Annotated in this window: 104 protein-coding genes and 1 pseudogene (2 of these 105 cut by a window edge); 52 read left to right on the top strand and 53 right to left on the bottom strand. The window is 64.8% G+C overall.

The window, feature by feature from the left end; genetic code table 11:
* On the top strand, positions 1-261 hold the 3' end of the coding sequence (gene uxuA / locus E4K65_RS20545; protein WP_135175714.1) for a mannonate dehydratase. The gene continues 927 nt to the left of window position 1, outside the view; only the last 261 of its 1188 coding nucleotides appear in the window; its start codon lies off the left edge, out of view; it ends in the stop codon at positions 259-261.
* A 39-nt stretch (positions 262-300) separates the two neighbouring features.
* Here uxuA and E4K65_RS20540 read toward each other — a convergent pair whose 3' ends face one another.
* Positions 301-1239, bottom strand: coding sequence for a LysR family transcriptional regulator (locus tag E4K65_RS20540; RefSeq protein ID WP_135175713.1), 939 nt, complete (start codon positions 1237-1239; stop codon positions 301-303).
* Positions 1240-1450: 211 nt separating this feature from the next.
* Here E4K65_RS20540 and E4K65_RS20535 point away from each other — a divergent pair, with 211 nt between their 5' ends.
* The 6 genes from E4K65_RS20535 to E4K65_RS20510 all read left to right on the top strand — a co-directional run bounded on the left by E4K65_RS20535 (position 1451) and on the right by E4K65_RS20510 (position 7367).
* Positions 1451-2533: an ABC transporter ATP-binding protein gene (locus tag E4K65_RS20535; RefSeq protein WP_167770976.1), complete on the top strand. Its 1083-nt coding sequence runs from the start codon at positions 1451-1453 to the stop codon at positions 2531-2533.
* 36 nt (positions 2534-2569) lie between these two features.
* Positions 2570-3286: an HAD family hydrolase gene (locus tag E4K65_RS20530; RefSeq protein ID WP_135175711.1), complete on the top strand. Its 717-nt coding sequence runs from the start codon at positions 2570-2572 to the stop codon at positions 3284-3286.
* Between the two features lie 15 nt (positions 3287-3301).
* The gene (locus E4K65_RS20525; RefSeq protein WP_167770975.1) at positions 3302-4609 is read left to right on the top strand and encodes an NAD(P)/FAD-dependent oxidoreductase; all 1308 of its coding nucleotides are present in this window, start codon (positions 3302-3304) and stop codon (positions 4607-4609) included.
* 28 nt (positions 4610-4637) lie between these two features.
* Positions 4638-5687 (top strand): ABC transporter substrate-binding protein, encoded by a 1050-nt coding sequence (locus tag E4K65_RS20520; RefSeq protein ID WP_167770974.1) that lies wholly within the window; start codon positions 4638-4640, stop codon positions 5685-5687.
* A gap of 85 nt (positions 5688-5772) precedes the next feature.
* A complete protein-coding gene (locus E4K65_RS20515; RefSeq protein ID WP_135175775.1) occupies positions 5773-6585 on the top strand; it encodes an ABC transporter permease in 813 nt (270 codons plus the stop codon).
* On the top strand, positions 6582-7367 hold the full coding sequence (locus tag E4K65_RS20510) for an ABC transporter permease (protein WP_135175708.1): 786 nt from the start codon (positions 6582-6584) through the stop codon (positions 7365-7367). The genes E4K65_RS20515 and E4K65_RS20510 overlap by 4 nt, the downstream gene beginning before the upstream one ends.
* 142 nt (positions 7368-7509) lie before the next feature.
* Here E4K65_RS20510 and E4K65_RS20505 read toward each other — a convergent pair whose 3' ends face one another.
* Together E4K65_RS20505 and E4K65_RS20500 are read right to left on the bottom strand one after the other, a co-directional pair.
* Positions 7510-8160, bottom strand: coding sequence for a TetR/AcrR family transcriptional regulator (locus E4K65_RS20505; protein WP_135175707.1), 651 nt, complete (start codon positions 8158-8160; stop codon positions 7510-7512).
* A 62-nt stretch (positions 8161-8222) separates the two neighbouring features.
* Positions 8223-9059 (bottom strand): transporter substrate-binding domain-containing protein, encoded by an 837-nt coding sequence (locus E4K65_RS20500; protein ID WP_135175706.1) that lies wholly within the window; start codon positions 9057-9059, stop codon positions 8223-8225.
* Between the two features lie 113 nt (positions 9060-9172).
* Between E4K65_RS20500 and E4K65_RS20495 the strand changes: the two genes are divergently transcribed.
* The 8 genes from E4K65_RS20495 to E4K65_RS20460 all read left to right on the top strand — a co-directional run bounded on the left by E4K65_RS20495 (position 9173) and on the right by E4K65_RS20460 (position 16894).
* Positions 9173-10090, top strand: coding sequence for an NAD(P)-dependent oxidoreductase (locus tag E4K65_RS20495; RefSeq protein ID WP_135175705.1), 918 nt, complete (start codon positions 9173-9175; stop codon positions 10088-10090).
* Between the two features lie 147 nt (positions 10091-10237).
* On the top strand, positions 10238-11899 hold the full coding sequence (locus E4K65_RS20490; protein WP_135175704.1) for a thiamine pyrophosphate-binding protein: 1662 nt from the start codon (positions 10238-10240) through the stop codon (positions 11897-11899).
* A 3-nt stretch (positions 11900-11902) separates the two neighbouring features.
* Positions 11903-13168 carry an NAD(P)/FAD-dependent oxidoreductase gene (locus E4K65_RS20485; RefSeq protein ID WP_135175703.1) on the top strand — a complete coding sequence of 422 codons (1266 nt, stop codon included), beginning with the start codon at positions 11903-11905 and terminating at the stop codon, positions 13166-13168.
* Between the two features lie 9 nt (positions 13169-13177).
* Entirely contained in the window at positions 13178-13921 is a 744-nt protein-coding gene (locus tag E4K65_RS20480; RefSeq protein ID WP_135175702.1) for an aspartate/glutamate racemase family protein, read from the top strand.
* A 108-nt stretch (positions 13922-14029) separates the two neighbouring features.
* Positions 14030-14731 carry a GntR family transcriptional regulator gene (locus tag E4K65_RS20475; RefSeq protein ID WP_235885690.1) on the top strand — a complete coding sequence of 234 codons (702 nt, stop codon included), beginning with the start codon at positions 14030-14032 and terminating at the stop codon, positions 14729-14731.
* A 189-nt stretch (positions 14732-14920) separates the two neighbouring features.
* The gene (locus E4K65_RS20470) at positions 14921-15463 is read left to right on the top strand and encodes a thiamine pyrophosphate-binding protein (protein ID WP_027548461.1); all 543 of its coding nucleotides are present in this window, start codon (positions 14921-14923) and stop codon (positions 15461-15463) included.
* The gene (locus E4K65_RS20465) at positions 15463-16053 is read left to right on the top strand and encodes a thiamine pyrophosphate-dependent enzyme (protein ID WP_135175700.1); all 591 of its coding nucleotides are present in this window, start codon (positions 15463-15465) and stop codon (positions 16051-16053) included. Before E4K65_RS20470 ends, E4K65_RS20465 begins: the two co-directional genes overlap by 1 nt.
* Before the next feature lie 58 nt (positions 16054-16111).
* Positions 16112-16894, top strand: a complete 783-nt coding sequence (locus tag E4K65_RS20460; RefSeq protein ID WP_135175699.1) for an SDR family NAD(P)-dependent oxidoreductase — start codon at positions 16112-16114, stop codon at positions 16892-16894.
* Positions 16895-17048: 154 nt separating this feature from the next.
* On the opposite strand, the gene E4K65_RS20450 is transcribed toward E4K65_RS20460, so the two are convergent.
* From E4K65_RS20450 to E4K65_RS20440, 3 genes are read right to left on the bottom strand one after another with little or no spacing between them, the layout of a single operon-like run.
* Positions 17049-17843, bottom strand: coding sequence for an IclR family transcriptional regulator (locus E4K65_RS20450; RefSeq protein WP_135175698.1), 795 nt, complete (start codon positions 17841-17843; stop codon positions 17049-17051).
* An 18-nt stretch (positions 17844-17861) separates the two neighbouring features.
* Entirely contained in the window at positions 17862-19595 is a 1734-nt protein-coding gene (locus E4K65_RS20445; RefSeq protein WP_135175697.1) for an FAD-dependent oxidoreductase, read from the bottom strand.
* Positions 19596-19602: 7 nt separating this feature from the next.
* Entirely contained in the window at positions 19603-20817 is a 1215-nt protein-coding gene (locus E4K65_RS20440) for an ABC transporter substrate-binding protein (protein ID WP_135175696.1), read from the bottom strand.
* Positions 20818-21175: 358 nt separating this feature from the next.
* On the opposite strand from E4K65_RS20440, the gene E4K65_RS20430 reads away from it, so the two are divergent.
* Entirely contained in the window at positions 21176-22477 is a 1302-nt protein-coding gene (locus E4K65_RS20430) for an MFS transporter (RefSeq protein WP_135175694.1), read from the top strand.
* A gap of 6 nt (positions 22478-22483) precedes the next feature.
* On the opposite strand, the gene E4K65_RS20425 is transcribed toward E4K65_RS20430, so the two are convergent.
* The gene (locus E4K65_RS20425; RefSeq protein WP_235885689.1) at positions 22484-23917 is read right to left on the bottom strand and encodes a glycosyl hydrolase family 79 N-terminal domain-containing protein; all 1434 of its coding nucleotides are present in this window, start codon (positions 23915-23917) and stop codon (positions 22484-22486) included.
* A 303-nt stretch (positions 23918-24220) separates the two neighbouring features.
* On the opposite strand from E4K65_RS20425, the gene E4K65_RS20420 reads away from it, so the two are divergent.
* The 8 genes from E4K65_RS20420 to E4K65_RS20385 all read left to right on the top strand — a co-directional run bounded on the left by E4K65_RS20420 (position 24221) and on the right by E4K65_RS20385 (position 33758).
* The gene (locus tag E4K65_RS20420; RefSeq protein ID WP_135175693.1) at positions 24221-25570 is read left to right on the top strand and encodes an ABC transporter substrate-binding protein; all 1350 of its coding nucleotides are present in this window, start codon (positions 24221-24223) and stop codon (positions 25568-25570) included.
* 77 nt (positions 25571-25647) lie between these two features.
* On the top strand, positions 25648-26538 hold the full coding sequence (locus E4K65_RS20415) for an ABC transporter permease (protein ID WP_135175692.1): 891 nt from the start codon (positions 25648-25650) through the stop codon (positions 26536-26538).
* Complete coding sequence (locus tag E4K65_RS20410; RefSeq protein WP_135175691.1) at positions 26535-27425, top strand: ABC transporter permease; 891 nt, start codon at positions 26535-26537, stop codon at positions 27423-27425. The genes E4K65_RS20415 and E4K65_RS20410 overlap by 4 nt, the downstream gene beginning before the upstream one ends.
* Positions 27426-27432: 7 nt before the next feature.
* Complete coding sequence (locus E4K65_RS20405) at positions 27433-28539, top strand: ABC transporter ATP-binding protein (RefSeq protein WP_135175690.1); 1107 nt, start codon at positions 27433-27435, stop codon at positions 28537-28539.
* 21 nt (positions 28540-28560) lie between these two features.
* Entirely contained in the window at positions 28561-29052 is a 492-nt protein-coding gene (locus E4K65_RS20400; RefSeq protein WP_209312076.1) for a (2Fe-2S)-binding protein, read from the top strand.
* Positions 29053-29054: 2 nt separating this feature from the next.
* Entirely contained in the window at positions 29055-31442 is a 2388-nt protein-coding gene (locus tag E4K65_RS20395) for a xanthine dehydrogenase family protein molybdopterin-binding subunit (protein ID WP_135175688.1), read from the top strand.
* Between the two features lie 11 nt (positions 31443-31453).
* Entirely contained in the window at positions 31454-32251 is a 798-nt protein-coding gene (locus tag E4K65_RS20390) for an FAD binding domain-containing protein (protein WP_135175687.1), read from the top strand.
* Between the two features lie 16 nt (positions 32252-32267).
* Entirely contained in the window at positions 32268-33758 is a 1491-nt protein-coding gene (locus tag E4K65_RS20385) for an amidase (RefSeq protein ID WP_135175686.1), read from the top strand.
* A gap of 16 nt (positions 33759-33774) precedes the next feature.
* Here the strand turns inward: E4K65_RS20385 and E4K65_RS20380 are convergent, their stop codons facing one another.
* Positions 33775-34071 (bottom strand): hypothetical protein, encoded by a 297-nt coding sequence (locus E4K65_RS20380; RefSeq protein ID WP_135175685.1) that lies wholly within the window; start codon positions 34069-34071, stop codon positions 33775-33777.
* Between the two features lie 180 nt (positions 34072-34251).
* Entirely contained in the window at positions 34252-35151 is a 900-nt protein-coding gene (locus tag E4K65_RS20375; protein ID WP_027546931.1) for a LysR substrate-binding domain-containing protein, read from the bottom strand.
* 212 nt (positions 35152-35363) lie between these two features.
* Between E4K65_RS20375 and E4K65_RS20370 the strand changes: the two genes are divergently transcribed.
* Both E4K65_RS20370 and E4K65_RS20365 read left to right on the top strand, forming a co-directional pair.
* Entirely contained in the window at positions 35364-36155 is a 792-nt protein-coding gene (locus E4K65_RS20370; RefSeq protein WP_135175684.1) for a fumarylacetoacetate hydrolase family protein, read from the top strand.
* Between the two features lie 247 nt (positions 36156-36402).
* On the top strand, positions 36403-36819 hold the full coding sequence (locus tag E4K65_RS20365; RefSeq protein ID WP_167770973.1) for a hypothetical protein: 417 nt from the start codon (positions 36403-36405) through the stop codon (positions 36817-36819).
* A gap of 10 nt (positions 36820-36829) precedes the next feature.
* Here E4K65_RS20365 and E4K65_RS20360 read toward each other — a convergent pair whose 3' ends face one another.
* Both E4K65_RS20360 and E4K65_RS20355 read right to left on the bottom strand, forming a co-directional pair.
* The gene (locus E4K65_RS20360) at positions 36830-37573 is read right to left on the bottom strand and encodes an IclR family transcriptional regulator (RefSeq protein WP_135175683.1); all 744 of its coding nucleotides are present in this window, start codon (positions 37571-37573) and stop codon (positions 36830-36832) included.
* 37 nt (positions 37574-37610) lie between these two features.
* Positions 37611-38462 carry an HpcH/HpaI aldolase/citrate lyase family protein gene (locus E4K65_RS20355; protein WP_135175773.1) on the bottom strand — a complete coding sequence of 284 codons (852 nt, stop codon included), beginning with the start codon at positions 38460-38462 and terminating at the stop codon, positions 37611-37613.
* A 387-nt stretch (positions 38463-38849) separates the two neighbouring features.
* On the opposite strand from E4K65_RS20355, the gene E4K65_RS20350 reads away from it, so the two are divergent.
* On the top strand, positions 38850-40016 hold the full coding sequence (locus E4K65_RS20350; protein WP_092184827.1) for an acyl-CoA dehydrogenase family protein: 1167 nt from the start codon (positions 38850-38852) through the stop codon (positions 40014-40016).
* A gap of 16 nt (positions 40017-40032) precedes the next feature.
* Positions 40033-40165 (top strand): annotated as a pseudogene (gene flgL / locus E4K65_RS48755) (flagellin); the annotation flags it as partial.
* Here flgL and E4K65_RS20340 read toward each other — a convergent pair.
* Positions 40164-41753 carry an AMP-binding protein gene (locus E4K65_RS20340; protein ID WP_135175682.1) on the bottom strand — a complete coding sequence of 530 codons (1590 nt, stop codon included), beginning with the start codon at positions 41751-41753 and terminating at the stop codon, positions 40164-40166. The pseudogene flgL and the gene E4K65_RS20340 sit on opposite strands and share 2 nt — an antisense overlap.
* A gap of 33 nt (positions 41754-41786) precedes the next feature.
* Positions 41787-42422, bottom strand: coding sequence for a uracil phosphoribosyltransferase (upp, locus tag E4K65_RS20335; protein WP_027546924.1), 636 nt, complete (start codon positions 42420-42422; stop codon positions 41787-41789).
* 21 nt (positions 42423-42443) lie between these two features.
* On the opposite strand from upp, the gene E4K65_RS47360 reads away from it, so the two are divergent.
* A complete protein-coding gene (locus tag E4K65_RS47360) occupies positions 42444-42632 on the top strand; it encodes a hypothetical protein (RefSeq protein WP_167770972.1) in 189 nt (62 codons plus the stop codon).
* Positions 42633-42635: 3 nt separating this feature from the next.
* Here the strand turns inward: E4K65_RS47360 and E4K65_RS49510 are convergent, their stop codons facing one another.
* From E4K65_RS49510 to E4K65_RS20295, 8 genes are all read right to left on the bottom strand, one after another.
* On the bottom strand, positions 42636-42764 hold the full coding sequence (locus E4K65_RS49510) for a hypothetical protein (protein WP_256374891.1): 129 nt from the start codon (positions 42762-42764) through the stop codon (positions 42636-42638).
* Between the two features lie 90 nt (positions 42765-42854).
* Positions 42855-43253 carry a hypothetical protein gene (locus tag E4K65_RS20325; RefSeq protein WP_135175681.1) on the bottom strand — a complete coding sequence of 133 codons (399 nt, stop codon included), beginning with the start codon at positions 43251-43253 and terminating at the stop codon, positions 42855-42857.
* Between the two features lie 17 nt (positions 43254-43270).
* Positions 43271-43459, bottom strand: coding sequence for a hypothetical protein (locus E4K65_RS20320; protein WP_135175680.1), 189 nt, complete (start codon positions 43457-43459; stop codon positions 43271-43273).
* Positions 43460-43571: 112 nt separating this feature from the next.
* Positions 43572-43910 (bottom strand): hypothetical protein, encoded by a 339-nt coding sequence (locus tag E4K65_RS20315; RefSeq protein ID WP_235885688.1) that lies wholly within the window; start codon positions 43908-43910, stop codon positions 43572-43574.
* An 81-nt stretch (positions 43911-43991) separates the two neighbouring features.
* The gene (gene dapA, locus E4K65_RS20310; RefSeq protein WP_135175678.1) at positions 43992-44909 is read right to left on the bottom strand and encodes a 4-hydroxy-tetrahydrodipicolinate synthase; all 918 of its coding nucleotides are present in this window, start codon (positions 44907-44909) and stop codon (positions 43992-43994) included.
* Between the two features lie 24 nt (positions 44910-44933).
* Positions 44934-45188, bottom strand: coding sequence for a hypothetical protein (locus tag E4K65_RS20305; protein ID WP_167770971.1), 255 nt, complete (start codon positions 45186-45188; stop codon positions 44934-44936).
* A gap of 132 nt (positions 45189-45320) precedes the next feature.
* Entirely contained in the window at positions 45321-45551 is a 231-nt protein-coding gene (locus tag E4K65_RS20300) for a hypothetical protein (RefSeq protein ID WP_135175676.1), read from the bottom strand.
* A 69-nt stretch (positions 45552-45620) separates the two neighbouring features.
* The gene (locus tag E4K65_RS20295; RefSeq protein ID WP_167770969.1) at positions 45621-46088 is read right to left on the bottom strand and encodes a hypothetical protein; all 468 of its coding nucleotides are present in this window, start codon (positions 46086-46088) and stop codon (positions 45621-45623) included.
* 633 nt (positions 46089-46721) lie between these two features.
* Here E4K65_RS20295 and E4K65_RS20290 point away from each other — a divergent pair.
* From E4K65_RS20290 to E4K65_RS20265, 6 genes are all read left to right on the top strand, one after another.
* Positions 46722-46811, top strand: a complete 90-nt coding sequence (locus E4K65_RS20290; RefSeq protein ID WP_135175674.1) for a K(+)-transporting ATPase subunit F — start codon at positions 46722-46724, stop codon at positions 46809-46811.
* Between the two features lie 112 nt (positions 46812-46923).
* Positions 46924-48627: a potassium-transporting ATPase subunit KdpA gene (gene kdpA, locus E4K65_RS20285; protein ID WP_135175673.1), complete on the top strand. Its 1704-nt coding sequence runs from the start codon at positions 46924-46926 to the stop codon at positions 48625-48627.
* Positions 48628-48651: 24 nt separating this feature from the next.
* The gene (gene kdpB, locus E4K65_RS20280; RefSeq protein ID WP_135175672.1) at positions 48652-50769 is read left to right on the top strand and encodes a potassium-transporting ATPase subunit KdpB; all 2118 of its coding nucleotides are present in this window, start codon (positions 48652-48654) and stop codon (positions 50767-50769) included.
* Between the two features lie 200 nt (positions 50770-50969).
* A complete protein-coding gene (locus E4K65_RS20275; RefSeq protein ID WP_135175671.1) occupies positions 50970-51575 on the top strand; it encodes a K(+)-transporting ATPase subunit C in 606 nt (201 codons plus the stop codon).
* Between the two features lie 40 nt (positions 51576-51615).
* Positions 51616-54339 carry a sensor histidine kinase gene (locus E4K65_RS20270; protein ID WP_135175670.1) on the top strand — a complete coding sequence of 908 codons (2724 nt, stop codon included), beginning with the start codon at positions 51616-51618 and terminating at the stop codon, positions 54337-54339.
* A complete protein-coding gene (locus E4K65_RS20265) occupies positions 54336-55025 on the top strand; it encodes a response regulator (RefSeq protein ID WP_135175669.1) in 690 nt (229 codons plus the stop codon). The genes E4K65_RS20270 and E4K65_RS20265 overlap by 4 nt, the downstream gene beginning before the upstream one ends.
* A gap of 241 nt (positions 55026-55266) precedes the next feature.
* Here the strand turns inward: E4K65_RS20265 and ku are convergent, their stop codons facing one another.
* A complete protein-coding gene (gene ku / locus E4K65_RS20260; RefSeq protein WP_135175668.1) occupies positions 55267-56151 on the bottom strand; it encodes a non-homologous end joining protein Ku in 885 nt (294 codons plus the stop codon).
* Positions 56152-56267: 116 nt separating this feature from the next.
* On the opposite strand from ku, the gene ligD reads away from it, so the two are divergent.
* Entirely contained in the window at positions 56268-58925 is a 2658-nt protein-coding gene (ligD, locus tag E4K65_RS20255; RefSeq protein ID WP_135175667.1) for a DNA ligase D, read from the top strand.
* Between the two features lie 100 nt (positions 58926-59025).
* On the opposite strand, the gene E4K65_RS20250 is transcribed toward ligD, so the two are convergent.
* The gene (locus E4K65_RS20250) at positions 59026-59190 is read right to left on the bottom strand and encodes a DUF3309 family protein (protein WP_007595743.1); all 165 of its coding nucleotides are present in this window, start codon (positions 59188-59190) and stop codon (positions 59026-59028) included.
* 180 nt (positions 59191-59370) lie between these two features.
* Here E4K65_RS20250 and E4K65_RS20245 point away from each other — a divergent pair, with 180 nt between their 5' ends.
* Positions 59371-59688, top strand: coding sequence for a polyhydroxyalkanoic acid system family protein (locus tag E4K65_RS20245; protein WP_135175666.1), 318 nt, complete (start codon positions 59371-59373; stop codon positions 59686-59688).
* Positions 59689-59691: 3 nt separating this feature from the next.
* Here the strand turns inward: E4K65_RS20245 and treY are convergent, their stop codons facing one another.
* The 6 genes from treY to E4K65_RS20215 are packed head-to-tail and all read right to left on the bottom strand — an operon-like array spanning position 59692 to position 73702.
* Positions 59692-62478 (bottom strand): malto-oligosyltrehalose synthase, encoded by a 2787-nt coding sequence (gene treY, locus E4K65_RS20240; protein WP_135175665.1) that lies wholly within the window; start codon positions 62476-62478, stop codon positions 59692-59694.
* 1 nt (position 62479) lies between these two features.
* Positions 62480-64231: a malto-oligosyltrehalose trehalohydrolase gene (treZ, locus tag E4K65_RS20235; RefSeq protein ID WP_135175664.1), complete on the bottom strand. Its 1752-nt coding sequence runs from the start codon at positions 64229-64231 to the stop codon at positions 62480-62482.
* Complete coding sequence (gene glgX / locus E4K65_RS20230) at positions 64228-66306, bottom strand: glycogen debranching protein GlgX (protein WP_135175663.1); 2079 nt, start codon at positions 66304-66306, stop codon at positions 64228-64230. The genes treZ and glgX overlap by 4 nt, the downstream gene beginning before the upstream one ends.
* A gap of 3 nt (positions 66307-66309) precedes the next feature.
* On the bottom strand, positions 66310-68457 hold the full coding sequence (gene glgB, locus E4K65_RS20225; RefSeq protein ID WP_167770968.1) for a 1,4-alpha-glucan branching protein GlgB: 2148 nt from the start codon (positions 68455-68457) through the stop codon (positions 66310-66312).
* Positions 68450-71743, bottom strand: a complete 3294-nt coding sequence (gene treS / locus E4K65_RS20220; protein WP_135175661.1) for a maltose alpha-D-glucosyltransferase — start codon at positions 71741-71743, stop codon at positions 68450-68452. Before treS ends, glgB begins: the two co-directional genes overlap by 8 nt.
* 12 nt (positions 71744-71755) lie before the next feature.
* Positions 71756-73702, bottom strand: a complete 1947-nt coding sequence (locus E4K65_RS20215) for a maltotransferase domain-containing protein (RefSeq protein WP_135175660.1) — start codon at positions 73700-73702, stop codon at positions 71756-71758.
* Between the two features lie 204 nt (positions 73703-73906).
* Here E4K65_RS20215 and malQ point away from each other — a divergent pair, with 204 nt between their 5' ends.
* On the top strand, positions 73907-75868 hold the full coding sequence (malQ, locus tag E4K65_RS20210; protein WP_135175659.1) for a 4-alpha-glucanotransferase: 1962 nt from the start codon (positions 73907-73909) through the stop codon (positions 75866-75868).
* 30 nt (positions 75869-75898) lie between these two features.
* The gene (locus E4K65_RS20205; protein ID WP_135175658.1) at positions 75899-77701 is read left to right on the top strand and encodes a glycoside hydrolase family 15 protein; all 1803 of its coding nucleotides are present in this window, start codon (positions 75899-75901) and stop codon (positions 77699-77701) included.
* A 13-nt stretch (positions 77702-77714) separates the two neighbouring features.
* Here the strand turns inward: E4K65_RS20205 and E4K65_RS20200 are convergent, their stop codons facing one another.
* The 7 genes from E4K65_RS20200 to E4K65_RS20170 all read right to left on the bottom strand — a co-directional run bounded on the left by E4K65_RS20200 (position 77715) and on the right by E4K65_RS20170 (position 86102).
* Positions 77715-78194, bottom strand: a complete 480-nt coding sequence (locus tag E4K65_RS20200) for a phytanoyl-CoA dioxygenase family protein (RefSeq protein ID WP_235885687.1) — start codon at positions 78192-78194, stop codon at positions 77715-77717.
* A gap of 407 nt (positions 78195-78601) precedes the next feature.
* Positions 78602-79414, bottom strand: a complete 813-nt coding sequence (locus E4K65_RS20195; protein WP_135175657.1) for a Cof-type HAD-IIB family hydrolase — start codon at positions 79412-79414, stop codon at positions 78602-78604.
* Complete coding sequence (locus E4K65_RS20190) at positions 79411-79953, bottom strand: gluconokinase (protein WP_135175656.1); 543 nt, start codon at positions 79951-79953, stop codon at positions 79411-79413. The genes E4K65_RS20195 and E4K65_RS20190 overlap by 4 nt, the downstream gene beginning before the upstream one ends.
* Positions 79940-80689: a 6-phosphogluconolactonase gene (gene pgl / locus E4K65_RS20185; protein WP_167770993.1), complete on the bottom strand. Its 750-nt coding sequence runs from the start codon at positions 80687-80689 to the stop codon at positions 79940-79942. Before pgl ends, E4K65_RS20190 begins: the two co-directional genes overlap by 14 nt.
* Entirely contained in the window at positions 80689-82200 is a 1512-nt protein-coding gene (gene zwf / locus E4K65_RS20180) for a glucose-6-phosphate dehydrogenase (RefSeq protein ID WP_135175654.1), read from the bottom strand. Before zwf ends, pgl begins: the two co-directional genes overlap by 1 nt.
* Positions 82201-82240: 40 nt before the next feature.
* Positions 82241-83239 carry a phosphogluconate dehydrogenase (NAD(+)-dependent, decarboxylating) gene (gnd, locus tag E4K65_RS20175; RefSeq protein ID WP_135175653.1) on the bottom strand — a complete coding sequence of 333 codons (999 nt, stop codon included), beginning with the start codon at positions 83237-83239 and terminating at the stop codon, positions 82241-82243.
* 13 nt (positions 83240-83252) lie between these two features.
* Positions 83253-86102, bottom strand: a complete 2850-nt coding sequence (locus tag E4K65_RS20170) for a bifunctional transaldolase/phosoglucose isomerase (protein WP_135175652.1) — start codon at positions 86100-86102, stop codon at positions 83253-83255.
* Positions 86103-86412: 310 nt separating this feature from the next.
* On the opposite strand from E4K65_RS20170, the gene E4K65_RS20165 reads away from it, so the two are divergent.
* From E4K65_RS20165 to E4K65_RS20150, 4 genes are all read left to right on the top strand, one after another.
* Positions 86413-87072 carry an STM3941 family protein gene (locus tag E4K65_RS20165; protein ID WP_167770967.1) on the top strand — a complete coding sequence of 220 codons (660 nt, stop codon included), beginning with the start codon at positions 86413-86415 and terminating at the stop codon, positions 87070-87072.
* Positions 87073-87370: 298 nt separating this feature from the next.
* Positions 87371-89314 carry a PrkA family serine protein kinase gene (locus E4K65_RS20160; protein WP_135175651.1) on the top strand — a complete coding sequence of 648 codons (1944 nt, stop codon included), beginning with the start codon at positions 87371-87373 and terminating at the stop codon, positions 89312-89314.
* Positions 89315-89333: 19 nt separating this feature from the next.
* A complete protein-coding gene (locus E4K65_RS20155) occupies positions 89334-90611 on the top strand; it encodes a YeaH/YhbH family protein (RefSeq protein WP_209312077.1) in 1278 nt (425 codons plus the stop codon).
* Positions 90608-92143 (top strand): SpoVR family protein, encoded by a 1536-nt coding sequence (locus tag E4K65_RS20150; protein ID WP_135175649.1) that lies wholly within the window; start codon positions 90608-90610, stop codon positions 92141-92143. Before E4K65_RS20155 ends, E4K65_RS20150 begins: the two co-directional genes overlap by 4 nt.
* A gap of 212 nt (positions 92144-92355) precedes the next feature.
* Here E4K65_RS20150 and E4K65_RS20145 read toward each other — a convergent pair whose 3' ends face one another.
* The 6 genes from E4K65_RS20145 to E4K65_RS20120 all read right to left on the bottom strand — a co-directional run bounded on the left by E4K65_RS20145 (position 92356) and on the right by E4K65_RS20120 (position 95134).
* A complete protein-coding gene (locus E4K65_RS20145) occupies positions 92356-92796 on the bottom strand; it encodes a DUF1801 domain-containing protein (RefSeq protein WP_135175648.1) in 441 nt (146 codons plus the stop codon).
* Positions 92793-93005, bottom strand: a complete 213-nt coding sequence (locus tag E4K65_RS20140) for a hypothetical protein (protein WP_135175647.1) — start codon at positions 93003-93005, stop codon at positions 92793-92795. The genes E4K65_RS20145 and E4K65_RS20140 overlap by 4 nt, the downstream gene beginning before the upstream one ends.
* Positions 93006-93054: 49 nt before the next feature.
* Complete coding sequence (locus tag E4K65_RS20135) at positions 93055-93486, bottom strand: SRPBCC family protein (RefSeq protein ID WP_135175646.1); 432 nt, start codon at positions 93484-93486, stop codon at positions 93055-93057.
* A complete protein-coding gene (locus tag E4K65_RS20130) occupies positions 93483-93806 on the bottom strand; it encodes an ArsR/SmtB family transcription factor (protein ID WP_027546888.1) in 324 nt (107 codons plus the stop codon). The genes E4K65_RS20135 and E4K65_RS20130 overlap by 4 nt, the downstream gene beginning before the upstream one ends.
* A 213-nt stretch (positions 93807-94019) precedes the next feature.
* Positions 94020-94469 carry a DsrE family protein gene (locus E4K65_RS20125; RefSeq protein ID WP_027546887.1) on the bottom strand — a complete coding sequence of 150 codons (450 nt, stop codon included), beginning with the start codon at positions 94467-94469 and terminating at the stop codon, positions 94020-94022.
* 41 nt (positions 94470-94510) lie between these two features.
* Complete coding sequence (locus E4K65_RS20120; RefSeq protein WP_135175645.1) at positions 94511-95134, bottom strand: hypothetical protein; 624 nt, start codon at positions 95132-95134, stop codon at positions 94511-94513.
* 204 nt (positions 95135-95338) lie between these two features.
* Between E4K65_RS20120 and E4K65_RS20115 the strand changes: the two genes are divergently transcribed.
* From E4K65_RS20115 to E4K65_RS20105, 3 genes are all read left to right on the top strand, one after another.
* Positions 95339-95908: an STM3941 family protein gene (locus tag E4K65_RS20115; RefSeq protein ID WP_167770966.1), complete on the top strand. Its 570-nt coding sequence runs from the start codon at positions 95339-95341 to the stop codon at positions 95906-95908.
* Positions 95909-96133: 225 nt separating this feature from the next.
* Entirely contained in the window at positions 96134-97678 is a 1545-nt protein-coding gene (locus tag E4K65_RS20110) for an SUMF1/EgtB/PvdO family nonheme iron enzyme (protein ID WP_135175643.1), read from the top strand.
* A 17-nt stretch (positions 97679-97695) separates the two neighbouring features.
* Entirely contained in the window at positions 97696-98142 is a 447-nt protein-coding gene (locus E4K65_RS20105) for a DUF4399 domain-containing protein (protein ID WP_167770965.1), read from the top strand.
* Here E4K65_RS20105 and E4K65_RS20100 read toward each other — a convergent pair whose 3' ends face one another.
* The 10 genes from E4K65_RS20100 to pqqA all read right to left on the bottom strand — a co-directional run bounded on the left by E4K65_RS20100 (position 98143) and on the right by pqqA (position 108304).
* Positions 98143-99198, bottom strand: a complete 1056-nt coding sequence (locus E4K65_RS20100) for a 2-oxoacid:ferredoxin oxidoreductase subunit beta (RefSeq protein WP_135175641.1) — start codon at positions 99196-99198, stop codon at positions 98143-98145.
* Between the two features lie 130 nt (positions 99199-99328).
* Positions 99329-101176, bottom strand: coding sequence for a 2-oxoacid:acceptor oxidoreductase subunit alpha (locus E4K65_RS20095; RefSeq protein ID WP_167770964.1), 1848 nt, complete (start codon positions 101174-101176; stop codon positions 99329-99331).
* On the bottom strand, positions 101146-102945 hold the full coding sequence (locus E4K65_RS20090) for an FAD-dependent oxidoreductase (RefSeq protein WP_135175639.1): 1800 nt from the start codon (positions 102943-102945) through the stop codon (positions 101146-101148). Before E4K65_RS20090 ends, E4K65_RS20095 begins: the two co-directional genes overlap by 31 nt.
* A gap of 237 nt (positions 102946-103182) precedes the next feature.
* A complete protein-coding gene (locus E4K65_RS20085; RefSeq protein WP_135175638.1) occupies positions 103183-103860 on the bottom strand; it encodes a DUF4286 family protein in 678 nt (225 codons plus the stop codon).
* Positions 103861-103873: 13 nt separating this feature from the next.
* Complete coding sequence (pip, locus tag E4K65_RS20080) at positions 103874-104860, bottom strand: prolyl aminopeptidase (RefSeq protein ID WP_135175637.1); 987 nt, start codon at positions 104858-104860, stop codon at positions 103874-103876.
* On the bottom strand, positions 104850-106049 hold the full coding sequence (gene pqqE / locus E4K65_RS20075) for a pyrroloquinoline quinone biosynthesis protein PqqE (protein WP_135175636.1): 1200 nt from the start codon (positions 106047-106049) through the stop codon (positions 104850-104852). The genes pip and pqqE overlap by 11 nt, the downstream gene beginning before the upstream one ends.
* Complete coding sequence (gene pqqD, locus E4K65_RS20070) at positions 106046-106357, bottom strand: pyrroloquinoline quinone biosynthesis peptide chaperone PqqD (protein WP_027546876.1); 312 nt, start codon at positions 106355-106357, stop codon at positions 106046-106048. The genes pqqE and pqqD overlap by 4 nt, the downstream gene beginning before the upstream one ends.
* Positions 106358-106369: 12 nt before the next feature.
* Complete coding sequence (pqqC, locus tag E4K65_RS20065; protein WP_371090218.1) at positions 106370-107125, bottom strand: pyrroloquinoline-quinone synthase PqqC; 756 nt, start codon at positions 107123-107125, stop codon at positions 106370-106372.
* A gap of 20 nt (positions 107126-107145) precedes the next feature.
* Positions 107146-108075: a pyrroloquinoline quinone biosynthesis protein PqqB gene (gene pqqB / locus E4K65_RS20060; protein WP_135175635.1), complete on the bottom strand. Its 930-nt coding sequence runs from the start codon at positions 108073-108075 to the stop codon at positions 107146-107148.
* Between the two features lie 148 nt (positions 108076-108223).
* Complete coding sequence (gene pqqA / locus E4K65_RS20055; RefSeq protein ID WP_007595659.1) at positions 108224-108304, bottom strand: pyrroloquinoline quinone precursor peptide PqqA; 81 nt, start codon at positions 108302-108304, stop codon at positions 108224-108226.
* Between the two features lie 264 nt (positions 108305-108568).
* Between pqqA and E4K65_RS20050 the strand changes: the two genes are divergently transcribed.
* The 6 genes from E4K65_RS20050 (at position 108569) to E4K65_RS20025 (ending at position 112963) form a co-directional block, all read left to right on the top strand.
* Positions 108569-108826: a DUF6894 family protein gene (locus E4K65_RS20050; protein WP_027546873.1), complete on the top strand. Its 258-nt coding sequence runs from the start codon at positions 108569-108571 to the stop codon at positions 108824-108826.
* 201 nt (positions 108827-109027) lie between these two features.
* Positions 109028-110428: an amidase family protein gene (locus tag E4K65_RS20045; RefSeq protein ID WP_135175634.1), complete on the top strand. Its 1401-nt coding sequence runs from the start codon at positions 109028-109030 to the stop codon at positions 110426-110428.
* A 2-nt stretch (positions 110429-110430) separates the two neighbouring features.
* Positions 110431-110907 (top strand): glutathione peroxidase, encoded by a 477-nt coding sequence (locus E4K65_RS20040; RefSeq protein WP_135175633.1) that lies wholly within the window; start codon positions 110431-110433, stop codon positions 110905-110907.
* Positions 110904-111161, top strand: coding sequence for a DUF3297 family protein (locus E4K65_RS20035; protein ID WP_027548492.1), 258 nt, complete (start codon positions 110904-110906; stop codon positions 111159-111161). The genes E4K65_RS20040 and E4K65_RS20035 overlap by 4 nt, the downstream gene beginning before the upstream one ends.
* A gap of 133 nt (positions 111162-111294) precedes the next feature.
* Positions 111295-112464 (top strand): D(-)-tartrate dehydratase, encoded by a 1170-nt coding sequence (gene tarD, locus E4K65_RS20030; RefSeq protein ID WP_135175632.1) that lies wholly within the window; start codon positions 111295-111297, stop codon positions 112462-112464.
* A gap of 211 nt (positions 112465-112675) precedes the next feature.
* Positions 112676-112963: a GIY-YIG nuclease family protein gene (locus E4K65_RS20025; RefSeq protein WP_135175631.1), complete on the top strand. Its 288-nt coding sequence runs from the start codon at positions 112676-112678 to the stop codon at positions 112961-112963.
* 477 nt (positions 112964-113440) lie between these two features.
* On the opposite strand, the gene E4K65_RS20020 is transcribed toward E4K65_RS20025, so the two are convergent.
* Positions 113441-114284, bottom strand: the 3' portion of a protein-coding gene (locus tag E4K65_RS20020) for a DUF418 domain-containing protein (protein WP_135175630.1). The gene runs 302 nt beyond the window's last position; 844 of the gene's 1146 nt are visible here — the last part of the coding sequence; the start codon falls outside the window, past its right edge; the stop codon is at positions 113441-113443.

Raw genomic sequence — 114284 nt, 5'->3', positions numbered from 1 at the left:
CGCGAGGCCGACGGCCTGTCGTTCTACGAATCCGACCATCTAGATGGCGATGTCGACATGGTCGCGGTGCTGAAGGCGCTGCTGAAGGAGAACGCGCGGCGCGCACCCGACAAGAGAATCGTCTTCCGTCCCGATCACGGCCACCGCATGCTCGACGATCTCGCCGCCACCAAGCGCACCAATCCCGGCTATACCGCGATCGGCCGCCTGCGCGGCCTCGCCGAGCTCCGCGGCGCGATCAGGGCAATCGAGCATCGTTGACGCGCTTCGCCTCTCCCCGCTTGCGGGGAGAGGGGGCGACTAATAGCACGCCGCCATCGCGCCCAGCTTCGGATAGAGCTTGTCGATCGCGGCGATCTCGCTTTTCATCTGCGCGATGATCCAGTCGCGGATTTCGGTGGCGATGGGGCGCATCGGCCGGTTGCGCGGCGGCAGGAATTCGCAGATGCGGCGCGTGGTGGTGAGCGTGTCGGAGGCCGGCACCAGCGCGCCGGTCAAGAGCCAGTGCGAGGCGACCGTCAGCCAGCCCAGCGCGATGCCCTGGCCAAGCAGCGCAGCCTGCATCACGACGGCATAGTCGGTGAAGCTCAGCGCCTTGGCCGCGCCGCGGCGCCCGGTGAGAAGCGATGCGTAATCCGCGGCCCAGTCGCCGGGCGTCTCGGCGAGGCGGATGATGGTGTTGCCCTCGGCGGGATCGGTCGCGCCGAGATAGGCGGGGCTGCACATCGGCAGCATCACTTCCTTCATCACCAGCGTGCCGCCGGATGACGGCTCGTCGCGGTCGCGGAAGCGCATCCCGAGATCGACATTCTCCACCGGCCCGCGCAGCGCGCCGGAGATCAGCTGGAAGCGCAGATCGACCTCAGGAAACTGGCGCTGCAGCTTGTCGATGCGCGGCATCAGCCAATGCGTGGTGAAGGCGGAGGAGACCGACAGCGTCACCGTCTCGGTGCCCTTGCGGCGCCGCTCGATCTCGACGAGGCCGCTCTCGATACTGCGAAAGCCTTCGAGCACGCGGCGATACAAGAGCTCGCCCTCCTCGGTGAGCACCGCGCGGCCAGCCGTGCGATCGAACAGGCGGACGCCGAGATGCTCCTCGAACTGTCCGAGCATGCGGCTCACTGCCGGTTGCGTGACGTTCAGTTCGGCGGCAGCAGCCGTGAAGCTGCCATTGCGCGCCGCTGCGTCGAAGACGAACAGGGCGTTACTGGAGGGCAGCATCCGGCGCAGCTCGGGCATAACGCCATGTTATGGGCGCGGTGAGAATTTGGCAATTGCTGAGTTTTGCCAAGTCTGGTGTCATTGGCATGACAGCCCAAAGACAGGGGCTTCGAGCGAAGGATTGGTTGCAGTGCACGCTGCAACCAGGAGTGCTCCAAATCCCTGTCTATAAAGCAGGCTTATGGCGTGCAGTGAGGCACGCCAGCTCAGGACATGGCGAGGTCGATCGTTGGACAAACGAGCGGAAAGCGTCGAGATCAGGTCCGCAAGCAAGGCTTACGGCGCGGTTCGCGCCCTCGACGACGTGTCCCTCAATGTCGGCGCCGGTGAGTTCGTCTCGCTGCTCGGCCCCTCCGGTTCCGGCAAGACCACGCTGCTCGGCATTTTGGGCGGCTTCATCCTGCCATCGTCAGGCACCATCCTGTTCGGCGGCCGCGACGTCACTTACATGCCGCCGCACAAGCGCGACATCGGCGTCGTGTTCCAGAACTACGCGCTGTTCCCGCACATGAGCGTCGGCGAGAACGTCGCCTTCCCCTTGCGCGCGCGCCGCCTGCCGAAGGCGAGCTGGCCGGACAAGGTGCGCGCCGCGCTGGCGATGGTCGGCCTTGCCGGCTACGAGGAACGCGGCATCGCGCAGCTCTCCGGCGGCCAGCGCCAGCGCGTGGCGCTCGCACGCGCCATGATCTTCGAGCCGCGGCTGATCCTGATGGACGAGCCGCTCTCCGCGCTCGACAAGCAGCTCCGCGAATCCATGCAGATCGAGCTGCGTGCGCTGCACCGGCGCATCGGCGCCACCATCATCTACGTCACCCACGACCAGCGCGAGGCGCTGACCATGAGCGACCGCGTCGCCGTGATGAAGGACGGCCGGCTGATCCAGATCGACGAGCCGGCGCGCCTGCACGACCATCCCGCCGATTCCTTCGTCGCAAGCTTCATCGGCGAGGCGACGATGTTGCCGGTCCGCCGCGTCGATGCCTCCAGCGTCGCGCTCGGCAACGCCCTGTTGCGCAGTGCCCGCGCCATTCCCGACGGCGATGCCCTGATGCTGGCCGTGCACAGCGAGAAGCTGCTGATCGACGACGGCGCGCAGGATGCCGCCTGCAACCGGCTCAGCGGCACCGTCACCGACATCGTCTACCAGGGCGAAAGCCTGCGCATTTTCCTGGCGCTCGAAGGCGGCATCGCGCTCAGCCTACGCCAGCCGAGCTACCACCAGGCCTACAGCCGCATCCCGCCGCTCGGCGGCAACCTCACCGTCACCCTCCACCCCGAGGACACCATCGTCGTGCCCAGGGTGGGGGACTGAACTTAAGCCCAGTCCAACCCGAGAGAAGAGACCAAAATGTCGTCCCAAGCCGCGTTCAGCAATTTCAAGGTCCTCACCTTCGACGTCGTCGGCACCTTGATCGATTTCGAGACCGGCGTGCTCTCCGCGGTGCGCAAGATCTCGGGCAAGTCGCCAGCCGAGCTCAGCGACGAGCAGATCTTCGAACCCTACAAGCGCGGCCGGGACAAGCACTATGAGCGCTCCAGCGAGGCGATGTTCCACGTCTACCGCCATCTCGCCAAGGAGCTCGGATTGCCTTCCGACGATGCGTCCTGCGACGTCTTCCAGCTCTCGGTGCTGCGCTGGGGCCCGTTCGCGGATTCGGTCGAGGCCTTGAGGCGCCTGCGCACGAAATTCCGTCTGGTTGCGATGACCAATGCGGACCGCGTCGCGCTCTCGTGTTACGCGCACGCGCTCGGCAATCCCTTCGACGACACCGTCTGCGCCGACGACACCGGCGTTGCCAAGCCGAACCCGGAATTCTTCGCCTACAACAAGGGCCGCCAGTCGGCCTTCGGCTACAAGCAGTCCGACATCCTCCACGTCGCGCAGAGCCAGTACCACGACATCGGGATCGCGCGGAAGCTTGGCTACAAGGTGTGCTGGATCGAGCGCCGCCAGGGCATCGCCGGTTTCGGTGGCACGCCGGCGGTGGAGACGCTGACCAAGCCGGACTTCCATTTCCCGACGCTGAAGGCGCTCGCCGACGCCGCCATTGGGCCGGCGGCGTAACGCATGAGTGGCAGCATGACACGGAACTGGAGCGCGCTGCCATCGGCCAATTCGCTGTGGGAAGCCACGGCGGAATCGGCGCGCGAATTTCCGGTCCTGTCGGGCGAGCAGCAGGCTGACGTGGTGATCATCGGTGCGGGCTACACGGGCCTGTCCGCAGCGCACCACATCGCCAAAAGCGGGCTTGCCCCTGTCGTGCTCGAGGCCAACCGCCCCGGCTGGGGCGCGAGCGGGCGCAATGGCGGGGTGATCACGGCAAAGTTCCGCCTGTCGTTTCGCGAGATCGACGCCGTGCATGGCCGCACCATGGCGCGGCGCATGTACGAGATCGCGCATGAATCCACCGACATCGTCGAGGAGCTGGTGTCCGAGTTCGGCATCACCAGCGCCGCGTTGACGCGCGCAGGCCAGGTCAAGGCCGCGCATAACGAGACGACCTTGAGGGCCGCGATCGACGAAGCCAATTGGATGACGCGCGAGATGGGCGATGTGGAGGTCCGCATCCTCGACAAGCGCGGGGTGCGCGAGGAGACCGGCTCGGACATCTTCGTCGGTGGTGTGCTCAATCCCGGCTCGGGCGGTATTCATCCGCTGAACTATTTGCGCGGCCTCGCCGACGGCGTGGCGCGCCGCGGTGTCTCCATTTTCCAGGAATCGCCGGTGCTCAAGCTGAGGCGAGAGCAGGGCGGCATCGTCGCGGAGACGCCGAATGGCGCCGTGCGCGCGAAGCAGGTCATCATCGCCACCAACAGCTATTCCGATCTCACCAGCGCCACCGCGCAGATGCAGCGCACGCTGATCCCGTTCCGCAGCGCCATGGTCGCAACGGAAAAACTGCCGCGCAATCTCGCCGGAAAGCTGATGCCGACCGGGCGCACCTATACCGAGACCAAGCGCATGATGCGCTGGTTCCGCATGGTCGACAACCGCGTCATTTTTGGCGGCCGCGGCGCGTTCGGCAAAGAGGACTCCGAAGCCGCGTTCGACGCCTTGCGCAAGGCGATGGTCGGCATCTTCCCTGATCTCACTGAGGTGCCGCTCGCCTACAAATGGTCGGGCCTCGTCGCCATGACGCTGGACTCGGTACCGCATATCGGCCGGCTCGATGACCGCACGCTGTTCTCGATGGGCTACAACGGCGCCGGCGTTGCGATGTCGAGCCTGATGGGGCGCTATCTTGCTGCCTTTGTGCGCGGTGAGACGCCGGATGTCGGTCTGCTCGACGCGCGGCGCATGAAGGCGATTCCGTTCTATCCGCTGCGCGAGCCCGCCGTGCGCATGGTCGCCGGCTGGTACCAGTTTCTCGATGCGATTGGTCAGTGAGATCACTTTGGCGATGGAGGAGGCGAGGATGACGACGAAACAGAATTCTGCATTGGGCTACGCCCTGTTGGGCGCGATCGCGTTTGGCGGCACGGCGGCCAGCGCGGCCGAGCAGATCACCTTCGTCTCGCAAGGCGGCGCCTATCAGCAGGCGCAGACGGTGGCGATCCTCGATCCCTCCGCCAAGAAGCTCGGCATCACCATCAACCAGGACTCCATTCCCGATGCCTGGCCCGCGATCAAGACCCAGGTCGGCAGCGGCAAGCCAATCTGGGATGTCGTCGACACCCCGACGGGCTATTGCCTGCGCGGCGGCGAGCAGGGGCTGATCGAGAAGCTCGACTTCTCGAAGATCCCGAACGCCGCGGCGATGCCGGAGGCCTATCGCAGTCCCTATTCGGTGTCCTACGAGTTCTATTCCAGCGTGCTCGCCTACAGCCAGAAGACGTTCCCGAAGGACGCGCCGAACAGCTGGATCGATTTCTGGGACGTCAAGAAATTCCCCGGCCGCCGCGCGCTGCGCAATCACCCCATCGCCACGCTGGAAGCGGCGCTGATGGCCGACGGCGTCGCACCCGACAAGCTCTACCCGCTCGACGTCGATCGCGCCTTCAAGAAGCTGGAAGAGATCAAGCCGCACATCACGGTGTGGTGGACGTCGGGCGCGCAGTCGGCGCAGCTTCTCAATGACGGCGAAGTCGACATGGAGATGGCCTGGAACGGCCGCGTCAGCGCGGTGGCCAAGGAGGGCGCCAAGGTGTCCTTCACCTACAACCAGGGCATCCTTCAGAGCACCTCGCTCTGCATCCTCAAGGGCGCGCCGAATCTCGAGACGGCGGTGAAATTCCTCAACGAGGCCGTCGATCCCGTGCACCAGGCCAATCTGCCGCTGCACATCGACTACGGCCCGGGCAATCCCAAGGCGTTCGAGACCAACGTGATCAAGGCCGAGCGGGCGGCGCAATTGCCGAGCGAGCCCGCCAACGCGGCCAAGCAGGCGCTGATGTCCTACGCCTGGTGGTCGTCGCCGGCCGGCGAGGCGGCCGAGAAGCGCTGGGCATCGTTCATGCAGAAGTAGGCGTAGAGCTAAGCGAAGCGAGGCAGCGTTGACGATAACAGTGCCAGATCCCTCCCAAAAGCATCAGCGCCGCGAGCACGGCCTGATGCTGGCATTGGTATCGCCGGCGCTGCTGGTGATCCTGGCTCTGATCGTGCTGCCGGTCGGCTGGCTGGCCTGGCAGTCGATCTACCATGACGGCTTCACGCTGGAGAACTATCGCCGCGTCTTCACCGAAGACATCTACTGGCGCAGCTTTGCGCTGACCTTCGAGATCAGCCTCGCGGTCACCGGAATCGCGCTGCTGCTCGGCTATCCCGTGGCGTACCTCGCCAACTCTGTGCCGAAAGGGTGGAGCATCCTCATCCTTTCGCTGGTCGTGCTGCCGTTCTGGACCAGCGTGCTGGTCCGCGCCTATGCGTGGCTGGCGCTGCTCCAGCGCACCGGCGTGATCAACCAGCTCTTGCGTTACCTCGATGTGATCTCCGAGCCGCTCGCGCTGGTGCACAACACCTTCGGCACGGTGGTGGCGACCGTGCACATCCTGCTGCCGTTCATGGTGCTGCCGCTCTATGCCACCATGCAGAAGATTCCCGGCGATCTGATGCAGGCCGGCGCCAGCCTGGGGGCCAGCCCGTCGCTGACCTTCGTCCGCGTCTTCCTGCCGCTGTCGCTGCCGGGCGTGCTCGCGGGCTGCACCATGGTGTTCGTGCTCTGCCTCGGCTTCTACATCACGCCGGAATTGCTTGGCGGCGGCCGCACCGTAATGGTGTCGATGCTGGTGAGCCGCAATGTCGAGCTCTACAACCAGTTCGGCGCGGCGAGCGCCGTCGCCGTGGTGCTGCTCGTCAGCGTGCTCCTGATCTTCCTCGTCGTCAGCCGCTTCATCTCGCTCGATCGCATATTGGGGCAGAAATGACGCGATTGTCCCCCGCACGGATCGTCCTCTACGTGATCAGCGCGCTGGTGCTGGTCTATCTGATCCTGCCGGTGCTGATCATCGCGCCGATCTCCTTCTCCAGCGCGCGCTTCCTGACCTTCCCGCCGCCGTCCTTCTCGTTGCGCTGGTACGAGCAATATTTCGCCAACCCGGCCTGGATGCAGGCGACGCGGGTGACGCTGACGGTCGCGTTTTTCACCGTGGTCATCGCAACGCCGCTCGGGGTTGCCGCCGCCTATGCGATCAGCCAGTCGAAGCTGCGCATCATGCGGATCATCCACATGGCGCTGCTGCTGCCGCTGGTGGTGCCGATCATCATCACCGCCGTCGGCATCTTCTTCGTCTATGCCAAGGTCGGCCTGGTCGCGACCCTGCCGGGCCTCGTGCTGGCGAACGTGATGCTGGGCCTGCCATATGTGGTCATTTCCGTGCTTGCGGGGCTCCAGAGCTTCGATCCGGCGCAGGAGATGGTGGCGCGCAGCCTCGGCATGAACCGCCTGCGCAGCTTCTTCGCGGTGACGCTGCCGCAGATCAAGTCCAGCGTGGTTGCCGGCGGCATCTTCGCCTTCATCTCGGCGATGGACGAGACCATCGTCGCGCTGTTCATCTCCGGCGGCCAATACCAGCCGCTGACCAAGCGCATGTTCACCGCGCTCCGCGACGAGATCGACCCGACGATTGCCGCGATCTCGACGCTGATGACGGCGGCCTCCTTCATGCTGGTGCTGCTGGCGAGCACGCGGCAGAAGCGGAGTGGGTGAGGGGGCTGCTACTCCGCTCTCGGTGTCATCACCCGCGAAGGCGGGTGATCCAGTATTCCAGAGACGTAGTGATTCCTCGATAGGCTGCGGCGTACTGGATGCCCCGGTCAAGCCGGGGCATGACAGCGCGTGTGTGGAGTCGCTAGGCCTTCGCCGCCAGCCACGCCAAAATCATCTCCACGATCTGCGTCCGGCTCTTCGCCAGCACCCTGGGCTCGCTGAGGTCGCGGTCGAACAGGGCGCCGAAGGTGTGGCGGTTGGCGACGCGGAAGAAGCAATAGGAGCTGATGGCCAGGTGCAGGTCGATGGCGTCGACGTCGTCGCGGAAGACGCCCTCAGTGCGGCCGCGCCTGAGGATGCCGTCGAGCGTCGCGATCACGCTGGCGTTGAGCTGGCGCAGTTGCAGGTTCTGCTTCAGGTGCTTGCCGTGATGGATGTTCTCGATCGAGACGAGGCGGATGAAGTTCGGATTGCGCTCGTCATGGTCGAAGGTCGCCTCGATCAGCCGGCGCAATCCCTCGCGCGCCTCGCAGCTTTCGATGTCGAGCTGATCCTCGAGCGCGCGGATGCTGCGATAGGCCTCCTCCAGAACCGCGAGGTAGAGCTGCTCCTTGCCGCCGAAATAGTAATAGATCATCCGCTTCGACGTGCGCATTCGCGCCGCGATCGCATCGACGCGGGCGCCGGAATAGCCCTCCGAGGCGAATTCGGCCATCGCCACTTCGAGGATGTCGCGCTTGGTACGCTCGGGGTCGTTGGTGCGCTTCGATGGGGGCGGCATGCGCTCGAGCATCACTGTTTCTCCCGCCAGTTTCCACGGAAACCGGGAGCGCGGCAACCCGAACGACGAAGCCGTCAGAACTGCACTTCGCCGGGAATGTCGTCCGCGCCGAGACCGACGGCTTCGAAGCCCTTCAACATCCATTCGCGGGTCTGGCCCAGCGAGCGGTTGTAGTCGGCCCAGGCGCTGAGGAAGTCCTTGTAGCGCCGGTCGCTTTCGGCGCGGATGCCCATGTTGGTCGGCAGCGTGAGCAGCGGACGTGGCACCGCGAGCTCACCGAGCGTCGGGTTCTTCTTCAAGGTCGCGACCGAAAGCACCGCCAGCGAAATGTTGCAGTCCGCGCGTCCGGTGGCGACCGCGAGGATCGCCTCGTTGCGCTCCTTGAAGCCGAGGATCGTCGCCTTCGAGCAATAGCGGCGCGCGATCGTCTCGTGGGTCGAGCCGATGTCGACGGCGATCTTGACCTCGGGCTTGTTCAGCTCCGCCCAGGTTTGCGGCTTGGCAAAACCCTTCTTGGTGATGACGGTGAAGGAGTGCACCAGGATGGGGGTGGAAAAGTCGATGACCAGTGAGCGCTCCGGTGTCGGGTTCACGGCGAAGGCAAGGTCGATCTTCTCGGCCTGGAGATCCAGGATCTGGTTGCCCCAAGTCGATTCCAGCGTCTCGACCTTGGCACCGAGCTTGCCGGCGATGTCGTTCGCCATGTCGATGCAGGCGCCCGACCATTGATTGGTTGTGAGGTCCTTGTGGAAGTAGGGATCCTGGCCGGCGATGACGGCGATCCGCAGCACACCGCTCTTCTTGATCCGTTCGAGCGTCGAGCCCGGCGCGGTGTCGGCTTTGGCCGAACCGGTTGCGGCGATCGCGGCTCCGGCGAGGGCGACAGTGGTGAGTGCGTCCCTGCGATTCATGGCAGTTCTCCTGGGCAGTCGCTTTTGGACATTCGAACCCGGCGTCTGGACTATTTCTGTATTCAGACTAAAATGCAATACGGTATTTTAAATTGGACAGGAAAGACAGGCCCGTGCGCACTCTCTTCGTCGATGCCAATGACACCCTTGCCGCGGTCACCGAGAAACTGCTGCGCGCGGACAGCCTTCCGGTCGGCATCAATCGCAACCCCGCAATCACTCCGGGCGACCTGCCAGGCCTTCTTGACGGCGTGGAGATCATGATCGTCGACCATACCGCGGTGCCGACGGCGATTGCCGCGAAATGTCCTGCCTTGAAGCACGTCGTCTTCCTCGGCACCGGCGCGCGCAGCTACATGAATCCGGAAGAGCTTGGCCAGCGCGGCATCTCCGTTCACACCATCAAGGGCTATGGCGACACGGCCGTCGCCGAATGCGCGATCGCCCTGATGTGGGCCTCGGCAAAGAGCTTCGGAGAGATGGATCGCGGCATGCGTGAGGGCAATTGGCTGCGCCGCGACGCGCTGCAGCTCACCGGCAAGACGCTCGGCCTGATCGGCTTCGGCGGCATCGCGGCGGAAGCCGCGCGCATGGCGCTCGGCTGCGGCATGAAGGTGATTGCCTGGAACAGATCGCCGAAGACGCATGTCGGCGTCGAATTCGTCTCCCTGGAGAAGCTTCTCGCGGACAGCCACGTCGTCTCGCTGCATCTGCTCCTCAACGACGAGACCAAGGGGTTTCTGTCGCGCGAGCGCATCGCGCAGATGCGTCCCGGCGCCATCCTGATCAACACGGCGCGCGGCGCCGTGGTCGACGAGGACGCGATGTGTGATGCGCTGCGCTCGGGCCACATCGCCCATGCCGGCCTCGACGTCTTCACCGTCGAGCCGCTGCCCCCAGGCCATCCGCTGACGAAACTGCCGAACGTGACGCTGTCGGCGCATTCGGCGTTCCGCACGCCGGAGGCGAGCGACAACCTGATCGGCGCGGCGCTCGATCACTGCCGCCGCATCATGGCGAATGGGCGGTAGTGCAAACGGCAGGGGCGGGCATGACGCCTGCGCAGGGAGCGGGAAGCCTTTCGATCTTGCACCTCCTGTTGGCCTGTCCTACGCCACCTCCGAACGAAATTTTCGCGACGCGCTCGAGCGCATCGCCAAAGCCTGCAGGGAGCCGTCATGACCATTCGTAACACCCGCACCGGGGGCCAGATCCTGATCGATCAGCTCGTCGCCCAGGGCGTCGAGCGCGTCACCTGTGTGCCGGGCGAGAGCTATCTGGCGGCGCTCGACGCGCTGCATGACAGCCCGATCGACGTCATGATCTGCCGCGCCGAAGGCGGCGCCGCGATGATGGCGGAGGCCTATGGCAAGCTCACGGGCCGGCCGGGCGTCTGCTTCGTCACCCGCGGCCCCGGCGCGACCAATGCCAGCCATGGCGTCCACATCGCGATGCAGGATTCGACGCCGATGATCCTGTTCGTCGGCCAAGTCGACACCGGCATGCGCGAGCGCGAGGCGTTCCAGGAGCTCGACTACAAGGCGGTGTTCGGCACCATGACGAAATGGGCGGTCGAGATCGATCGCCCCGACCGCATTCCCGAGCTGGTCGCGCGCGCCTTCCGCGTCGCCATGCAGGGCCGTCCGGGTCCCGTGGTGATCTCGCTGCCGGAGAACATGCTGACCGAGACCGCCGCCGTCGCCGATGCCATGCGAATCGAGCCGGCGGTAAGCTGGCCCGCGCCATCGGATATCGAGCGCGTCGGCGCCATGCTCGCGAGTGCCAAGGCGCCGCTCGTCATTCTCGGCGGCTCGCGCTGGACCGATGAGGCGACCAAGAGCATCGCGCGCTTTGCCGAGCGGTTCGACCTGCCGGTGGCGACCTCGTTCCGCCGGGCCTCGCTGATCGACGCCGACCATTCGCATTACGCCGGCGATCTCGGCATCGGGCCGAGCCCGGGCCTGAAGGCACGCATTGACGGCGCCGATGTCGTTCTGCTGATCGGCGGCCGCATGTCGGAGATGCCGTCCTCGTCCTACACGCTGCTCGACATTCCCACCCCGCAGCAGAAGCTGATCCATGTGCATCCGGGCTCCGAGGAGCTTGGCCGCGTCTACCAGCCGGCGCTGGCGATCCAGGCGACGCCCGCCGCGTTCGCCGCCGCCGTCGAGACGCTGAAGCCCTCCGGGGCGGTTGCCTGGAAGGGCGAGGCCGCCAAGGCGCATGCCGACTACCTCGCCTGGACCGAGAAGGCACGCGAACTGCCGGGCACGTTCCAGTACGGCCAGGTCATGACCTGGCTGCGCGACCGGCTGCCGAAGGACGCGATCGTCTGCAACGGCGCCGGCAACTATGCCGGCTGGATCCATCGCCATCACCGCTTCCACAGCTTTGCATCCCAGCTCGCGCCGACCTCGGGCTCTATGGGGTACGGCGTGCCGGCGGCCGTGCTTGCGAAACGCCAATATCCGGATCGCACCGTCGTGGCCTTTGCCGGCGACGGCTGCTTCCTGATGAACGGGCAGGAATTCGCGACCGCCGTGCAGTACGACGCGCCGCTCGTCGTCATCGTCGTCGACAATTCGCAATACGGCACCATCCGGATGCACCAGGAGCGCGACTATCCCGGTCGCGTCGTCGGCACCCAGCTCAAGAACCCGGACTTTGCGATGTACGCCAAGGCGTTCGGCGGCCATGGCGAACGTGTCGAGCGCACCGAGGAGTTTGCGCCGGCATTCGAGCGCGCACTCGCGTCGGGCAAGCCGTCGATCCTCCATTGCATCATCGATCCGCGCGCAATCTCGGTCGGCAAGGATTTTGTGCCGTCGGTGAAGGCGTAAGCGATGCCCGAAGGCCGCCACGTCGTCATCATCGGAGCCGGCGCGGTCGGCGTGATCAGCGCCATCGAGGCGCTGCGCGAGGGCCATCGCGTCACGCTGATCGACGCGGGCGAGCCCGGTGGCGAACAGGCGGCGAGCTACGGCAATGCCGGCTGGCTCTCCTCGCATTCGGTGATCCCGCCGGCCGAACCTGGCATCTGGAAGAAGGTGCCGTTCTATCTGATGGACCCGCTCGGCCCGCTCGCGATCCGCTGGTCGTACTTGCCGAAGGCCTTGCCCTGGCTGATCAAGTACCTGCTCTCGGGCTGGACCGAGGCGCGCGTCGAGAAGACCGCCTTTGCGCTCCGCGACCTGCTGAAGGACGCTCCGCTGCTTCACAGGAAGCTCGCGGAGGAGGCCGGCGTCCCAGAGCTGATCGAGCGCAACGGCGTGATGCATGCCTTTCCGTCGCGAGGCAATTTCGACAACGATCTCGGCTGGCGCCTGCGCAAGAAGGTCGGGGTCGAGTGGCTGGAGCTCAATGCCGACGAGATGCGGCAACGTGAGCCGGACCTGCATCCGCGCTACAGCTTTGGCGTGGTGGTGGAAGAAGCCGGGCGCTGCCGCGATCCCGGCGCTTACGTTGCGGCTCTTGCCAATCACGCGCTGGCGAGCGGTGCCAAGCTCGTGCGCGCCAAGGCGACGGGGCTGAAGCTTTCCGGCGACAAGCTCGTGGCTGTTCTCACCGAGACTGGTGAGATTGCTTGCGATGCTGCGGTGGTCGCCGCCGGCGCCCGATCGAAGCAGCTCACCGCGTCCGTCGGCGATCCGCTGCCGTTGGAAACCGAGCGCGGTTATCACGTCATGATCGAGAATCCGGAATCGGGTCCGCGCAGCTCGATCATGGCATCGGATGCCAAGATGGTCGTGAACTGGACCGACAAGGGCCTGCGCGCCGCCGGCACCGTCGAGATCGCCGGCCTCGAGGCCGCGCCGAACTGGAAGCGCGCCGAGATCCTGCGCGATCACCTCTTCAGCATGTTCCCAAAGCTGCCGAAGGACATTCCGGCCTCGCGCATCAAGACCTGGTTCGGTCATCGGCCCAGCATGCCGGACGGACGTCCCTGCATCGGTTACGCGCGCGTCTCGCGCGACATCGTCTATGCTTTCGGCCACGGCCATGTCGGCCTGGTCGGCTCGGCCCGTACCGGCCGTCTCGTCGCCCAGCTCCTGAGCGGCAAGCAGCCCGAGATTCCGCTCGCGCCATTTTCGCCCACCCGCTTCCTCTGAGGTCGCACCATGACCACTTCTGCCAGCTCGTCCTCCCGCATCGCCCGTGGCGGCAAGGCCATCTATGGCGCGCCGCTCGGCATCCTGATGCTGGAAGCGCGTTTTCCCCGCATTCCCGGCGACATGGGCAACGGCTCGACCTGGCCATTCCCCGTGCTCTATCGCGTGGTGAGCGGCGCCTCGCCGGAGAAGGTGGTGCTGAAGGGCGCGGCCGGCCTGCTGCCTGACTTCATCGATGCGGCGAAGGATCTGGTGCGGCTTGGCGCGGAAGCCATCACCACCAATTGCGGTTTCCTCTCGCTGTTTCAGAGGGAGATCGCGGCGGCCGTCGGCGTGCCGGTTGCGACCTCATCGCTGATGCAGGTGCCGTGGGTGCAGGCGACCTTGCCGCCCGGCAAGCGCGTCGGCCTCGTCACGGTGTCGGGCTCGACCCTGACGCCGGCCCATCTCGAAGGCGCCGGCGTGCCGCTCGACACGCCGCTGGTCGGCACTGAGCATGGCAAGGAATTCTTCCGCGTCCTGATCAAGGCCGAGAAGGATGACATGGACGTCGGCTTGGCCGAGCGCGACGTGGTCGAGGCAGGCAAGCAGCTCGTCGCAAAGAACCCCGACGTCGGCGCCATCGTGCTCGAGTGCACCAACATGCCGCCCTACGCGGCAGCCTTGCAGGCCGAGGTCGGGCTGCCGGTCTACGATATCTATTCCATGATCACCTGGTTTCATGCTGGACTGCGCCCGCGCGTCTTTGCCTGATTCCAGGTGTCGCAAAGCTCTGAACAAGCTCTGCCAAGCTGTCCTTTGCATTGCAATCATCTTCACGGCCCCGGTATATTGGGCTGTGTTCGGGCATGAATGCAGCTTATGAAGAGCAACGTGGAACTGGCTTCCGATAGCATCGTCGATCGCGTCTATGAACAGCTCAAGGCGATGGCCGTGAGCTACGAGTTCAAGCCGGGCGAACGACTCAACGAAGGCGAGCTGGCAAAACGTCTCGGCGTCAGCCGCACGCCGCTGCGCGAGGCGCTCAACCGTCTCAACACCGAAGGCTTCCTGCGCTTCACGCCGGGCAAGGGCTTCTTCTGCCGCGAGCTCGACGCGCACGAGATCTTCGATCTCTACGAGCTGCGCAAGTCGATCGAGGTCGCCTCGGTCCGTCTCGCTGTCAAGCGTGCCAAGGACGAGGACATCGACGCGCTCTTGAAATTCCTCGAAGCGACCGGTCCCGATCCCGGCGAGCGCTCCTCGGTCGAGCTGGTCGAGCTCGATGAGACCTTTCACGAGCGGCTGATGGCGATGTCGAACAACGCCGAGATGCTGCGCGTGCTGCGCAACGTCAACGCCCGCATCCGCTTCGTGCGCTGGATCGACATGGACCGCGTCAACCGCTCCAACACGCAGGCGGAGCACCGCGCCGTCGTCGAAGGGTTGAAGGCACGCAATGAGGAGGCTTGCGTCTCCGTGCTGGAAAAGCACATCGACCGCCGCCTCGACCGCATCACGTCCGCGATCAAGGAAGGCTACGCGCAGATCTACATGCCGGCCGCGAAGTCGGCGGCGAACTAGATTATCAGCCTGAGCGACGTGGCGCGAAGCGCCGGATGAGGGGTATCTCTCCGCAAATATAACTGCGCGTTCCGCAGGGACCGCGAAAAGTCAGCTATACAATCCCTCGATACCAGATCGTGCCAGACGGTCAGAGCCCTCGCGCGCGAACATCGCTAACGTCCTTCCGAATCTCACGGAGACCTCGCGGTGCACAGCCCTCAACCCAATCTTGAAACGCGCTCGAGCGACGACTGGCCGAGCGAGCTCTATCGCGTCCTGAAGGCCGCTGACGTCAGGCAGATGTCCTATGTGCCGGATGCCGGCCACAGCCAGCTCATTCGCCTGTTCTCGGCCGACCGCGACGTCACCACCAACGTGCTGACGACCGAAGAGGAGGGCATCGCCATTGCCGCGGGCGCCTGGCTCGGCGGCCAGCGCAGCGTGCTGCTGATGCAGTCGAGCGGGGTCGGCAACTGCATCAACATGCTGTCGCTCTCGGCGATCGGCCGCTTTCCCCTCTTGATGCTGGTGACGATGCGCGGCGAATGGGCCGAGTTCAATCCCTGGCAGGTGCCGATGAGCCGGGCGACGCAGCCCTCGCTGGAGGCGATCGGCCTGAAGGTGATGCGCGCAGAGACGCCGGAAGATCTGGTCGAGACGGTCGAATCGGCCGCAGCGCTCGCCTACGAGTCCGACCAGCAGATCGCAGTGCTGATCGGGCAGCGCCTGATCGGCAAGAAGAAGTGGTGATGTCAATGCAAGCTCAACTCGATCGTCGCGCCGCTGTCGCCGCGCTCCTGAAGGACCGCAACGACACGCTGGTCGTCTCCGGTCTCGGCTCGCCCACCTACGACCTCCATTCCGTGGGGGATCACGATGGCAATTTTTATCTCTGGGGCGCGATGGGCGGCGCCGCGCTGATCGGGCTTGGGCTCGCGCAGGCCCAGCCGGGAAAGCGCGTCCTCGCTTTGACGGGCGACGGCGAGCAATTGATGGGGCTCGGCGGTCTCGCCACCATCGGCGTCGCGCGTCCGCGCAATCTCGACATCGTCGTGATCGACAATCAGCATTTCGGCGAGACCGGGATGCAGGCGAGCCATACCGGGCGCGGCGTCGATCTCACCGCGATTGCCACCGCCTGCGGCTTTGCCGCGACCGGAATCGCGCGGACCATCGCCGAGGTGGAACGTCTCGCAGCGCAGATCGCCGCCCCGGGCGAGGGGCCGCGACTCTTCGTCATCAAGGTTCTGGCGGAAAATCCGCCGCGCTCGCTGCCCTCGCGCGATGCCGTCTTTATCAAGAACCGGTTCCGTGCTCATCTCGGATTTGCAGCGGCCTGAGCCGGGTATCTCACCCGGCGATGGCCTGCTGTCTAAGCAGCTATTCTGGAGTGAGACTATGAAACTATCCGGCAAGGTCGCCGCTATCACCGGCGCGGCGCGCGGCATCGGCAAGGCCTGCGCAAAGAGATTCCTGGACGACGGCGTCAAGGTCGTCATCTCGGACGTCGATGCCGAGGGCCTCGCCGCGACGGCTGCCGAGCTTGGGCGGCCGGATGCCTTGCGCACCGTCCCCGGCAACGTCGCCAAGCGTGCCGACGTCGACCAGCTCGTTGCGACCGCCGTGAAAGAGTTCGGCCGGCTCGACATCATGGTCAACAATGCAGGCGTTGCCCGCAACCAGAATATCCTTGATATCTCCGAGCAGGATTTTGACGAAATCATCGGCATCAACCTGAAGGGCGCCTTCTTCGGTGTACAGGCCGCAGCCAGGCAGATGATCGCGCAAGGCAGCGGCGGCGGGGTCATCATCAACATGTCCTCGGTCAATGCGCTGCTGGCGATCCCGACGCTTGCGACCTATGCCATCTCCAAGGGCGGCATGAAGCAGCTCACCTCGGTTGCTGCCGTCGCGCTGGCCCCGCACAACATCCGCGTCGTGGCGGTCGGGCCGGGCACCATCCTGACCGACATGGTGGCGTCTTCCATCTACACCTCGGAGGATGCCCGCAAGACCGTGATGTCGCGCACGCCAGCCGGCCGCGGCGGCGAACCGAGCGAGGTCGCCTCGGTCGTGGCGTTTCTCGCCAGCGACGATGCGTCCTACATCACGGGGCAGACGATCTATCCGGACGGCGGCCGGTTGATCCTGAACTACACGGTGCCGGTGAAGGAGAAGTAGGAGGGCGAAGTCGTCTCACACTCGCTGCCATCGCCCGCGAAGGCGGGCGATCCAGTGCTCCGAGACGGTCGTGATTGAATCGATAGGCCGCGGCTTACTGGATGCCCCGCCTTCGCGGGGCATGACAGCGGTGTTTGTGTCGGGCTGCGAGGCCTCACTCCGCCGCAACCGTGATCCCGTAGCCCAGCCGCTTCGAGATGGCGCCGGCGCAGTCGCGCAAGGCATGCGCGATCGGGCTGTCCCAGCGCGCATCGAACGTGCCTTCCGGTCCCATCGCGGTGATGACCAGCGCGACATGGCCGGCGTGATCGAACACCGGTGCCGAGAATGCATTGACGCCGGGCAGGGGATCGCCGAGCGCCCGGGCGAGGCCGTGCTTGCGGACTTCAGCGAGCATGTCGGTGACCTTCGCGCCTTTCACCGCCCGCTTCGGATTGTAACCGACGCCGTGGCGGTCGAGGCCGCTTTCGAGCGCGGCATTGATGGTTTTGTCCGGCAGGAAGGCCGCGAAGGCGCGGCCGGTCGCGGTCTCCAGCAGCGCCATCACCGAGCCGGCCCGCATTACGATGTGCACCGGCTGGCCCGGCTCCTCTAACTGCACCACGGTCGGACCATGCGTGCCCCAGACGGCCAGCGAGACCGCGTGGCCGATCTGGCTCGCAAGCGCCGCGATCTTTGGTCCGGCGATGCGCACGCCGGAGAGGCGGCGCAGGCTGATGAGGCCGAGTTCCAGCGCCAGCGCGCCGATCTCGTAGCGGCCGGTGGTCTCGTCCTGCTCGATCAGCCCGATGCGCGAGAAACTCGCGAGATAGGGATGCGCCTTAGCCGGCGTCATGCCGGCCTCGCGCGCGAGGTCGCGCAACATCATCGGCTCGCCACTGCGGGCGAGGGCGCGGAGCAGTTCTCCGCCGACCTCGATCGACTGGATGCCGCGGCTTTCTCTCTTCATGCGCCTCCTGGCGTATGCTTACGCCGCGTTGCGCCTGGCGGCGCTGTCGGCGAGATGACGGCCGGCAATGTAGCCGAAGGTCAGCGCCGGCCCAAGCGTGATGCCGGCGCCGGGATAATTGCCGCCCATGATGCTCGCCATGTCGTTGCCGGCGGCGTAGAGCCCGGGAATGACGCGGCCCTCGGCATCGAGCGCCCGCGCGTTCTCATCGGTGACGATGCCGGCATAGGTGCCGAGGTCGCCGATCACCATCTTGATGGCGTAGAACGGGCCGTTCTCGATCGGTGCAACGCAAGGATTGGGGCCGTGCAGCGCATCGCCCTGGTAGCGGTTGTAGGCCTTTGAGCCCTTGCCGAAGGCGGCATCGTGTCCCAGCGGCGCGGTCGCATTGAACTGCTTGACGGTCTCGGCGAAGGCCGTGGCGTCGATGCCGGCTTGCGCCGCGAGCGCCTCTAACGTGTCGCCGCGCATGAGGTAGCCGGTCTTGAGGTGATGGCCGGTTGGCATCGGGAAGGGCGGCACGCAGCCGAGGCCGTACTTCCGCAGCGTCTTGTGATCGCAGACGAGGAAGGCGGCGATCTCCTCGCCCGGCTTGACCGCCTTGACCATGGCCTGGACGAAGTCGTGGTAGGAATTGCCTTCATTGGCGAACCGCCGGCCGTCGCGCATCACCGCGATCACGCCGGGCTTGGCGCGGTCGATGAAATGCGGCATCACGCCCTTCGAGCCGTCCTTGCGCGTGGTGAGCGACACCGGCACCCAGGCCGCGGCATTCGGCAGACGGTCCTCGACATGTCCGCCGGCGCTTTCCGCAAGGCGCAAGCCGTCGCCGGTGTTGCCGGTGGGGCCCGGCGAATAGTGCTCGTTGCCGGTCGGCGCATGCGGAAACATTTTCCTGCGGCGTTCGACGTCATGCGGAAAGCCGCCGCAGGCGAGCACGACGCCTTGTCTTGCGCGAATGCGTATATCTCGCCCGTCGCGGGTGACAACGGCGCCGGTGACAGTGCCACTCTCGACCGTCAGCTCGCGCACGGGAGAGGACAGCCACATCGGAATCTTGAGATCGAGCGCCGATTTCGCCAGCCGTCCCGCCAGCGCGTTGCCATTGGTCAGCGTCATGCCGCGGCCGTAGCGCAGCACGTCCATCAGATGCCGCGACAGGCGCTTTGCGACATAGACCGCGGAGGTCAGCGATTTCGTCACCCGCATGAAATGGATGATCTCCTTGCCGGAGCCCAACATCATGCCGAACACAGTCAGCTCGGGCAGCGGCATGCCGAGCGTCTTGATCTGCTCGCCGAGCTCGCGGCCGTCGAACGGGCGCGTCACCATGGAGCGGCCGCCTTGCGCGCCGCCGGGCGCTTCGGCGTGATAGTCCGGGAACACCAGGGGCATGTCGAAGCGCAGGGCGGTCTTGGTGGTGAAGAAATCAACCGCCTCGGGACCGGCGCTCAGGAACGCATCGACGCGCGCGGCGTCGAAATTGTTGCCGGCCTCGTGCCGCAGATATGTGCGGGCCTGCTCCGGCGTCTCCTCGATGCCATAGGCCTTCGCCAGCGAGGTGCCGGGGATCCAGAGCCAGCCGCCGGAGCGGGCGGTGGTGCCACCGAAACGCGGCTCCTTCTCGACGATCAGCACGTCGAGGCCGCGATAGCGCGCGGTGATCGCGGCCGACATGCCGGAGGCGCCCGATCCGGCGACGAGCACATCGCACTCGTAAGTCTCAACTGCGTTGCGCTCATTGCCGGTCATGCGGGCCTCACTTCTTCAGCAGCGGACATTTGGACTCGGAGACCGGACGGAAGGCGTCCTCGCCCTTCACCGTCTTGATGATCTCCAGGTAATCCCAGGGTTCCCTGGACTGCTCGGGCGACTTCACCTTGGCCAGATACATGTCGCGGATGACGCGGCCGTCCTCGCGCAACTTGCCGCCATGGACGAAGATATCCTCGATCGGCAGCTCGCGCATCTTGGCCATCACCTTGGCGGGATCGTCGGTGCCGGCCGCCTTGATGCCTTTCAGGTAATGCAGCACCGAGCCGTAGACGCCGGTGTGGATCATGGTCGGCATCACCTTGGTGCGCTCGTAGAACTTCTTCGACCAGGCGCGGGTTGCCTCGTCCATGTTCCAGTACGCGGCCGTGGTCATGTAGGTGCCCTGCGCGGCCTTGAGGCCGATTGCATGCACGTCGGTGTCGAACATCAGCAGGCCGACGAGCTTCTGGCCGCCCTGGACCAGGCCGAACTCGCCGGACTGCTTGATGGCGTTGTCGGTGTCCTGGCCGGCATTGGCGAAGGCGACGACGTCGGATTTCGAGCTCTGGGCCTGGAGGGCGAAGGACGAGAAGTCCGCGGTATTGGTCGGGTGCTTCACGCCACCCAGCACCTTGCCGCCCATCTCGTTGATGAAGCGCGTGGCGTCCTTCTCGAGCTGCTGGCCGAATGCGTAGTCGGCGGTGACGAAGTACCAGGATTTTCCGCCCTCCTTGATCACGGCGGAGGCGGTCACTTTCGACAGGGCATAGGTGTCGTAGGTGAAATGCACGGTGTTCGGGCTGCACAGCTCGTCCGTCAGCGAGCTCGCGCCGGGACCGGAGAGCAGGGCGATCTTGTTGCGCTCCCGCACCATGTTGTGGACGGCGATCGCGATGCCGGAATTGGGAATGTCGACGACGGCGTCGACCTTGCCGTTGTCGAACCAGCCGCGCACGATCTGCACGCCGACGTCGGTCTTCATCTGGTGGTCGGCGCTGATGATCTCGATCGGCTTGCCGAGCACGGTCGGCCCGAATTCCTCGACCGCCATTTTCGCGGCTTCCACCGACCCCGGCCCGCTGTTGTCGCGGCCCCAGCTCGACAGATCCGTCAGCACGCCGATCCGCACCGCATCGTCGGAGACCTGCGCGATCGCGGTTGACGTCATGGCAGTCGAAGTCATGGCCGCGAGCATGGCGCAGGCCAAAAACCCTCTCATCGTCGTTCCCTCTCTTTTGTGGGCCGCTTTGCGCGGCCGATTATCGTAGCAGCAAATTAGATATTAGCGAATCGGTTTGTCAATGGCGAATAACAGCCTGGGAAGTTCCGCTGTGCTGGCGGACGACGGGAACCGCAACTGCCTCAACACCCGTCATTGCGAGCGCAGCGAAGCAATCCAGACTTTCTCCGTGGAGGCAGTCTGGATTGCTTCGTCGCGAGGGCTCCTCGCAATGACGGTGTTGATGCAGTTGCGCGCCATCATCTCGCGCTGTGGTCATCGCCAGTGGCAACACCCCCGCAGGTTGCAACTGCCATCGCGATTGGCCATGATGCTCCGGGAATCTTTGGGGCATGGAATGACGGCAGCAACGGGGGTCTCCGGCGCGGCGGAGAGATCGACGACGGCGCATGTGGTGTGGGCGAGCGCGCTCGGCACCGCGATCGAGTGGTACGACTTCCTGATCTACGGCACGGCGGCGGCGCTGGTGCTGAACAAGCTGTTCTTTCCGAGCTTCGATCCGTTCGTCGGCACGCTCGCGGCGTTCTCGACCTATGCGGTCGGCTTCGTAGCGCGGCCGATCGGCGGCGCGATCATCGGGCATTATGGCGACCGGCTCGGCCGCAAGACGATGCTGGTCGCGACCATGATCGCGATGGGGCTCGGCACCTTCCTGATCGGCTGCCTGCCGACCTACAGCCAGATCGGCGTCTGGGCGCCGATCCTGCTCATCATCCTGCGCTTCGTCCAGGGCATCGGGCTCGGCGGCGAATGGAGCGGCGCGGTCGTCATGGTGATCGAACATGCCGGCAATCGCCGCGGCTTCTACGGCAGCCTGGTGCAGATCGGCTTTCCTGTCGGCGTTGCTGCATCCACCGGCATTTTCGCCCTGATGACGAAGCTGCCTGAGGCCGACTTCCTGAGCTGGGGCTGGCGCGTGCCGTTCCTGATCAGCATTGTGCTCGTCGGCGTCGGCTTCATCGTGCGGCTGAAGCTTGCGGAGACGCCGCACTTCAAGGAGGTGGTCGAGCGCAAGGAGGTGCTGGCGCAGCCGGTATGGGAAGTGCTTCGCCGGGACTGGCGCAGCTTCCTGCTGGCGGTCGGCATCACGGTTTCGGAAGTCGGGCTCGCCTATCTCCTCACCGTCTTCACCGTGGTCTACGCCACGACAAAGCTCGGCCTGCCGCGCCAGGTGATCCTGGATGCGGTGGTCTATGCCGCGATCGTCGAATTCGCCACATTGCCGCTTGCAGGCTGGCTGTCCGATATCTTCGGACGCAAGGCGCTGTATCTCGCCGGCGGCGTGTTCTCGGTGGCGCTGGCGTTTCCGCTGTTCTGGTTCCTCGACACCAGGGACCCGGCGCTGATCACGCTCGCGCTCGTCGTCACGATGACGCTGACGCATGCGCTGCTGTTCGGACCGAAGGCCGCGTTCATGCCGGAGCTGTTCCGCACCCAGGTGCGCTACAGCGGCGCATCACTTGGTGCCAACGTCGCGGCCGCGCTCAGCGGCGGCTTCTCGCCGTTGATCGCAACCGCGCTGCTCGCTTGGGCCGGCTCGTATTGGGCGGTGTCGGTCTACATCATCGCGCTGTCGATCATCACGATCATAGCGACCCTGATGGCGCCGGAGACGGCGCGCGACGCGCTGAAATCCTGAGGGCGGCTAACTACAGGCACGATTCGCGGCCGCCGGAAACACCAGGAAGGTGATGGTCGCCGGCGCAAGCCGGATCGCTCCCGCAGGTGTTGCGCGCGGCTCAAGTCGGGGCAGTTCGTCATCAGCACTCAGCGCGAGTGTCTTGCCATTCAACTGCACGGTCGCGTCTTGCAGCCACGTCGCATGCAACGTGTAACTCTCGACGGGGTGTGACAGCGTCAGGGTGGATTGTGCTTGCCGCGACGCGTTGATCGCAAGCACGGACACGGCGCCCCGCATGCCCGGATGGCAATGCGCGTAGAGATGGAGATCTGGCGCGGCGACTGCGTTCGCGTCGAGCACGATCGTTCCCATCAGGCGGTGCCAGAGCAGCGCGCCCCAATAATTGGGCCGCGGGCGGAACGTCTTCTCGTCCAGCAATCCGTAATCGCTCGCGGCCAGCGTGTTGTGCATCACCACTTGAACGCCCGCCTTGGCCATGCGTCCGAGCTGGTCGAGATAGCGGAACGTATCGAGGAAAGTCTTGTCCCAGCGATTGCCGCCGCAGGCGGCGTCCGCGGTTTCCGTCAGCCAGATCGGCTTGGCCGGCGCGAATTCGTCGCGCAGCGATTTGTAAGTCGATAGCGCGGCATCGGTGCGGGCGAGCCACGCTTCGGACAGCGCGCCTGCCGGTTCATCGCGGCCGCCGCAGCGCGGCGAGATCGTGTTGTAGTGATGATAGGCGAAGCGATCGACAGCGGAGCCCGAGGCGGCGAGCAGATCGCGCGTGCGGAGCCCGGACGCGTCGGCGGAAGCGGTGTCGCCGACCGAGCCCGGTCCGACGATCAGCGTCCCCGGCGCGGCGCGCAGCATCCACTCGTGAAAGATCCCGACATCGCGGACATAGGCCTTCGCATCGTATCCGGGCGGCGCGCCGTTCGTCGCCGCGAGCGTCGGCTCGTTCATGAATTCGGCGGCGGCGAAGTGGCCGCTCAGCGAACGCGTATAGTCGATCAGCCGTTGCGCCTGATCCGGCCTCCAAAGGCCATCCGCATCGCGGCTGCCCGGGCTGATGGCAAAGGAGGTGACGATTTCCGCATCGACCGCGCGCGCAAAGTCGACGACGCCGCGCCACTGCGCGCGGCTTAGCACCGCGTTGAATCCCGGTGGCGGCGCGGTCGGCGCACGCTCGATGTCGGCGAAGAACGTCGCATTGGCCCAGGTGCCGCTCACGCGCAGATACGCCGGCGCCAACGCCGCCGCGAGCTTGCGCAGACGCGTGTGTCCGAGATCGATCGGAGGTCTGTAGCTGTAGCGATCCGTGTCGGCCGGCGCGCGCATCGTCTGCGGATAAGGCTTCCAGAACCGGCCGCCGGTCACCTCCACCATCTCGATGTTGTAGGACTGAAAGCGGGGATCGATGGTACCGATCGCTTGCAGCCCCGCAGGCGCGATCGACACCGCGCCGGCATGCGCCGCGCACGATGTTCCGGCAGCGAGCAGCGCAAGCCCTGTCGCACGTGCTGCGTGACAAAGCCCGCCGCGTTGAATTCGCCGTCTTGTATGCACGTCCTGACGCCTTCTTATGCGTGCTGCCAAAAGCAAATGCAGCCGCCCGAACCATTAGCCCCCCTTATATCGCGAATTTTTACTTCCAATTTTACTTCGCAAAATCCCGCCCATAGCCTCACGCGCAACTGATCAATTCCGCAGCCGGTCAATGGCGACCGGTGCGAGCGTTCATTGTAGCCAACGAGGGTTGCCATGCTTGACAGGGACAAGGGAACATCCGCGGCCGATCCGTCGGAGACCAGGGACGTACGGCAGAAAAAGCTGAGCCGCCGCACGCTGTTGAAGGGGGCGGCCGTGGTCGCCGGCGCCGCCGCTGGATCGGACGCGATCCGCGGCTTCCCGACGATCTGGGCGCAGGAGATCAAGGACATCGAACTGCGCCATGTCGGCGTCTCCTACTCCGTGGTGAAGGCGATCGGTGACCAGGCCGCCAAGGATCTCGGCTTCAAGGTGACGATGCAGAACCTCGACACCTCCGCTGCCATCAATCGCTTCATAAGCCAGCCTAATACGGTCGATATTGCCGATCTCGAGGGCTGGCAGGCCAAGCTCGCCGCCAAGCGTGCCGTGATCCAGGGCATCGAGGTCAAGAAGATCAAGGAATTCGACAACATCCTGCCGATTTTCACCAAGGGCGAGATCGACGGTCACAAGATCCCGCGCCAGGGCATCTCGCCCTATGAGGCCATGTACATCTCCAAGCCCGACGCGACCGATCTGCATGACGGCGTCACCGAATGGGCGACCTTCCTGCCCCAGGTCTACAACGCCGACTCCATCGGCTATCGCCCCGATCTCGTCGGCCATGAAGTCACCGAGTGGAAGGACCTGATCGACCCGAAGTTCAAGGGCAAGGCTGCGATCCTCGACGTGCCCGCGATCGGCATCATGGACGCCGCGCTCTGCTTCGAAAGCGCGGGCCTCATCAAGTACGGCAACAAGGGCAACATGACGAAGGAGGAGATCGACTTCACCTGCAACAAGCTGATCGAGTTGAAGAAGCAGGGCCAGTTCCGCGCGACCTGGACCACCTTCGACCAGTCGGTGCAGCTCATGGCGGCGGGCGAAGTGGTCATCCAGTCGATGTGGTCGCCGGCGGTCGCTGCGGTCCGCGTGAAGGAGATCCCCTGCGTCTATGCCCCGGTCAACGTCAAGAACGGCAAGGAAGGCTATCGCGGCTGGTGCAACGGCATGGGCCTGATGAAGCATCTCTCCGGCAAGAAGCTCGATGCGGCCTACGAGTATCTCAATTGGTATCTGTCGGGCTGGCAGGGCGGCTTTGTCGCGCGCTACGGCTATTACAGCCCGGTGCCGTCGACCGCGAAGAAATTCCTCACCCCTGCCGAATGGGCGTTCTGGTACGAGGGCCAGCCCGCACCTGAGGTGGTCAACGACCCCTATGGCGTGCCCATGGAGAAGGCCGGCACCAAGCGTGACGGCGGCTCGTTCCTCGACCGCGTCAAGAACATCTCGTGCTGGAACACGCTGATGGACGAGGCCGCCTACATGAACAAGCGCTGGAACGACTTCAAGGTGGCCTGAAACCTGCTTTCCCCGACGTAACAAGAGCGCCGGCGCGCGAACCGCGCCGGTGCGAGAAGACCGACTTCGAGGCCGATATGCAGCCAAGTTCGAGTCCCGCTCAAACTCCGCCACGCGCAAATCTCGCCGGCTGGCTCTATGTCTTGCCGCTGGTCCTGGTGCTCGTGCCGTTCTTCGTGGCGCCGATCCTGGTCGTGCTGGCCGCCAGCTTCTTCGCGACCGACGGCTTCGGCGGGCTGACGCCGGGCTTCACACTTGCGAGCTATGTCGAGGTGCTGCATTCGGCGCTGACGCTGAAGCTCTATCTGGCGACCATCAAGTTCACGGTGCTGACCTGGATCTTCACCCTGATCATCGGCTTCTTCGTCGCCTATTTCCTGGTGTTCCACGTCCGCAACCAGTTGCTGGCGATCGGCCTGTTCCTGCTGTGCACCGTGCCGTTCTGGACCTCGAACATCATCCGGATGATCTCGTGGATCCCGTTGCTCGGCAAGGAAGGCCTGATCAACCAGGCGCTGCTGGCAATGGGCGTGATCCGCCAGCCGCTGGAAGTGTTGCTGTTCTCCGACCTCGCGGTGGTCATCGCCTATGTCCACCAGCTCACGATCTTCATGATCGTGCCGATCTTCAATTCGATGGCGCGGATCGACAAGAAGCTGATCGAGGCCGCGATCGATGCCGGCGCCAGCCGATTCGACATCATGCGCCTGATCGTGGTGCCGATGTCCAAGAGCGGCATCGCGCTCGGTACCATCTTCGTGGTCTCGATCGTGATGGGCGACTTCTTCGTGGTCAAGGTAATGTCCGGCGGCGGCTCGGCCTCGGTGGTCAGTGCGTTCTACGAGGACGTCGGCGTGCTGCAATACCCGACCGCGGCCGCAAGCGCCGTGTTGCTGACGCTGGTGCTGGTCGCGATCGTCTCGCTGATCCTGCGCACCGTGGACATCCGGCAGGAGATCACGCGATGAGCGCGGTTCTCGCCGACATGCCCGAGACGGTCGCGCCCGCGACCACCAAGGCGATCGCGCCGAGCCGCGGGCAGCGGCCCTGGACGTTCTACGTGCTTGCGATGTTGTTCGCGTTCTACGTGCTCGCGCTCTACGGTCCGATGTTCTGCATCTATGTCCTGTCGTTCCAGGACATCCGGGGCGGACTTGTGTTTCCGATGAAGGGCCACTCGCTGCACTGGTTCGTCGATCTCTTCACCCAGGTGCGGACCGGCGACGTCAAGGGTTCGTTCGACCGTTCGATCAAGCTGGCGGTTATCGTCACCATCATCACGGTGGTGGTCTCGTTCCTGGCCGGCCTCGGCTTCCGCAAGCGTTTTCGCGGTGACACCATCGTCTTCTACATGATGATCGGAAGCCTGGTCGCGCCCGGCCTCGTGCTCGGCCTCGGCACCGGGCTCCTGTTCCAGGCGCTCGGGCTGAACGCGAGCTGGTACACCTCGGCGCTCGGCGCGCAGCTGTCCTGGACGCTGCCGTTCGGCGTGCTCGTGATGTTCGCCGTGATGTCGCGCTTCAACCATGTCTGGGAGGAGGCGGCTTACGATCTTGGTGCCAGCCGCTGGCAGTCGATCCGGCTGGTGATGATTCCGGTGCTCGCGCCCGGCCTCGTCGCGGTCGCGCTGTTCGGCTTCACGCTGTCCTATGACGAGTTCGCACGCAGCCTGCAGACGGCGGGTTCGTTGAACACGCTGCCGTTGGAAATCTGGAGCATGACGCTGAACGTCACTTCGCCCTCGCTTTACGCGCTCGGCACGGTGACGACCGTGGTCTCCTTCGTCGTGATCGGTGCAAGCCTCGGCAGCATCGTGTTGATCCAGAAGAAGCGCAGCAGCAGCGCAAAAGGTTGAGCCTGGAATGAAGAGCGATCGCGGCGATATCGAACTGGCGGGTGTCTGCAAGAGCTTTGACGGCGCGACCTACGTGGTCGACGGCGTCAACCTCAAGATTGCCGACGGCGCCTATTGCTGCTTCATCGGTCCCTCCGGTTGCGGCAAGACCACGATCTTGCGGATGATCGCCGGACATGAAGACCCGACCGCGGGCGAGATCGTGATCGGTGGACAGAATGTCGTCGGTCTCGCGCCGGTGCAGCGGCGTACCGCGATGATGTTCCAATCCTACGCGCTTTTCCCGCACCTCACGGTACGCGAGAACATCGCCTTTGCGCTGCGTGTGCGCGGCATGTCCAAGGCCGACCGGCTGCGTGCGGCGGATGCCATGATCGAGAAGGTGCGGCTGACGCAGTTCGCCGATCGCCTTCCGGCGCAGCTCTCCGGCGGCCAGCAGCAGCGTGTGGCGCTGGCGCGCGCGGCGATCACCGAGCCGCGGGTGTTGCTGCTCGATGAGCCGCTCTCGGCGCTCGACGAGCAGCTTCGCGTGCAGATGCGCCAGGAGCTCAGGCGGATGCAGCAGGAACTCGGCATCACCTTCATCCACGTCACCCATACCCAGCTCGAGGCGATCGCGCTCGCTGACCTTGTGGTGGTGATGGAGCAGGGCAAGATCAAGCAGGCAGGCGCCGCCCGCGACGTCTACGCTCACCCCCATGATCGCTACGTCGCCGAGTTCATGGGCGGACAGAACGTGCTGTCGGGTCGGGTCGAAAAGGTCAATGGCGCGAGCTTCACGCTGGCGCAGGCCGCGCCTGATGGCATCGAGGTGCCGCTTCAGGCACACTCCACTGTCAGTGTTGGCGACAAGGTCGATATCGCCGTGCGCCGCGACGACGTCGCGCTGGTTCGGCCCGGCAAGGACTTGCCGCCGGGCTGCACCACGTCGCTGCCGAGCCGGGTGCGCGCGATCGAATACCAGGGCTACTTCGTCAAGGTCATGCTCGACACCGTGCCGGACGACGAGTTCGTGGCCTACGTGCCGGAAAAGACCTTCTTCGCGGATCCCTTCACCGTCGGCGATGTCGTGATGGCCACATGGGCCACCGGCAGCGCGCTTCCACTCGCCTAGAGACCCGTCGCGCACAGGAGTATGACCGTGCAGATATCCTTCACACTCAACGGCCGGCCCACCGTCGTGGACGTCGAACCGGCGACGCTCGTCGCCGATCTCCTGCGCGAGCAGCTCAACCTCACCGGCACCCATATCGGCTGCGATACCAGTCAGTGCGGCGCCTGCGTGGTGCACCTCAACGGACTTCCCGTGAAGAGCTGCACGCTGCTGGCGCCTGCTCTTGACGGCGCGACGCTGCTCACCATCGAGGGCCTGCAAGGTGCCCCCGGTTCGAACCGGATGCATCCCATGCAGGAGGCATTTCGCGAGCATCACGGCCTGCAATGCGGCTTCTGCACGCCGGGCATGCTGATGACCGCGGTGGCACTGGCCACCGAGAAGCCGGACCTGACGGAGGCTGACGTCCGCCACGGCCTCGAAGGCAACATCTGCCGCTGCACCGGTTACCAGAACATCGTCGTCTCGGTTATGGCCGGCGCTGCCGCCATGAACGCCGCCAAGGGAGAGTGACCATGGGCAATGTGATCGGCATTGGCGCCTCACCGAAGCGCAAGGAGGACCAGCGCTTCCTGACCGGACGTGGCAATTACGTCTCCGACATCAAGCGACCCGGCATGACCGCAGGCGTTTTCGTGCGCTCGCCGCATGGGCATGCGATCCTGCGCGGCATCGACAAGAGCGCGGCACTGGCCTCGTCGGGTGTCATTGCGGTCCTGACCGGGGATGACGTCGCCGACGATGGACTTGGCTCGCTGCCCTGCGGTTGGGGCATCACGGACGCCAAGGGCGTCCCGATGAAAGAGCCGCCATTTCCGATGCTCGCGCAGGACAAGGTGCGTTTTGTCGGCGACATGGTCGCCTTCGTCATAGCCGAGACGCCGGAACAGGCCAATGCGGCGGCGGAGCTTTTGAAGATCGATTACGAGGTGCTGCCTTCGGTCGTCGGCGTGCTTGAAGCGGTGCGGCCCGGTGCGCCGCAACTGTTCGACGACGTGCCGAACAATATCTGCTGCGATTGGGAGCTCGGCGACAAGGCCGCGGTCGAAGCCGCGTTCAGGAAAGCGGCGCATGTCGCAAAGCTCAGCCTCGTCAACAACCGCCTGATCGGCAATCCGATGGAGCCGCGGGCGGCGATCGCCGAATACGAGCCGGGCACCGATCGATTCACGCTGTGGACCACCAGCCAGTTTCCGCACGTCGTACGCTTCCTGATGGGCGCGCTGGTGCTGAACATTCCGCAGCACAAGCTGCGCGTGGTGGCGCCGGATGTCGGCGGCGGCTTTGGTGTCAAGCAGTTCCACTACGGCGAAGAGGCCGTGATCACCTGGGCCGCCAAGCGCGTGATGCGGCCGATCAAATGGGTCGCGAGCCGCTCGGAGGGCTACGTCTCCGACCGCCACGGCCGCGATCACGTCACCGAGGCCGAGCTCGCACTGGACGAAACCGGAAAATTTCTCGCCTTCCGCGTCAACACGCTGGCCAATATGGGCGGCTATCTCTCGACCTTCGGGCCGAACATCCCGACCAATCTCTACGGCCCCCTGCTTGGCGGCGTCTACACCACGCCCGCGATCTACTGCAACGTGAAGGTGGTCTTCACCAACACCGTGCCTGTTGATGCCTATCGCGGCGCAGGCCGGCCCGAGGCGACCTTCGTGCTGGAGCGCATCGTCGATGTCGCCGCCAGCGAGATGGGGATCGATCGCGTCGAGATTCGCCGCCGCAACATGATCCCGAAGGAGGCCTATCCGTATCAGACGCCGGTTCTGGTGCAGTACGATTCCGGCGATCCGATGGGCTGCCTCGACGGTGCGCTGGTCGCAGCCGACGTCAAGAACTTTGGCATCCGCAAGTCGGAATCGGCGCGCAAGGGCAAGTTCCGCGGGCTCGGCTACTCGACCTATGTCGAGGCCTGCGGCCTTGCGCCCTCGCGTTTCGCGGGACGACTGGGTGCGCGCGGCGGTCTCTACGAGAGCGCCACGGTGCGCGTACATCCGACCGGCCAGGTGACGGTCATGATCGGCACGCACAATCACGGCCAGGGCCACGAGACGACGTTCGCGCAGATCGTCTCGGACAAGCTCGGCGTATCCTTCGAGAATGTCGACATCGTGTTCGGCGACACCGATCGCGTCCAGTTCGGCATGGGCACTTACGGCTCGCGCTCCCTGGTGGTCGGCGGCGCCGCTTTGTCCAAGGCGACCGACAAGGTGATCGCCAAGGGCAAGAAGATCGCTTCCCATTTGCTCGAAGCGGCCGAGGCGGACATTCAATTCGAGGCCGGCAAGTTCTCGGTGGCAGGCACGGACCGCGCCAAGACGTTCGAGGAGATCGCGGGCGCGGCCTATGTGCCGCACAATTATCCGCTCGAAGTGCTGGAACCGGGACTGGAGGAGCAGGCCTATTACGATCCCGTCAACTTCACCTATCCCGGCGGCTGCCACATCGCCGAGGTCGAGGTCGATCCGGAGACGGGCACGGTGACTCTCGTGAACTACACGGCGGTGGATGACGTCGGCACGGTCATCAACCCGATGATCGTGGAAGGCCAGTTGCACGGCGGCATCGTGCAGGGTGTCGGCCAGGCGCTGTTCGAGAACGCGGTCTACGACGAAGGCTCGGGCCAGCTGCTGTCGGGCTCGCTGATGGACTACTGCATGCCGCGCGCCGATCATCTGCCGATGATGAAGGTCGCGACCCACTCCACGCTCTGCACGCACACGCCGATGGGCGTGAAGGGCTGCGGCGAGGTCGGCACCATCGGCTCGCCGGCCGCCGTCATCAATGCGGTGGTCGATGCGCTGTCGCATCTTGGCGTCACTCATGTCGACATGCCGGCGACGCCGAACCGGATCTGGCGCCTGCTTCAGAACGCATCGCTGCCGGTCGCCGCGGAATAGGGAGGACAACAATGAAACCGTTTGCCTATCATCAGCCTGCCCAGATCCCCGAGGCGGCAAAACTGCTGACCTCGATCGAGGACAGCAAGCTCGTCGCCGGCGGCATGACGCTGATCCCGACGCTGAAGCAGAGGCTGGCCAGCCCGGTCGCGCTGGTCGACCTGTCGAAGCTCGGAGGTCTCAAAGGTATCACCGACGACGGTGCGACGATCACCATCGGCGCGATGACGCCGCATGCGGTGGTCGCGGCCTCGAAGCTCGTGCAGACGAAAATCCCGGGGCTCGCGGCGCTGGCTTCGATGATCGGCGATCCCGCCGTGCGCAGCCGCGGCACGATCGGCGGATCGGTCGCGAACAACGATCCGGCGGCCGACTATCCGGCCGGCGTTCTTGGCCTCGGCGCCACCATCGTCACCAGCACGCGCGAGATCGCGGCAGACAAATTCTTCCTTGGTCTGTTCGAGACGGCGCTTGAACCCGGCGAGATCATCACAGCGATCCGCTTCCCGGTGCCGCTGAGGGCGGGCTACGCGAAATTCAAGGCACCGGCGTCGCGCTATGCGCTGGTCGGCGTCTTCGTCGCGAAATTCGTCGATGGTGTCCGCGTCGCCGTCACCGGCGTTGGGCCGGGCGTGTTTCGGGTGCCGCCGATGGAGGCGGCGCTATCGGAGAATTTCGATCCATCCGCAATCGCGGCGATCAAGATCGACACCGACGGCCTCACCTCCGACATCCATGCCGAAGCCGATTACCGGGCGCACCTCGTCACGGTCATGGCCAAGCGCGCCGTCGACGCGGCGCTCAGCTAGCTTCTTAGGGTTGATGATGACTGATGGTTCCGGCCGAACGGCCTTCCCGCCGGCGCCGACTGGCCTCGGCGCGCTTTCTGCAACCGAGATCATGGCCGGCTACCGGCGCAGGGCGTTCACACCGCGCGATGTCGTCGACGACACCATCGCCGCGCTTCAAGCGACGAGCGAAGCCTGCAACGCGGTGGTGACGCCGATGTACGAGCAGGCGAGGGCGGATGCTGACCGTCTCACCAGGGAGATGCGTGCGGGAGAGGCCAAGGGGGCGCTCGCTGGTGTACCGGTCACGATCAAGGATCTCGTCTTCGTCGCAGGCGTGCCGGCCTATGCCGGCTCGCCGATGAACAAGGCGTTCGTGCCCGAGGTCGATGCCGCCGTGGTCTCGGCGCTGAAGGCATCCGGCGCGATCATCACCTGCAAGACCACGACCTGCGAGTCCGGTTATAAGCTGACGGCCGACAGTCCGGTCACTGGTACGACACGCAATCCCTGGCGCCTCGATCGCACCAGCGGTGGGTCGAGCGGCGGCGCGGCGGCGGGTGTTGCCGCCGGCTGTGGGCCGATCGCGATCGGTACCGACGGCGTCGGTTCGATCCGCGTGCCGTCGTCGTTCTGCGGTGTGTTCGGTCTGAAGCCGACCTTCGGCCTGGTGCCGCGTTCGCCCGGATTCTCACCGCCGTCCTGGGCCTCGCTCGCCCATACCGGGCCGATCACGCGCACGGTTGCGGATGCCGCGCTGACGCTGGAGATCATCGCTGCTTACGATCTGCGCGACCCCGCGAGCCTGCCGGTGTCGCCGCGGCGCTTCGATACCAACGCCGCGCCGTTGAACGGCATTCGCATCGGCGCCAGCGTCGATCTCGGCTATGCCGCGGTCAGCCCCGACGTGCGCGCAGCGTTCAACAAGGCGATCGCCATTCTCGATTCCTGCGGTGCGCAGGTCACCATGGATGGTCCGGGCCTCGATCCCGACATTCTGGAACACACGCTGAAGCCGATCGCGTTTACCGAGCAGGCGGCTGCGGTTGCGACCAAGACCACGGCCGATCTTGCCAGCTCCGAAGCCGATTATCGCGACGTTGTCAGCGCCGGCCGGCATTACAGCGGCACGGACTATATCGAAGCCGGCTACCGTCGTGGCCAGGCGCGTGGTGCTTTCGTAAAGCTGTTCGAGCGCATCGATGCGCTGGTGACACCGACAGTCGCGGTAACCGCGTTCGAGGCCGGCCAGATCGGTGTCGGCACGATCGACGGCAGCGAGGTCGATCCGCATCTCGGTTGGTCGCCCTTCACCTGGCCGATCAATCTCGCCGGGCTTCCGGCCGCGACGCTGCCCTGCGGCTTCGACCGCGATGGCCTGCCGATCGGCCTTCAGATCGTGGCGCCGTGGCTCGACGAGCCCACGATCTTCAAGATCGCGGCGGCGTTCGAAGCGGCGCAGCCCTGGGCAAAGTTCTGGCCTCAGCTGGCGCTCCGCGAGCAGAGCCTGGCGCACGTCAAGGCGTGAGGAGCCATGCGAACATCTACGCAGCAGATTCTATGTTCACCAAAACTTCTCCGGCGATGATTTCGGGATCCCCAAGATCAAGGTCGTGCAAGCTTGCTTGAACGAACTCCATCACCTTGCCGTTCGCCGCATTGGCGCTTTCGCGGTCCTCGAATACCATCACGGCGACACCGACGCCCCCGCCCCCATCCAGCACATAATAAGATTTGAAGCCGCGCGAATCCCTCAGGATCTGACCGACGCCGCTTTTGGCGCGGCGGGCAGCATCCGCGACCGAACGAATCCTGGTGTACTTTCGAATGACTATGAACATCGGGCCACCTTTGCGTCTCGGTTCTCGCCCGACGCATCAAAGCATACCGAGCCGCTGCTGGACTAGGGCCTACTTGCGGAGGTCAACGCAGGCGCTGAGCAACGTCCGTCCTGCCGCATGATGGATTGGATGCGGTTGAGGTCGGCTTCGGGGTATTTTTGACCACCTCTGCGATACACTTCAGGAAAGCTCAATCGGCGCACCGCGGCCGCTGAGCTCTTCGTCGAGGCGCAGATAGTGCGCGAGATAGTCGTGCAAGGCGGTCGCCGCCTTCGAGGTGGCGCCGCTCGACTTGTAGAGCAGCAGCTCGATCTTCGGCAGCGGCGGCAGGCCCTCGTTGGGGCCGATCTCGCGCATTGCCGGCACCAGCGCGCTGCGGCCGAGCACGGTGACGGCCATGCCGGCGAACGCTGCCGCCTGAAGGCCGCCGACGCTTTCGCTGACGCAGGCGATACGCCAGCGCAAATTCGCGCGCTCCAGCGTGTCGATGGCGTAGTCGCGATAGATGTTGCCTGGCGGCAAAAGCGCCAGCGGAATCGGGCGTTCCTGGTGTGCGGCGGATTGCTCACCCGTCATCCAGACCAGTTGCTCGCGCCGCACCACCTGGCCGCCGGTGAAATCGTTCATGCGGGTGACCAGCGCAATGTCGACATCGCCGCGCTTGACGAGCCCGACCAGCGGTGTCGACAGCGCGCAATTGAGCTCGACCTGCACACGCGGGAAGGACTTTCGGAACACGCTGAGGATCGACGGCAGCATGAACGCCGCATAGAGGTCGGGCGTGCCGAGCACCACCTGGCCTTCGATCTCCTGCGACGCCAGCTGCGAAATCAATTCGTCATGCAACCTCAGGATGGATTTGGCGTAGGTGAGAACCGTTGTGCCGTCGTCGGTCAGCGTCAGCCGGCGGCCGGCATGCTCGAACAGCTGCTTGCCGGTCAATTCCTCCAGCCGCTGCAATTGCAGGGTGATCGCCGGCTGGGTGCGGCCCAGCCGTCGCGCGGTCTCGGTGATGCTGCCGGTCTCGACCACGGAGATCAGCGACCGGAGCATGCGGATATCGAGACTGATGAGGTTCATGCGGCGTCCATGTCGCCCAGAATTTATGCAAGTTCCATGCTAGAAGATTGCGCCAGCCGGCTTGGGGTTCAGGCGGCGCGCACGACTATGTCTCATCAATAAGACGATGTCCCGTCACGCTCGTCCAGCGTTGCTGGCATACTGAATATCGACTAATCAGCCGGATCGTTGCGCATGAACGCCGACCTGCGAAGCAAAAGGGAGCACAAAGGATGAAAAAAACCACGCGCCGGGATCTGCTCGCAACGGCCGCCGCAGTCACCGCCGCCTCCATCGCGGAGGTCGCGCCGGCCGCAGCGCAGGCCGGACCGAAGCCGATCTTCCCGGTGCCGATGGTCGCGATCCCGATCGTCGGCGAGACCCAAGTATTCCAGGTTCGCCGCATCTATTGCATCGGGCGCAACTATGCGGCGCATGCGATCGAGCGCGGCTCGGATCCGAACCGCGAGCCGCCGTTCTTCTTCCAGAAGCCGACGGACGCGATCCAGAACGTCGCGGTCGGCGAGGTCGCCGACCATCCCTATCCGTCGCTGACCAAGAATTATCATCACGAGGTCGAGCTGGTTGCCGCGCTGAAATCCGGCGGCACCAATATCCCGGCCGAGAAGGCGCTCGACCACGTCTATGGCTACGCGCTCGGCCTCGACATGACCCGGCGCGATCTCCAGAACGGCATGGCCGCGGAGAAGAAGCCCTGGGAGATCGGCAAGAGTTTTGACCACGCCGCGGTGATCGGCCCGATCCACCCCGTGAGCAAGACCGGCCATTTCGAGAAGGGCGCGATCTCGCTCGCAATCAACGGCACCGTGAAGCAGAGCTCGGATCTCAGCAAGATGATCTGGAGCGTCGCCGAGCAGATCGCAAAGCTCTCGGAAGCGTTCGAGTTGAAGGCCGGCGACATCATCTATTCCGGCACGCCGGAAAATGTCGGTCCAGTGGTGAAGGGCGACGTGCTGCTGTGCAAGCTCGAAGGCTTGCCGGACATGTCGATCAAGATCGTCTGATTGTCTTCGCCTCTCCCCGCATGCGGGGAGAGGCCGGATTGCACCGTCAGATGCAATCCGGGTGAGGGGTTACCAGCGACAAGGTCGCGCCGTAGTTGCGCCGCGCGACCTCCGCTGGAACCGCGGTTTGAAGGCGAGGCCTTTGAATCGCCGGAGTTCCATCGGCGATTGCCCCGTGTTCGGCAACGAACAAACGTCCTGCAGCCATATTTCAGTAAGAGTGATCTCCCATGAGGGAGGCGCTCCGATGAACAAAGCTTTGATCACTGCCGTCGTGCTGCTGGCTGGCGTGCCTGCAAGCGCCGCCGCGCAAGAGCGCGCCGGTGCTGCGGCGCTGGGAGCCGTCTCAGGCGCGGTCGTGCTGGGGCCGATCGGTGCCGTCGCAGGCGCGGCGATCGGTTATACCGCCGGACCTGCGATCGCCCGGTCCTGGGGCGTGAGAGATTCACGCTCGGCGAGGCATCGGCAGCCGCCGCGCCGCGAGGCGTATCGCGCAGCCGCCACCGGTGCTCCGCCGCGCGCACGTGAGGCGATGAATGCCAACGGCCAAATGCGAGCTGCCGGCAATCCGCCGGCTCAGGCCGCGCCTGCGGCGCAGCCTGTTGAAGCGGCTCCGGCTGCGCCGGCGCAGACTTCGGCGCCGCCCATTCAGGGATTCGAATGAAGCTTCGGCTTCAGGCCGCGGTGGTCTTCGGCCGCAGCCGATCGACCGTCCGCGCGATCAGCGCGGCCACGTCGGCGACTTTCGGCCCGATCCGGAACTCCGGCCCTGCGACGACGACGGAAAGCCTGCGGTCGCCGATCGGCAGTGGAATCGCAGCGCCCGCGAGGTCGCGGCTGTAATCGCCGAAGCTCTGGCAGTAGCCGCGCTCGATCGAGATGCGCAGCTCGGCTTCCACCGCCTCGATGCTGATCGGCGTCGACGGGCCGTACTGCTTGAACTCGATCTTGCGATAGACGGAGTCGCGCTCCTCCTGCGAATATTGCAGCAGCAGCGCGCGGCCGCTCGCGGTCGCGTGGATCGGCACGCGATGACCGATGGTGGCGAAATAGCGGATCGCGGCCTGGGACTCGACGACGTCGATGAATACCGCCATCACGCCCGCAGGCGCCACGATCGACGCAGTCTCACCGGTCTCGGCCGAGAGGTCGGAAATCAATGTGTGCGTCCATGGCGGCAGCGGCTCGACCTCCGAGATCATCCGCGCCATCGCCAGCCAGCGCGGGGTCGGATAGAAGCCGGCGCGCGGCCGCGGCTCATAGAGATAGCCCTTCTCCGACAGCGTCGCGAGCAGGTTGAAGGTCGACGAGCGCGGCCAGCCGAAATGATCGGCGATCTCCGCAAGCGTCGCCGGCTTCCTCACTTGCGCGAAGAATTCCATGATCTCCAGGACGTTTGCGGCTTGGCGAACGATCATGACCCGGTCCCGTCTGTGGCGACGCGTTGCCCTTGATCTACGGCTGGCCGAGGATCTTCTTCGCCGCGCGAAGATGCGGCTTGTCGATCATCTGGCCGTCGAGGCGCAGCGTGCCGGAATCGGGATTGCTCGCGAACGCCGCGATCACCTTCTCCGCCCAGATACGCTCGGCTTCCGTCGGCTCGAACGCCGCGTTGACGACATCGACATGCTTGGGGTGAATCAGCGCCTTCGCCGAAAACCCGTCGCGCCGTGCGGCACGCGTTTCCTGCTCGAGGCCGGCCAAATTGTCGATGTCGGTGTAGACGGTGTCGATCGGCGCGACCTCGGCCGCGGCGGCTGCCATCAGGCAGAGATCGCGCGCGAGGCGATAGGGACTATGGAACACGCCGCCCGAGGACTTCTCCGTGGCACCCAAAGAGGCGGAAAGATCCTCCGCGCCCCACATCAGGCCGGCGAGGCGAGGGGAGCAGCCCTTGTAGCTGCCCAGCCCGAAGATCGAGCCGGCGGTCTCCGTCGCGACGCAGACGATGCGGGTTGCGCCGACCGTGATGCCGGCCGCAGCTTCCAATGCTTCGAGCCAGGTCGCGATCTGCCGCACGTCGTCGCCGCCTTGCGATTTCGGAAACACAATGCCGTCGGGCCTGCCCGGCATCACCGCGGCGAGATCGGCGAGCGTCATGCCGGTCTCGAGCGCGTTGACGCGGACATAGAGCTGATGCGGCTTGCTGCGCGCCTTCAGCATCGCGAGCGTCAACCCGCGCGCCTCCGCCTTCTTCTCGGTGACGACGGAATCCTCGAGATCGATGATCAGCGCGTCGGCCTTGCCTTCGCTCGCCTTCTCGAATTTGCGCGGGGAATCCCCTGGCACGAACAGCATCGAACGCATCAGACCGGCCTTTTGTGCATCATCGCCATGCGGTGGCGAACTCGTCGTTCCCATACATTATTCATAACCTTGACAGATAAATTCACATATATGTACGTTTAGCTCAAGCGGGAAATGGGTGCGAGGATCCAGCTGCCAAAGCTGTGGCGCCTGCTTTGCCACACGTCAGGGAGAGACGAATTGAACAAGAAGCTCACCTGTTATCCGCACCAGCAGATCGGCAAAGCCGCTGAGGCTGCGCGCGCTCAACGCCGCGCCGGCCCGCGTGGCCGTGCCGGACACCTATGAATCGCTCTCGCGTGCTTCGACCAGATCTGGTCCGGCGTGATCAAGATCGTTACGGCCGAGGTCGGCACGATCGCGCCGCCAGCTAAGGAGATCAACGACATGGATTTCGCGCTCACCGATCAGCAGGAAGCCATTCGCGACGCCATCGCCAAGATCTGTGAGGACTTTCCCGATGCCTACTGGCTGAAGAAGGACCACGACGGCGGCTTCCCGCACGATTTCCACAAGGCGCTGGCCGACGCCGGCTGGCTCGGCATCTGTGTGCCGGAGGCCTATGGCGGCTCGGGGCTCGGCATCACCGAAGCCGCCATCATGATGCGCACCATCGCCGAATCCGGCGCCGGCATGTCGGGCGCCTCCGCGGTGCACATCAACGTGTTCGGGCTCAATCCCGTCGTCGTGTTCGGCACCGAGGAGCAGCGCAAGCGCATGCTGCCCCCGATGGTCGAGGGCCGGGAGAAAGCATGCTTCGCCGTCACCGAGCCCAACACAGGCCTCAACACCACCCAGCTCAAGACCCGCGCGGTGGCGAAGAACGACCGCTATATCGTCAACGGCCAGAAGGTGTGGATTTCGACGGCGCAGGTCGCGCACAAGATCCTGCTGCTCGCGCGCACCACGCCGCTTGAGGAGGTGCGCTCGCCCACCCACGGCCTCAGCCTGTTCTACACCGACTTCGACCGCAAGAAGATCAAGGTCCACGAGATCGAGAAGATGGGCCGCAAGGTCGTCGATTCCAACGAGCTGTTCTTCGAGGATTTCGAGATCCCGATGGAGGACCGCATCGGCGAAGAGGGGAAGGGCTTCCAGTACATCCTCGAGGGCATGAATCCCGAGCGCATCCTGATCGCGGCGGAAGCGGTCGGCCTCGGCAAGCTCGCGCTGGCGCGCGCGACCGAATACGCCAAGACCCGCGTCGTCTTCAATCGCCCGATCGGCAAGAATCAAGGCATCCAGCATCCGCTCGCGGTGAACTGGGTCGAGCTCGAGGCGGCCTGGCTGATGGTGATGTCGGCAGCCTGGCAATACGACAAGGGCATGCCCTGCGGCGCTGCGGCCAATGCTGCAAAGTATCTGGCGGGCGAGGCCGGCTTCTCGGCCTGCGAGCAGGCCGTGATGACCCATGGCGGTTTCGGCTACGCCAAGGAGTTCCACGTCGAGCGTTATCTGCGTGAAGTCCTGATCCCGCGCATCGCGCCGGTCAGCCCGCAGCTTGCGCTCAGCTTCATCGCGGAAAAGGTGCTGGGGCTGGCGAAGTCGTACTAGGCTGAAGCGAGGGCCATTTGCCGCGACGCTGTCGGATGACACTCCTGGCGTCGACGTCACCGCGCAGCTCTCGACCTACCAGGCGCAGCTCACCGCGTCCTATTCGGCGATGCCCTGGATTGCTCAGCATGAATCTCGCGAGCTATCTTAACGAGGCGGAGCCTGTTCGGCAGCGATCCGGTCCATCGCCATGGCGCGGAGTCTTGCGCGCTGGATTTTCACGCCATTGGCGCTGTCGGTGACGGGGAAGGCGTCCACGACATAGATCCGCGCCGGGACCTTGTAACTAGCCAAGCGCTCGCGCAAGCGCGTGGTCAGCGCCTCCTGCCGAAGCGGCGTACCGGCTGGAATCACGAAGGCGACGCAGCGGGCGTTTCCCTTCAGATCGACCGCGACGACCTGGGCATCGGCAACACCTGTGCAGGCCTTGAGCTCGTCCTCGATCTCGCCGGGCGCGACAAGGAAGCCACCGAGCCGCATGGCGTCGCCGGCGCGGGTCTCGTAGACGAAGGAGCCGTCGCCGCGCAGACGGCCGATATCGCCGGTGCGGAAGAAGCCGTCCGCGGTGATCGCATCGCGCGTCGCGTCGGGATTGTTGAAGTAGCCGAGGAAGCGTGACGGTGCACTGATCTCGATCTCGCCGGAGACGCCGGGGGCCGCGAGTTCGTCGGTCTCGGTGTCGCGCACGCGGACCTTGGCTTGCGGCGACATCGGCCAGCCGCCGCCCTCGATCCGGTCGGTGAAGGCGTCGCTTGCGCGGCCGATCGAGAACAGGGCTTGCACCTCGCTCGAACCGTAGAGGCCGTAGAGCGGCATGCCGCGCGCTTCGGCCTCCGCGGCAAGCTCGCGCCAGCCGGGCTGGAACGCGGCGAAGCCGAACACCTCGGCACGGGGGAAGGGATGGGCCAGGTCGGTGAGGGCGAGGATGCGGCGAAACATCTCGTCGGAGCCGAAGGCGTGCGTGATCTCATGGTCGCCGAGGATCTTCAGCGCCGGCGCGGCTTCGAAGGCGTCGAGCACGTGAATGGTCGCGCCCGCTGCGATGAAGCCGAGCAGGCTCGTCATGCCGAAGGTGCCGCAGAACGGCAGCATGGCCAGCAGCGCATGACGTTGCGGCGAGAGCTTGAGCGCTGCGGCGATGGAGGCGGCGTGCGCGGCCAGCGTTCGCTGCGAATGCGCGACCAGCTTTGGCCCCCTGGTCGTGCCTGACGTGGTGTAGAGCAGCACCGGCAGGTCGACGTCATCCTGGGCGGGCGGGGCCGGCGGATAGGACTTGTCGAACGCATCGAACCGTACACAGGGCCAGTGCGCCGGGATCGCATTCGCGCCGACCACCGCAAGCTGTCGCAGCGCGGGCACCTCATCCTTGGCGATATCGGCGAGGATGGCGGCAAAGTCGATCGAGCGGAACGCGGCCTCGACCACCATCAGCTTCGCACCGGACAAGCGGAGCAGATGGGCGACCTCCGCGCTACGGTAGCGCGTATTGACCGCGGCAACGATCGCGCCGAGGCGGGCGGCGGCAAACAGCAGCGCGACCCATTCGATCCGGTTGACCAGCCAGACCGCGACGACGTCGCCCTTGCTTACGCCTTGGGCCGCAAGCCAGGCGGCGGTCTGCTCGATCTTCTCCGAGAATTCCGCGCGCGAGACCGGTGTGCCGTCGAACACGAAGGCGGGATCGGCGAAGGTCTCGATCCGGGTCAGCGATTGCAGGGAAAAATCTCTGGGGCTCATGCGCCCCGGAGTAACCCGATCGCGCAAAACTGTCTACTTGGTGCCGAACATCCGGTCGCCAGCATCGCCCAGGCCCGGCACGATATAGCCGTGATCGTTGAGCCGCTCGTCGATCGCAGCGGTCCAGATCGGCACGTCGGGATGTTCGCTCTGGAACTGCGCGATGCCCTCGGGCGCGGCCAGGAGGCAGACGAAACGGATGTCGCGGGCGCCGCGGTTCTTGAGCAGGGACGCGCCGGCGCAGGCCGAGTTGCCGGTCGCCAGCATCGGGTCCATCAGGATCACGGTGCGGTCGGACAGGTCCTGCGGTGCCTTGAAGTAATATTCCACGGCCTGCAATGTTTCGGGGTCGCGGTAGAGCCCGATATGGGCGATGCGCGCCGACGGCATCAGCGCCAGCATGCCGTCGAGGAAGCCGACGCCGGCGCGCAGGATCGGCGCCAGCGTGAGCTTTTTGCCGGCGATCTTCGGCGCCTGCATCGATGCGATCGGCGTCTCGATCTCGACCAGCTCCAGCGGCAGGTCGCGCGTTACCTCGTAGCCGAGCAGCATCCCGATCTCGTTCAGAATCTCGCGAAAGCTCTTGGTCGAGCGGTCCTTCTCCCGCATCAGGGAGAGCTTGTGCTGGACCAGAGGGTGGGCGACGACATTGACGCTGCTTGTGCTCATGAAACCGATCTACACGGTTCCGTGAAATTGCGCCAGATCGGCCGGGTATTTTCCGCGGGATACCTGGCCTCAAGCCGGCATCGCGACCTCCTTGCGGGCACGGCTGCTTGCCTCGCAGGCAGCCATGGTCAATTCACGCTCAGCGGCCGGCCGATCGAGGTCACCGCGGCGGAACTGGCGCGCCTGATCGAGGCGGAAGCGGAGAGGTGAGGGCTAGACGCCGAGCCCCCGCGCGACGAGCGTGATCACGATCGTCAGGATCGCGCCCCAGACCAGGCTCAGCGTCATGGTCAGGATCGTCGTGGTGACCGCGTGCTCGAGATTTCCCTTGAGGAGCTGCACGCTATTTGTCCGGGGCGGGCGCAGCGCCGATGCGCATGCCGAGCAGCAATGCACTCATCAACGCAACCAGGATCGCGATCTTGAACTCGATCATGTCCGCCGCCTCGCTACGACGCGCGAAAGAAGCCGCTTGGCTCCTTCCACCAGCACGATCAGGGGATTGCCGCGGTTCTCGATGTCGAGCTCGAAGGTCTCGGCAGGAAACACCAGCGCGCACCGCGTCGGCGCGCTCTCACGGTTGGCGAAATCCACCGCCGAACTCTTGAACAGGAACAGGCCGCCGACGCGTCCGCGTGCCTCGCGCGCGACCCAGAGCCCGGCCTTGTTCCGACCGATGAAGAAAGCCGGAATCGAGGCGCTGAGGACGTCCGGATCGAGCGGCCTGAGTGCCGTGGCAGGAACGCTTCCGGACGCCGATGTCGGCCGGCGATGGACGGCTTGAAGGGCGATTGCGGCCATGGCGGCCTCCTCACACATCTGCAGGGTCATGATGTCCGCCCCGCCGGTCAGGCGTGGAGGTGCCAGACATAGATCGCGGTCTTCAGCGCGATGAGGCCGGTGAGCGCGCTGCCCATCGAAAGCAGAGTCAGCGCGCCAAGGGCGACGCGCTTGAGCTGGGCCTTGCGCTCCTTCGAGATCCGCAGCCGTTCGGTTCCATCAAAGGGCCGGTCAAAGCTATGTGTCAGCATCGACATCTTGGAAGTCCTTGTCTGTGGTGCGGTGCTGGGGCCGCTCCAATCTACCTCCCATGATGGTCATCGCTCCGTAGGATTGCGAGATGAGCGCCGAGGCCGTCGCATAGGAATGTCATAAAGACGCCGGTCGTACCGGCAATCCTCTGAAGAGATCAGGGCTGCGTTTCGGTCGAGGTTTGGACCGGGCAGGCTTTGGCCGCGCAAGCCCGACCGCGGCGGCGAAGGCGAGCCGCAGCCGCGGTTGGTCGATCTGCTTGCAGAAGCAGTCTAAGATCGCCTCCGCATCTTGTTGCTGGCCGCCGATGGCCGCGCAGAGCCGCGAGCTGGTTCGCCGGAAGAAGTGCAGGGGGTCCTCGCCGCTGCGCCGGCCGCCGAGACGATCAAGTTCGGTTGCGAGAGCCGCGACATTGAGCCTGTCGGAATCACTCAGCGTCACCGCAAAGCGCAGCACTGCCAGCTGCCAGGCGCAGAGCAGCCTGTGATGGTCTTCGACTGATTGCAGCATGCGATTTCTGGACGGCTTCGCGACGCGTCAGGCGCCGACGCCGTCGATCAGTTCCTCGTCGGCGATCGCCGCGAAGGCTCGCACCATCTCCCGCTGCGCCGCGGCGTCCAGCGGCACGATCGGCAATCTTGTGGCCGGCGACATCAGGCCCAGCACGCCCAAGCCGTTCTTGAGCGCTGCCGGGCTGTCCTTGGAGAGGCAGGCGATGAGCGGAATGAGGCGCTTGTGCAGGTAGCGCGCCGATTGCAGGCGGCCCTGCCTGACCTGCGAAAAGATCGTGCGGCAGAGATCCGGCGCGATGTTGGCGACCTCGGAGATCGCGCCGTCGCCGCCGCTCGCGATGTAGCCGAAGGCGGTGACGTCGTCGCCGGAGAGCAGGCGAAAGCCAGCCGGGAGCAGCCGGGCGAGGCGCATCGGACGGGTGATGTCGCAGCTGGCATCGCGCAGGCCCACGAATTGTCGGGATTCGACGAGACGCACCAGCGTCTCGTCGGCGAGCGGGCGCAGCGTGCGGGAGGGAATATCGTGCAGGATCACGGGCAAGCCGGTCGCACCGGCGATGGCCCGGAAATGCGCGAGCATCCCCTCCTGCATTGGCTTGTTGTAGGCCGGCACCACCGCCATCACGGCATCGGCGCCGGCTGCCTCCGCGCGTCGCGCAAGCTCGATGGCCTGGCCGGTCGCATTCGACATCGCGCCTGCGATGACCCGCACGCGACCGCGGACAACGTCGACGGCGGTGCGAATGACGAGCTCCTGCTCGGCCGGCGAGAGCGTTGGCGCCTCGCCGGCCGTCTCGCAGACCACGAGCGCGGGAACGCCGGCCGCGACCTGCCTCTCGCAGAGTGCGGCGAACGCCTTGAGGTCGATCGAATCAGCGGCATCGAACGGGGTCGGCATGTCCGGGATGAAGCCGGTGAACCAGGCTGAGGGGGGAGTGAACATGGCTTTTCGCCTGCATGCGCCAGCTCAGGCGGCGCGGCGTGCGTTATTGCGGCTGGGGCTCTGGCCCATGTCGAGCTCGATCTCGCGCGGCAATTCGACGATGGTCTCGGGATGCTGTCCGTTTTCGAACAGCGCATATTTGATGGCCTGGGCGCGGCTGACGAACAGGCCGCCATAGAGGCCGTTCTGCTCCTGCGCGATCCACTGGCCGCGACTGTTCCTGCCGATGAAGACGATGGTGGAGGGCGAGCTGCACGAGGGAGGTTCGACGAATTTCACGGATGTATTCCTTCTGAACGACGCCGGCGCGGGATGTTTGTCCCTGCCTGCGCGCTCAATATCCTGTCTCGCGAATATGATTTCGAGGGCGGGTGCGCGGCGATCTCATAGGAAGGTCATAAAGCCGACCGCTCAGGTCACATCGTTGGCAATGTGGACCAGCGCGAACAGCGCGCCGAAGGCGACAGCTTCGTCCCAATGATTGAGGACAGTGCCGAACAGCGGTTCGCGCCTGACGAGGCCGGCGAGCGCGCACAAGACAATGGACATCCAGAGCAGGGCGGCGAGGCTGCGGCCAAAACCGACGCTGCCGAATGCGGCAAAGGTGGCGAGCAGCGCGACGCGGACGGCAAATCGAGCCATCACCCGTGTCGGGCTCAGCGAGCGCGGTACGTCCGGAGATTGCGACAAGGCCAAACCTCGTTTGGCATCCTAGCCGAAATTATCGCAGCCGACCGGTTCGTAGAGCGGGTCCGGGGCCGGGCGAACCGAGGGAACGCTGGGCCGCGACTTATCCGCGGCCAATGCCTGCACCTCGACGAAGGCCGACAGCAGGGCGAGCGCAAGGTCGGCGTGGCGGGCTTCGACAGCGGCGTCGAGCCAGTCCGGCAATTCCCGTTCGCGCGAGAGGGCGCAGTACCATTCGCCTTCGTCATAGGCTATGCGGCGGACCTGCCACAGCGGCAGCTCGAGCTCCATCAACGCCAGCGCGGCATCGGCCCAGGCTTCGGCATCGACGAGGCGCATGACGCGTGCGCTACGCTCGCTCTGTCCGAGGGAGGGGAAGCGCCGGCAGGCCTTGTCGATGATATCGAGCATCACCGGGCGTGTCATCGCATGCGCATTGCGCAAGCGCTCGCAGAGCGAGGGCGGGTCATAGCATCGAAGAGCAGCGGTCATGTCAGGCCTCCCGGAGTTGGCGTCGGTCAGTCGGCCGGCGTCTCCAAGATGGCCAAAGCGGCATTTGAAAACGAGATGAGGAGGGGGCAGGAGATATAGGGATTTCATAAGTGCCGCGATCAATGAGGTGCACGGGCCGCGCCAATTTCTCGACTCGTCGTCCCGGCGAACCCATACCCCAAGGAAGAAGTTGTGGCGCCAAGCCAGTAACCACGAGTCATCGCCAAACCACTCCTTGTGGCTATGGGTCCCGGATCTGCGCTTTGCTTCGGGACAGCGCTACGCGCTGCCGAGCGCAGCGCTTGGCCGGGACGACGGCTGATGCTGGGCCGCGCCGTACGCCGCCGCCTCTTTATGAGATTCCTATAACTTTGCCATAGCCCTCATCTCGAAAACCTATGTCCCGAGTGGCACTTCAGCGCGGTGAAAGTTCCGGCCGGGCGCTGCGGGACATGCGTTGTGCTTGATCCATCGCAGCTGCCTGCCGGAAACAGAGACATGGTTGCCTCAGAGACAGAGCGCAACGAGGAGAATTCCCATGATGGACATTCTGATGCTGGCGCTGGGCTTCGGCTTCTTCGCGCTTGCGATCGGCTACACCTACGCCTGCGAACGGCTTTGATGGAGCGGACCATGATCTTCGATTATACGCTCGCCGGTGCCGTTTCGTTCGGCCTGCTGATGTATCTCACCTACGCGCTGCTGCGGCCCGAGCGGTTCTGACCCGTGCTGCTGCTTGTCGAATTGCTGCTGGCCGACGCCGTGCTCGTCGCCGGCCTGCTTGCGCTGCTCCTGCCGCTCTTGCGCCGGACACAATGCCTGAAGGATTAATGCCATGACTGTGATCGGTTGGCTCCAGATCATTCTTTTCTGCGTCATAATCGTCGCGCTGACCAAGCCGCTCGGCTGGTACATGACGCGCGTGTTCAACGGGGAGCGAACGTTCCTGTCGCCGGTGCTGCGCCCGATCGAGGCCGGCATCTACTGGTTCTCCGGCGTCGACGAGAGGCGCGAGCAGCATTGGCTGACCTATACGGTCTCCATGCTGCTGTTCCATGTCGGCGGCTTCCTCATCATTTACGGCGTGATGCGATTGCAGGCGATCCTGCCCTTCAATCCGGCAGGCCAGGGCGCGGTCGCCGAAGACCTCTCCTTCAACACCGCGATCTCCTTCATCACCAACACCAACTGGCAGAACTACGGCGGCGAGAGCACAATATCTTACCTCGTGCAGATGCTCGGCCTGACGCACCAGAACTTCCTGTCGGCGGCAACCGGTATCGCGCTCGCGGTGGCGCTGATCCGCGGCTTCTCGCGCGCCTCGGTGCGCACGATCGGCAATTTCTGGGTCGATGTCACTCGCTGCACGCTCTATGTCCTGCTGCCGATCTGCGTCGTCTACACGCTGTTCCTCATCTCGCAGGGCATGCCGCAGACGCTCGGCGACTATGTCGAGGCCACCACGCTCGAGGGCGCCAAGCAGACCATCGCGGTCGGCCCGGTCGCCTCGCAGGTTGCGATCAAGATGCTCGGCACCAATGGCGGCGGCTTCTTCAACGCTAACGCCGCGCATCCCTTCGAGAACCCGACCGCGCTGTCGAACTTCGTGCAGATGCTGTCGATCTTCGCGCTCGGTGCCGCACTCACCAACGTGTTCGGCCGCATGGTCGGCAACCAGCGCCAGGGCTGGGCGATCCTCGCCGTGATGGGCGTGCTGTTCGTCGCGGGCGTCGCCGTCACCTACTGGGCGGAAGCCAACGGCACCTCGACCATGCATGCGCTCGGCCTGACCGGCGGCAACATGGAGGGCAAGGAGGTCCGCTTCGGCATCGTCGCGTCCTCGCTGTTCGCCGTGATCACGACGGCCGCCTCCTGCGGTGCCGTCAATGCCATGCATGACAGCTTCACCGCGCTTGGCGGCATGATCCCGCTGATCAACATGCAGCTCGGTGAGATCATCATCGGCGGCGTCGGCGCCGGCCTCTACGGCATGCTGCTGTTCGTCGTGCTCGCGATCTTCGTCGCGGGCCTGATGGTCGGCCGCACGCCGGAATATGTCGGCAAGAAGATCGAGGCGCGCGAAGTGAAAATGGCGATGCTCGCGATCCTGGTGCTGCCGCTGATGTATCTCGGCTGGACCGCGGTCGGCGTGGTCTATCCGGCGGCGGTTGCCTCGATGGCGAATGCCGGCCCGCACGGCTTCACCGAGGTGCTCTACGCCTTCACGTCGGCGACCGGCAACAACGGCTCGGCGTTTGCGGGCCTCACCGGCAACACGTTCTTCTACAACCTCACGCTCGCAAGCGCGATGTTCGTGGGCCGCTTCTTCATGATCGTTCCGGCGATGGCAATTGCTGGCTCGCTGGCCTCCAAGAAATCGATCCCGCCGTCGGCGGGCACCTTCCCGACCACGGGCGGGCTGTTCGTCGGCCTGGTCGTCGGCGTGATCCTGATCATCGGCGGCCTGACCTTCTTCCCGGCACTCGCACTCGGCCCGATCGTCGAGCACCTCGCGATGAACGCCGGCAACGTCTTCTGATCGAGCCCTTTCGGAGTTACGTCCATGGAACCTGTCCTTAAGTCCAACAAACGCATGCCGGTTTCGGCGATGCTGGATCCGAAGATCGTGGTGCCCGCCATCGGCGCTGCCTTCACCAAGCTCGATCCGCGACTGATGATCAAGAACCCGGTGATGTTCGTGGTCGAGATCGTGGCCGCGCTCACCACGGTGATCTTCCTGCGCGACCTCGTCACCGGCGGGGAGAACCTCGGCTTCACCTTCCAGATCATCCTCTGGCTCTGGTTCACGGTGCTGTTCGCCAATCTCGCCGAAGCGGTGGCCGAAGGCCGCGGCAAGGCGCAGGCCGAGTCGCTGCGCAAGACCCGCACCGAGAGTCAGGCCAAGCTGCTCACCGGCGCTGGCCAGGCCTTCAAACTCGTGCCGGGCACGAGCCTGAAGGTCGGCGACATCGTGCTGGTCGAAGCGGGGGACACCATTCCCTCGGACGGCGAGGTGATCGAGGGCGTTGCCTCCGTCAACGAGGCCGCCATCACCGGCGAATCCGCGCCCGTCATTCGCGAGTCCGGCGGCGACCGCTCGGCGGTCACCGGCGGCACGCAGGTGCTGTCCGACTGGATCCGCGTCCGTATCACGGCAGCCCAGGGCTCGACCTTCATCGATCGCATGATCAAGCTGGTCGAGGGCGCCGAGCGGCAGAAGACTCCGAACGAGATCGCGCTCAACATCCTGCTTGCCGGCCTCACCATCATCTTCGTGTTCGCCACCGTCACCATTCCGAGCTATGCGGCCTATGCCGGCGGCTCGATCTCGGTGATCGTGCTGGTCGCGCTGTTCGTGACGCTGATCCCGACCACGATCGGTGCACTGCTGTCGGCGATCGGCATTGCGGGCATGGACCGCCTGGTGCGCTTCAACGTGCTGGCGATGTCCGGTCGCGCCGTCGAGGCGGCCGGCGACGTCGACACGCTGCTGCTCGACAAGACCGGAACGATCACGCTCGGCAATCGCCAGGCCACGGCGTTCCGTCCGGTGCGCGGCGTGACCGAGCAGGAGCTGGCCGACGCAGCCCAGCTCGCCTCGCTCGCCGACGAGACCCCGGAAGGCCGTTCCATCGTCGTGCTGGCGAAGGAGAAATACGGCATCCGCGGCCGCGACATGGCCGAGCTGGGAGCCACCTTCATTCCGTTCACGGCGCAGACCCGCATGAGCGGCGTCGATGCCGGCGGCTCGTCGGTGCGCAAGGGCGCGGTCGATGCCATGCTCAACTATGTCGGCGGCGGTGCGCCGCTGGCGGTCGCTTCCGGCAATACCGCACGGGCCATCCAGCCGGCGGCGCTGTCGGATCTCGGACGCGAGGTCCAGACCATTGCGGACGACATTGCCAAGGCAGGCGGTACTCCGCTTGCGGTTGCCAGGGACGGCAAGCTGCTCGGCGTCATCCAGCTCAAGGACATCGTCAAGGGCGGCATCCGCGAGCGCTTTGCCGAGCTGCGCCGCATGGGCATCCGCACCATCATGATCACCGGCGACAACCCGATGACGGCGGCGGCGATCGCGGCGGAGGCCGGCGTCGACGACTTCCTGGCGCAGGCAACCCCCGAGGACAAGCTCAAGCTGATCCGCGACGAGCAGGCCAAGGGCAAACTGGTCGCCATGTGCGGCGACGGCACCAATGACGCGCCGGCGCTTGCGCAGGCCGATGTCGGCGTCGCCATGAACACCGGCACCCAGGCGGCCCGCGAGGCCGGCAACATGGTCGACCTCGACTCCAACCCGACCAAGCTGATCGAGGTGGTCGAGATCGGCAAGCAGCTCCTGATGACGCGCGGCGCGCTGACGACCTTCTCGATCGCCAATGACGTCGCAAAATACTTTGCGATCATCCCGGCGATGTTTTTGGCGTTCTACCCGCAGCTCAACGTGCTCAACGTCATGAACCTGTCGAGCCCGCAGAGCGCCATCCTGTCGGCGATCATCTTCAACGCGTTGATCATCATCGCGCTGATCCCGCTTGCGCTGAAGGGCGTTGCCTATCGTGCAGTCGGGGCCGGCGCATTGCTTCGTCGCAACCTGCTGATTTACGGCCTTGGCGGCATCGTCATTCCCTTCATCGGCATCAAGGCGATCGACCTCGTCGTCGTCGCTTTACACCTGGCTTGAAATGTCAACGCAAGTGACGAGGCGGTCGGGACTGCCAGTCCCTCATCCTGAGGAGCGCGGAACGCGCGTCTCGAAGGATGAAGGCCCGGCTGGTGGCCTCGCCCTTCGAGACGCCGCGCAAGCGCGGCTCCTCAGGGTGAGGGTCTAGCGTCTGGATTGCTTCGCTTCGCTCGCAATGACGAAAGAAATAGGAGAAACATATGCTCAGAGAAATCCGCCCCGCCATCGTGCTTCTGCTGGTGCTCACCGCCATCACGGGCCTGGCCTATCCGCTCGCGATGACCGCCATTGCCGGTGCGATCTTCCCCGCGCAGGCGCAGGGCAGCCTGATCGAGAAGGATGGCAAGATGGTCGGCTCCGCCCTGATCGGGCAGGAGTTCAAGGACGACAAGTACTTCCACGGCCGCCCGTCGGCGACGCTGGCGCCGGACCCGAATGATTCGACCAAGACGGTGTCTGCGCCCTACAACGCCGCCAACTCGGGCGGCTCCAACCTCGGCCCGACCAGCAAGGCGCTGGCCGACCGGCTCAAGGAGGACGTGGACAAGCTTAAGGGCGAGAATCCGAACGCGGCGGTGCCGGTCGACCTCGTCACCACCTCGGCCAGCGGCCTTGACCCCGACATTTCCCCGGAAGCGGCGCAGTTCCAGGTGCCCCGCGTGGCCAAGGCGCGGAAAATATCGGAGGACCAGCTCAGGCAGCTTGTTGCCTCCAACACCCAGGGCCGTCTGCTCGGCCTCCTCGGCGAACCCCGGGTTAACGTTCTTGCCCTGAACCTCGCTCTGGATCGTGCGTCCGCGAAGTAGCGCTCTAGGCCGGGAATATCAGGATGATTATATTGGCCTGATGATTCAGCAGCGCCGCGATCCCGAACAACGTCCGTCCCCCGAGGCGCTGCTGGAAACAGCGCGCCGGGAGGAGAGCGCGAGCGGCAAGCTGAAGATCTTCGTCGGCGCCGCCCCCGGCGTCGGCAAGACCTACGAGATGCTTCAGAGCGCCCATGCCAAGCGCAAGGCCGGCATCGACGTCGTGGTCGGGTTCGTCGAGACCCATGGCCGCGCCGAGACCGAGGCGCTGGTGCGGGGGCTCGAAGTGGTCCCGCGCAAGAGGCTCGACTACCGCGGCCAGACGATCGAGGAGATGGACCTCGACGCCGTGATCGCACGACGGCCGCAAATCGCGCTGGTCGACGAGCTCGCGCACACCAACGCCGCCGGCAGCCGCCATCCCAAGCGCTATCTCGACGTCGAAGAGCTGCTCTCCCACGGCATCGACGTCTATACTGCGGTCAACATCCAGCACATCGAGAGCCTGAACGACGTCGTCGCCCAGATCACCCATGTCCGGGTGCGCGAGACGGTGCCGGATTCGATCTTCGACCGCGCCGATGCGATCGAGCTGATCGACCTCACGCCCGACGATCTGATCCAGCGGCTGAGGGAGGGCAAGGTCTACGTCCCGAAGCAGGCCGAGCGGGCGCTGGAACACTACTTCTCGCCGGGCAATCTCACCGCGTTGCGCGAACTCGCGCTGCGGCGGACGGCCGAGCGGGTCGACGAGCAGCTCCTCACCCACATGCAGGCGAACGCCATCGCCGGCCCCTGGGCCGCGGGCGAGCGAATTCTCGTCTGCGTCAGCGAGGACCCGCGCGCCGCTGGCCTCGTGCGTTATACCAAGCGGCTGGCCGACCGGCTGCACGCGCCATTCACCGCAGTCTCGATCGAGACCCGGCGCTCGCTCCAGCTTTCCGACGAGGAGCGCGACCGGCTCGCGGACACGCTGCGGCTGGCGGAATCGCTGGGCGGCGAGGCGTTGACGATTCCTGCCGTCGGCCGCCGCATCGCCGACGACGTCGTCAATTTCGCACAAGGCAACAACGTCACCCAGATCGTGATCGGCAAGTCGACGCGCTCGCGCTGGTTCGAGATCACGCGCGGCTCCGTCGTGCATGACCTGGTGCGCCGTGCCGGCAACATCACGGTTCATGTCATCGCCGGCGACGATGTGCCGGGCGAGGCGGTGCCCAAGACCGCGGTGCAGACCGCGGCGCGGACGGAGCCGTTCAACCCGCTGCCCTATCTGAAATCGCTCGGCATCGTGCTGATCGGTCTCGGCGCAGCCGAACTGATCCAGCCCCGGTTCGGCATCGAGAACGTGGACCTCGTGCTGCTCACGGCGGTGGTGGCGGTCGCGGTCCGCTATGGCCTCTGGCCGTCGCTGCTTGCCACGGTCGCAGCGTCGCTGTCCTATAATTTCTTCTTCCTGCCGCCGATCTACACCTTCACGATCACCGATCCGACCAACGTCGCCGCCTTTGTCCTGTTCATGCTGGTGGCGATGATCGTCTCAAACGTCGCCGCGCGCGTGCGCACACAGGCCGACACCGCGATCGGCCGCATCAGGACCACCGAGCAGCTTTATGCGTTCAGCCGCAAGCTCGCCGGCACGGCCACGCTCGACGATGTCTTGTGGGCGACCGCCTATCAGATCGCGCTGATGCTGAAGGTTCGCGTGGTGCTGTTGTTGCCGGAGGACGGGCTGCTCACGGTGAAGTCCGGCTATCCGCCGGAGGACCAGCTCGATCAGGCGGACCTTGCCGCCGCGAACTGGGCCTGGAGCAATGATCGCCCGGCCGGCCGCGGCTCCGATACGCTGCCGGGTGCGAAACGGCTGTTCCTGCCGATGCGCACCGGACGCGGCCCGATCGGGGTGATCGGCATCGACAACGACCGTACCGGCCCGCTGCTGACGCCGGACCAGCGCCGGCTGCTGGATGCGCTGGTTGACCAGGGCGCTCTCGCGATCGAGCGCGTGCTGCTGGTCGAGGACATGGACCGCGTCAAGCGCACCGTCGAATCCGAGCGGCTGCGCTCGGCGCTGCTGACCTCGATCTCGCATGATTTGAAGACGCCGCTCGCCTCCGTGTTGGGGGCGGCCTCCACCATGCGCGATCTTGCCGGCGCGCTGTCCGACACCGAGAAGCGCGACCTGCTGGCGACCGTGATCGACGAATCCGAGCGGCTCAACCGTTTCATCGCCAATCTGCTCGACATGACGAAACTCGAATCCGGCGCCATCGTGCCCAACACGGCGCTGCACGATCTCGGCGAGATCGTCGGCAGCGCGCTCCGGCGGGCAGCCAAGATCCTGACCGCGCACAAGATTGAGCTGGTGCTGGCCGCCGATCTGCCGATGCTCCAGCTCGACGCCGTGCTGTTCGAGCAGGTGCTGTTCAACCTGCTCGACAACGCCGCGAAGTATTCGCCGGCAGAGACGACGATCTCCATCAAGAGCCAGCGCGAGCGAGATCAAGTGGTGCTCCAGATCGCCGACGAGGGGAGCGGTATTCCGCCGGACGAGGTCGAGAGCGTGTTCGACAAGTTCTATCGCGTGCAGAAGGGCGATCACGTCCGTCCCGGCACCGGGCTCGGGCTCGCCATTTCCCGTGGTTTCGTCGAGGCAATGCACGGCACGATCTCGGCCGCCAACCGCAGCGACCGGAGCGGCGCGGTCCTCACCATCCGTCTGCCCGTTCCGGCACAGACCCACGCATTGGATACCGCCGCATGAGTGCCGCCCCGATCAAGGTTCTGGTCATCGACGACGAACCCCCGATCCGCAAATTGCTGCGGATGGGGTTGACGACGCAGGGCTATGAGATCCTGGAAGCGTCGAACGGCAAGATTGCGCTGGAAAAGCTCACCGAGGAGCCTGCATTGATCATCCTCGATCTCGGCCTGCCCGACATCCAGGGCCACGAGCTGCTCCGCACCATCCGGGCCCGCAACGAAGCCGTCCCGATCGTGGTGCTGTCGAGCCGGGGCGACGAGGCCGGCAAGGTGCAGGCGCTCGATCTCGGCGCTGACGACTACCTGACCAAGCCGTTCGGCATGGACGAGCTGCTGGCGCGTCTTCGCGCCGCGCTGCGGCACCAGCTCCAGGTCCAGGGCGAGCGCCCGGTGTTTCGCACCGGCGACCTCTCCGTTGATCTCGTCCGCCGCATCGTCAAGGTCGGCGAGCGCGAGGTGAAGTTGTCGCCGAAGGAGTACGATCTCCTGCGCGTGCTGGTCCAGCACGCCGGCAAAGTGCTGACCCACCGCTTCCTGCTCAAGGAGCTCTGGGACGAGCTGACCGACGCGCAATATCTGCGCGTCTATGTCCGCCAGCTTCGCCAGAAGATCGAAGCCGATCCGGAACGTCCGCAATATGTGCTGACGGAGACGGGGATCGGGTACCGCCTGAAGGCGGGGGATTAGGCGGTCGAGCAGCAATGCGCGGGGCTCGCTTGGGGCACACTCGTCATGGCCGGGCTCGACCCGGCCATCCGCGCTCTCTGCGCGCGGGATAGACGTGGACACCCGGGACAAGCCCGGGCATGACGACTGATATTGTGGCGAGCCTGCATCAACATCGTCATTGCGAGCGGAGCGAAGCAATCCAGGCTGACTCCGCGGAAAGATTCTGGATTGCTTCGCTGCGCTCGCAATGACCGAGCAATTAGCTCGCCTTGCGATGCCTTGCCGCAGACCTATGCGTCTTCTTCGCGCTGCGATGCCGTCCTGTCGTCCGCCGCCCATGCTGTTTGGCCGACGTCCGTCCTCCCCCGCGCCCCTTCAGGCTCTGCTTCAGCGCATCCATCAGGCTGACGACATTGCTAGGCCGCTCCTCCGGCTCCGGCGGCTCGATTGTTTTGCCGCTCGCCTTCCGCTTCACCAGCGCCTTCAGCGCGGTCTCGTATTCGTCCTTGAACTTGCTCGGATCGAAATGCGCGGCCTTGGTGTGCAGGATGTGACCGGCGAGCTCGACCATGTCCTTGGTGATCTTCGGGCTCTTGATGTCGTCGAAGAACTGGTCTTCGTCGCGGAGCTCATAAGGGAAGCGTAGCGTGGTGCCGAGCAGGCCCTTGCCGAGCGGCTCGATCGCGATGATGTGCTCGCGGTTGGTAAGCACGATTTTTGCGAGCGCCACGCGCTCCTCGTCCTTCATGGCATCGCGGATCACGGCGAAGGCGTCGAGCGCGGCCTTGCCGTCAGGGGCGACGTAGTAGGGGTGATTGAGATAGCGCTTGTCGATCTCGTCCCGGGGGACGAAGCTCTCGATGTCGATGGTGTGGTTGCTCTCGATCTGGACCGCCTCGAGCTCCTCCTTCTCGATCTCGACATATTTGCCCTTGCGCAGCTCGTAGCCGCGGGCCTTCTCGCCATCTTCGACGACGTCGCCGGTTTCCGAATCGATCATTTGCTGCTTGAGGCGATTGCCCGTCTCGCGATTGATCATGTGAAACCGGGTCTTCTCGGCGGCGGTCGTTGCGGGATAGAGCACGACCGGGCAATTGACCAGCGACAGCTTCAACGTTCCCTTCCAATAGGCACGGGGGGCCATTCCGTTCTCCAGCGTTTTCAAGGCATTTTGGAACTCCAACCGGCCCGTCGGGTTTTGGTTCCGGGTGGGACTTTTGCCGTGATAGGCTCGAAGCCGAAAGAAATGCGGGACCGGTCGTGCTGCGAAAACTCTCCACCTATCGGCAGAAGCGGGACTTCGAGAAGACGCCCGAGCCCTCCGGCGAGGCCGCGGTTGCCTCCTCGAAACAGCGGCGTTTCGTGATCCAGAAGCATGACGCCACCCGGCTGCACTACGATTTCCGGCTCGAGTTCGATGGCGTCTTCAAGTCCTGGGCGGTGACGAAGGGGCCCTCGCTCGATCCGCACGACAAGCGGCTGGCGGTCGAGGTCGAGGACCATCCGCTCGACTATGGCGATTTCGAAGGAACGATTCCGGAAGGGCAATATGGCGGCGGCACGGTCATGCTGTGGGACCGCGGCACCTGGGAGACCGAGGACCCCGAACGTGGCTTCAAGAAAGGCGACCTGAAGTTCACGCTGCACGGCGAGAAGCTGCACGGAAGCTGGGTGCTGGTCCGCATGCGCAACGATCGCGATGGCGGCAAGCGCACCAACTGGCTGCTGATCAAGCATCGCGACGAATATGCCCGTGAGAGCGAGGACATCCTTGCCGAGGACAAGTCGGTCGCCTCCGGCCGCGCAATGGCGCAGATCGCCGAAGGCAAAGGCCGCGCGCCAAAGCCGTTCATGCTGGCGAAGGGCACCAAGAGCAAGGCCGATGCGGTGTGGCAGTCCAACCGCGTCGAGGAGACGAAGGGGCGGACCGTCGCGCCGGCGCCACGCGCGGCGTTGAAGGCCGGCAAGGCTGCAAAGAAGAGAGCCACGACCGCTGCGAATGCCAAAACGGTCTCGGAGATGCCGGATTTCGTCGCGCCGCAGCTCTGCACGCCGGTCGAGCGTCCGCCGGCCGGCGACGGCTGGTGCCACGAGATCAAGTTCGACGGCTACCGCGTCCAGCTCCGTATCGAGGACGGCAAGGCGACGCTGAAGACTCGCAAGGGTCTCGACTGGACCGACAAGTTCGCCTCCATCGCGAAGGAGGCGAACGCGCTGCCGGAGGCCATGATCGACGGCGAGATCGTCGCGCTCGACCACAACGGCGCGCCGAACTTTTCCTCGCTCCAGGCCGCGCTGTCGGATGGCAAGACCGAGGACCTCATCTTCTTTGCCTTCGATCTCCTGTTCGCCGATAGCCGCGACTATCGTCGCCTTCCGCTCGGGGAGCGCAAGGCGCGGCTCAAGGAATTGCTGGAGCAGCGCAAGCGGAAATCGAACCAGATCCGCTATGTCGAGCATTTCGAGAGCGGCGGCGACGCCGTGCTGCAATCGGCCTGCAAGCTCGAGCTTGAAGGCGTGGTGTCGAAGAAGCTGGACGCGCCGTACCGATCGGGGCGGACGGAGAGCTGGATCAAGGCAAAATGCCGGGCCGGGCATGAGGTCGTGATCGGCGGCTGGAAGACCACCAACGGCAAATTCCGCTCGCTGATGGCCGGTGTGCATCGTGGCGATCACCTCGCCTTCGTCGGCATGGTCGGTACCGGTTTCGGCGTCGACACGGTCAAGCGCATCATGCCGTCCCTTAAGGCCATGGAGGCCAAGGACAGCCCGTTCGGCGGCAAGAACGCGCCGAAGAAGACCCGGGACGTGCACTGGCTGAAGCCTGAACTCGTCGCCGAAATCGAATTCGCCGGCTTCACGGCCGACGGCAACATTCGTCAGGCCGCCTTCAAGGGGCTGCGGCAGGACAAGCCGGCCGAGGAGGTCGAGGCGGAAACGCCCGCCGATACCGAGCTTGCCAGGCCTTCTGCCGGAAAGCGCGCTCCGGTGAAGGCCGGAAAGAAGAAAGATGCAGCCGCCGAGGTCATGGGCGTCGTGATCTCGAAGCCGGACAAGGAGCTGTGGCCGGACGGCGGCGACGGCGTCACGAAGCTTGATCTTGCGCGCTATTTCGAGGCGGTCGGCGGCTGGATGATCGTGCACCTGAAAGGGCGCCCCTGCTCGATCCTGCGCGCGCCCGACGGCATCGGCGGCGAGACATTCTTCCAGCGCCATGCCATGCAGGGCACCTCGAACCTGCTCGAGCTCGCCAAGGTTTCCGGCGATCGCAAGCCGTATTTGCAGATCGATCGCGTCGAGGGACTTGCCGCGGTCGCGCAGATCGGCGGCCTCGAGCTGCATCCCTGGAACTGTGCCCCTAACGCCTATGATACGCCGGGACGGCTGGTGTTCGATCTCGACCCCGCGCCGGATGTCGATTTCGCCGACGTCGTCGAGGCCGCGAAGGAGATGCGGCAGCGGCTCACCGACGTCGGCATGGACAGCTTCTGCAAGACCACCGGCGGCAAGGGCATTCACGTGGTGGTGCCGCTGCTCCACGGCGCGCGCGACAAGGTGAGCTGGAAGGAGGCCAAGGCGTTCGCGCAAGGTGTCTGCCAGTGGATGGCGGATGACGATCCCGAGCGCTATCTGCTCAACATGTCCAAGAAGCTGCGCAACGGAAAGATCTTTCTGGACTATCTGCGCAATGACCGCCTGTCGACGGCGGTGGCCCCGCTATCGCCCCGCGCCCGCGACGGCGCAACCGTGTCGATGCCGGTGACCTGGGCGCAGGTGAAGGGCGATCTCGATCCGAAGCGATATACGGTGCGGACGGTGCCGGGCCTGCTGGCGCGTTCGAAAGCGTGGGAGGGCTATGACGATGCGGCCGCGTCGATCAAGGCCGCGATGAAGAAGCTCGCGGGGAAGGTGAAGTAGGGTGGGTTAGCGTAGCGTAACCCACCACTTCTGTTTCCGCGGAAACCAAAGAGGTGGGTTACGCCTCGCGGCTAACCCATCCTACAAGACCGTTGCGTGGCTAGATCCGTCCCAGCAGCAGCAGGATCAGCAGGATGACGATGACGAGCCCGAGGCCGCCGCCGCCGTAATAGCCGGTGCCGTAGAACGGTCCGCCGCCGATGCCGCTGAAGCCGCCGAGCAGGGCGATGACCAAAATGATCAGAATGATCGTACCGATAGACATGCTAGTCTCCTCCAGCCCTTTGTTGAAAGGGTCGTTGCACCTGTCCCTTGGTGCGGGGGCAACTTGCCGCAGGTTTTAAAGTTCCGGTTGTGAAACGGGGCGACAGGTGCAAGTTGCATGGAACCTTTGCCGCTCGGGCCGGCATGATGAAGTGAGATTCAATCAGCGCAGGGCAAGGCCATGTCAGCACCGCTTGTCGTTTCAATTCCCCATCGTCTCGGCCGCGAGGAAGCGGTGCGCCGGCTCAAGACCGGGCTTGGCCGCGCGGCGGCGAGCATTCCCGTGATGCAGGTCGAGGAGGAGCGCTGGAGCGGCGACAGCATGAGTTTTCGCATCCGTGCGCTCGGGCAGATTGCCACCGGCCAGGTCGACGTCTCCGACGACCAGGTCAAGGTGCAGGTCGTGCTGCCCTGGCTGTTGCAGCGCTTTGCCGAGATGGCGCAGGCGACCATCCGCAAGCGCGGGCAGTTGCTGCTGACCAAGGACGAGAGAAAGTGAGTTTCAGGCGCGCACGCGCTGCCGCGCAGGCCTGATGGCGCCCGCAGTGCGGGCCTCGATGACGGCCGCAGGAAAATCGCGGAAAGCCTGCGCGACCGGCAGTTCGTTGCCCGCAAGTCCCGGCGCGGTGTAGCCGGTGATGTCGATGGTGGCGTCAAAACCTTCGAGTGCGGGCCATTCCCGGCCGCCTTGCGTGAATGGCGCGAACAGCCGCCCAACCACGACGATCGCCGCAGCGCGGTCGTGGCGACGGGCGAAAGCGATGACATGATCGGCATGCGCGCCATGGACCTCCAGCGACTGGTAGTCGCCTTGCGCAAAAACGCCGGCGAGCTCGTTGCGCAGCTTGAGAAGGTGCCGCGTCCAGGCCAGCTTGATGCGGCCATCCGGCCAGGCCTTGATCAGGCTGCTCCAGTCCGGACCGGACAGCGAACCCAGCGCCGTATCCCGCGCGGAAAAATCCACCGCACGGCGGTTGTCGGGATCGACCAGCGACAGATCCCAGAATTCGGTGCCCTGGTAGAAGTCCGGGACGCCCGGCAGCGTTGCCTTGAGGGTGAGCTGGCTCAGCGAGTTCAACGCGCCGAGCAGCGCGACGCGGCGCGCCAGGGTTTGCAGTGCCCCCAGGAATTCGCCCGACTGCGCAGGATCGAGGATCTTCGCGACGAAGTCTCGTAGTCCGGTCTCGTAGATCTCGTGGGGATTGAGCCAGCTCGTCTCTTCCTTGCCCTCGCGCGCGGCCTTCAGCGCGTAGGCCTGGATGCGCTCCACGAAACCCGCATCCGCTGGGCTCTGCAGCGGCCAGGCGCCAAGCAGGGTCTGGTAGAGCATGTATTCGAACGTTGCCGATGGCGCGCGCAGATTGCCGTGGAGTGCGAGGTGCGGCGCGTTCAGCACTTTCCAGCGTGAAACCGCGCTGGTCCATTCGCCGGGGATTTCGCTGAGTGCTGCGATCCTGGCGCGGGCGTCCTCGCCGCGCTTGGTGTCGTGGGTGGCGGTTGCCGTCATCCCTTGCGGCCACTCCCTGGCACGCGCTCGCATGGCCTCGTGGAAGGCGGGAATGGTAAGGCCGGTGCTGGCGGGATCGCCGCCGACCTCGTTCAGCGCAAGCAGCCGGTGGAATTGGTAGAACGCGGTGTCCTCCAGCGATTTCGCCATCACCGGCCCGGTGAATTGCTGCACCTTCAGCGCGAAGCGGCGCACGCGTGGGGCGCTGTGCGGGGGCCGGCCGGGCTTGAGCAGGTCCATGGTCAGGGCATCGCGCAGGAAGTCGAAAATGCCCTCGTCGGCGGCGAACCACTCGGCACGGGCACGCGCGATGGTGTCGTCGATCAGCTTGCGATCGTGCGCGGCCGGCGCGCTTGTCGTGAGATAGGTGCGATAGACCGGGAAATGCAGCACGTAGAGCTCGAGCGCCTGCCGCAGGCTGTCGGCCGAGAAGTCGCGGGTCGAGTAATGCCCGTTGGCGATGCGCGCGAGCAGGCGCGTCAGCACGATGAATTCGCTGGTGAGCAGCGTCTCCAGCACGCGCCGCTTGGCCTCCTTGACGTAAGGTGCAAGCCGCGGTGGGCGATTGCTGACTTGCCGCCAGGTCTCGTCCAGCGCTTCCAGCCCCTTGGCGTCGACCAGCACTTGCGTGATGACGTTCATCCATTCATAGCCGGTGGTGCCCTGGACGCCGGCGAATTGCGGCAGGCGCTCGTGCTCGCACAGGATCTTTTCGATCACGGTGTAGAACGGCTTGGTGTTGCCTTGCGCGTCGCGCACCAGCCGGCGCAGCCGCTGGCAGTACTGGGCGGGATCGCGCAGGCCGTCGACGTGATCGAGACGGATGCCGTGCAGCTTGCCGTCGGCAACGAGCTGCTTCACCAGCCGATGCGTGGCAGCGAACGTGCCGGGGTCCTCGACGCGCAGGCCGGCGAGCCCGTTGACGTCGAAGAAGCGGCGGTAGTTGATGTCGCTGGAGGCGAGCCGCCAGTGGCCGAGCTTGTAGTGCTGGCGTTCCAGCAGATGATGCAGCGCCAGCGTCTGCGCCGGACGGTCCTTGGCCGCACGATAGGCGGCGAGGCCGCGCGCGATGATGTCGGCCGCGCCCGCGATCTCCTTCAGCTCCGCCTTGAAGCCGGGGGCTTCCTTGCGGTTGGGCCGGCGCAGCCCGGTGTAGCGGGCCGCGAGCGAAAGCAGGCGCTTGCCGGCCTCCGTCTCGGCGGCATCGGCTTCCTTCACGAACATCCGCAGCATTTCGCCATAGCGCTCCGGGGCGATCGGCAGGCGATGCTCGAAATACCAGGCGGAAAGGCTGCCTTCCCCGGCATCGTAGCGCAGCTCGATGTCGCCGCGCTCCAGCGCCTCGCCATAGGACGAGCCGAGGATCGGCAGCAGCACGCCGCCGCGGGCGCGGTGGGGCAGCAGATCCCAGTCGATATCGAAGGCGACCGCGTGCGGCGAGGTCGGTCCCCATTCCAGCACGTCCAGCCACCAGGGATTGTCGGCAAAATGCACGCCGACATGGTTCGGCACGAAGTCGATGATGAGGCCTAGGTCGTTCTGCCTGAGAGCCTCGCTCAGCCGCGCAAAGCCGGCCTCGCCGCCGAGCTCCGGATTGAACTGGCTGTGATCGACGGTGTCGTAGCCGTGCGTCGAGCCCTTGCGCGCCTTCATCACCGGCGAGGCATAGAGGTGCGTGATTCCGAGCGATTTGAGATAGGGCACCACCGCGGCAGCCTTGTTGAAGTCGAAATCGGCGGTGAGCTGAAGCCGGTAGGTCGCGAGAGGAATGGCCGGAGGCATGTCAACCTCCGAGGCGCCAGACCACCGACCAGGGCGGAAGCCGATCGCCGGCCGCGCCGCCCCAGATCGGCGTGCCCGCGCTGTCAGTGGAAATGATCTCGTGATCCGAGAGATTGGCGAGGAGGCGCAACGTCGTGCCGTCACCCATGCGCCAATGCGCGCGGAGCAGGCCGCTGTCGGCCGCCTCGGCGTCGCCGAAGCTCGCGCCTTTCAGTCGCGGCATGATCTCCTTGCGGCGGAGCGCGAGCAGGTCACGCACCAGCGCAAGTCGTGCGTCCTGCTCCGGCGTGCGGCCGCTCCAATCGAGCACGGCCGACAAGGGTGTTGCCGGATCGAGCGGGTCGGGCACCTCGTCGCCGTATTTCTCGTAAGCCCAGGCATATTCCTGCCTGCGTCCCTTGCGCACGGCGTCGGCCAGCCCGCCCTGGAAGTCGCAAAAGAACGGGAAGGGGACCTTCGAGCCCCATTCCTCGCCCTGAAACAGCATCGGCACCATCGGCGCCAGCAGCGTGACCGCGAGCGCGGCTTCGATCTGCCGCGGTGATGCCAGGCTTTCGAGGCGGTCGCCGAGCGGACGGTTGCCGATCTGGTCGTGGTTTTGCAGGAAGTTGACGAAGGTCGCCGGCGGCAGCTCGCGGCTCGGCTCGCCGCGCGGCTTCTTGCCCCAGAACTCCGAGATCTCGCCCTGGTAGACGAAGCCCGAGGCGAGCGCGCGTGCGAGATCCATGCGCGGCGTCTGGTAGTCGGCGTAATAACCGGCGAGCTCGCCGGTCAGCATCACATGCCAGACGTGGTGATAGTCGTCGTTCCACTGCGCGCGATATTTGCCGTTCGGCGGCTCCTGCGCGGCGTCGAGCAGGCTGGCGCGGTTGTCGCCGTTCTCCAGCACGAGATGGATGTGCCGTCCCGTGGCCTTGGCAAGCTCGCCGGCGGCGACGCTGAGGTCTTGCAGCATCGACTGCTCGCCGGGCATTGCCATGATGTGGTTGGCGGCATCGAGCCGCAGGCCGTCGAAACGATAGTCGCCGAGCCAGGACAGCGCGTTCTCGACCGCAAAGGCCCGCGCCTGCGGCACGCGATAGTCGATGGCGCTGCCCCAGGGCGTGTGCGCGTCGGTGAAGAAGCTCGGCGCATAGCGGCCGAGGTAATTCCCTTCGGGGCCGAAATGATTGTAGACGACGTCGAGGAACACCATCAGCCCGCGCAGATGCGCCTCGTCGATCAGCGACTTCAGGTCTTCGGGACGGCCATAGGCGCTGTCGGGCGCATACCACAACACGCCGTCATAGCCCCAGCCACGGCGGCCGGCGAAATCGGCCAGCGGCATCAGTTCAAACGCCGTGATGCCGGTTGCTGTGAGATGATCGAGCCTGTCGATCATGGCGCGGTAGGTACCCTCCCGCGTGAAGGTGCCGACATGGCTCTCGATCAACACCGTCTCTTCCCATGGACGGCCACGCCAGTCGCGCGCGCGCCAGGCGAAGGCGTCATGATCGATCACCTCGCTCGGGCCGAACACGTCCTCGGGCTGGAAGGCGGAGGCCGGATCGGGCACGTCGATCTCGTCGTCGATCCTGAATTTGTAGGGACTGCCGGCGGTCAGGCCGGCGATCTCGGCCACATACCAGCCGTCCTGCCGGCGCTGCATCGCGTGCCTTCGGTCGAGCAGAAGATCGACGCGTCGCGCGCCGGGAGCCCACAGGCGGAACGACACGCCGTCCTTGGTCGGCCTCGCGCCGAAGGATGGCCTCATAGCGCCCCCGCAAAGGCGAGCACGGAGCGCGGCGGTGCCTTGCTGTCGCTCCCTGGCGGGAAGTCGATCGTGTTCAGCTTGGCATCGGTCGTGTTGAGGATCTGCTGCCAGCTCTTGTATTCGGTCATCTTGGGCAATTTGAATGCGATTTCTTCGGGGGCGGCGTTCAGGACGATAAAGATCGCGGCGCCGCCCGGTTCCATCGGCCCCATCACATAGGAGAGGAACCGCCCTTCCGGGAATTTCCAGTCGTTCTCCGTCATTTCTTCCCCGGCAGGCGTCAGCCACAATGCGCCGTAGGAGAGGCCGTCCTTGGGCCGGCCGTCGAGCCAGCGATGGCTGCGAAGCTGCGAGAAGCGGCGGCGGATGTCGGCGAGATCGGCGACGAAATCGACCATGTCGTCGCCGTCCTTGCCGAGATTGCCCCAGCCGACCCAGCCGACCTCGTTGTCCTGGCAATAGGCGTTGTTGTTGCCGGATTGCGAATTGCCGACCTCGTCGCCGGCGAGAAGCAGGGGAACGCCCTGCGCCAGCATCAGGCAGGCCAGCACGTTCTTGCGAAGCTGGCGGCGCAAGCCGAGAATCGCGGGATCGTCGGTCGGCCCTTCGACACCGCAATTGTTGCTGTGGTTGTCGTTGGAGCCGTCGCGATTGTCCTCGCCATTGGCCTCGTTGTGCTTCTCGTTGTAGCTGAACAGGTCGGCCAGCGGGAAACCGTCATGCACGGTGATGTGGTTGATGCTGGCGCGCGGCCGCCGGCCGTCGTGGTTGAACAGGTCGGATGATGCAGTCATGCGGCTGGAGATGTCGCCGATCAGGCTGCCTTCGCCGCTCCAGTAGCGGCGCATGGCGCTGCGATAGCGGTCGTTCCACTCCGACCATTGCGAGGGGAACGCGCCGACCTGGTAGCCGCCGAGGCCGAGGTCCCAGGGCTCGGCGACGAGCTTGACGGCTGCCAGCACCGGATCCTGCCGGATCGCGGTCAGGAACGAGATGCCGCGATCAAAACCGTTCGGCCCGCGTGCGAGCGTGGTGGCGAGGTCGAAGCGGAAGCCGTCGACATGACAGACCTCGACCCAGTAGCGCAGGGAATCCATCACCATCTGCAGCACGCGCGGATGGGTGAGGTTCACCGACGAGCCGCAGCCGGTGAAATCGTCGTAATAGCGCGGGTTCTCGCGGTTCAGCCAGTAATAGGAGGCGTTGTCGATGCCGCGGTAGCACAGCGTCGGGCCGAGATGGTTGCCCTCGGCGGTGTGGTTGTAGACGACGTCGAGCATCACCTCGATGCCGGCATCGTGCAGGCGCGCGACCGTGGTGCGGAAGGAATCGAGCGCGTTGTCCTGGGCGTAGCGCGCCTCGGGTGCGAAGAAGGACAGCGTGTTGTAGCCCCAGTAATTGGCGAGCTTCTTCTCGACCAATATGCGATCGTCGACGAAGCTGTGGATCGGCAGCAGCTCGACCGTGGTGACGCCAAGCTTCCTCAGGTGCTCGATCATTGCCGGCGATGACAGGCCGCCATAGGTGCCGCGCAAATTCGGCGGAACGTCGTCGCGCTTCTGCGTCAGGCCCTTGACGTGGGCCTCATAGATGATCGTGTCTTCCCATGCGATGTTGGGGCGGATCTCGCGCCGGCCCCAGTTGAAGGTCTCGTCGACCACGACGGCTTTAGGCATGCCGCGCGCATTGTCGCGCCGGTCGAACGACAGGTCCTCGCGCGGGCTGCCGGTACGGTAGGCGAAATGCGCATCGCTCCAGACCAGCCGTCCGGCGAGCCGCTTGGCATAGGGATCGAGCAGCAGCTTGTTGGCGTTGAAGCGGTGGCCGTGCTCGGGCTCGTAGGGGCCGTGCACGCGATAGCCGTAGAGCTGGCCCGGCGAGACGTCGTTGAGATAGCCGTGCCAGACGTCCTCGGTCCTTTCCGGCAATTCGATGCGCTCGAGCTCGCGGCGGCCCTGCGTGTCGAACAGGCAGAGCTCGACCTTCTGTGCGTTGGCCGAGAACAGCGCAAAGTTGGTGCCGCGTCCGTCCCAGCTTGCGCCGAGGCGTGCGGGCGATCCAGCAGTCAGGCGCATCGGTCAGCTTTCCGGAACGAGGAAGATCGCGGCGAGCGGCGGGATGGTGAGGCGGAGCTCGGGCGTCTTGCCGTCAACGGCATGAACCTCGCCGATGTTCCCGACATTGCTGCCGCCATAATGGGCGGAGTCCGAGTTGAGTACCTCTTTCCACTTGCCGGCAAACGGCACGCGAACGCGATAGTTGCGATAGACGTTGGGGGAGAAGTTGACGATCACCAGACAGCGCGCGTGCGCGTCGATCCCCTTGCGCAGCCAGGCGAACACGTTGCGGTTGGCGTCATCGGTGATCAGCCATTCGAAACCGGCCTGGTCGCAGTCCATCTGATGCAGCGCCGGCACCGCGCGATAGAGCCGGTTGAGATCGCGGATCAGCGCCTGGATGCCGGAATGATACTTGTATTCGAGCAGGTGCCAGTCGAGCGACCGGTCGTGATTCCATTCGCCGCTTTGCGCGATCTCGGCGCCCATGAACAGCAGCTTCTTGCCGGGATGGCCGAACATGAAGCTGTAATAGGCGCGCAGATTCGCAAAGCGCTGCCATTCGTCGCCGGGCATGCGGCCGAGGATCGAGCGCTTGCCGTGCACGACCTCGTCATGCGACAGCGGCAGGATGAAGTTTTCCGAGAAGGCGTAGTGCAGGCCGAACAGGATCTCACCGTGATGATGCTTGCGGTGAATGGGATCCTTGCTGATGTAGTTCAGCGTGTCGTGCATCCAGCCCATGTTCCACTTGTAGCCGAAGCCGAGCCCGCCGAATTCGACCGGGCGCGAGACCTGCGGCCATGCCGTGGATTCTTCTGCCGCCGTGGTGGCCTGCGGAAAGCGGGCGAACAGTTCGGTGTTGAAGCGGCGCAGGAAATCGATCGCCTCGATGTTCTCCCGTCCGCCATACTGGTTCGGAATCCAGGCGCCGGGCGGACGGCTGTAGTCGAGATAGAGCATGGACGCGACGGCATCGACGCGCAGGCCGTCGATCGCGTAGCGCTCCAGCCAGAACAGCGCGTTCGACACCAGGAAGTTCGTCACTTCGGTGCGGCCGTAATTGTAGATCAGCGTGCCCCAGTCGAGGTGCCGGCCCTGGAGCGGGTTGGCGTGCTCGTAGAGCGAGGTGCCGTCGAAGCTGCCGAGCCCGTGCGGATCGTCCGGGAAGTGACCGGGCACCCAGTCGAGCAGCACGGCGATGCCTTCGCGGTGGCAGGCGTCGACCAGCGCGGCAAAATCCTCCGGCGTGCCGAACCGGCTGGTCGGCGCATAGAGGCCGGTCGGCTGATAACCCCAGGAGCCGTCGAACGGGTGCTCGCTGACGGGGAGGAATTCGAGATGAGTGAAGCCCATGTCGCGGGCATAGGCCGGCAGCTGCTCGGCCAGCTCACGGTAGGTGAGCCATTCATTGTCGCCCTTGCGCCGCCACGAGCCGAGATGGACCTCGTAGATCGACATCGGCGCCGACAGCGCATTGATGCCATCAGGCGCCGGGCGCGGCCGCGGCAGGTGCGCCTCGTCGAACACGATGGAGGCCGTCTTCGGCCGCACCTCGCTCGCAAACGCCAGCGGGTCGGATTTCAGCGGCAGCAGATGGCCATGCGGGCCGATGACCTCGAACTTGTAGTGATCGCCGTTCTTCGCATGCGGAATGAACAATTCCCAATAGCCGGCACCGCGCACCCGCATGGGATGGCGCCGACCGTCCCAGAAATTGAAGTCGCCGACCACCGACACGCGACGCGCATTCGGCGCCAGCACGACGAAGCCGATGCCGTCGATGCCTTCGAGCCGCATCGGATGCGCGCCGAGCTTGTCGTAGAGGCGCTGATGGGTGCCTTCGCCGAGCAGATAGAGGTCGAAATCGGTCAGGATCGGCGGAAAGCGGTAGGCGTCCTCGAACTCGACGACGTTGTCGCCGAATTTGGCGCGCAGCTGGTAGTGCTTCGAGCCGTTCGGCAAGGCGCCGACGAACAGGCCTGCGTCGTGGACGCGGTCGAGCCTGGCGACCTCGCCGTGCTCGCCGACCGCCTCGACATTGGAGGCCTCGGGCAGAAAGGCGCGCACCACGCTCTTGCCGCCCTCGGGGTGCAGCCCGAGATAGTGGAAGGGGTCGGCGTGGCGGCCCTCGATGATCGCGTAGGCCTCGGCTGGTAGTTTAGGCATGGGCTTCGCTCTCGGCATTGGACAGAATGCGAAGCAGTCCGGTCAGCGGCGCATGGAGCCCCTCAGGTCGGTGGGACAGCTCGTACTCTACTTCGTCGAACGCTTGATCAAGCAGGAAAAACCTTAACAGGCCTTCCGCGGACTGCGGAGCTTCCGGCCACAATCGCCGATCGGTCACGGCCTCGCGATAGGCGGACAGGAAGGTCGTGGTGGCGCGCACGCGCCATTCGGCGAGCGCGGCCACAAGCCGGCTCTGCTCGTCGGTACCTCCTGAAAGGGCTCGGCCAAGCGCCGCGTTAACCGAAAGATGGATCGAGCGGATCAGGCCGGCGACGTCGCGGGCGGCCGGCGCCTTGCGCCGCCTGTCGGCCAGCGGCAGACGCGGATCGCCGTCGAAGTCGATGATGAAAATATCGTCCTTCACGATCAGAATTTGCCCGAGCCGGAAGTCGCCATGATGACGGATGTTCAACCCGTCGATGTCGGATGGCAAGAGCGCATTCAGGCGGTCGGGCAGGCTCGAGCGCACTGCCGTGAGCTGGTCGATCAGCGGCCGGTCCGCTTCCCGCAGGCCGTCGCGGCTGTCGGCCAGTCGCTCGAAAACCCGCTCGGCGCGTGCCTTGAGGTCGGAGACCCAGTGTTTGACATGGGCGGAGCCGATCGGCTCCGGAGCGAGTTCATCGGGCGTTGCCGCAGCCAGCGCGACATGCAGCTCGGCGAGGCGCCGGCCGATCTGCGCGATGAAGTGCAGGTAGGGCGCCTGCTCCTGGGTCTCGCGCGGCGCTTCGTCCGCCCGGAAGACGCGCTGCTCGTCGATATAGCGGTCGAGATAGCCCGTGGTCACCGCCCAGCCGTCGCCCTGGTTCTCGACATAGGCGTGCAGCACGCCGAGCGTGCTGCGCTGATCGCCCTCGACCAGCTCGACGCTGCCGAGCAGCGCCGGCGTATTGGCAAAGCGAGCGATCTCGGTGAGGTAGCGGCCGATCTCGATCTCGGGATTGGTGCCTCCTTCGAGCTGGCGATAGATCTTGGCGACGTATTGGTTGTCGACCAGCGCAGTGCTGTTCGACTGCTCGATCGCGCGGATGCGTTCTGGCTCCTTGATGGTGTAATCGGCGAACCGGCTGGTCGCCTTGAACTCGAGCCGCAGATTGTTCTCTTCCACCACCAGGTTCTGCGACAGGTTGCGCAGGAACAGGCCGATGAAGATCTGGTCGGTCGCGACGTCGAGCAGCGTGCCCTCGCGCGCACCCTGGCGCACGGCGGCGAGCGCCCTCGGATTGAAGCGCTCGCGGTCGAAGCGCACCCACTCGATCTGTAACGGCATCACGTAGCGTGTCGCCCCGTCTTCCTGCTTGGTCTCGAAGAACGCGATCCAGGGCCGGTTGTCACCGATGTCGCAGAACGGCACCGCCGAGGTCAGCGCGGTCTCGATTTGCTTGGGATTATGCTCGGGATACCATCTCGTCCGTGACAAGAATCCCGGCAGCACGTCGCGTTCGAAAACACCGCGCTCGCGGGCGAGAGAAACCCAGTTCGAATTCACCGGTACGACCAGCGTCTCGAACTCCGGCACCGCTCGCGACGTCACCGGCTCGGACTTGTCGCGCTCCATGAGCTGGAACCAGTAGAAGCCGTACGGCCCCAGCGTGATCATGTAGGGCAGCTCGCCGATTGCCGGGAAGCGGGTGCGGCCGAGCATCTCCTGCGGGATGCGGTCCTTCCACGGCGTCAGGTCGAGCTCGGTCGCCTGCGCCGCCCGCGAGAGGTTGGCGACGCAGAGGATCACCTCGTCGCCATATTGCCGGACATAGGCCAGCACGGCGCGGTTGGCGGGGCGGATGAAGGTCATGGTGCCGCGGCCGAAGGCGAGCGTCGACTTGCGCACCGAGATCAGCCGCTTGGTGGCGCTGAGCAGCGACGACAGGCTGCGCGACTGCGCCTCCACGTTCACCGATTCATAGCCGTAGACCGGATCCATGATCAGCGGCGCGTAGAGACGGGCCGGGTCGCAGCGCGAGAAGCCGCCGTTGCGGTCCGGGCTCCACTGCATCGGCGTGCGCACGCCATTGCGGTCGCCTAGATAGATGTTGTCGCCCATGCCGATCTCGTCGCCGTAATAGATGATCGGCGTGCCGGGGAACGACAGCAGGAGCGAGTTCATCAGCTCGATCTTGCGGCGGTCATTGTCCATCAGCGGCGCGAGGCGCCGGCGGATGCCGACATTGATGCGGGCGCGGGGGTCGTTGGCGTAGGTGGTCCAGAGATAGTCGCGCTCGACGTCGGTGACCATTTCCAGCGTCAGCTCGTCGTGGTTGCGCAGGAACAGCGCCCATTGGCAGCTTGCCGGAATGTCCGGCGTCTGGCGCAGGATGTCGGTGATCGGGAAGCGGTCCTCCTGCGCGATCGCCATGTAGATGCGCGGCATCAGCGGGAAATGGTAGGCCATGTGGCATTCGTCGCCACGGCCGAAATATTCCTGCACGTCCTCCGGCCATTGATTGGCCTCGGCCAGCAGCAGCTTGCCCTTGGAGTAGGAATCCAGCTCCTGGCGCAGACGCTTGATGATCGCATGCGTCTCCGGGAGGTTCTCGTTCGAGGTGCCCTCGCGCTCGCAGAGATATGGAATGGCATCCAGCCGGAAGCCGTCGACGCCGGCGTCCAGCCAGCGCTTCATCACCTGGATGAGGGCGCTGACCACGCGCGGATTGTCGAAATTGAGGTCCGGCTGGTGCGAGAAGAAACGGTGCCAGTAGAAGGCGCCGGCCTCGTGATCCCAGGTCCAGTTCGACTTTTCCGTGTCGGTGAAGATGATGCGCGTGCCCTGGTATTTCTGGTCGGTGTCGCTCCAGACATACCAATTTCGGGCGCTCGAGCCCGGATGGCTGCGGCGTGCGCGCTTGAACCATTTGTGCTGGTCCGAGGTGTGGTTGACGACGAGCTCGGTGATGACGCGCAAGCCGCGCTTCTGCGCTTCCTGGATGAAGCGCTTGAAGTCCTTCATCGTCCCGAAATCGGGATTGACCGAGCCGTAATCCGCGATGTCGTAGCCGTCGTCGCGCCCGGGCGAAGGATAGAACGGCAGCAGCCACAGCGCGGTGACGCCGAGCTCCTGGAGATAGGGCAGCTTCTCGGTCAGGCCGGCGAAGTCGCCGATGCCGTCATGGTTGCTGTCGGCAAACGCCTTGACGTGGAGCTGGTAGATGATGGCGTCCTTGTACCAGAGCTCATCCACGACCTCGGCAGCCTCAATCTTCTTGGTGTCGACGGAAGACAGAACATTCATGGCGCTCAGCCTTTACGCCAGGCAGCGGAACAGCAAAGCCGGATCGCGGTCGGGATCGATACGCAACCTGATCCCGCCCCATTCGATGCGGGACTGTTCGCCGGTGAGGAGATTTTCGAGGGCGGTGACGTGGCGGCGCTCGCCGCCGACGTCGATGGTGAGGTCGCCGAGCGGCAACCAGAATTCGCGCACATGGCGCGAGAGTGCGATGGCGGCGACGACGGTGTTGACCGGGTCGGTCGCTTCCTTGACGAAGGCGATTGTCTCGCCGTCCTCGATGCCGAGAAACCGCAAGTTCGCCGTCTGCTGGAGCGCCGCATTGTCGTTGCGGATGCGGTTGAGCCCGGCGATGTAAGGCTTGATGTTGCCGGGCTTGTCCCAGTCGCGCTGCTTGATCTGGTATTTCTCGGAATCGAGATATTCCTCATGGCCGGGGACGGCTTCGTGCTCGAGCAATTCGAAGCCGCTATAGATTCCGTAATTGCCCGACAGCGTCGCGGCCAGCGCGAGCCGTGACTTGAAGGCCCAGGCTTCGCCGTTCTGCAGATGATAGGGCAGCAGGTCGGGCGTGTTCGCGAACAGGTTCGGGCGATAGAAGTCGCGTTCGGGATAACGCGTCAGCTCGCCGAGATATTGCTCCAGCTCCCACCTCGAGGTGCGCCAGGGGAAATAGGTGAAGGACTGCGCGAAGCCGAGCTTGGCGAGGCCTTTCATCAGTTTCGGCCGTGCAAACGTCTTGGAGAACAGGATCACCTCGGGATGCCGGCGGCGGATGTCGCGGATCAGCCACTCCCAGAATGGAAGCGGCGCGGTATCGTGATTGTCGATGGCGAACATGGTGACACCATGGTCGATCCAGAACAGCATGGCGTCGCGGAACGCGTTCCACAGCCCGGCCCGGTCGACGGAGGCGAAATCGGGGATGACGATGTCCGAATAGGGGCCATCCGCCGTCCGTACCGAACGGTCGGGCCGCCACTTGAACCATTCCGGATGCTGCCTCAGCCAGGGATGGTCCGGCGAGCATTGCACGGCGAAGTCGAGCGCGAGCTCGAGGCCGTATTCGAGGCAGGTCGCGACCAGCGCGCGGAAATCCTCGATGGTGCCGAGCTCGGGATGCAGCGCGTCGTGTCCGCCCTCGGCGGCGCCGATCGCATAGGGCGAGCCGGGTTCGCCCTCGGTGGCGACGGGTGAATTGTTGCGGCCCTTGCGCCTGTGATGTCCGATCGGGTGGACCGGCGTGAAGTAGAGCACGTCAAAGCCCATCGCGGCGATATCGGGCACGCGCGCGATGCAGTCGCGCAGCGTGCCGTGCCGGCCGGGGACCCGGCTCTGGCTGCGCGGCATCATCTGATACCAGGCGCCAAAGCGCGCCTTGTCGCGGTCGGCGATCAGCGGGAACGGCGGCGAGCGGGTGAGGTCGGGCCGCGACTGGCTCTCGGCCATTGCGTTGCCGAGCTCGGTTGAAAGCAGCGGGGTGACATCGCCGGTCTGAAGATAGTCCTCGCATTGTCTGACGATCACCGCCGCGGCGTCTTGCCGCGCGCCATGCGCCTTGGTCAGGAGCCCGGCGCCCTCGATGGCGTCGAGGCTGACATCGGCGCCGGACAGTTGCTTGCGCGCGACCGCGTGAGACCAGGTCGCGAACTCGTCGGTCCAGGCTTCGATCGCGTAGACATATTGGCCGGGCTCGACGGGCGTGAACGCGCCGGACCAACGGTCATTGCCGTGATGGATCATCGGCTCGCTCCGCCATTCCCGGTCCTGCTCGCGTCGCCAGATCAGCGCGGCGCCGATCACGGCCTCGCCGTCGCGGTAGATGTCGGCCCACACCTCGACGCGCTCGCCCGCGATCCGCTTCACGGCGAAACGGCCGCCGTCGATCAAGGGATAGACGTCTTCGATGAGGAAAGCGCTGCCGGCTGCGGCACTTTCGACAGTTTGAATTGTCTTGTTCACGGTGATGCCATTGACAAGAAAGCAGGGCCCGTTTCCCTTGCCGGGAACCTACGCTTGATACCTATATAGAAAGCCGCTTGTGTGTCATTAGTTCCCCCTGGGAACGGCAGGCCCTGTTCGTGAGTTGCCCCTGACTAACGTCTTCCGCCACCTCGTTAAAATCCCCGCCCCCGGCCAAACAATGGCCTGCAAGCTGCGTGCCGAATGGATCTTTTAGCTCAAGCCCAGATCAAGGGTGTTCAGTCCGAATTCGTCGACGCCCTCGGAAAGCTGCGGGTCACCGATCCCGTGGCCCTCAAATCCATCCTCGACGCCCTGCCGGAGAAACGGGTCTATCGCTTCGTCAGCGGGCCCGTTGTGGTTCGCGCCCTGGGACATCCGCGGACGGAATTGGCGGCCACCGGCGCGCCGCCGCTGCAATGGAAAATCGCCGGCAACGGCAATGTGATCGCACAAGGCGCTACGCGCGAGCCTGTCATCGCCTGGCCCGCCGGCCTGCCGCTCGGCTATCACCGCTTGACGCTGACCGATGCCGAAGGCGTGACCGAAGAGGTGCCGATGATCGTGGCGCCCGAGCGCGCCTTCGGCGGCGATTTCGACCGCGGCTGGCTGCTCGCCGTGCAGCTCTACGGCGTCCGCTCGAACCGCAACTGGGGCATCGGCGATTTCACCGACCTCGCCGACCTTGTCCGGCTCGCAAAACAGCTGGGGGCCGACGGCGTCGGCCTCAATCCGCTGCACGTGTTGTTCGACGACCACCCGGCCGATTGCAGCCCCTATTCACCGAACAGTCGGCTGTTTCTCAATCCGCTCTACATCGACGTCGAGGCGATCCCGGAATTTTCCGCAGACCTCGTCCCCGACGCGGCCGCGACCGCCGCGCGGTTGCGCGAAGGCGACCGCGTCCCCTATGCCGACATGGCGGCGCTGAAATGGCTGGCCTTGCGCGCTGCCTTTAACAGCTTCGTGAGGAGCGCGAGCGGTGTCCGCCGCAATCAGTTCGACGCCTTCCGCGCGGACCGCGCGCCGCTGCTGTCCCGCTTTGCCTGCTTCGAGGTGCTGCGGCATCGCTTCACCGGGCCGTGGTGGGAATGGCCGCCCGAGTGGCGGCAGCCGGAGGAGGCAAAATGCGCCCAGCTGCGCAACGGTCCTGACAAGCGCGAGGTCGAGTTCGTCGAATTCGTGCAATGGACCGCCGATAGCCAATTGCATGCCGCCAAGGAGCTGGCCGGCCAGCTCGGCATGCGGGTCGGGCTTTATCTCGATGTGGCCGTCGGCGTGCAGTCCAACGGCTTCGATGCCTGGAACGAGCAGACGGCGATTTCGCGCCATCTCGCTGTCGGCGCGCCGCCCGACGTGCTCAACACCGTCGGCCAGGACTGGGGCCTTGCCGGCTTCAACGCCGGCGGCTTGGAGGCGCAATCCTTCGTGCCGTTCGCCGACATGCTGGCCGCCTCGATGCGTCATGCCGGCGCCATCCGGATCGATCACGTGCTCGGGCTGAAGCGGCTTTATCTCGTGCCGCGCGGCTTCAAGCCCGACAACGGCGCCTATGTGCAGATGCCGTTCGAGGCGCTGCTGGGCGCGGTCGCGCGCGAGAGCGCGGCCCATAAATGCATCGTGATCGGCGAGGACCTCGGCACGGTGCCGGAAGGTTTCCGCGAGACGATGCAGGATTTCGGCATCTGGTCCTACCTCGTCATGATGTTCGAGCGCGACGATGCCGGCCACTTCCGCAACATCGACTATTACCGGCCGAACGCGCTGGTGACGCTGAACACGCACGACCTCTGCACCTATGCGGGTTGGCGCTCCTTCAGCGATCTCAAGATGAAGCTGTCGCTCGGGCTCGATCCCGGCGAAAACGACCAGGCGCGCTGGGATGCGCTCGGGGCGCTCGACGAAATCCTGCGCCAGAACGGCATCAACGCCAACGATCTCTATTCGGTGCTCGCCTTCCTGTCGCGCACGCCGTCCCGGCTCCTCGCGGTGTCGATGGAGGATCTCTTGGGTGTGATCGACCAGCCAAACATCCCCGGCACGATCGACGAACACCCGAATTGGCGCCAGCGCCTCCCGGTTACGCTCGACAAGATCGCCGCCAAGGTTAATCTTGCGGCTTTGAAGGCTGCGACGCGGGAACGTTCACTGTCCGGCGGGAGTTGACGCGCCGGAAATTTCTCGGGCTCGGAAACATTGTCTCAGAGGATCGAGGACTATGCGCTGATCGGCGATTGCGAGACCGCTGCGCTGGTGGGGCGCAACGGCTCGATCGACTGGCTGTGCTGGCCCGCGTTCGATTCCGATGCCTGCTTTGCCGCAATCCTCGGCACGCGCAGGAACGGCCGCTGGCTGATCGCGCCGGGCGAGGAGGCGACCCGCACATCGCGCCGCTACCTCGGCAACACTCTCATCCTCGAGACGCGGTTTGAGACCAGGAGCGGCATTGTCGAATTGATCGACTTCATGCCGCCGCGCGGCAAGGCGTCAGACATCGTGCGGCTGGTGCGCGGCGTCAGCGGCACGGTGAAGCTGCGGATGGAGCTCGTGATCCGCTTCGGCTTCGGCGTCGATATTCCCTGGGTGCGCCGTTGCAAGGACGGCTCGCTGCTTGCGGTCGCCGGCCAGGACATGACCGTGCTGCGCACGCCGATCGAGACCCGGGGCGAGGACCTGACGACGGTCGCCGAATTCGAGGTGAAGGCCGGCGAGACCGTGCCGTTCGTGCTGACCTACGGCCCCTCGCATCTCGATCCGCCCGCGCCGATCGACCCGGAGATCGCGCTCCAGGAGACCGAAAAATTCTGGCAGGACTGGTGCAGCCGCTGCACGCGGGACGGCGAGTATCACGATCTCATCATGCGCTCGCTGATCACGCTGAAGGCGCTGACCTTCGACCCGACCGGCGGCATCGTCGCGGCGCCCACGACCTCGCTGCCCGAGAAGCTTGGCGGCAGCAGGAACTGGGACTACCGCTTCTGCTGGCTGCGCGATGCCACCTTCACGCTGCTGGCGCTGATGAACTCGGGTTACACCGAGGAAGCCTCGGCCTGGCACAATTGGCTCTTGCGCGCCGCCGCCGGCTCGCCGGCGAACATGCAGATCATGTACGGCATCTGGGGCCAGCGGCGGCTGCTGGAATGGGAGGCGGGCTGGCTCGACGGCTATGAGGGCGCCAAGCCGGTGCGCATCGGCAATGCCGCGCATGCACAGCTCCAGCTCGACGTCTACGGCGAGCTGATCGACGCCTTCCACCAGTCGCGCATGGCGAAGCTGAAGCTCGATGACGAGAGCTGGGCGCTGGAATGCGCCGTGCTCAACCATCTCGCCGAGGTCTGGGACCATCCCGACAACGGCATCTGGGAACGGCGCGGTGAGCCGAAGCACTACGTGTTCTCCAAGGTCATGACCTGGGTCGCCTTCGACCGCGGCATCAAGAGCGCCGAGACCTTTGGCTTCAAGGCGCCGCTGCTACATTGGCGCGCGCTGCGCGAGGCCATTCATCGCGACGTCTGCAACAAAGGCTTCGATGCTGAGGAAAACGCCTTCGTCGAGTCCTACGGCTCAAAGCTGCTCGACGCCAGCGTGCTGCTGCTGCCGGCGGTCGGCTTCCTGCCGGCGGAGGACCCGCGCATCCGCGGCACCATCGCGGCCGTCGAAAAGCACCTGATGCGCGACGGCTTCGTGCTGCGGCACGATCCGCGCGAAGTGTCCGAGGAAAAGCAGCCGATCGAGGGCGCGTTCCTGGCCTGCACCCTCTGGCTCGCCGATGCCCATGTGCTGTCGGGCGATCTCGGCACGGCGCAGGCGCTGTTCGACCGCGTGGCCGCCCTTGCCAACGACGTCGGCCTGTTGGCCGAGGAATACGACTCCGTGGCGGGCCGCCAGACCGGCAACTTCCCACAGGCGCTGACCCACATCGCGCTGATCAACACCGCGCATAACCTGTCGGCGGCAAGGCAGGGCAGCGAGAAGCCGGCGATGCAGCGGGCGAAGTAGTGACGGCCCTTTTCTAGACCCCGAGCCACTCCAAACCGCCGGGAAGCTCGCCAACGGCAAAATCCACCTGCAAAACGCGGCGATGCATCGGCGTGGTCGCCGCGTCCGATGCATGGAGAATGGGCGTCGCATACAGCCAGATGTCGCCAGGATCAGCCAGGCATGCAACCGTACCGCAACGCCTGACGACGTCTTTCACATCCTCCTCGGGAATCCGTCCGAGCTTATGCGACCCGGGCGCGATCAACAGCGGCGCATTGCTTGCCGGGACCGGATCGATGTGAACCCGCAGGGTCACCATGCCCGAGAGCAACGCAAAGGGTGGCTCGACATGCTGCATGCCGCTCTTGACGCTCCAGGTTTCGAAACCGTCGACAGGGATCCGCGCTTTCACGGCGATGGTGCGATCCTGGTGCCAGCCCAGCGCCCAGTTCGTCGCGGCCGTCTTGTCGAACAGGATGGCTCTGACCGGATGACAGGCCTCTCCAAGCACCGACCTAGCGCAGCTTCCGATAGGTCCAGCCGCGGCAAGGAAGCGCGCAAGACCCTCAACGCCTCTCAGCCTCAGTCCGGCGTGATCGGGCGGCAAATGAGACAAGATTGACGTCAGCTGGCGCAATTGATCGGATGCCAGCGCCTGCCGGAATAGCCGTGCGCCATCATCTGGAAAAACTAGATGTTTCATTTTCCAACGGCACTCTCTTTCCGTTCCCTCCCCCCTTGTGGGGGAGGGGCAGGGAGGGGGGTACCACACGGGGATTCTTTCCATCGCGCACCAGCTCTTGATGCATCATCAACAACCGGCACCTTTTCCTGGGCTACCCCTCTCCCTAACCCTCCCCCACAAGGGAGGGAACGCACCTTCGTTGGGGCGTTCGTCGAGTCTCATCCCATCAGGCCCTAGCCGACCCCATTCCGCTTCAAGATCATCTCCATCGCCTCGGCAAAACCGTCCTGCTCGTTGGTTGCGGTGACGTGGGTGGCCTGGTCCTTGACGTCGTCGGTGGCATTGCCCATGGCGATCGAGACGCCGCTGACGCGGAACATCGCAAGGTCGTTCTGCATGTCGCCGATGGTGGCGACCGCGTCGGTCGCGATGCCGAGGCGCTTGGCCATCGCCTCGACGAAGGTGCCCTTGTTGAAGCCGGGCGGGGTGATGTCGAGATAATAGGTCTGCGAGCGCACCGCGGTCGCTTCGCTGCCGAGCGCCTCCTGCATCGCCTTCTCGCAACGCTCGAGGCCCGCAGCGTCGGCGCTGGCGCCGACGATCTTGCAGGCGCTCGCAAGGTACGGCGAGAAATCCGTCACGATGGTCGGGGCGGAGCGGATGGTGTGCTGCTCATGGGCGACGTATTTGCCACTGGGGTTGTCGATCAGCCATTTGTCGGTGGTGAACAGCCAGATGTCGGCGCCGAAATCCCGGAGGATCTGCAAGGACCGCTCGGCGGCCGCTGCGGGGATGAGGTGCTGCTCGACCGGCCTCATCTCGGGATCGACGATCGAGGAGCCGTTGAACGGGCCGACCGGCAGCCACAGCGCGAGCGGCTCGATCAGGAAGCGCATGCCGATGGCGGGACGGCTGGAGGTGATGGTGAAGCCGATGCCGGCCTGGTGCAGCCGCTGCACGGCGGATCTCGCACGTTCCGTCAGCGTCTTGTCCTTGGTCAGCAGCGTGCCGTCGACGTCGGACACCACGAGAGAGATTTGCGTCATGGCAGGACCTTGGGTATTGCGCCGCCCAGTTTCAATTGCCGCACGACGCCGTCTACGATCGCCTCGACGGTTTCGTCGATCGAGACGGTGATGACGTGCTCGCTCGCCTCCGGGGCTTCCAGCGTGTTGAACTGGCTGGTCAGCAGCCCTGGCGGCATGAAATGGCCCTTGCGGTGTGCGAGCCGTTCGGCGATCAGCTCCTTCGTGCCCTTCAGGAAGACGAAGCGGACGTCGTCGCGCCCCCGCAGCAGCACGTCACGATAGGTGTGCTTCAGCGCCGAGCAGGCGATGATGACGTGCTGGCCGCTCCTGCAGACCCGTTCGATCTCGTCGGCGATGGCATTGAGCCAGGGCCAGCGGTCCTCGTCGGTGAGCGGATGGCCGGCCTTCATCTTCTCGACATTGCCGGCGGGGTGAAAGCTGTCGCCGTCCTCGAAGCGCCAGCCGAGCCGCTCGCCCAGCGCCTCCGCAACCGTGCTCTTGCCCGAGCCCGACACGCCCATCACGATCAACGCACAAGGTGCTTCAACGCGGCCCACGAATTTCCTCCGGAAGCGCGGCCTGGTCGACCAGCCAGACGGTCTCACCATTCGAGCGCGCGCGTACAGCCGGCAGAGTCTCGCCATTGAGGAGGCGCGTCAAGATCGGCTGCTTGTCATGTCCCGCAATCTCGAACAGCATTTCGCGGCAGGATGCAAGGACGGGCAGGGTGAGGGAGACCCGCGGCACGAAGGGGGCCACATTGGCCTTTGGCACCCCGACGACCCAGCGCTGCATTTCCTCGATCTCGGGATAGCCGGGAAACAGCGAAGCGGTGTGGCCGTCCGGGCCGGCGCCCATCAGAACCAGGTCGAACAGCGGCCGGGCCGGATCGAGGCTTCCCGAACCGTAGAACGCCTGCAGCTCGCGCGCATAGGTCTCGGCGCTTTGATCCGGGCTTTCGGCCGCGGTCGGGATCGGGTGGATATGGCCGGAGGGCGCGTTGCGATCGAGAAAGGCCGCGCGCGCCACCGCCATGTTGTTGAGGGGATCGCTCTCAGGCACGAAGCGCTCGTCGCCGATGAACCAGTGCACGCGATCCCACGGGATTTTTCCGCGCCAGGCATCGCCGCCGAGCAGCTGATAGAGCTTCTTCGGGCTGGAGCCGCCGGTGAGGCAGATCGCGATTCGCCCCGCGTTGGCCGCAATCCGCGCCATGACCCGTTCGGCCGCGGCTTGCGCAAGGGCCTCGGCGTCGGCTGCGACGATCAGCTCCGGCTGGCCGGCCGCCGCCATCACGAAAACTTCCGCCAGCTTCGTCCGTCGCGCCGGAGCAGCTCATCTGCGCAGGCGGGGCCGTCGCTGCCGGCTTCATAGGTCTCGATGCCGTTGGTGCCCTCGCTCTTCCAGGCGTCCAGGAACGGCTGCACCGCCTGCCATCCGGCCTCGATGCCGTCGGCGCGCTGGAACAGGATGTTGTCGCCGATCATGCAGTCGTAGATCAGCGTCTCGTAGCCGGTCGAGGGATCGACGCGGAAATAGTCGCCGTAGCGGAACTTCATCTCGACGCCGTCGATGGTGATGCTCGGCCCCGGGATCTTGGCGTTGAACTGAAGCTCGATGGTCTCGGTCGGCGCGATGCCGATGGTGAGGAAGTTCTGCGACAGGCGGTCGACGTCCGTGCCCGAGAACATCGACAGCGGCGCCTGCTTGAACTTGATCGCCACTTCCGTCCGCTTGTGGCCCAGTGCCTTGCCGGTGCGCAAGTAAAACGGCACGCCGGCCCAGCGCCAATTGTCGATCATCAGCTTGAGCGCGACAAAGGTCTCGGTGGTGCTGCCGGGCTTGACGTCCTCGGTCTTGCGATAGTCCGTGATCGCGTCGTCGCCGATGCGGCCGGCGAGATATTGCGCGCGCACCGAATTTTTCAGCGCCTCTTCACGGCTTGGCTGCTGGATCGAGGTGAGCACGTCAGCCTTCTCGGAGCGCACGGAATGCGCGTCGAACCGGGCGGGGGGCTCCATCGCGACCAGCGACATCAACTGGAACAGGTGGTTCGGCACCATGTCGCGCAGCGCGCCGGTGGCATCGTAGAAGCCGCCGCGATGGCCGACGCCGAGCTTCTCCTCCACCGTGATCTGGATGTGGTCGATATGGTTGCGATTCCAGATCGGCTCGAACATGCCGTTGGCGAAGCGCAGCACCAGGATGTTCTGCACCGTCTCCTTGCCGAGATAGTGATCGATCCGGTAGATCTGGTGCTCGTCCATGATCTTCAGCAGCTCGGCGTTCAGCGCGCGCGCCGAGACGAGATCGGTGCCGAACGGCTTTTCGATCACGAGGCGTCGCCAGGCGCCGTTCTCCTTCATCATGCCGGTGCGGCCGAGCTCGCGCGCGGTCGGCGCGAACGCGGCGGGCGGGGTCGCGAGATAGAACAGCCGGTTGCCGCCGGTGTCCTGCGCGCATTCCAGCGAATCCAGATGCTCACGCAAGCGGTCGAAGGACGGCGGGTCCTTCGGGTCGGCTTCGACGAAGGTCAGGCATTGCAGCAGCTTCTGGGCGATGTCGTCGTCCACGGGCCGGGTCGCGAACTGGCGCAGGCCCTTCAACAGGCTGTCGCGCAGCTCGTCATCCGACTGGCCCTTGCGGGCCACGCCGACGACGCAGAATTTTTCCGGTAACAGGTGCTCGGCCGCCAGATTGTAGAGCGAGGGCATCACCAGGCGATGAGTAAGGTCTCCGGTCACGCCAAAGATGACGAAGGCGCAATTTTCCGGCTTGCGCTTTGCTTGCGGGTCTTTTGTCACGAATGATCGGCCTTCGCTCTGTTACCTGTTACTTCGGCTTTTACTTGGGCTTCGAAGCGCCCGGCTGCTTCGGCTCCTTGTGGCCGCCGAAACCCGCGCGCATCGCGGAGAGAATTTTTTCGGCAAAGGTGTGTTCCTTGCGGGAACGGAAGCGTGTGTAGAGCGCCGCGGTCAAAACTTCGGCCGGCACCGCCTCGTCGATCGCCGCATTGACGGTCCAGCGGCCTTCGCCGGAATCCTCCACGAAGCCGGAATATTCCGAAAGCTGCGGGCTGTCGGCGAGTGCCGTCGAGGTGAGGTCGAGCAGCCAGGACGGGATCACGCTGCCGCGCCGCCAGACTTCTGCGATGTCGGCGAGATCGAAATCGTAGCGATGATCCGCCGGCAAGGCATCGATGTTGGCGTTCTTGAGGATGTCGAACCCTTCGGCATAAGCCTGCATCAGGCCGTATTCGATGCCGTTGTGGATCATCTTGACGAAGTGGCCGGCGCCGACGGGACCGGCGTGGATGTAGCCCTGCTCGATGCGGGGATCGCGCCCCTCACGTCCGTCCGTGCGCGGAATGTCGCCGGCACCGGGGGCGAGCGCGGCGAAGATCGGATCGAGCCGGTCGACCACCTGCTTCTCGCCGCCGATCATCATGCAATAGCCGCGGTCGAGACCCCAGACGCCGCCGGAGGTGCCGACGTCGACATAGTGGATGCCGCGTGCCTTCAGCGCCTTGCCGCGGCGGACGTCGTCCTGCCAGAAGGTGTTGCCGCCGTCGATGATGACGTCGCCTTCCTGCATCACGCCCGCGATCGTGTCGATCGTCGCCTCGGTGATGCGCCCCGCCGGCAGCATCACCCAGGCCGTGCGCGGCCGTTCGAGCTTTGCGATGAACTCCTCCAGCGTCGCCGAGCCCACCGCGCCGTCTGCGGCAAGGCCGGCGACGGCCTTGGCGTCCTTGTCATAGACCACGGTCGAATGGCCGTGGCGCATCAGGCGGCGAACGATGTTGCCGCCCATCCGGCCGAGGCCGATCATGCCGAGTTGCATCTGAGAGATTCCCTTAATTCAGCGCGTCGTTAAGCGCCGCATTGAGCGCCGCGAGACCTTTCTTGAGCCCGCCCTTCAGGTGGACGCGCAATGCGCGCCGCCCGCGCTCGGTCAGCACGTCGAAATCGCCGCGCGCCTGCGCCGCCTTGATCACGCCGAAGCTGGCCTTCTGGCCCGGCACGGCCAGGTCCTTGGCATCATCTGCGGTGATCTGGAGGAACACGCCACTGTCCGGCCCGCCCTTGTAGGCTTGGCCGGTCGAGTGCAGGAAGCGCGGCCCGAACTCGGCGCAGGTCGCGACATGGCGTTTCTCGCGCACCTCGAGCCGCATCGCCTGCAGCGCGTCGATGGTGGCCTTGTCGCGCGCGATGTAGCCGAGCAGGGCGACATAATCGCCATGGCCGGAGCGGGAGAGATGCGCCTTCAGCCATGAGGTGAGGTCGCCGTTGGCGCCGGCGGCGCGCAGCGCCGTGGCGTTGGCCTCGTCGGTGTAGAGATCGGCCTCGTCCGTGCTGACCACCGGCTGCTCCGCCGGCAGCGCGCCGGTCTTCTCGAACGACGCGGTGAGCTCGCGGGTCTTGATCTTGGCCGCTTCCACGTCCGGCTGGTCGAACGGGTTGATGCCGAGGATGCTGCCCGCCACCGCCGTTGCCATCTCGAAGCGGAAGAACTCCTGGCCGAGATGGTCGATCGACTTCATGACGATGCGCACGACGGGATGGCCGGCCGCTTCGATCGCGGCAAGCTTCGAGTCATGGGCGGCGTCCGCTTCGCCCTCGGTACGGATGTCGATGAAGAAGCGGTCGTTGCCGTAAGTCGCGGTTTCGCCCAGCGGCTCGCCGTCGATCGGGATCAGGCCCTTGCCTTCCTTGCCGGTCGATTCCGCGATCAGCTGCTCGGCCCAGGCGCCGAAATCGGCGATCTTCTTCGACGACAGGATCGTCACCTTGTCGCGGCCTTCGAGGCCGGCGAGGCCCATGGCGAGGCCGAGCTGCACGCCGGGATTCTCACTCGGCGGCACGTCCGGCCCGCAGGAGCGGGCCATCGCGAGCGCATGCTTGACGAAGGTCTTGACGTCGATGCCTGCGGTTGCCGCCGGCACCAGGCCGAACGGCGAGAGCACCGAATAGCGGCCGCCGATCGAGGGCTCGCCATGGAAGACGCGGGCGTAATTCAGCTTCTTGGCCGACTTCTCCAGCGACGAGCCGGGATCGGTCACCGCGATGAAGCGGTGGCCGGTCTTCACCTTGGGGCCGACCGCCTGCGCGACGCGTTCGTGGAAATAGTCCTTCATCGCATTCGGCTCGGTGGTGCCGCCGGACTTGCTGGATACGATGAACACCGTGTTGGCGATGTCGATCTTCGCTTCCATCGCCCGCACCTGCGCCGGATCGGTGGAATCGAGCACATGCAGCTTCGGGAAGCCTGACTTTCGCGCAAAGGTCTCGGCCAGCACCTCGGGCCCGAGGCTCGATCCGCCCATGCCGAGCACGACGGCATCGGAGAATTTCTGGCCCTTCACGCGGCTGGCATAGTCCTCGTAGTCGGCGACATCAGCCTTGGCGGCGCTGTCGAGCCAGCCGAGCCATTTGTCCTCGTCGGCACCGGTCCAGACCGACTTGTCGCGCTGCCAGAGCCTGCGGATCTTGGCTGACGCGCGCCATTCCTCGGTGCTCTTCGCCACCGCCTTGCCGAGCCCGTCGCCGAGCGAGAGCTGCTGGTGGTCGATCGCAGGCCCGAGCACGGTGGCGCGCTTGTGGGCGACGGCGCCGTAGAGCTTGTCGGCGGCGTCGGCGAACTGCTTGACGCCGTCCTTGACCAGCTCCTCGGTGATCGCGTCGAGCGAGACGCCGGAGCGCTCCAGCTCTTCCAGCACACGCCTTGCGTCGTCGACATTCTCTTCCAGGCTGTCGCGCGGCTTGCCGTGGTCGCGGAACGCGTCCAGCGTCGCCGGCGGCACGGTGTTGATGGTGTCGGGGCCGATCAGTTCCTCGACATAGAGGACGTCGCTGTAGTCCTTGTTCTTGGTGCCGGTCGAGGCCCACAGCATGCGCTGCGGCTTGGCGCCCCTGGCGGCGAGCTTGTCCCAGTGGGGACCGGAGAACAGGCGCTTGTAATCCTGGTAGGCGACCTTGGCGTTGGCGATGGCGACCTTGCCCTTCAGCGCGGCGAGCCGTTCCTTCTCGCTGGGGTCGTTGGCGCGCGCGATCTTCTCGTCGAGCTGCTTGTCGACCACCGAATCGATGCGGCTGACGAAGAAGCTCGCCACGCTCGCGACATGCGAGGGATCGCCGCCGCCCGCGACGTATTTCTCGAGGCCGGCGAGATAGGCCTCCGCGACCTGGAGGTAGACCGCCTTCGAGAACAGCAGCGTGATGTTGATGCTGATGCCCTCGCCGATCAGCGTCTCGATCGCCGGCAGGCCTTCCGGCGTCGCCGGCACCTTCACCATCAGGTTCTTGCGGTTGACGTCCTTCCAGAGCCGCCGTGCCTCGGCGACCGTGCCGGCGGTGTCCATCGCGAGATAGGGCGAGACCTCCAGGCTGACATAGCCGTCGCCTCCCTTGAGGCGGTCATAGACCGGGCGGAGCACGTCGGCGGCGTTCTGGATGTCTTCGACCGCGACGGCTTCGAACAGGTCGGCCACGCTCCGGTCGCCGCGCTTCAGCGCCTTGCCGATCGGAGCGTCGTACTCGTCCGAACTGCCGATCGCCTTCTCGAAAATCGACGGATTGGAGGTGACGCCCTTGACGCCGTCGGTGTCGATCAGCCGCTTGAGGTCGCCCTTGGCGATGAAGCCGCGGGCCAGGAAGTCCAGCCAGACGGCTTGTCCGTGCTTTTCCAGTTCTTTGACGGGATTCATGATGCTTATTTATCTCCAAGCCTGCGGGCGAGGGGTTTCCGCGCCGGTCCTGACGCGCTATCCTCTAGCTAACATGCTCCCGGGAGGGAACCAATCAAGGGTGTAGGCGTCATACCCTCAGTGTAACTCCGTCGCGATCATGGCGATCCAGGCGGTTGTGGCTTTGTTGCGTGAAAAGTCGTTGGCCGGGGAGGTTCGGCCGAGGCCTCGTTGCGCAACGTCCGCCGGCCGCTGCACAGAGTGCCACCAGCGGATTCCGATCCGCCTGATGCTTCGTCGCCCGCTTGCGAACGACCATGCTGGGGAAAGCATGCACGCACATCCTGACCGCCCACCGCTCGCCCTTGCCAACGGTCCGCAATCGGTCGCGCCGGCCGTAAGCATCGACGCGGCCTACGATCTCGACATCAATCCGTGCGCGACATATCTGCGGCTGCTGGTCGCGGCGGGCTTTGCGATGACCCTGTTCGGCGCCAGCCTTGCCTTCGACTGGGGCGGCTTGGGCGACTACGACACGACGGTCGGCTATGCCGGCGTCGCGCTGTTCGGCGTGGTCACCAGCCGGCTGATCTGGATGCTCCCCGCCGAACGCGGGCCGGTGGTGATCGTCACCCCCGCTGGCATCCGCGATCTCCGCATCGGCAATGAATTTCTTCCGTGGGAGTCGATTGCGGAGGTTTCGACCGAGCAGCGGCGCAGCCACAGGATGATCGTGCCGACGCCGACGCTGGCCTTGCCGCGGCAGCTCGCCGGCATCCGCGCCAGGATCCGATCGATGTCGCGCGGCGCGCAGGACGGTCGCATCGTCGTCCGCCGCGACGGACTGGCGATCGGTTTTGACACATTGCTGCGCGCCTGCCGTGACTGTCATGCTGCCAGCTACTCACGCACCGCATTGCGGCGGGACCGCGATCAAGGTGCGCCAGACTCAGGTCCGCTCTCGCAAGGCTTGGCCGTACAAGCGTCATAAAGCTGCCGCCGGCTGACGGCTATGCTGCACCGCCGGATAGGCCGATCCCCGGTAATGCCCGGATGTTGCGGCCGAGTGACATTTTCTGGAAATGAGCGAAGATATACCTAGATTCGCATAAAGAACAGGCAGGTGCCTGTTCGTAACTCACCCAGTTGCCTACGTTGTGCGTTGCGTGAAGTCGGCCCCCGGGTGTCCAATGATCGTCATGTGCTCACGCTGATTCGAGACGGCCTGAGGAACGGTCCGGTAACTGCTTTCGTTTCAGCTTGTAGCGGAACTCACGCGGAGAGGGATCATGTACAACGATTCTCTATTCAACGCTTTCGCTCGGTCGTTCGAGGCGAGAAGCCAGCTCGACATGTCGATGGCGGAATACCTGGAATCGTGTCGAAGCGATCCCATGAAATACGCGAACGCGGCCGAGCGACTGCTAGCAGCGATCGGTGAGCCTCAGACAATCGACACGGCCAAGGACCCACGCCTTGGCCGTATTTTTTTGAACCGTACCATCCGCACCTATCCGGCCTTCGCCGGCTTCTACGGCATGGAAGAAACCATCGAGCGCATCGTTGGTTTCTTCCGGCACGCGGCGCAGGGGCTCGAAGAGCGCAAGCAGATCCTCTATCTGCTCGGCCCGGTTGGCGGCGGCAAATCCTCGCTTGCAGAGCGGCTGAAGTCGCTGATGGAAGTGCATCCGATCTACGTGCTCAAGGCCGGCGACGAACTCTCGCCTGTGTTCGAGAGCCCGCTCAGCCTGTTCGATCCCGATCAGCTCGGGCCGATGCTGGAGGAGAAATACGGCATTCCGCGCCGGCGCCTCACCGGGTTGATGAGCCCGTGGTGCTACAAGCGGCTGGAGGCCTTCGGCGGCGACATTTCCCAGTTCCGGGTCGCAAAAATCCAGCCGTCGCGGCTGCGCCAGATCGCGATCGCCAAGACCGAGCCCGGTGACGAGAACAACCAGGACATCTCCTCGCTGGTCGGCAAGGTCGATATCCGCAAGCTCGAGACCTACGCGCAGAACGATCCCGACGCCTACAGCTATTCCGGCGGCCTCAACCGCGCCAACCAGGGCGTGCTCGAGTTCGTCGAAATGTTCAAGGCGCCGATCAAGATGCTGCACCCGCTGCTCACGGCGACGCAGGAAGGCAACTACATCGGCACCGAGAACATCGGCGCGATCCCGTTCACCGGCGTCATCCTCGCGCACTCCAACGAGGCGGAGTGGGCGAGCTTCAAGGCCAACAAGAACAACGAAGCCTTCATCGACCGCATCTGCGTGATCAAGGTGCCCTATGTCCTGCGGGTCACGGAAGAGCAGAAGATCTACGAGAAGCTGATCCAGGGCTCCGAGCTGGCCTCGGCGCCGTGTGCGCCGTCGACGCTGGAGACGATGGCGCGGTTCTCGGTGATGTCGCGCCTGCGCAAGCACGAGAATTCCACCATATTTGGCAAGATGCGGGTCTACGACGGCGAGAGCCTGAAGGAATCCGATCCGAAGGCGCGCAGTGTCCAGGAATATCGCGATGCCGCCGGCGTCGACGAGGGCATGGACGGCGTCTCCACGCGCTTTGCCTTCAAGATCCTGGCCGCAACGTTCAACCACGATCCGCAGGAAGTCGCCGCCGACGCCGTGCATCTGATGTACGCGCTGGAGCAGTCGATCAAGCGCGAGCAGCTGCCGGAGGAGGTCGAGAAGCGGTATCTCGAGTTCATCAAGGCGGACCTTGCGCCGCGGTATGCCGAGTTCATCGGAAACGAGATCCAGAAGGCCTATCTCGAATCCTACTCGGATTACGGCCAGAACCTGTTCGATCGCTACGTCGATTATGCCGATGCCTGGATCGAGGATCAGGACTTCAAGGATCCCGATACGGGACAGCTCCTGGATCGCGAATTGTTGAACCAGGAACTGACCAAAATCGAGAAGCCGGCGGGCATCGCCAACCCCAAGGACTTCCGCAACGAGGTCGTCAAATTCTCGTTACGGTCGCGGGCCCAGAACGGGGGCAAGAATCCGACCTGGACCTCCTACGAGAAGATTCGCGATGTGATCGAAAAGCGGATATTCTCTCAGGTCGAGGACCTGCTTCCGGTCATCTCCTTCGGGTCGAAGAAGGACGGCGAGACGGAGAAGAAGCACGGCGAGTTCGTCGCACGCATGGTGGAGCGCGGCTACACCGAGCGTCAGGTTCGCCGGCTCGTCGAATGGTACATGCGTGTGAAGCAGGCCGGTTGAGGCGGATGGAAAAGTGCCCATTCACATTATTGACAGGCGCCTGAATCCAGGCGGCAAGAGTCTTGAGAACCGCCAGCGGTTCTTGCGTCGGGCCAAATCCCTGGTGCAGGGCGCCGTCAAGAAGACCTCGCAGGAACGCGACATCAAGGACGTCCTGGAGGGTGGTGAGGTCACGATTCCGCTCGACGGGATGCATGAGCCGCGTTTCCGCCGCGAAGGCGGAACGCGCGACATGGTGTTGCCCGGGAACAAGAAGTTCGTCGAAGGCGACTATCTCCAGCGTTCCGGCCAGGGCAGCGCCAAGGATTCCGGTCCCGGCGAAGGCGACAGCGAGGACGCCTTCCGCTTCGTGTTGAGCCGCGACGAGTTCGTCGATCTCTTCCTCGACGACCTCGAGCTGCCGGATCTTGCCAAGCGCAAGATCGCGCAGACCGAGAGCGAGGGCATCCAGCGCGCCGGCTACACCACGTCGGGCTCGCCCGCCAACATCTCGGTGAGCCGGACGGTGAAGCTCGCGCTCGCCCGCCGCATTGCGCTCAAGCGTCCCCGCAAGGAGGAGATCGAAGAGCTCGAAGCCGCAATCGCCGCATGCACCGACGAGGACGAGCGCGTGGTGCTTCTCGCCGAGTTGGAAAGGCTGAAGGCGAAGACGAAGCGGATTCCGTTCATCGACCCGCTCGACATCCGCTACCGCCGCTTCGAGACGGTGCCGAAGCCGGTCGCGCAGGCGGTGATGTTCTGCCTGATGGACGTCTCCGGCTCGATGTCCGAGCACATGAAGGATCTCGCCAAGCGCTTCTACATGCTGCTCTACGTGTTCCTGAAGCGCCGCTACAAGCATGTCGAGATCGTCTTCATCCGCCACACCGACCGCGCCGAGGAGGTGGACGAGCAGACCTTCTTCTACGGTCCGGCCTCCGGCGGCACGCTGGTCTCCAGCGCGCTCCAGGCGATGCACGAGATCGTGCGCGAGCGCTTCAATCCGTCGGACTGGAATATCTACGCGGCGCAAGCCTCCGACGGCGACAATTCCTATTCCGACGGCGAGCTTACGGGCATGCTGCTGACCGACAAGATCCTGCCGGTCTGCCAGTTCTTTGCCTATCTCGAGGTCGGCGAGTCCGGCGGCAGCGCCTTCGATCTCTCCGACTCCTCACTCTGGACCCTCTACGAGCGCCTGCGCAACAGCGGCGCACCGCTCTCGATGCGCAAGGTCAGCGAGCGCAGCGAGATCTTCCCGGTGTTCCACGACCTGTTCCAGCGCCGCGAAACCTCTCAGGAGAAAGCCGCTCCATGACGGAAAGATTGTTCGAGGGCGCGGATTGGGACTTCCACACCTTGCAGCGCATCACCGATGCCTGTGAGGAGGTGGCGAAGAACGATCTCGGGCTCGACGTCTATCCGAACCAGATCGAGGTCATCACCGCCGAGCAGATGCTGGATGCCTACTCGTCGGTCGGCATGCCCCTGTTCTACAAGCACTGGTCCTTCGGCAAGCACTTCGCCTATCACGAGGCTTCCTACCGCAAGGGCCTGATGGGCCTCGCCTACGAGATCGTGATCAACTCCTCGCCCTGCATCTCCTACCTGATGGAGGAGAACACGGCGACGATGCAGACGCTGGTGATCGCGCACGCCGCCTTCGGCCACAATCACTTCTTCAAGAACAACTATCTGTTCAAGCAGTGGACAGACGCCGACGGCATCCTGGACTATCTCGATTTCGCCAAGAACTACGTCATGCAATGCGAGGAGCGCTTCGGCCGCGCCGAGGTCGAGCGTACGCTCGATGCCGCGCACGCGCTGATGTCGCACGGCATCGACCGCTATCCCGGCAAGAAGAAGCTCGACCTGCGCGCCGAGGAGAAGCGGGCAGGGCGACGCCGCCAGCACGAGGAGGAGGTCTTCAACGACCTCTGGCGCACCGTGCCGGCAGGAAAGAGCAAGAGCCGCTCCGCGCTCAGCGTCGAGCGGCGCCGCAAGCTGCTCGGCCTGCCGCAGGAAAACCTGCTCTACTTCCTGGAGAAGAGCGCGCCGCGGCTGGCACCCTGGCAGCGCGAATTGCTGCGCATCGTCCGCCACATCGCGCAATATTTCTATCCGCAGAGCCAGACCAAGGTGATGAACGAGGGGACGGCGACCTACGTCCACTATCGCATCATGACCAAGCTGCACCAACAGGGCCGCATCACCGACGGCAACTTCCTCGAATTCCTGGGATCGCACACCAATGTGGTGTTCCAGCCCGAATTCGACGATCCGCGCTTCTCCGGCTTCAATCCCTATGCGCTCGGCTTCGCCATGATGCAGGACATCGAGCGCATCGTCACCAGCCCGTCGGACGAGGACCGCGAGTGGTTCCCTGACATCGCCGGCAAGAACGACGTGATGGGCGTGCTGCGCGACGTCTGGGCCAACTACCGCGACGAGAGCTTCATCGGCCAGTTCCTCAGCCCGAAGCTGATGCGGCAGCTGCGCATGTTCCATCTGCACGACGACCCCGAGGAGCGTGCCGGCATCCGCGTCGATGCCATCCACGACGAGCGCGGCTTCCGCCGGGTGCGGCGCGAGCTGGCGCGGCAGCACGATGTTGGCTACATCGACGCCAATATCGAGGTGGTCGACGTCGATCTCTCCGGCGACCGCCGGCTGATCCTGCATCACCACGTCATCAAGGGCGCACAGCTCAACGAGACCGACGCCAAGCGCGTGCTCCAGCATCTGGCGGACCTCTGGACCTACGACGTCTCGCTGATCGAGGTCGATGCCAACGACAAGGTCCTGCGCGAATATGTCGTGAGCCCGCGCCCGATCCCGGCGGCGGCCTGAGGCGGCCGTCTATGTGTAGCAATGCGGCGAGATGCGCGTTGGTGTGCCCTCGCCCCTTGTGGGAGAGGGCAGCGACGCCGGCAGACACAAGCTCACTGGGGTGAGGGGTATCTCTCCGCGCTTTCCCGTGTCGATAGATACCCCTCATCCGGCGCTTCGCGCCACCTTCTCCCACAAGGGGAGAAGGAAGAGGTCTGTGGCTGCCTGCTGTTCTATGCAGAACGCTTGGCCGGCTTCTTCTTGGTCTTCGACACATTCAGCTCCACGGCCGCGAGGATCAGCGCCTTCAGCGCTTTCTCGTTGATCTTCTCGCCCTCGCGGATATCGATCGCGCGCCGCACATTGCCGTCGAGGCTGGAATTGAACAGGCCGGCCGGGTCATCGAGGGCCGCACCCTTGGCAAAGGTCAGCTTCACGACGGCCTTGTAGGTCTCGCCGGTGCAGATGATGCCGTCGTGCTCCCACACGGGTACGCCGCGCCACTTCCATTCCTCGACCACGTCGGGGTCGGCGTCCTTGATCAGGGCGCGAATCCGCCCGAGCATCTCGCCGCGCCAGTCGCCGAGCTCCCTGATCCTGCCGTCGATCAACTTGGACGCCGCTCCGTCCGCGTCCTTCGCGCCGGTCTTCTTCACCGCGACCGCCTTCTTCATGACCTCGCCTCGCGCTGCATGCCGCCGCGCCGGTCAAGATAGGGCAGCGCAAACAGATACAGCCCGGTCGCAAGCAGCGGGATCAGCGGGACAAGCGCCAGGAAGCCGATCCACACGGCCTGGAGCTGCATGGTCATCGCGACGATGTTCGCGATGACGGCGAGCGTGAAGGCGATGGACAGCCAGCGATGGATTTGTCGTATCCACATGTTCAACGAGACCTCCTCTGAAATGATCGGATGGATGCGCGCCGCCGGCTCAATCCGGTCGCGCCAGCAGCTCGTCCAGCTTGGTGAGAAACTGTTTCCAGCCGGCATGCGCGCCGCCATAGGCCTGTTTCTGCGTCGGGCTGAAGCCCGCCTGCTCGACGCGCAGATGCGTGCCTGCGCTTGTCGGTGTCAGCGTGAAGGTGACGACGCTTTTCAGGTCGAACGCCGCGTCCTCATGCGCGAAATTCCAGGTGTAGGCGAGCGTCTTCTGCGGCTCGATGGTGAGCACCTCGCAGTCCAGCACGCCGCCCCATTCGCCGCGAAGGTTGAAGCGATGGCCGACCGATGGCTTGAAGTCGTTCTTCATCAGCCATTCCTCGATCAGATGCGGCTGTGTCAGCGCGCGCCAGATCCGCTCGGCCGGAAAGGCAAATTCGCGCTCGATGACGACGGAGCGGGTCTCGCTTGAGGTCTCGGTCATTGGTCCATCCTCTTCAGGAGATCGTCGAGCGCGTCGAGCCGGTTCTGCCAGAATCCGGCCATCTGGCTGGTCCAGTCGACCAGCGGATTGAGCGCACCGGGCTGCGCGCTGTAATGGGTCTGGCGTCCTTCATGGCGGTCGCGGACGAGGCCGGCCTGCTTCAGCGCGCCGAGATGTTTCGAGACCGCCGGCTGGGAAACGCCGGACCGTGCCGTCAGTGCCCCGACCGTCTGCTCGCCCTCGCGGCACAACCGTTCGAAGATCGCCCGCCGGGTCGGATCGGCGAGCGTCCTGAACAGGAGATCGTGGGCGGCGGACATGCGATTTCCATAACCGGGAAGTTATGGGTTAATTCATAACCGTAGAGTTATGGGTAAGTCAAGCGCGATGGGAGGATGTGGCGCTCGCCCGTGCGACGGTCTCCACCGTCATTGCGAGGAGCGAAGCGACGAAGCAATCCAGAGTCCCCCCGCGGAGGGATTCTGGATTGCTTCGCTGCGCTCGCAATGACGGGGACGACGCCTGCCGCAACGCTACGGCCGCAAATACAGATAGCCCTGCGACTGCAGCTCGGCCAGGCGGACCACGCCGCCTTTCTCCGCGCTGACGAAGCCCGGCAGCAGATCCGTCAGCGTGACGTTCTGCGCCTTCATCGTGTTGCCGCAGGCGGCGAGCTCGACGCCGTCCTTGGAGAAGTCGCCAACGCGCTTGCTGATATCGGGGTTGGCCTGCGCCCAGTGAAACGCCTTCAGCGCCGGCCCGTGAATCACCAGCGCGATCGTGACGTGCTCGGGGCCGCCGACGCCGTCGATGTGGTTCTGGATGTTGCCGAGCACGAAATTGACCTTCTCGGCGTCGCTGAGATGGTAGACGACCTTGAGCTTGTTCGACGGCGGAGCCTCGGTCGCGGCCTGTGCGCGGGAGGCGCCGAGCGCCGCACCTAGCGCTGAAACGGCACTCCACAGGATGTTCCGGCGGTTCATGGCGATCTCCCTCGGCTGCGCCCGAATTTGCCGGACCCATATCACTTGTGGCGCAGCGCGGCGAGTTCCTTGCGGTCGGTCACCAGCGAGGCGCACTCGCTGTTGTCGGTGCGGTCGAGGCGGAAGATCTTGTCGTCGGCGCCGGCGACCAGCGATTGCTCGGCCTCGTCATCCGGCTTGTTGTTCTGCCAGACCCTGACCTGCTCGAGCCGAATGATGGCGGACTTGTTGTCCTTGGACAGCGCCACCTCGATCCCGCCGCCTTCGCAGTCCACGCCGCAGCCGAGACGGACTTCGTCGCCCTGACTGAGGAGCACCGCGGGGCTGCCGCACGACCCGCTGGAGTCGAAGTCGCCGCTGCGATGGCGATACCGGAAGCCCAGGCGGAAGGAATTGTGGAGTTGCTTGTCCTCCTTGTCGGTCTCCGCGGAGATCAGCAGCTTCATCGACGCGACCTTCTGCTTGGGATGCCGCGCCAGATGCTCGGCATCGTAGCGGCGAACGAAGCAGGCATAGGCCTTGTCACCCGGCGTCCCCGCATAGATGCGGCCCATGAAGGCGTCGGCTTCGGCCTTTGTGGTTTCCCGGACCTTATCGGCCTCATCGGCGTGGGCGACGCCGGTGAACGCGGTAAGGACAAGCGGCAGGACGAGGGCAAGCTTCATGGTCGCACCGAACGCGTGAGCCGTTGATGGCCCGCGGCGGGACGATCAGGGCCGATTGGCCGTTAGTCGCGGGCGGAAAGCGTTGCGTTCAAGCGTTCCTGGCCGCGCCTTGCGGACAGCCTCGCGCAAGGTTCCCGCTTTAACAATTTGGAAGGAGGGGTGCTGAGAACCCCTGGTTGTTGCAGATGACTGGTGGCGGTCAAAATGTCCATAAGTCAGAACTTGCCCAACCTTGCGATCGGCTATTCCCTTGCGCGGCTGTTCAAGTTGCTGGGAGCCGGCCTGCTGGCGACGCTGTTGTGCGGCGCGCTCGCATTCAGCTTGCACTATGGCAAGGACATCGCCACGATCCAGATCGCGCTCAGCTATTTCGGCATCGTGTTTTTCGGCCTGGCCACCTGCAAGACGCTCTGGACGTTGATCTCCGCCAGGGAGCCGGTCCTCTTCATCACCCGTGTCGGCATTCGCGACACCAGGATCGCCGATGACACCATCTCGTGGAGATCGGTGAGGGACATATCGATCTTTCGGTATCGCAGCCAGAGGATCGTCGTTCTTCAGGTCGATCCTCTTCTTGCCGAGCGGTTCGAAGGCGGCTTTCTGAAGCACGTCTTGTCGCTGCTGAACAAGCCCATTGGCGCGGACGGCGTGCTCGTCACGGGCGGCCTGACCATGGACGGCGAAACGCTGTTCGAGACCTGCAAGCAATACTGGACGGCCGGCCGGTTGGCATATTCGGGTCGCGCCGCACCCGAGCCCGAGCCTGTCCATTAAAGCCCGATGTGTCTTGGCTGAACCAGTGGCGGACTTCGTCGCCCTGAGAGCGGCGCTTTAGTCGCTGGTTGGACCAGAAGGGTTCAAGGTCCTCGCTCCCTGGAACTCGATGTCGCGAGTCCTTCGACATTGTCCCAGTTTGTCAATGTGATAGCCTTCACAGACGATTGCTTCTCGAAGTCGTAGGCTGGGGCCGCCTTTGTAAGTTTGTGGAGTCCCCGCGCAATGGGCGAAATTCGCAACTTCAGATCCGGGAATCAGAACGAGCCGCCTCCGCACGGCGCAATGCCTCGTCGTCTCGCTGCAATCATTGTCGGCGACATCGCGTCCTACAGCCGCTTGATGCAGGCCGACGAGGAGGGCACGCATGTCCGCGTCAAGCGGATCGAGCGGGACCTCATCGAGCCCAGTATCGTCGAGCACCATGGAAGCCTGGTGAAGACGACGGGCGACGGCTTCATCGCTATTTTCGATAGCCCTGTTGAGGCCGTTCGCTGCAGCATCGTCATCCAGCAGAATCTCGTCGGCCGCAATGCCTCGCTTCCGAAGGACTCCCGGATCGAGTACCGAATTGGCGTCAATCTGGGTGATGTCATCATCGAGCCGGACGACGTTTACGGCGATGGCGTCAACATCGCCACGCGTATCGAAGGCATTGCCCAGCCCGGTCAGGTCTTCATCTCGGGCGCGATCTACGAGCAGATCAAGCACAAGGTGGTGTGCGGCTACGAGTCCCTTGGCGACCGCAAGGTGAAGAACATCACCGACCCCGTGCGCATCTATCGCGTGCTGCCCGACGCAGATGCCGTCGGCGGGACGCGAGGCCGGCGCGAGAATACCTTGATCTTTCTCCTCGGCTTGACGTTGCTGGTCAGCGCCGCCGGCGTGCTCTGGTATCTCCTGGCGCAGCCGCCCGGCAAGGGAAGCGAGCAGGCCGCCACGCCGACTGCCGCTCCGGTCGCTTCTCCTGTCCCGCAGCCTCCGGCGCGCGAAGCGGCCGTGCCGACGCCACAACCGTCGCCCTCGTTGGCTTCACCTGCGCCGCCGGCACCGGCACCGGCACCGACGCCGACGCCCAGCCAATCGCCGACGCCCGCCAGCGAGCCCGAAATGATCGTCGTTCGCGGCGGCAGCTTCGCGATGGGAAGCAACGATGATCCGACCGAGCGCCCTGTTCACCAGGTCGCGATCAAGCCATTCTCGATCGGCAAATACCCTGTGACGGTGCGGGAGTGGAACGAATGCGCCGCTGCAAAGGCGTGTGGCTTTACAGCGATCGGGAAGGACGACGCCCCCGTCACGAATGTAAGCTGGACCGATGCACAGCAATATGCTGGCTGGCTCGCGCAGGCGACGAAGAAGTCGTACCGGCTTCCGAGCGAAGCGGAATGGGAATATGCGGCGCGCGGCGGAACGCAGACCAAATATTGGTGGGGCGACAAGCTCCAGCCGGGCATGGCCGGGTGCAAGGATTGCGGTGACGCAGCCGCCGAGCAGCCGGCGAAGGTCGGTAGCTTCAAACCCAATCCATTCGGACTCTACGACATGGGCGGCGGCGTCGATCAGTGGGTCGCCGATTGCTGGCACAGGACTTATCAAGGCGCGCCCAATGATGGTTCGGCATGGAGCGGTGGGGACTGCAGTTCGCACGTCCTGCGCTCGGGCTCCTGGAAGAACGATTCGAGATACGTGCGGCCATCCAACCGCGACGGCTACGATACCAACGTTCGTTACCCGACGCATGGGTTCCGGGTCGCGCTCAGTCCCTGAGTGCAGGAGTAGATTTGATGCAAATCCTTCGCTGCGTTGCGCTGTCGGCGGTGCTCGCATTGCTCCCGGGCGTGGCCTTCTCGCAGGGTAAGGCTGCTCCAAAGGACGCAAAGGTTTATTTCATCACCCCTTATGACGGGCAGAAGGTGCGCGCCGGTTTCCTGGTCCGGTTCGGCTTGCGCAACATGGGCGTGACGCATGCCGGCGACGACTACCAGAACGCCGGCCATCATCATTTGCTGGTCGACGTCAGCGACCCCATCGATCCGAAGGAGCCGATCCCGCAGGACAAGTCGCATCTGCATTTCGGGGCGGGGCAGACCGAAACATTTCTCGAGCTTCCGCCCGGGACCCATACCCTTCAACTGGTGCTGGGCGACGCCAAGCACTATCCGTTCGAGCCGCCTGTCGTGTCGGAGAAGATCACCGTGCGCGTCAGGCCTCCGCCTCAGCGCGGCAAATGATCACCGCATGCTGGCGTTGAACTTGTCCAGCGCCGCCGAGCCCGGGCACAGCGTGTCCGCTTCCAGCGTGTTGAGCGGCGTCTCGACCGTGTTGAGATGCGCGTGCAGGTCGTCGGCATCGGGGTCGACATAGAGCAGGCCGGTGACGATCTGCCCCTTGGCGGCGTGCTTCTGGAGGAAGGTCTGGGCGCCGAGCCGGTCATGCGGATCGTAGTCGGCGTCGATCTTGCGCAGCGCGATCTTGCTGCCGTCGTGCTGCTCGACCAATTGCACCGTGCCCGGCGCGTAGTCGACCGCGATCGGGTCGCGGCCGACCAGCACGTCGAGCCGGTTCACCGCGTCGTTGTGCTCGCGGACATAGTCGAAGCTCTTGGTCGAGCCGGCATGGTTGTTGAAGGCGATGCAGGGGCTGATGACGTCGATGAAGGATGCGCCCTTGTGGCGGATCGCGGCCGCGATCAGCGGCACGAGCTGGGTCTTGTCGCCGGAGAACGAGCGCGCCACGAAGGTTGCGCCCAGTTGCAGCGCGATCGCGACGAGGTCGATGGCGTTGTCGGTGTTGGTCACGCCCTTCTTGGACTTCGAGCCGCGGTCGGCGGTCGCCGAGAACTGTCCCTTGGTCAGGCCGTAGACGCCGTTGTTCTCGACGATATAGGTCATGTTGACGCCGCGCCGGATCGAGTGCGCGAACTGGCCGAAGCCGATCGAGGCGGAATCGCCGTCGCCGGACACGCCGAGATAGATCAGGTCGCGGTTGGCGAGATTGGCGCCGGTCAGCACCGACGGCATGCGCCCGTGCACGGAGTTGAAGCCGTGCGAATTGCCGAGGAAATAGTCCGGCGTCTTCGACGAGCAGCCGATCCCGGAGATCTTCGCCACCCGGTGCGGCTCGATCGAGAGCTCATAGCAGGCCTCGATGATCGAGGCCGTGATCGAATCGTGGCCGCAGCCGGCGCACAGCGTCGAGATCTTGCCCTCGTAGTCGCGATGCGTGTAGCCGAGCTCGTTCTTCTTGAGGCCGGGATGATGGAATTTCGGCTTGGCAATATAAGTCATGCGAGCACCTGCGATCCCAAGCCCGTCATGACCGGGCTTGACCCGGCCATCCACGTCTTGGCCGAGGAAAAGGAAGTCGTGGATGCCCGGCACAAGGCCGGGCATGACGGAAGAGAGAGCAAGGCGTAGGTCATGACACGGCCTTGCGGAGCGGCGTCACCTTGAGGTGATCCTGGTGGTCGCCAATGGCTTTTGCGATGAAGCGGGCGGTGATCGGCGTGCCGTCGTAATGCACGATCGGCACGAGGCGGACGGGGTCGATGCCGTTCTCGTTGACGATGAGTTGCCGCAACTGGGCATCGCGGTTCTGCTCGACCACGTAGACGAAATCGTGCTCGGCGAGGAAGCTCGCCACGCTCGAATGGAACGGGAAGGCGCGGATGCGCAGGCGATCGAGCTGGTGGCCGCGCGCTTCGAGCAGGCCGATCGCCTCGTCCATCGCCGGCGAGGTCGAGCCGAAATAGATCACGCCGTATTTGGTCGGCCGTTCCGCATTGGCCTGGAGCGGCCGCGGCACGAGGTCCTGCGCGGTCTCGAACTTGCGCACCAGGCGCTGCATGTTGTCGGCATAGACCGGGCCTTCCTCGGAATATCGCGCATAGCGATCCCGGGAAGTACCGCGGGTAAAATAGGAGCCCTTGGTCGGATGCGTGCCGGGATAGGTGCGGTAGGGGATGCCGTCGCCGTCGACGTCGAGATAGCGGCCGAAGTCGCGGCCTTCCTCCAGCATCTCCGCGGTCATGATCTTGCCGCGGTCATATTGCCGGGCATCGTCCCACTTCAGCGGACGGCAGAGACGGTGATTCATGCCGATATCGAGATCGAGCATCAGGAAGATCGTGGTCTGGAGCCGCTCGGCGAGATCGAAGGCGGCGGCCGCGAACTCGAAGGCCTCCGCCGGATCCTCCGGGAACAGCAGCACATGCTTGGTGTCGCCATGCGAGGCATAGGCGCAGGCGATGATGTCGCATTGCTGGGTGCGGGTCGGCATGCCCGTGGAGGGCCCGGCGCGCTGGATGTTCATGATCACCGCGGGGATCTCGGCAAAATATGAAAGGCCGATGAACTCCGTCATCAAGGAAATGCCGGGGCCGGAGGTCGCGGTGAAGGCGCGGGCGCCGTTCCAGGACGCGCCGATCACGATGCCGATCGAGGCCAGCTCGTCCTCGCCCTGCACGATGGCGTATTTCGCCTTGCCCGTCTCGGGGTCGTGCCGGTACTTCTTGCAATGGGCGGTGAAGGCTTCCGCCACCGACGAGGAGGGCGTGATCGGATACCAGGCGCACACGGTGGCGCCGCCATAGACGGCGCCGAGCGCGGCGGCGCTGTTGCCCTCGATGAAGATGCTGTCGCCGACCTTGTCGGACTTCCTCACCCGCAGCCCGATCGGGCATTTCAGGTTCTGGAGCGCCCAGTCGCGGCCGAGATGCAGCGCGTGGACGTTGGAGGAGAGCAGCTTCTCCTTGCCCTTGTACTGCTCGCCGATCAGCTGCTCGATCAGCTTCGGGTCCATGTCGAGCAGGGCAGAGAGCGCGCCGAGATAGATGATGTTCTTGAACAGCTGGCGCTGGCGCGGATCGGTGTAGGTCGAGTTGGTGATCGCGGTGAGCGGCACGCCGATCACGGTGATGTCGTCGCGGAATTTCGTCGACGGCATCGGCTTGGTGGAATCGTAGAACAGATAGCCGCCGGGCTCGATGCCGGCGACGTCCTTGTCCCAGGTCTGCGGGTTCATCGCCACCATCATGTCGACGCCGCCGCGGGCGCCGAGATGGCCGTCTTCGGTCACCCGCACCTCGTACCAGGTCGGCAGGCCCTGGATGTTGGAAGGGAAGATGTTGCGCGGGGAGACCGGCACGCCATGGCGCAGGATCGCGCGCGCGAACATCTCGTTGGCGCTGGCCGAGCCCGATCCGTTGACGTTGGCGAAGCGGACGACGAAGTCGTTTACGCTGCTGATCGGCTTTTTGTCGGACATGCTGAACCTGCGTAAGTCATTTCGATCAAATACTTCTGCATGTCCCAGGCTCCGGTGGGACAGCGCTCGGCGCACAGCCCGCAATGCAGGCAGACATCTTCGTCCTTCACCATCACGCGCCCGGTCTTGAGATCGGAGGACACGTAGAGGTCCTGGTCGGGATGCAGCGACGGCGCCTTCAGGCGCTGGCGCAGATCGGCTTCCTCGCCATTCTCCGTGAAGGAGATGCAGTCCATCGGGCAGATGTCGACGCAGGCGTCGCACTCGATGCAGAGCGAAGTCGAGAACACGGTCTGTACGTCGCAGTTCAGGCAGCGATGGGCTTCGCCGAGCGCGAGCTTGACGTCGTAGCCGAGCTCGACCTCGGTGCGGATGTCCTTCAGCGCGATCACCTTGTCGCGATGCGGCACCTTGAAGCGCTTGTCGACGGAGATGTCGTTGTCATAGCTCCATTCGTGGATGCCCATCTTCTGCGACGAGACATGCACCTCCGGCAGCGGCCGCTCGGTGATGTCCTCGCCCGACAGCAGCTTGTGGATCGACAGCGCGGCGTCGTGGCCGTGCGCGACCGCCCAGATGATGTTCTTGGGACCGAAGGCGGCGTCGCCGCCGAAGAATACTTTCGGGTTGGTCGAGGCGAAGGTCTTGGGGTCGACCTTGGGCATGTGCCATTTGTCGAATTCGATGCCGCAGTCCTGCTCGATCCAGGGGAAGGCGTTCTCCTGGCCGACCGCGACCAGCACGTCGTCGCAGGGAATGGTCTGATCGGGGTCGCCCGAAGGCACCAGATTGCGGCGGCCTTTGGCGTCGAATTCGGCTTTGACGTGCTGGAAGGTGACGCCGATGAGCTTGCCGGCGACATGCTTGAATGCCACCGGCACCATGTAGTTGAGGATCGGAATATCCTCGTGGATCGCGTCCTCCTTCTCCCAGGGCGAGGCCTTCATCTCCTCGAAGCCGGAGCGCACGATCACCGTGACTTTCTCGCCGCCGAGGCGGCGCGCGGTTCGGCAGCAATCCATCGCGGTGTTGCCGCCGCCGAGCACGATCACGCGTTTGCCGATCTTGTCGATGTGGCCGAACGAGACCGAGGACAGCCACTCGATGCCGATATGGATGTTGGCGGCGGCCTCCTTCCGGCCGGGAATGTCGAGCTCGCGGCCGCGCGGCGCGCCGGAGCCGACGAAGATCGCGTCGTATTTCTCCGCGAGCAGCGCCTTCATGCTCTCGATGCGGTGACCGCCTTTGAAGTCGACGCCGAGATTGAGGATGTAGCCGGTCTCCTCGTCGATCACCGAATTGGGCAGGCGGAATTTCGGGATCTGCGAGCGCATCATGCCACCGGCTTCCGGATCGGCATCGAACACGGTGCAGTGATAGCCGAGCGGCGCCAGATCACGCGCCACCGTCAGCGAGGCCGGACCGCCGCCGACCAGCGCGACGCGCTTGCCGTTCTTCGATGAAGGGCGCGGCAGGCGCTGCGTGATGTCGTCCTTGAAGTCGGCTGCGACGCGCTTGAGGCGGCAGATCGCGACCGGTGTTTCCTCGACGCGGCCGCGCCGGCACGCCGGCTCGCATGGACGATCGCAGGTGCGTCCCAGAATTCCGGGAAACACGTTCGATTGCCAATTGATCATGTAGGCGTCGCTGTAGCGGCCTTGTGCGATCAGTCGGATATATTCGGGAACCGGGGTGTGCGCAGGACAGGCCCACTGGCAATCGACCACTTTGTGAAAGTAGTCGGGGGCCGCGATATCGGTCGGTTTCATTCCTACCCTGTCCGCGCAGGCCCAAAGACCCCGCGGCCTTTTCTTGAGCTTGGCGAACGCTAACGCGCGTCGATCTGGTTTCTGAATGACGTCATTGAGTTAGCTTATTAGAACCGGTCCGAAGTACAACGGCAAATTTGGGGGATCACCCGCTTTCATGGGAGCTGCGCGCGCACAGCATTAACGGCTGCGCGCACGCATGTGGCGGTGCAATATGTTGCGGTGCATGTAGGCGCGTTAGCGGTGCGCGATGTCGCACTTCGCAAGGTCCCACATCAGCGCGTAGGTACCGACGGAGACGGGAAGCGGGAAGGGCGATGCGGCGGGGCCGGTGAAGCGTTCGGCAATGACAGCCGAGACCGCGCCGACATGCGTGCCGTCGATCAGCACGAACCAGTCGCGTGCACCTTCGTTGCGCACGGCCGGGATATCCGCCGTTGCACCCGACAATTCCGGCTCGCTCTCGAGCAGATGCATCGAGATGATGCCGTCGCGCTTTTCCGGCGTCAGCTTTTCTTGCAGTGCATCACGCCATGGCGCGGCGTTGCCCGGCGTCGGCCGCAGCCGCACCACGCCGAGTGCAGCTCCGCGTCCGGTGCCGTTGCTGATGGTGACGCGCGCGACGACGCGCAGCATGTCCTTGAAACGCGCCATGGTCTGCCGCGACCAGTCGGTCGGGCTCGCGAGCCGCGCCTTGTAAGGGGGGCTGTCGAGCACGTCGAGCGTCGCGGTCGAATAGAGGCAGAGATATCTGGGATTGGCGGCGTGCGCGACATAGCGCCGTGCTTCCAGGAATCCCTCGATCGCGACACGCTCTTCCAGATGCTCGCGGTCGTACCAGCGGTTGAAATCGGCCTCATCGGCCGCGTCGATATTCATCGACGTCAGCAGCATGCCTTTCCCGGCGAGCGGCATTTTTCTTGTCCTCTCATCGCGCGGTCTTCGAAGCGAGGTCGGCGATCGACTTCATGACCGCGTCCCTCACGCCGGCATCATAGAGCGAATGCCCGGCTTCTTCCACGATGCGAATCTCGGAACCCGGCCAGACTTTCGTCAGCCGCTCGGATGTCTCAGGAGGACACAACAGATCGTAGCGGCCCTGCACGATGATGCCGGGAATGCCGGCGAGCCTCTCCGCATTCTGCAGCAGCTGGTTTGCGGTCATGAAGCTGTCGTTGACGAAGTAATGCGCTTCCATGAACGGCGTCGCCGGCAACGTGCGCCAGACGTTCAACGAGGCGAGGTCGAGCCGCGTCCTTGCGGGCTTGTGCTCGGACAGGGCGCGCTCGGTATCGTGCCAGGCCCGCGCCGCCGGACCGTGCACGGCCGGATCGGCGTCGAGGATGCGGCGCCAATAGGCGTCCACCGGCCGCTCCCGCTCCTCGGGCGGCAGCACGCTGAGAAAATCTTCATGCAGCGCCGGATAGAACTGCGGCAGGCGCACGGTGAAGCCGGCTTCGACTTCCGCCCGCGTGCCCAGGAAGGTCGCGCGTAGCGCGATGCCGCGGACGCGCTCGGGATGCGCCTCTGCATACGCCAGCGCCAGCGTCGCGCCCCAGGAGCCGCCGACCACGATCCAGCGTTCGAAGCCGAACTTTTCGCGGATCTTTTCCATGTCCGCGATCAGATGCGCCGTGGTGTTGTGCGCGCGCGAGCCCTTCGGCCGGCTGCGGCCGCAGCCGCGCTGGTCGAACAGCACGGCGCAGAAGCGGTCGGGATCGAACAGGCGGCGATGATCCGGCTGGCAGCCGCTGCCGGGCCCGCCATGGAGGTAGATCGCGGGAATGCCGTCGGTGCGGCCGACGCTCTCGACATAGAGCTCGTGGCCGTCGCCGACGTCGAGCATCTCGGAGGTCAGCGGCGCAAAGGGATCGGCGCGTTTGACCGAACTGGCGGCGTCGGCGTCAGGCGCCATTCTCGGATTCCAGGGTGCCACCGGCAAAGTTGCGGTAGAGGAAGCGGTTGGTCTCGCCCTCGGCCTCGCGCTCGGCCTGCTTGAAGATGGTCTCGTGCAGCGGCGACAGCGCGCAGGCGGGATCGGTGTTGGCGGCATCACCGGTCAGCGCGAAGGCCTGGCAGCGGCAGCCGCCGAAATCGATCTCGCGGAATTCGCAGGACTTGCAGGGCTCCTTCATCCAGCCGGTGCCGCGATAGCGGTTGAAGGCGTCGGAGTTCTGCCAGATCCAGGCGATCGAATGGTTGGAGCGCACGGATTCGAAGTCGAGCCCGGTGATGCTCTCGGCGGCGTGGCAGGGCAGCACCTTGCCGGCCGGCGAGATGTTGAAGAACTGCCGGCCCCAGCCGCCCATGCACTTCTTCGGCCGCAGCGCGTAATAATCCGGCACGACGTAATCGATCGAAAGCCGGCCCTTGAGCCGTTCGCGTGCTTCCTCGACGATGCGGGTGCACTCGTCGAGCTGCGCCACCGTCGGCATCAAGGCGGCGCGGTTCTTCAGCGCCCAGCCGTAATATTGCACGTTGGCGACCTCGAGCCGGTCGGCGTCGAGATCGATCGACATCTGGATGATGTCGGGGAGCTGGTGCAGGTTCTGCCGGTGCATCACCGCATTCACGGTGAGCGGCAGATCGAGCTCGCGCGTCCATTTTGCCACTTCGAGCTTCTTGCGGTGGCCGCCTCTGTACCCGGCGACGCGATCGGCGGGGGCCTCCTCGACGCCCTGGAAGCTGATCTGCACGTGACAGAGCCCGGCATCCGCCAGCTCGCTCAGCCTCTCGCGCGTCAGCAGCACGGCCGAGGTGATGAGGTTGGTGTAGAGGCCGACGTCGCTGGCATGCTTGACCAGCTCGACGAGGTCCTTCCGCGCCGTCGGCTCGCCGCCGGAGAAATGCACCTGGAGCACGCCGATCTCGGCGAGCTCGCTCAGCACCTTCTTCCATTCCTCGGTGGTCAGCTCCTTGCCGGAGCGGTCGAGCTCGACCGGGTTGGAGCAATAGGGACATTGCAGCGGGCAGCGATGCGTGATCTCGAGCAGCACGGCGAGCGGAATGCCAAAGGTCTCGGCCGTCGAGCGCTGCTTCTCCAGCACCGCGAGGCTGTCGCTGGCGTCGGGCGGAACGGTGGGACTGCCGAGCACATCGCTCATGACGTCTTCTCCCGGGCCTCGGTGAGGAAGCCCTTGTCGGCGAGATCCTGGAGCATGGCGATGACGTCGGTCAGGATCGCCTCGCGCGGCGCGGCGTATTTCGCCGCCAGCTGGTCGGAGACGTCGCCGACGCTACGCTCGCCATTGCAGAGCTGCAAGACCTCGACCGCGATCTCGTCCGGCGCCAGCACGCGCTCCGGCGCCAGGATCACCCAGACTTTGCGCGTCTCGTCGTATTTCAGCTTGGCATGCCGCGGCAGCACGGGGCGGCTGGCCTCGCTGACACTGATATGACGCGGCCCGGCCATGACGGTTCCTCTTCAGCTCGCCTTGGGCACGAAAGCGCCCGGCGGAATGTGGCCCTCGACATAGGCGTGCTGGAGCGCATCCAGCTGCACCCACAGCACGTTGGTCTTGAAGATCAGTGCGTTGCACACCTGCGCGCGCTGTTCCGGCGTCGTGGCATGCGCCTTGACATAGTCGAGCGCGAAGCCGGCATCGCGCGGTGCCTGCGCCAGGCGCCGCTTGAAGTAGCTCATGATGTCGGGATTGACGAAGTCATAGTGCTCCAGCATGCCGGCGATCCGCTCTTCGTGCAGGTTCGGCGCGAACAGTTCCGTGAGCGAGGAGGCGATCGCCTCCAGCGGGCTCTTCTCGCGGCAGTAGTGCACATAGGCCTCCACCGCGAAGCGCGTGGCGGGGAGAATGCCTTCGGTCGATTCCACATAGGCGGTGTCGAGCCCGAGCCCTTCGGTCAGCTTCAGCCAGCGCTCGATGCCGCCTTCGGAGCCGACATCGCCGTCATGGTCCTCGATGCGGTGGCGCCATTCCAGGCGCGTGGCGCGGTCGCGGAAGCGCGAGATCACCACCGCGTCCTTGATCGGGATCGTGCTCTGGTAATAGTAGCGGTTCAGCGCCCAGGCCTGCACCTGGCCCTTGTTCAGCTTGCCGCCGTGCAGCAGCTTATGGAACGGATGCAGGCTGTGATAGCGCGTCGCCCCGATGTGGCGCAGCGTCGCCTCAAGCTCCTCGGCCGAGTTGAGCCTGATGTCCTTGCCGATCGAGAGCGCGGTCATTCCAGTTAGTGATGCGGCATTCACAGCACGATCTCCGTTCCGTCCGCGGGTATCTGCCAGCCCGCCTGCTCGGCCGCTTTCCGCTCGGGTGAAGCGGGCAGCAGCGCCGGATTCGAGTTATTGATATGCAGAAACAGCTTCCTGTCGATATCGAGATCGGCCAGCCGCGCGATCGCGCCGTCGTCGCCGGACATCGCGACGTGTCCCATGCTCTTGCCGGTCTTGTAGCCGAGCCCGGCCCTGATCATCTCGTCGTCCTGCCAGACCGTGCCGTCGAAGAACACCAGCGCGGCGCCGTCGATCTCGGCCTTGAGCGCGTCGGTCACTTCGGCGCAGGCGGCGATGAAGTAGAAGCACTTGCCGGTCGTCTTGTCGGTGATCTTCAGGCCCAGCGTATCGCCGTCGCCGGTCTCGCCGCCCGGATGCGCCTTGCCTTCCAGATACCAGGCCGACTTGCCCGGCACCGCGAAGGGCAGCACCTCGATCCCGGACCGCGCACCGTCTGGCAGCCGCGGCTCGAACGGCTCGCCGATGGCGATCGGCTGGCGCCGCACGTTCTTCTCGCTCAGCACGTTGAAGATGCTGTTGGCGCTGAGGATCGCCAGCACCTTCTCATGCGCATAGATCGTGAAGGGCGAGCCCTCGCGCATCGACAGCAGCCCCGCCACGGCATCGACCTCGCCATTGGTCAGGATCACGCCCGCGACCGGCGTATGACGCAGCGCCCCCGCCTTGGGGTGCAGTTGCGGCGTGGCATTCAATTGCTGGCGAAGATCGGGAGAGGCGTTGATCAGGAACCAATGCTCGCCGTCGCCGCTGAAGGCGACCGAGGCCTGGGTTCGCAAGAGCTCATCGCCGATGGCACGGGCCGCGCGGCAACCTTCGCAGCCGCAGTTCCATTGCGGCACTCCGCCGCCGGCCCCGGCGCCCAGGACGACGACGCGAAGCATGATCCGTCTCCTGGAGGCAACGTCGCGAGGTGGATCTCAGGTCGACACAAAATCTATCTTCCGGAAACGCATCGTGACCGGAAGACAGCGCAACCGAGAGTGCTCGACCGAAAGAACCACCTGCGCAGAACGCAAACTCACCAACCGCTTACTTGCGGGTGGCGCTCACATACATGTTGATTTCCATGCCGCAGGGCACTTCGACGATCTTCGGGGCTTTCCAGGCCATTTGGCTCTCCATTTTTATGAATTCGGACGTATCCGCCCACGGGCTAAACTACTGCGGGGGGAAAAGTTCGCCAGTGAAATTTTCCCGACCTAAGTAGTAGGCCGCCGGAATTGGTGCACTGCAAAGAGAGCGTATTGCGGCCTTAAAGATGAGCCAATGACATAAGAAAAATAGCCGATAGGTCGTGATCCCTGTCCCGGATAAACCAGTTGTGAGGATGGAACGGCTTCCAATCGGCTACAGGCGACCCCATTGGATCGAGGCATGCCCAGATACTTCTTCAACACCCGTATTGGCGACGAACTGATCGTGGATCCCGACGGCGAGGACCTGCGCAACCCCGATCGCGCCTGGGAGGTCGCCCGCCAGATGATCCTGGAGGTCCTGAAATCGGAGGGGACCCAGCCGGCGTTGATGGAGGCGGTCATCGAGGTCACCGACGTCGACGGCGAGGTCGTGCTGGAGTTCCCCTTCACCGAGGCGTTGCTGGACATGCCGGTTCAGTCCGCGACCAGGCATTGAGGCCCCCGGCTCCCTCCACCGTCATTGCGAGCGCAGCGAAGCAATCCAGAGTCTCTCTGCGGAGGCAGTCTGGATTGCTTCGTCGCTAGGGCTCCTCGCAATGACGGCAATCCGAGCCACAACCGCCCTTCGCCCCTGCGAAATCCGCATGGCTTTGCCGCGTTCCCGGCGCTAAAAGACGCCGGTCATACGGAGCAAGTCATGCAAGATCTCTGGCGCCTGTCGGCCGCCGACCTCGCCACCCTCGTCAAGGCCAAAAAGGTGTCCGCCAGGGAGGCGGCCAAGGCCGGCCTCGACCGCCTGGACGCCGTCAATCCAAAGCTTAACGCCGTGATCGACCACCGGCCGGAGGACGTGCTCAAGCAGGCCGACGCCGTCGATACCGCAATTAGCCGGGGCGAGGACCCCGGCGTGCTGGCCGGTGTGCCCGTCACCATCAAGGCCAATGTCGACCAGGAGGGCTTTGCCACCACCAACGGCCTAAAACTCCAGCGCGACCTGATCGCGCGGGAGGACAACCCGGTGGTCGCCAATTTCCGCAAAGCCGGCGCGATCCTGCTCGGCCGCACCAATTGCCCGGCCTTCTCCTATCGCTGGTTCACCACCAACCTGGTTCATGGCGACACCAAGAACCCCCGCGATGCCGCGTTGACGCCGGGCGGCTCGTCCGGCGGCGCCGGCTCGGCGGTCGCGGCCGGCATCGGCCACATCGCCCATGGCACCGACATCGCCGGCTCGATCCGCTATCCCGCCTATGCCTGCGGCGTGCACGGCCTGCGCCCGACCCTCGGCCGCATCCCCGCCTTCAATCCGGCGCTGCCGGAGCGTCCGATCGGCCCGCAGATCATGGCGGTGTCCGGCCCCCTGGCGCGCACCGTCAACGACATCAGGATTTCGCTCGCGGCCATGGCGGCCCGCGACGTGCGCGACCCCTGGTATGTGCCGGCGCCGCTGGAAGGCCCCGCGCGGCCGAAGCGCGCCGCGCTCTGTCTCAACCCGGACGGCCTTGCGACCACGCCGGAGGTGAAGGCGGCGGTGACCGATGCCGGCAAGCGCCTCGAGCGTGCCGGGTGGACCGTCGATGTAATCGAGAACACCCCGCCGATGCGCGAAGCGGTCGAGTGGCAGATCAAGCTTTGGCTCGGCGACGGCTATGAGGCGCAGTTAGAGGCAGCCGAGCGCGAGGGCGATCCCGGCGCGCTGGCCTGCCTGCGCGGCAACCGCAGCAGGGTGACGCCAATGGACCAGGCGAATTACGCGAAGGCGCTGACCCGCCGCGCCACGCTGACCCGCGACTGGATGCTGTTCTTCGAGAAGTACGCGGTGCTGCTGACGCCGGTCTCCGGCGAATTGCCGTTCCCGGATCATCTCGACCGCAAGGACGAGGAGTCCTTCAAGCGGGTCTGGGAGGCGCAATTGCCGCAGATCGCGATTCCCTTCATGGGCCTGCCGGGCCTCGTCGTCTCCACCGGCCTCGTCGGCAAGGCGCCGGTCGGCGTGCATATCGTGTCCGGCCGCTACCGCGAGGATCTGTGCCTGCTCGCCGGCGAAGCGATCGAGGCGGGCGGCGTGCCGCCGTCGCCGATCGATCCCGTGGGTTAGCGATGTCCGCGATCTACGACTTCAAGGCCAACTCGCTTCTCGGCGAGGAAGTGCCCATGCGCCGCTTCGAGGGGCAGGTGCTGCTGATCGTCAACACCGCGAGCAAATGCGGCTTCACGCCGCAATATCGCGGCCTGGAGGATCTCTATCGTGATCTCTCGCCGCGCGGCTTCGCGGTGCTGGGCTTTCCCTGCAACCAGTTCGGCGCGCAGGAGCCGGGGCAGGCGAGCGAGATCCAGGAATTCTGCTCGACCCATTACGACGTCACCTTTCCCCTGTTCGAGAAGATCGACGTCAACGGCGCCAATGCGCATCCCTTGTATGAGTACCTGAAACGCCAGCAATCCGGCCTGTTGGGCGCCTCCATCAAATGGAATTTCACCAAATTCCTGGTGGACCGTGCCGGTCGGGTGATCGCGCGCTACGCGCCGACCGCACGGCCCGAAGGATTGCGGCAGCAAATCGAGACCCTGTTATGAGCGAGACAATCATGAGCGATGAATTTCCGGACCGCCTGTCGGTCGATCCGAACAGCCCCTATTACAACGCGGACATCCTGGCGCGCGATGTCGGCATCCGCTTCAAGGGCATCGAGAAGACCAATGTCGAGGAGTACTGCATCAGCGAAGGCTGGGTCCGCGTCACCGCCGGCAATGCCAAGGACCGCTACGGCAACCCGCTGACCATCAAGGTGCATGGGCCGGTGGAGCCGTATTTCAGGGACAAGAAATAGGTCGCGGCGACACTCTCTCCTCGCCATTGCGAGGAGCCCTTGCGACGAAGCAATCCAGAATCTTTCCGCGGTGGCAGACTGGATTGCTTCGCTTCGCTCGCAATGACGAAAATAACCACCGAAAGCCAATCCCATGTCCGTCCGCATCGTCGACGTCCGCGAGATCACCAAGCCGATCTCCTCGCCGATCCGCAACGCCTATATCGACTTCACCAGGATGACGACGAGCCTCGTTGCCGTCGTCACCGACGCCGTAGCGGACGGCAAGCGGGTCGTCGGCTACGGCTTCAACTCCAACGGCCGCTACGGGCAGGGCGGCCTGATCCGCGAGCGCTTTGCCTCGCGCATCCTGGAGGCCGATCCGAAATCGCTGCTGGATGCGGCCGGCGACAATCTCGACCCCGACAAGGTCTGGGCTGCGATGATGACCAACGAGAAGCCGGGCGGCCACGGCGAGCGCTCGGTCGCGGTCGGCACCATCGACATGGCGGTGTGGGACGCGGTGGCGAAGATCGCCGGCAAGCCGCTGTTCCGCCTGCTCGCCGAACGTCACGGCGTCAAAGCCAATCCGCGCGTGTTCGTCTACGCCGCCGGCGGCTACTACTATCCCGGCAAGGATCTCTCGATGCTGCGCGGCGAGATGCGCGGCTATCTCGACCGCGGCTACAACGTCGTGAAGATGAAGATCGGCGGCGCTGATATCGACGAGGACCGCACCCGCATCGAGGCGGTGCTGAAGGAGATCGGCAGGGACGCGCAGCTCGCCGTCGACGCCAACGGCCGCTTCAACTTGGAGACCGGCATCGCCTACGCCAAGATGCTGCGGGATTATCCCTTGTTCTGGTACGAGGAGGTCGGCGATCCCCTCGACTACGCGCTGCAGGCCGCACTCGCCGAATTCTATCCCGGCCCGATGGCGACAGGCGAAAACCTGTTCAGCCACCAGGACGCCCGCAACCTGATCCGCTATGGCGGCATGCGTCCCGATCGCGACTGGCTGCAATTCGACTGCGCGCTGTCCTATGGCCTCTGCGAATACCAGCGCACGCTCGAAGTGCTGAAGACCCATGGCTGGTCGCCAAGCCGCTGCATCCCGCATGGCGGCCACCAGATGTCGCTCAACATCGCCGCCGGCCTCGGCCTCGGCGGCAACGAGAGCTACCCCGACCTGTTCCAGCCCTATGGCGGCTTCCCGGATGGCGTCCGCGTCGAGAACGGCCACATCACCATGCCGGAGCTCTCAGGCATCGGCTTCGAGGGCAAGTCGGATCTCTACAAGGAGATGAAGGCGCTGGCGGAGTAGCCTCCGCCGGTGCAACCCACTCCGTCATTGCGAGCGCAGCGAAGCAATCCAGAATATCTCAGCGGCGGCAGTCTGGATTGCTTCGTCGCAAGGGCTCCTCGCAATGACGGTGGAGAGAGAGCTTCGCAATTTTATCGCGCCAATCGCAGGCGCTGCTCGTAATCATCTCGTGGTTGTGTTATCGTGAAAGCTCTCTTCGTCGAGCAAGATCATGAAGCAGCCCTGTGTTTACATGTTCGCCAACCGCCGCAATGGCGCGATCTACACAGGCGTCACGTCAAATCCGCCGCGCCGCGCGTTCGAGCATCGCGAGGGATTGATAAAGGGCTTCTCGTCGAAATACGCCTGCAAGCTCCTCGTCTGGTACGAGCTGCACGCGACTATGATCGACGCGATTACGCGCGAGAAGCAGATCAAGGGTGGCAGCCGGGCAAAGAAGCTCGCGCTCATCGAGAGCGTCAATCCGGAGTGGATCGATCTGTACGACACGCTGATCTGATTATCGGACGAACTGAATCAGGCGCAGGTCGTCGCCACACACTCCGTCATTGCGAGCGCAGCGAAGCAATCCAGGATCTTTCCGCGGAGACGGTCTGAATTGCTTCGTCGCAAGGGCTCCTCGCAATGACGGCGGAGAGAACAGCGTTAATCGCGGGCCCCGAGCCGACGGCGGGCGCTGGGTTGGGGCGCGTGAGGTGTCGCCGCATTCACCGTCATTGCGAGCGTAGCGAAGCAATCCAGACTGCCTCCTCGAAGGGCAGCCTGGATTGCTTCGTCGCAAGAGCTCCTCGCAATGACGGTGGACAGAGCAGTGTCTTATGTCAGAGCCTTGATCCGTAGCCGTAATGACCTCAGCTGTCGCAACGTTCTCCGTCATTGCGAGCGCAGCGAAGCAATCCAGGATCTTTCGGCGAAGGCAGCCTGGATTGCTTCGTCGCAAGGGCTCCTCGCGATGACGGTGGTGAGAGATGGGTGGTCACCCCACCACCGCCACCTGTGTCGCCGCCATCGGCTGCCGTACGCCATACATCAGCGTGCGCCATAGCCATTCGATCGGGCCGTATCGGTAGTGGCGCAGCCACCATGCGCTGAACAGGACCTGCCCAGCGTAGACGGCGATGCCGATGGCGAGGGCCTGGGTGATGCCAAGCCGCCCGAACAGACCAAGGCCGTAGCCGTAAAAGATCCAGCCGAAGATAAGGGATTGTGCGACGTAGTTGGTGAAAGCCATTCGGCCCAACGGCGCGGCCCAGCCAAGCAGCCTCTTGCCGTGCTCGAAACTGGCGATGCCAAGAATGGCGGCGCCATAGCCCAGCGCCAGCAGGATGGTGCCAAGTGGCTCCCTGCCGGTATAGATCAACGCGGCGCCAAAACCGATGCAGAGGGGCGCGATGACGAGCAGGCCACGGACATTCTGCAAAATTCCGCTGCGCCACGCGAGCGCTCCGACAAGAAACAGCCCGATCGTGCGCAAAAAGACGAACGCGTGCAGGGACGCGATGAGAGGAATTTCGCGGAGACGGAACGCTAATACGTCGAGGAGGCCGCCCGTCGCATAAATGCGATTTGCATCCATGACGTCCCGCCAGATCGCAGCCCTGCTGGGAAACAATCCAGCCGGCGGAAAGGCCTGCATTGCCAGGTACAGCGCCAGAAACGCCAGCGCGGAGAGCGTCAGTAGCCAGCGCGGACCAGACAGGAACGGCAGCACGATGAACCCCGCCAAAGCATATTCGGTGAGGATGTCGCCGTTCCAGATCAGGCAAAGGTGAATGACGCCGAACACCAGCAGCACAGCGAGCCGGCGCATGAGGAGCGAA

The organism is Bradyrhizobium niftali (assembly GCF_004571025.1).
GTDB classification, from domain to species: Bacteria; Pseudomonadota; Alphaproteobacteria; order Rhizobiales; family Xanthobacteraceae; genus Bradyrhizobium; species Bradyrhizobium niftali.
The sequence above is the reverse complement of the archived record's forward strand: the minus strand, read 5'-3'. Positions and strand labels throughout refer to the sequence as shown.

Excerpts from the sequence above, each read along its gene's own strand:
- E4K65_RS20540 (WP_135175713.1), bottom strand. The coding sequence starts at position 1,239 with ATGCCCGAGCTGCGCCGGATGCTGCCCTCCAGTAACGCCCTGTTCGTC.
- E4K65_RS20530 (WP_135175711.1), top strand. The coding sequence starts at position 2,570 with ATGTCGTCCCAAGCCGCGTTCAGCAATTTCAAGGTCCTCACCTTCGAC.
- E4K65_RS20525 (WP_167770975.1), top strand. The coding sequence starts at position 3,302 with ATGACACGGAACTGGAGCGCGCTGCCATCGGCCAATTCGCTGTGGGAA.
- E4K65_RS20520 (WP_167770974.1), top strand. The coding sequence starts at position 4,638 with ATGACGACGAAACAGAATTCTGCATTGGGCTACGCCCTGTTGGGCGCG.
- E4K65_RS20515 (WP_135175775.1), top strand. The coding sequence starts at position 5,773 with ATGCTGGCATTGGTATCGCCGGCGCTGCTGGTGATCCTGGCTCTGATC.
- E4K65_RS20510 (WP_135175708.1), top strand. The coding sequence starts at position 6,582 with ATGACGCGATTGTCCCCCGCACGGATCGTCCTCTACGTGATCAGCGCG.
- E4K65_RS20505 (WP_135175707.1), bottom strand. The coding sequence starts at position 8,160 with ATGCTCGAGCGCATGCCGCCCCCATCGAAGCGCACCAACGACCCCGAG.
- E4K65_RS20500 (WP_135175706.1), bottom strand. The coding sequence starts at position 9,059 with ATGAATCGCAGGGACGCACTCACCACTGTCGCCCTCGCCGGAGCCGCG.
- E4K65_RS20490 (WP_135175704.1), top strand. The coding sequence starts at position 10,238 with ATGACCATTCGTAACACCCGCACCGGGGGCCAGATCCTGATCGATCAG.
- E4K65_RS20485 (WP_135175703.1), top strand. The coding sequence starts at position 11,903 with ATGCCCGAAGGCCGCCACGTCGTCATCATCGGAGCCGGCGCGGTCGGC.
- E4K65_RS20480 (WP_135175702.1), top strand. The coding sequence starts at position 13,178 with ATGACCACTTCTGCCAGCTCGTCCTCCCGCATCGCCCGTGGCGGCAAG.
- E4K65_RS20475 (WP_235885690.1), top strand. The coding sequence starts at position 14,030 with ATGAAGAGCAACGTGGAACTGGCTTCCGATAGCATCGTCGATCGCGTC.
- E4K65_RS20465 (WP_135175700.1), top strand. The coding sequence starts at position 15,463 with ATGTCAATGCAAGCTCAACTCGATCGTCGCGCCGCTGTCGCCGCGCTC.
- E4K65_RS20460 (WP_135175699.1), top strand. The coding sequence starts at position 16,112 with ATGAAACTATCCGGCAAGGTCGCCGCTATCACCGGCGCGGCGCGCGGC.
- E4K65_RS20450 (WP_135175698.1), bottom strand. The coding sequence starts at position 17,843 with ATGAAGAGAGAAAGCCGCGGCATCCAGTCGATCGAGGTCGGCGGAGAA.
- E4K65_RS20445 (WP_135175697.1), bottom strand. The coding sequence starts at position 19,595 with ATGACCGGCAATGAGCGCAACGCAGTTGAGACTTACGAGTGCGATGTG.
- E4K65_RS20440 (WP_135175696.1), bottom strand. The coding sequence starts at position 20,817 with ATGAGAGGGTTTTTGGCCTGCGCCATGCTCGCGGCCATGACTTCGACT.
- E4K65_RS20430 (WP_135175694.1), top strand. The coding sequence starts at position 21,176 with ATGACGGCAGCAACGGGGGTCTCCGGCGCGGCGGAGAGATCGACGACG.
- E4K65_RS20420 (WP_135175693.1), top strand. The coding sequence starts at position 24,221 with ATGCTTGACAGGGACAAGGGAACATCCGCGGCCGATCCGTCGGAGACC.
- E4K65_RS20415 (WP_135175692.1), top strand. The coding sequence starts at position 25,648 with ATGCAGCCAAGTTCGAGTCCCGCTCAAACTCCGCCACGCGCAAATCTC.
- E4K65_RS20410 (WP_135175691.1), top strand. The coding sequence starts at position 26,535 with ATGAGCGCGGTTCTCGCCGACATGCCCGAGACGGTCGCGCCCGCGACC.
- E4K65_RS20405 (WP_135175690.1), top strand. The coding sequence starts at position 27,433 with ATGAAGAGCGATCGCGGCGATATCGAACTGGCGGGTGTCTGCAAGAGC.
- E4K65_RS20400 (WP_209312076.1), top strand. The coding sequence starts at position 28,561 with ATGACCGTGCAGATATCCTTCACACTCAACGGCCGGCCCACCGTCGTG.
- E4K65_RS20395 (WP_135175688.1), top strand. The coding sequence starts at position 29,055 with ATGGGCAATGTGATCGGCATTGGCGCCTCACCGAAGCGCAAGGAGGAC.
- E4K65_RS20390 (WP_135175687.1), top strand. The coding sequence starts at position 31,454 with ATGAAACCGTTTGCCTATCATCAGCCTGCCCAGATCCCCGAGGCGGCA.
- E4K65_RS20385 (WP_135175686.1), top strand. The coding sequence starts at position 32,268 with ATGACTGATGGTTCCGGCCGAACGGCCTTCCCGCCGGCGCCGACTGGC.
- E4K65_RS20380 (WP_135175685.1), bottom strand. The coding sequence starts at position 34,071 with ATGTTCATAGTCATTCGAAAGTACACCAGGATTCGTTCGGTCGCGGAT.
- E4K65_RS20375 (WP_027546931.1), bottom strand. The coding sequence starts at position 35,151 with ATGAACCTCATCAGTCTCGATATCCGCATGCTCCGGTCGCTGATCTCC.
- E4K65_RS20370 (WP_135175684.1), top strand. The coding sequence starts at position 35,364 with ATGAAAAAAACCACGCGCCGGGATCTGCTCGCAACGGCCGCCGCAGTC.
- E4K65_RS20365 (WP_167770973.1), top strand. The coding sequence starts at position 36,403 with ATGAACAAAGCTTTGATCACTGCCGTCGTGCTGCTGGCTGGCGTGCCT.
- E4K65_RS20360 (WP_135175683.1), bottom strand. The coding sequence starts at position 37,573 with ATGATCGTTCGCCAAGCCGCAAACGTCCTGGAGATCATGGAATTCTTC.
- E4K65_RS20355 (WP_135175773.1), bottom strand. The coding sequence starts at position 38,462 with ATGCGTTCGATGCTGTTCGTGCCAGGGGATTCCCCGCGCAAATTCGAG.
- E4K65_RS20350 (WP_092184827.1), top strand. The coding sequence starts at position 38,850 with ATGGATTTCGCGCTCACCGATCAGCAGGAAGCCATTCGCGACGCCATC.
- E4K65_RS20340 (WP_135175682.1), bottom strand. The coding sequence starts at position 41,753 with ATGAGCCCCAGAGATTTTTCCCTGCAATCGCTGACCCGGATCGAGACC.
- upp (WP_027546924.1), bottom strand. The coding sequence starts at position 42,422 with ATGAGCACAAGCAGCGTCAATGTCGTCGCCCACCCTCTGGTCCAGCAC.
- E4K65_RS20325 (WP_135175681.1), bottom strand. The coding sequence starts at position 43,253 with ATGACCCTGCAGATGTGTGAGGAGGCCGCCATGGCCGCAATCGCCCTT.
- E4K65_RS20320 (WP_135175680.1), bottom strand. The coding sequence starts at position 43,459 with ATGTCGATGCTGACACATAGCTTTGACCGGCCCTTTGATGGAACCGAA.
- dapA (WP_135175678.1), bottom strand. The coding sequence starts at position 44,909 with ATGTTCACTCCCCCCTCAGCCTGGTTCACCGGCTTCATCCCGGACATG.
- E4K65_RS20300 (WP_135175676.1), bottom strand. The coding sequence starts at position 45,551 with ATGGCTCGATTTGCCGTCCGCGTCGCGCTGCTCGCCACCTTTGCCGCA.
- E4K65_RS20295 (WP_167770969.1), bottom strand. The coding sequence starts at position 46,088 with ATGACCGCTGCTCTTCGATGCTATGACCCGCCCTCGCTCTGCGAGCGC.
- E4K65_RS20290 (WP_135175674.1), top strand. The coding sequence starts at position 46,722 with ATGATCTTCGATTATACGCTCGCCGGTGCCGTTTCGTTCGGCCTGCTG.
- kdpA (WP_135175673.1), top strand. The coding sequence starts at position 46,924 with ATGACTGTGATCGGTTGGCTCCAGATCATTCTTTTCTGCGTCATAATC.
- kdpB (WP_135175672.1), top strand. The coding sequence starts at position 48,652 with ATGGAACCTGTCCTTAAGTCCAACAAACGCATGCCGGTTTCGGCGATG.
- E4K65_RS20275 (WP_135175671.1), top strand. The coding sequence starts at position 50,970 with ATGCTCAGAGAAATCCGCCCCGCCATCGTGCTTCTGCTGGTGCTCACC.
- E4K65_RS20270 (WP_135175670.1), top strand. The coding sequence starts at position 51,616 with ATGATTCAGCAGCGCCGCGATCCCGAACAACGTCCGTCCCCCGAGGCG.
- E4K65_RS20265 (WP_135175669.1), top strand. The coding sequence starts at position 54,336 with ATGAGTGCCGCCCCGATCAAGGTTCTGGTCATCGACGACGAACCCCCG.
- ku (WP_135175668.1), bottom strand. The coding sequence starts at position 56,151 with ATGGCCCCCCGTGCCTATTGGAAGGGAACGTTGAAGCTGTCGCTGGTC.
- E4K65_RS20250 (WP_007595743.1), bottom strand. The coding sequence starts at position 59,190 with ATGTCTATCGGTACGATCATTCTGATCATTTTGGTCATCGCCCTGCTC.
- E4K65_RS20245 (WP_135175666.1), top strand. The coding sequence starts at position 59,371 with ATGTCAGCACCGCTTGTCGTTTCAATTCCCCATCGTCTCGGCCGCGAG.
- treY (WP_135175665.1), bottom strand. The coding sequence starts at position 62,478 with ATGCCTCCGGCCATTCCTCTCGCGACCTACCGGCTTCAGCTCACCGCC.
- treZ (WP_135175664.1), bottom strand. The coding sequence starts at position 64,231 with ATGAGGCCATCCTTCGGCGCGAGGCCGACCAAGGACGGCGTGTCGTTC.
- glgX (WP_135175663.1), bottom strand. The coding sequence starts at position 66,306 with ATGCGCCTGACTGCTGGATCGCCCGCACGCCTCGGCGCAAGCTGGGAC.
- glgB (WP_167770968.1), bottom strand. The coding sequence starts at position 68,457 with ATGCCTAAACTACCAGCCGAGGCCTACGCGATCATCGAGGGCCGCCAC.
- treS (WP_135175661.1), bottom strand. The coding sequence starts at position 71,743 with ATGAATGTTCTGTCTTCCGTCGACACCAAGAAGATTGAGGCTGCCGAG.
- malQ (WP_135175659.1), top strand. The coding sequence starts at position 73,907 with ATGGATCTTTTAGCTCAAGCCCAGATCAAGGGTGTTCAGTCCGAATTC.
- E4K65_RS20195 (WP_135175657.1), bottom strand. The coding sequence starts at position 79,414 with ATGACGCAAATCTCTCTCGTGGTGTCCGACGTCGACGGCACGCTGCTG.
- pgl (WP_167770993.1), bottom strand. The coding sequence starts at position 80,689 with ATGGCGGCGGCCGGCCAGCCGGAGCTGATCGTCGCAGCCGACGCCGAG.
- gnd (WP_135175653.1), bottom strand. The coding sequence starts at position 83,239 with ATGCAACTCGGCATGATCGGCCTCGGCCGGATGGGCGGCAACATCGTT.
- E4K65_RS20170 (WP_135175652.1), bottom strand. The coding sequence starts at position 86,102 with ATGAATCCCGTCAAAGAACTGGAAAAGCACGGACAAGCCGTCTGGCTG.
- E4K65_RS20165 (WP_167770967.1), top strand. The coding sequence starts at position 86,413 with ATGCACGCACATCCTGACCGCCCACCGCTCGCCCTTGCCAACGGTCCG.
- E4K65_RS20160 (WP_135175651.1), top strand. The coding sequence starts at position 87,371 with ATGTACAACGATTCTCTATTCAACGCTTTCGCTCGGTCGTTCGAGGCG.
- E4K65_RS20150 (WP_135175649.1), top strand. The coding sequence starts at position 90,608 with ATGACGGAAAGATTGTTCGAGGGCGCGGATTGGGACTTCCACACCTTG.
- E4K65_RS20145 (WP_135175648.1), bottom strand. The coding sequence starts at position 92,796 with ATGAAGAAGGCGGTCGCGGTGAAGAAGACCGGCGCGAAGGACGCGGAC.
- E4K65_RS20140 (WP_135175647.1), bottom strand. The coding sequence starts at position 93,005 with ATGTGGATACGACAAATCCATCGCTGGCTGTCCATCGCCTTCACGCTC.
- E4K65_RS20135 (WP_135175646.1), bottom strand. The coding sequence starts at position 93,486 with ATGACCGAGACCTCAAGCGAGACCCGCTCCGTCGTCATCGAGCGCGAA.
- E4K65_RS20130 (WP_027546888.1), bottom strand. The coding sequence starts at position 93,806 with ATGTCCGCCGCCCACGATCTCCTGTTCAGGACGCTCGCCGATCCGACC.
- E4K65_RS20125 (WP_027546887.1), bottom strand. The coding sequence starts at position 94,469 with ATGAACCGCCGGAACATCCTGTGGAGTGCCGTTTCAGCGCTAGGTGCG.
- E4K65_RS20120 (WP_135175645.1), bottom strand. The coding sequence starts at position 95,134 with ATGAAGCTTGCCCTCGTCCTGCCGCTTGTCCTTACCGCGTTCACCGGC.
- E4K65_RS20115 (WP_167770966.1), top strand. The coding sequence starts at position 95,339 with ATGTCCATAAGTCAGAACTTGCCCAACCTTGCGATCGGCTATTCCCTT.
- E4K65_RS20110 (WP_135175643.1), top strand. The coding sequence starts at position 96,134 with ATGGGCGAAATTCGCAACTTCAGATCCGGGAATCAGAACGAGCCGCCT.
- E4K65_RS20105 (WP_167770965.1), top strand. The coding sequence starts at position 97,696 with ATGCAAATCCTTCGCTGCGTTGCGCTGTCGGCGGTGCTCGCATTGCTC.
- E4K65_RS20100 (WP_135175641.1), bottom strand. The coding sequence starts at position 99,198 with ATGACTTATATTGCCAAGCCGAAATTCCATCATCCCGGCCTCAAGAAG.
- E4K65_RS20095 (WP_167770964.1), bottom strand. The coding sequence starts at position 101,176 with ATGTCCGACAAAAAGCCGATCAGCAGCGTAAACGACTTCGTCGTCCGC.
- E4K65_RS20090 (WP_135175639.1), bottom strand. The coding sequence starts at position 102,945 with ATGAAACCGACCGATATCGCGGCCCCCGACTACTTTCACAAAGTGGTC.
- E4K65_RS20085 (WP_135175638.1), bottom strand. The coding sequence starts at position 103,860 with ATGCCGCTCGCCGGGAAAGGCATGCTGCTGACGTCGATGAATATCGAC.
- pip (WP_135175637.1), bottom strand. The coding sequence starts at position 104,860 with ATGGCGCCTGACGCCGACGCCGCCAGTTCGGTCAAACGCGCCGATCCC.
- pqqE (WP_135175636.1), bottom strand. The coding sequence starts at position 106,049 with ATGAGCGATGTGCTCGGCAGTCCCACCGTTCCGCCCGACGCCAGCGAC.
- pqqD (WP_027546876.1), bottom strand. The coding sequence starts at position 106,357 with ATGGCCGGGCCGCGTCATATCAGTGTCAGCGAGGCCAGCCGCCCCGTG.
- pqqC (WP_371090218.1), bottom strand. The coding sequence starts at position 107,125 with ATGACCGCGCTCTCGATCGGCAAGGACATCAGGCTCAACTCGGCCGAG.
- pqqB (WP_135175635.1), bottom strand. The coding sequence starts at position 108,075 with ATGCTTCGCGTCGTCGTCCTGGGCGCCGGGGCCGGCGGCGGAGTGCCG.
- pqqA (WP_007595659.1), bottom strand. The coding sequence starts at position 108,304 with ATGGCCTGGAAAGCCCCGAAGATCGTCGAAGTGCCCTGCGGCATGGAA.
- E4K65_RS20050 (WP_027546873.1), top strand. The coding sequence starts at position 108,569 with ATGCCCAGATACTTCTTCAACACCCGTATTGGCGACGAACTGATCGTG.
- E4K65_RS20045 (WP_135175634.1), top strand. The coding sequence starts at position 109,028 with ATGCAAGATCTCTGGCGCCTGTCGGCCGCCGACCTCGCCACCCTCGTC.
- E4K65_RS20040 (WP_135175633.1), top strand. The coding sequence starts at position 110,431 with ATGTCCGCGATCTACGACTTCAAGGCCAACTCGCTTCTCGGCGAGGAA.
- E4K65_RS20035 (WP_027548492.1), top strand. The coding sequence starts at position 110,904 with ATGAGCGAGACAATCATGAGCGATGAATTTCCGGACCGCCTGTCGGTC.
- tarD (WP_135175632.1), top strand. The coding sequence starts at position 111,295 with ATGTCCGTCCGCATCGTCGACGTCCGCGAGATCACCAAGCCGATCTCC.
- E4K65_RS20025 (WP_135175631.1), top strand. The coding sequence starts at position 112,676 with ATGAAGCAGCCCTGTGTTTACATGTTCGCCAACCGCCGCAATGGCGCG.